The organism is Undibacterium sp. Di27W (assembly GCF_049340345.1).
Classification (GTDB): domain Bacteria; phylum Pseudomonadota; class Gammaproteobacteria; order Burkholderiales; family Burkholderiaceae_D; genus Undibacterium.
Genome location: NZ_JBMPOS010000016.1, coordinates 1 through 115343 on the forward strand (window position 1 = coordinate 1; position 115343 = coordinate 115343).

A 115343-nucleotide genomic window follows, 5' to 3' on the forward strand; every position below is an offset into this window, starting at 1 on the left:
TAGTAATGCCACGTCAATCACTCCTGCTCCCTACTCATCAAGATAAGTAGGATTGTGTGCTAAACGTGGGTCAATTTTAGATGCAATTTATCCAGCAAAGTGGGTCAATTTTCAGTGCAAATCAACAGACTGTGGAATTGGCCACCCTGGCCAACTATGGCGCTTGCAAGCGCCATGTCGCTCGTGGACTCGCTGCATCATGCAGCTCGAATTCCCCACTCTCCACTTCGCAGCTTGCAAGCTGCTCAGATTCGTGAGGCAGGTGAAAGCAAGCAGGTGCTTTCACCTGTCCACACTCATCCCCGCGTCCCGCGGATTCAATTCCGCAGATCGTCAAAATAAAAAAGCCACCCAATAAATTGGATGGCTTTCAATATTTTGGTGGAGACGGCGGGAATCGAACCCGCGTCCAGAAGCACTCTACAGACAGTTCTACATACTTAGTGCTGCCATTTGATTTAATCCTGACGACGCGGACGCACACGCTGCGGCAGGACGAGTTACCTATTATTTAATCAAGAGCCAAGTAACCCGGCTCAAGACGATTCCATATGAATGTCCTTACTGCTGTTGCCAGCCCACCCTATGGACGAAGTGGTGTAAGGTTAGCCGGTATTAAGCGGCTAATGCGTACGAGTTATCGTTTGCAGTTATATAGTTCAGATTGTATTTACGAGGTAGTCTGGCCTCGGTATGCCCTGCGCTGCTTTGCAACCCCTGTCGAAACCAGGTCGTCCCCAAAGTCGTATCAGTATACCCCATTTAGGGATGGTCTTGCATTAATCAAGGGCCAACGGCCTGTAAATGTTTGGCGCGTACCAGTTCCAGCAGTTCCAGCGGGCTGTCGATGATGGCGTCGGCTTTCCAGTGTTTGGGTTCGGTCGCGCCACAATAACCCCAGGCGGCGGCGATGCTGGTCATGCCTGCTGCTTCGGCTGCCTGTATGTCGCGCAGGTCGTCGCCTACGTACCAGCAGTTTTCTGATCTGATGCCCAGCTGCCGGGCAGCTTCCAGCAAGGGGGCAGGGTGGGGCTTGGCATGCGGGGTGGTGTCACCAGAGATGACGCAACGTGCCTCTTGCAAATCCAATAAGGGGATCAGCGGGCGGGTAAAGCGCATGGCTTTGTTGGTGACGATGCCCCAGGATACGCCCATGACATCCAGGCCGCGCAAGAGGTCTGGCACTTGCTTGAATAATTTGCTGTGCTCGGCGATGGCGGATTCATACTGGTTCAGGAATTCAACGCGCATGGCTTCATAATCGGGGTGTTCAGGGGTGATGCCAAAACCTGCGCCGAGCAAGCCGCGTGCACCGGCGGATGCATGGGGGCGCAAGCTTTGATAGTGAACAGGTGCCAGTTGGCGCTTGGTGCGCATGACATTGACGGCTGCCGCCAGGTCGGGGGCTGTGTCTGCCAGGGTGCCGTCCAGGTCAAACAGTATTGCTTGTGGAGTTTGCATAATAATGGATCAAAGAGATCAAAAGCTGGCCGTCATGGTTGATGAAGGCCCGGTGTTGTTCAAGCTAAATCGTTATTCATATTGGGCGGGTACAGGCAACCATATAGTTGACGCTGGTATCGGTATTCAGTGAATAGATTTGGGTGAGGGGGTTATAACTCAAGCCCTTCATCGCATGTAATTCCAGCCCTGCATTGCGTATGTCTTGCGAGAGTTCTGCCGGGGTAATGAACTTGGCATAGTCATGCGTACCCTTGGGTAGCATTTGCAGCAGGTATTCTGCGCCGATGACGGCAAACAGATAAGCCTTGGCATTACGGTTCAGGGTGGAAAAGAAAACATGGCCACCGGGTTTGACCATCTTGGCGCAGGCCTTGATGATGGATGCCGGGTCAGGCACATGTTCCAGCATTTCCATGCAGGTGACGACATCAAACTGGCCAGCTTCGGCTTCTGCCATGTCTTCGGCAGCGATTTTTTTATAACGTACGCTCACGCCAGATTCCAGGCCATGCAAGTCGGCTACCTTGAGTGCTTTGTCGGACAAATCTATGCCCGTGACGGTCGCACCTTTTTTTGCCATGGATTCAGCCAGTATGCCGCCACCGCAACCTACGTCAATGACTTGCTTGCCCGTCAGCGGTACACGCTGGTTGATCCATTCCAGGCGTAAAGGATTGATTTCATGCAGGGGCTTGAATTCGGAAGTCGGGTCCCACCAGCGGTGGGCAAGTTCACTAAATTTCTGGATTTCTGCGGGGTCAGCGTTCAAGGTCGACATGATGTGGTTTGAAGTGCCGTATCAGGGCATGAGCTGCGAAACCGCTATTGTAGGCGATTAAGGCTGAGATCGCATTGGTGAAAAATAAACATGTCAGGTAAATACTCTCATGAACAAATTAGGGCTTACGCAAAATTGTCCCAGCAAGGCCATGCTGAGGAAAGCTCCCTTGCAAGGGAGCTTCGTTTCGTCGGCAGGCAATGCATTGCCTGAAACCCCGACTACACCGTAGCGACGAAGACAGTACTTTAGTACCGTGTCTTGTTAAATGCGGGAGCTGCAACGCAGCTGGGGCAGTTTTGCGTAAGTCATAATAAAAAAACCCGCCGAAGCGGGTTTTTTAGAAGCCAAGCTTCAATTACTGAATTACTTAACGTTGCGTGTACCAACAACTTCGATCTCAACGCGACGGTTTTTGGCGCGACCATCAGCTGTTTTGTTGTCAGCTACTGGTTGTTTTTTGCCTTTGCCTTCGGTGTAAACACGGTTGGCTTCGATACCTTTGCTTACCAAGTAAGCTTTGACTGCTTCAGCGCGACGGATAGACAATTTTTGGTTGTATTCGTCAGAGCCTACAGAGTCAGTGTGACCAACAGCAATCACAACTTCCAGATTGATGGATTTCAATTTGGATGCCATGTCGTCAAGTTTGACTTTAGCTTCTGGTTTCAGAACTGCTTTGTCAAAATCAAAGAATGCATCAGCTGCGAACGTTACTTTTTCAGAAGTAGGTGCAGGAGCCACAACTACTTTAGGTGGTTCAGGTTTAACTTCTGGCTTAGCTGGCTCTACGACAACTGCTGGTGTTGGTTGTACCAGTGGTGCATCGCAACCTGGAACTGCGTCAGCAGGTGTCCAGTAGCCAGTACGCCAGCACAGACCAAATGGGTCACGTGCAATTACACCGCGACCATCTTGTACATAGGCGCTGTGTGGCTTGTTAGCCATGATATCGGTGATTTGTGCGGAAGCAGAAAAGGATGCTACTGCGGACGCTGCGATAACGAGCTTGACTAAATTTTTCATATTTCTCCTCTCGGGTGAGATTATTACCGCAGATGAACTGCGCGAAATTACTGCATAAAACCAGATATTAACACGGCGATGATGACATTACTATTTCGTCAAACATCATCAGGCCATTTATCAACATTCGCTCTATTTTGCCATATTTAGCCAGTTTAAGACGAAAATTGTTAAATCGGCAAAGTTACACTTAGTTAAATATGTCTCATTTTGACAACGAAATGGCTATGTGGCAAGCTAATACCAGTTCCATAAAAGAAATGTTTTACTTTTATCCCTTCGCTACCAGTCCGTATGCCGCTCTTGCACCTGCCTTACTTGGCCAGGCCGCGGCCTTCTATGACGATGCGGCGATTGGGACTCAGGCATTCTGCCAGTTTAGCTTTTGCCAATTTGTCGTCGCAAGCCTTAATTTGTTGTGTTTTACCCATGCCCATGGTGTCCATGGGGGCATCCAGACCTTTGCTGCCCAGATAGGCCACCACCGCATCGGCATTCTTTTCAGATAATTTCTGGGCTTGCTGCTGGCTGCCGGTCAGGTCAGTGTGGCCACTGACGACGATCAGGTCGACTTTTGCACAGTTGGCCAGCTTGGCCATGACTTCGTTGTCTATACGCTCTTTGCCCTTGCTATTCAGTGTGGATGGCTGCGTCGATTTGTTGTGTTCAAAAATTTCATCACTGGGCAAAGTCAGGGCAAAGTCACAGCGCTTGGGTGGTGCAGGGGGAGTCTGGGGCGCGGCTGGTGCGGAGGCAGGGGCTTCCGCATTTTGTGCTGCCGGTGCTGAAGCGCTGGTTTGGGCAAGTGCGAATGAGGCGGGCAGGGTAAAGGCGGCGAGCACGCAAAGTACTGTCAATTTTTTCAACATTGTTGTCTCCGTGGATTTTTAAGGTGTTTCTTATTATGTTTTGATTAAATCATAAAAATTTGCCACGGCGCTGTCATTTGAATGACAGTGTTGCACTCCATCCAGCTCCTATTTACCTAGTTTGGCTGACTTAATTGCTATAAATGGAATTCAGCATTGCAGGCATGTTAGAATCAAGAGTTAAACGTCAGTCTTTATCAGTCTTGGCAAGATGTCATTAAGGATGTTGCTTAAAGACTTTATTGAGACTGCATAAAGACTTTATTGAGACTTTACTAAGACTTTATTAAGACGTTATTAATTAACCAAGCTCTAATTCGCCGGCCGCCAATGGATCAATTCGCAAAAGAAACACTCCCGATTTCCCTTGAAGAAGAAATGCGCAAAAGCTATCTCGATTACGCGATGAGCGTTATCGTAGGTCGCGCTTTGCCGGATGTGCGTGATGGCTTAAAGCCTGTGCATCGTCGCGTATTGTTCGCGATGCACGAAATGAACAATGTTTATAACCGCCCCTTCGTCAAATGTGCGCGTGTGGTGGGTGAAGTCATGGGTAAGTACCATCCCCATGGCGATGCCTCCATTTACGACACGCTGGTGCGTATGGCGCAGGACTTTTCCCTGCGATATACCCTGGTCGATGGTCAGGGTAACTTTGGTTCCATCGACGGCGACAATGCTGCGGCGATGCGTTACACCGAGTGCCGTCTGGACAAGATCGCCAATGAAATCCTGGCTGATATCGAAAAAGAAACGGTCGATTTCGTCCCCAACTATGACGGCAAGGAAAGAGAACCTTCGGTTCTGCCTGCCCGCATTCCTAATCTGCTGATCAACGGCTCATCGGGTATTGCGGTGGGTATGGCGACGAATATTCCGCCACATAATATTACCGAGACCATTAATGGCGCTCTGCATGTCTTGCGCAATCCCGAATGTACGATAGATGAACTGATAGAGATCATCCCTGCGCCAGATTTTCCTACTGGCGGCATTATCTATGGTGTGTCTGGTGTGCGTGATGGTTACCGCACTGGCCGTGGCCGCGTCGTCATGCGCGCCAAGACCCACTTTGAAGAGTTTGGCAAAGAAAATCGTACGGCACTGATTGTTGATGAATTGCCTTTCCAGGTGAATAAGAAGTCCTTGCTGGAACGTATTGCCGAGCTGGTGCGTGACAAAAAGCTCGACGGTATTTCTGATATCCGCGATGAATCCGATAAGTCGGGCATGCGCGTGGTTATCGAACTCAAGCGTGGTGAAGTGCCTGACGTAGTACTGAATAATCTGTACAAGCAAACGCAGTTGCAAGACACCTTCGGCATGAATATGGTGGCCCTGATGAATGGCCAGCCTAAATTGTTGAACCTGAAGGAAATGCTGTCCTGCTTCTTGTCGCATCGTCGTGAAGTGGTGACACGTCGTACCCTGTTTGAACTGCGCAAAGCACGTGAGCGTGGTCATGTGCTGGAAGGTCTGGCAGTTGCGCTGGCGAATATTGATGACTTTATCGCCATCATCCGCGCTGCGCCTACGCCACCGATCGCGAAACAGGAATTGATGACACGTGCCTGGGATAGCTCCATGGTGCGCGAGATGCTGACGCGTACTGCGGCTGACAATTCTGGCGGCATCGATGCTTTCCGCCCAGAGAATTTGCCTAAGCACTACGGCATACAGCCTGATGGCCTGTATAAATTGTCTGACGACCAGGCGCAGGAAATCCTGCAAATGCGTTTGCAACGCTTGACTGGTCTGGAACAAGACAAGATCGTCAATGAATACAAAGACGTCATGGCCGAGATCGCCGATTTGCTGGACATCTTGTCCAAGCCAGAACGCGTCACCGTCATCATCACTGATGAACTGACCCTGGCCCGCAATGAATACGGTGAAGGCAATAAAGACGTACGCCGTTCAGAAATCACTCATAACGCGACAGATCTGGGTACAGAAGACCTGATCACACCGCAAGACATGGTCGTGACCCTGTCGCATACTGGCTACATGAAGTCGCAACCGCTGTCCGAATACCGCGCGCAAAAACGCGGTGGCCGTGGCAAGCAGGCGACAGCGACCAAGGATGATGACTGGATCGAGCAACTCTTCGTGGCCAATACCCATGATTACATCCTGTGCTTCAGTAACCGTGGCCGCATGTACTGGCTGAAGGTATGGGAAGTACCACAAGGCTCGCGCACTTCACGCGGCAAGCCTATCGTGAATATGTTCCCATTGCAGGAAGGTGAAAAAATCACCGTCATCCTGCCTTTGTCTGGCGTTAACCGTACTTTCCCTGAAGATCATTATGTCTTCATGTCCACCAGCCTGGGCACGGTCAAGAAAACACCTTTGACTGATTTCAGCAATCCACGTAAGGCTGGCATTATTGCGGTGGACCTGGATGAAGGCGATTTCCTCATCGGCGCGGCACTGACCGATGGCAAGCATGATGTCATGTTGTTCTCTGACTCCGGCAAAGCAGTGCGCTTTGATGAAAACGATGTGCGTCCTATGGGTCGTACAGCCCGTGGCGTACGCGGAATGAACCTGGATGAAGGTCAGCAGGTTATTGCCTTGCTGGTGGCTGAAAACGAGCAGCAATCTGTGTTGACAGCGACTGAAAACGGCTACGGCAAACGTACTCCTATCACTGAATACACCCGTCATGGCCGTGGTACCAAGGGCATGATTGCGATTCAGACATCCGAGCGTAACGGCAAGGTGGTGGCAGCTACTCTGGTTGAGACAACGGATGAAATCATGTTGATCACTACCGGCGGCATCCTGATCCGTACCCGCGTTTCCGAGATCCGTGAAATGGGCCGTGCAACCCAGGGTGTGACCCTGATTGCGGTAGAAGATGGCACCAAGCTGTCTGGCCTGCAACGTATCGTGGAAACAGATGCTGACGTAGATGCAGCTTTGGAAGCTGGCGGTACTGATGCTGATACTGGCGCAAATGAAGCAGAAGGCAGCGCACCAGAAGCCGACGCAGCGGAGTAAACCATCATGACGACGATCTACAATTTCTCTGCAGGCCCGGCAGTATTGCCGAAAGAGGTATTGCAGCAAGCCGCTGCCGAAATGCTGGACTGGCATGGCAGTGGCATGTCCGTCATGGAAATGAGCCACCGTGGGCCAGAGTTCATGTCCATCATCGCTGCCGCGCAAAGCGATTTGCGCGAGCTGCTGGCGGTGCCGGACAATTATAAAATCCTGTTCCTGCAAGGCGGTGGCCTGGGTGAAAACGCCATCGTCCCCATGAACCTCATGGGGCGCAAGCCGCAGCCAGCAACCGCAGATTTTGTGCATACCGGTTCCTGGACGGGCAAGTCCATCAAGGAAGCAAAAAAATACGGCAACGTCAATATCGCAGCAAGTGGCGAGACTGGTGCTTATACCAGCGTGCCTGCACGCGATAGCTGGAAGCTGACACCAGATGCAGCCTATGTGCATCTGTGTACTAACGAAACCATCGATGGCGTCGAATACCAGTTTGCCCCTGATGTGGCGGCAGAAACCGGTGGCGCACCCATCGTTGCGGACATGTCTTCGCACATCCTGTCGCGCGTGATCGACGTATCCAAATACGGCGTCATCTTTGGCGGTGCGCAAAAGAATATCGGACCGGCAGGTTTGACCATCGTCATCGTGCGTGAAGATTTGCTCGGCCATGCCTTGCCGATCTGCCCCTCTGCCTTTGACTGGAAAATCGTTGCCGACAATGATTCCATGTACAACACTCCACCTACCTATGCGATTTATATCGCTGGCCTGGTGTTTCAGTGGCTCAAGCAGCAGGGCGGCGTGGCGGCGATGGAGCAAAAGAATATTGCCAAGTCCAGTCTGTTGTATGACTACCTCGATTCCACAGATTTTTATGAAAACCGGGTAGAGAAAGGCAGCCGTTCACGTATGAATGTGCCTTTTTACCTGAAAGATGAAAGCCTGAATGCGGCATTCTTGGCAGAAGCCAAGGCAAATGGCCTGTTGCAATTGAAAGGCCATAAATCAGTAGGTGGCATGCGCGCCTCGATTTATAACGCCATGCCTATAGAAGGCGTGCAGGCTTTGGTCAGCTTCATGCAAGAGTTTGCCCGCAAACATACGTAAATACTTGAGCCAGTGGCTTGAGCACATGGCGTCTGTTTTGATTACACTATAGACAGACGCCGCTAATTATTTTCATCATCAGCCCTTTCTGAGCATGGTACTCACCATCACCTGGAAACCGTGGCGCTGATGAACCAGGCCAAAAGCCCGGCGAAAAAAGCATATCCGGCATTGCAGTCATGCGCTACAGTATTGCTGCCTGCCCACACCCTATCAAACACGGTTTTTAGGTCATTATGAGCGACAATAAATTACTCCCCCTGCGCATCAAGATCGATGCCATCGATGCACAAATCCTGGATTTACTGAACCAGCGCGCCCGCGTGGCCGAAGAAGTTGGCCATGTCAAGGCAGAAACCAATGCGCCAGTGTTTCGCCCTGAGCGTGAGGCGCAAGTCTTGCGCAGCGTAGCTGAGCGCAATCCCGGCCCTTTGCTGAGCGACGATATACAACTGATCTTCCGCGAAATCATGTCGGCCTGCCGTGCGCTGGAACGCCGCGTGGTCGTGGCTTTCCTGGGCCCTGTCGGCACCTTCAGTGAGCAGGCTGTGTATAAACAGTTTGGTCATGCCATCCAGCCTTTGCCTTGCGTATCTATTGATGAGGTTTTCCGCGCGACTGAAGCAGGTACGGCAGACTTTGGTGTCGTGCCTATTGAGAATTCTTCTGAGGGCGCGATCAACCGTACCCTTGATTTGCTCCTGCAAACCAGCCTGGCCATCAGTGGCGAGCTGGCGATCCCTGTACAGCATAGCCTGATGAGCAAGTCTGGCAATATGGAAGGCATCAGCCGCATCTGCGCCCACTCGCAAGCCTTGGCGCAATGCCAGGCCTGGCTGAACCAACATTTCCCGCATGTGGAAAGACATGCAGTGGCATCGAATGCAGAGGCTGCACGCATGGCCAGCGGTGACTATACCGTAGCGGCGATCGCCAGTGAAATTGCCGGTCATCAGTACAACCTGGGCATCGTTTCTGCCCATATCCAGGATGATCCGCATAACCGCACCCGTTTTGCGGTCATAGGCCGTTTGCGTACTACGCCTAGCGGCAAGGACCAGACTTCCATCGTGCTGGCGACGCCGAACAAGGCGGGTGCAGTCTACAACCTGCTTGCCCCGCTGGAAAAACATGGTGTGTCGATGACGCGTTTTGAGTCACGTCCTGCACGTACCGGCAATTGGGAATATTATTTCTATGTAGACGTAGAAGGTCATGTCATGGATACCAAGGTGGCCGATGCCATGGCTGAGTTGAATGACAAGGCGGCCTTCTTCAAGGTGCTGGGTTCTTACCCTTGTACAGTGTGAGTGCCTGATGCAAAAAGCTTTTCAACGCATAGCGATTTTTGGCGTAGGTTTAATTGGTGGTTCATTTGCCCTGGCTTTGAAAAAGGCAGGGGCAGTCGAGCAGATAGTCGGGGTAGGGCGCAGCCAGGCTTCGCTGGAAAAAGCCCGGCAACTGGGCATCATCGATGAGATCGCCTTGAATGCCGAGCAGGCATTGCGCAACTGTGATCTGGTGTTGATTGCAGCGCCAGTGGCACAAACCGGCGCGATATTGAAAGCGATTTATCCGCATCTGCAGCCAGGGACTATAGTCACGGATGCTGGCAGCACCAAGGCCGATGTAGTAGCAGCAGCACGCGAGAGCCTGGCTGAAAAGATCGCACAATTTGTACCTGCGCATCCGATAGCCGGGCGTGAATTGAATGGGCCTGAGGCGGCACTGGTGGATTTGTATGTGGGAAAAAAAGCCGTCCTCACCCGCCTGCCAGAAAATAGCGATGCAGACGTGGCCAGGGTGGCATGGGCATGGCAGCAATGCGGTGCCATCATCCATCATCTGGATCCGGCATCGCATGACGCCGTGTTTGCCGCCGTCAGCCATTTGCCGCATTTGCTGGCCTACGCCCTGGTTGATGATATAGCCCGCAAGCCGCATGCGGATACCTTGTTCCAATATGCTGCCAGTGGTTTTCGCGACTTTACCCGCATTGCCGGTTCATCACCAGAAATGTGGCGTGATATCAGCCTGGCGAACCGGACTGCGATGTTGCAGGAACTGGATTCTTATACTGCCAGACTGTCCATCTTGCGCCAGCATCTGGTGGATGCCGACAGCGAAGGCATAGAAGGTATTTACACCAATGCCCAGCGTGCGCGCCATAACTGGATCAGCGCCATCGAGGCAGCCGAGAAACAGCAGCGTGAAGGTGGTGATTGACAGAGATTAGCTCTGCTCCACATCGACAAACTCAGAACTGAAAACGACCATGACACAAGCAAGCAAACATTATCCGCATTACCTTGATCTGCAACCTGTCATGCAGGTGCAGGGCACGGTCAAATTGCCAGGTTCAAAAAGTATTTCCAATCGTACTCTTCTGCTGGCGGCGCTGGCAGAAGGCAAGACCCAGATCATGGATTTGCTGGCATCCGACGATACCCTGGTCATGCTGAACGCCCTGACGCAGTTGGGTGTGCACTGGGAGCAGGATGGCGATAGCCAGAATTACACGGTAGAGGGTGTCAAAGGACATTTCCCCAAGCATCAGGCAGACCTGTTCATGGGTAATGCCGGTACCGCGATACGCCCGCTGGTTGGTGCCTTGGCCGTGCTGGGGGGTGACTACACCATTCACGGCGTGCACCGCATGCATGAGCGTCCGATTGGTGACCTGGTTGATGCTTTGAATGAAGCTGGTGCGCAGATAGAATATACCGGCAACCCGGGCTATCCACCTTTGCATATACGCCGTGGCCATGTCCACGCCCGGCGTTTGCAGGTCAAAGGCAATGTATCGAGCCAGTTTCTGACGGCCTTGCTGATGGCCGCACCTCTGATGGCGCGTGAGCATGATGTGACGATAGAAGTGATAGGCGAGCTGATCTCCAAGCCTTATATAGAAATCACCCTGAACCTCATGCAAAAATTTGGCGTGACGGTAGCGCGTGATGGCTGGCAGGCATTCACAGTCACCAAGGGGCAGCATTATGTGTCGCCTGGCGTTATCCACGTCGAAGGTGATGCCTCATCTGCTTCTTACTTCCTGGCAGCAGGTGCCATCGCTGGTGGGCCTATCCGGGTAGAAGGCGTGGGCAAGGCCAGCATACAGGGCGATGTGCGTTTTGCCGAAGCGCTGGAGAAAATGGGCGCAAGCATCACCCGTGGCGACAACTGGATAGAAGCCACTTCGAATGGTGTCTTGCAAGCCATAGACATGGACTTCAACCATATCCCAGATGCTGCCATGACGATTGCGGTAGCAGCCCTATATGCCAATGGCACCACGACCCTGCGTAATATTGCCAGCTGGCGCGTGAAAGAAACCGACCGCCTGTCTGCCATGGCAACAGAATTGCGCAAACTGGGGGCGATAGTAGAAGAGGGGGCAGACTATATGACGGTCACGCCACCTGAGCATATCTTGCCAGCGACCATCGATACCTATGACGATCATCGCATGGCCATGTGCTTCTCTTTGGCCAGTCTCGATGGTCGTGCCCGCAGAGGTGCTACTATGCGCATCAATGATCCAAAATGCGTGGCCAAGACTTTCCCTGATTATTTTGAAGTCTTTGCCAAGATTAATCACAAAGATTTGTTTTAAAGGTTTTTATAGTTATCTATGACTGCACCTAGTCCTGTTATCACGATAGACGGCCCTACCGCATCCGGTAAGGGCACGGTGGCACACAGGGTGGCCAAGCATCTGGGTTTTCATTACCTGGATTCTGGTGCCCTGTACCGCCTGACTGCCCTGATGGCTACCCGCCATGGCATCGCTCTGGAAGATGAAACCGCTATTGCCAGCATGGCAAGAACCTTGCCTTGCCGTTTTGTCCACGGTCATGTGTTTCTTGAAGATGCCGATGTTACCGATGCTGTAAGGGCAGAAGAGGTCGGTGTGGCAGCTTCCCGTATTGCTGTTTTACCAGCAGTACGCCAGGCCCTGGTTGATTTGCAGGTGGCTTTTCGCTATACGCCCGGCCTGGTGGCTGACGGACGCGATATGGGGACGGTCATCTTTCCCGATGCCAGCTTAAAAGTTTTCTTAACAGCAAGTGCTGAGGCGCGCGCAAGCCGTCGATATAAGCAATTGATTGAAAAGGGAATTTCTGCTAATATGGAAAACTTGGTAAAAGATTTGATGGAACGTGATGCGAGAGATAGTGCCCGCACCACAGCGCCGCTCAAGCCCGCGCCAGACGCGATCATCCTGGATACATCTGAATTAACTGCTGAAGAAGCGGTCAATAAAGTACTGGTCTGGTATGCGCAAGCACAGGCAAACAACACTCTATAAGTAAGTATTCATTATCTGGTGAAGTTTGCAAGTGTCGTTTCAAGTGCCTTTATTGACGCAAGGTTAATAAAGGGATGTTCAACCTAACCCGGTAAATAGTGTCTTTTGCACCGTTCCGGCTAACTTGTAAATACTATGTCTACTGTTTTCATGTCCCAAGATTTCGCAACCGGTGCAGATAGCTTCGCAGCTTTGTTCGAAGAATCCCTGTCACGTCAGGATATGCGTTCCGGTGAAGTGATTTCTGCTGAAGTCGTCCGTATCGACCACAACTTCGTGATCGTTAACGCTGGCTTGAAGTCTGAAGCCTTTATCCCTGTTGAAGAATTCAAAAACGACCAGGGCGACCTGGAAGTTAATATCGGCGATTTCGTTTCCGTAGCGATTGATTCGCTGGAAAACGGTTTCGGCGACACAATTTTGTCCCGTGACAAAGCTAAACGTCTGGCCTCCTGGCTCGCGCTGGAAAAAGCGCTGGAGTCTGGCGAGATCGTTACTGGTACAGTAAATGGCAAAGTCAAAGGTGGTTTGACTGTTCTGACGAACGGCATCCGCGCTTTCTTGCCAGGTTCTCTGGTTGATACACGCCCAGTTAAGGATACAACTCCTTACGAAGGCAAAACCATGGAATTCAAAGTGATCAAGCTCGACCGCAAACGTAACAACGTTGTGCTGTCCCGCCGCGCTGTTGTTGAAGCGTCCATGGGCGAAGAGCGTCAAAAACTGATGGAAACCCTGAAAGAAGGTACAGTGGTTACTGGTGTTGTTAAAAACATCACTGACTACGGCGCGTTCGTTGATCTGGGCGGCATCGATGGCTTGTTGCACATCACCGATCTGGCATGGCGTCGTGTACGTCACCCTTCCGAGGTGTTGACAGTTGGTCAGGAAATCACTGCAAAAGTATTGAAATTCGACCAAGAGAAAAACCGTGTTTCCCTGGGCGTAAAACAATTGGGCGACGACCCATGGACAGGTTTGTCCCGTCGTTACCCAGCGAACACACGTCTGTTCGGTAAAGTAACGAACCTGACCGACTACGGCGCGTTCGTTGAAGTCGAGCAAGGTATCGAAGGTCTGGTTCACGTTTCCGAAATGGACTGGACTAACAAAAACGTTGCACCAAACAAAGTTGTTCAATTGGGCGACGAAGTTGAAGTCATGGTTCTGGAAATCGACGAAGAACGTCGTCGTATCAGCCTGGGCATGAAACAGTGCAAAGCCAATCCTTGGGATGATTTCGCGATCAACCACAAGAAAGGTGACAAAGTTCGCGGCGCGATCAAGTCCATCACTGATTTCGGCGTATTTATCGGTTTGTCTGGCAACATCGACGGTCTGGTACATTTGTCTGATCTGTCCTGGAATGAAACAGGCGAAGAAGCAGTACGTCGCTTCAAGAAAGGTGACGAACTGGAAGCTATCGTTCTGGCTATCGATGTTGAGCGTGAGCGTGTTTCCCTGGGCGTTAAACAGCTGGAAGGCGACCCATTCAATAACTACTGCGCAATGAATGACAAAGGTGCAGTTGTCGTTGGTACAGTTAAATCTGTTGAAGCCAAAGGCGCAGTAATCCAGTTGGCAGACGACGTTGAAGGCTACCTGCGTGCATCCGAAATCTCCCGCGACCGCGTGGAAGATGCTGGTACACACCTGAAAGTCGGCGACAGCGTTGAAGCCCTGGTATTGAACATTGACCGCAAAGCACGTGGTATCCAATTGTCTATCAAAGCTAAAGATAGCGTTGAAACACAAGAAGCTATGCAAAAAATGTCCGTTACTGATTCCAACGCAGCATCCGGCACAACCAGCCTGGGCGCTTTGTTGAAAGCCAAGCTCGACAATAAAAACTAAGCTTAAGTCATAAGGTTTTCACTATGACTAAGTCGGAGCTGATAGCTCGTCTGGCAGAGCGATATCCGCAACTGGTAGCTAAAGATGTGGATATCGCTGTTAAAACCATACTGGATGCAATGTCGGATGCCCTGGCAACGGGGCAACGCATAGAAATCCGCGGTTTTGGCAGCTTTGCACTGAACAGTCGTCCACCACGGATAGGTCGCAACCCCAAGTCCGGTGACAAGGTGATGGTCCCTGAAAAACGGGTGCCGCACTTTAAACCAGGCAAGGAATTGCGCGAACGTGTTGATGCCATGGTGGGGCAACCGATACACGATGACTAAGTCAGGCTGACTGGTCAAAGTTCGGGCTTCGACAGCGATGTAAAAATAAAAACGGCATATCGGTTTTCCGATATGCCGTTTTTTTTCAGTACAATGCTCTTTTCGGGATAAATTGCTTAATTGACGATTTTTCCGCTTATCCATCAAGGATGCATACATGAAATATATTTCAAGATTTCTGGCCATTGTGCTGTTTATCCTGTTCTTTGGCTTTGCCTTGAAAAACGACCAGATAGTCACGCTGCAATATTTTTGGGGCTATCAACAGTCGGCACCCCTGGTCATCATGCTGCTGGCATTTTTTGCTGGTGGCGCAACGCTGGGCGCACTGGCCATGGTGCCTATGGTATTCCGCCATAGACGCGATCTGCACAAGCATAAAAAGACCCTGGCAGAAATTGAAAAAGAACGTGAAGCAGCGCAAAGGGCCAGCACACAAGCCCCTCAGCCTGATAGCATTCGCAATACTTGAAAACACAATAAGAAAAAACGCACATGGAATTTGAAATCTGGTGGTTACTCGGTATCCCCTTATTCTTCACTCTGGGCTGGGCTGCTGCGCGCATAGATATACGCCAGTTGATCTCGGAATCCCGCAGCCTGCCGCGTGGTTATTTCAAGGGCTTGAACTTCCTGCTCAATGATCAGCCGGACAAGGCCATTGATGCCTTCATCGACATCGTCAGGCTCGATCCTGAAGCGGTGGACCTGCATTTCGCCCTCGGTAACCTGTTCCGCCGCCGTGGCGAGACCGAGCGTGCTATCCGCGTCCATCAAAACCTGCTGGCCAGACCAGATTTGCCTACCGAACAAAAAACCCAGGCCATGTATGAGCTGGGCCAGGATTACCTGAAAGCCGGGCTGCTTGATCGCGCCGAAGAAACCTATAACCTGCTCGTCAATAGCCCGTTTGAAGCCCAGGCCAGACGCGCCTTGCTGGAAATTTACCAGCGTGAAAAAGAATGGGCGCGCGCTATCGAAGCCGCAAATGCCCTGCAGGAATGCGGTGCCGGTGGACGTCAAAAAGAAATCGCCCAGTTCTATTGCGAAATTGCCCAGGATGAACTGGTGCATACCAATACTGACGCGGCCCTGGCCAATCTGGAAAAAGCCCTGGCGGCAGACCGTAATAATGTACGTGCCATCATCCTTATGGGTGATGTGTATATGGCCAATGGCGAAACAGAGATAGCCTTGTCTACCTGGCGTAGGGTAGAGCAGCAAAGCGTGCCACATGTGGCCCTGGTAGCCCAGCGCCTCATGGACGCTTATCGCAAGCTCGATAAGACGCAGGAAGGTTTGAATCTCTTGAAGAACTTCCTGGCTGAAGCACCTTCGATAGATTTGCTGGAAGTCGCCTTCAAGGTCACTCTGGAGCTGGAAGGTGTGGAAGCCGTCAATAGCCTGGTCAGCGAAGAATTGCGCCGCACTCCAACCCTGCTGGGTCTGGATAAATTGCTGGATGGCCGCATCATGGTGGTGCCGCCAGAAGTCAGGCCTGAGCTGGCCATCATCAAGAACCTGGTGCATGGCTATGCGCAAAAACTGGCGCGCTATCAATGTTCCAATTGCGGTTTCAAGGCCAGGCAGTTTTACTGGCATTGCCCTGGTTGCAGCAAATGGGAAACCTATCCTCCAAGAAGGACGGAAGAACTCAATGTCATGAATTAATGATCTCTGTCCAGACAAGGGCAGGGCATGTGTTGAATACTCATTGCACTTTAAAGAATCTTGAATAAGGTCTGTGATCTGAAACTCTATGTGGATGAAGGATATTTGGATGTACAGAGTGACTTATTTTTATATGGTGATCAAAAAATGAAAATCACAATTATTGGTACAGGTTATGTCGGTCTGGTCACAGGTGCCTGCCTGGCTGAGTTGGGTAATGATGTGTTTTGCCTCGACGTTGACCAGCGCAAGATTGATATCCTCAATAATGGCGGCATCCCTATCCATGAGCCAGGCCTGGAAGAAATCGTCGCGCGCAATCGTGCAGCGGGCCGCATACAGTTTTCTACCGATGTCGAAGCCAGCGTCAAGCATGGTGATGTGCAGTTCATCGCCGTCGGCACACCGCCGGATGAAGACGGTTCTGCCGACTTGCAATATGTCGTGGCGGCAGCAAAAAACATAGGCAAGTACATGACGAACTTCAAGGTCGTCGTTGATAAGTCTACCGTACCTGTCGGCACGGCAGACCGCGTCAGCGCTGCCATCGCTGCTGAATTGGCGGCACGTTCGGTGACGGCAGATTTCTCTGTGGTTTCCAATCCAGAGTTCCTGAAAGAAGGCGCAGCGGTAGAAGATTTCATGCGTCCTGACCGCATCGTCATCGGTTGCGACCAGACGCCGCAAGGTGAAAAAGCCCGCAGCCAGATGAAGAAGCTGTATGCACCTTTCAACCGCAATCATGAGCGTACTTACTGGATGGATGTACGCTCGGCAGAGTTCACCAAGTATGCCGCGAATGCCATGCTGGCGACCCGCATCTCTTTCATGAATGAGCTGGCCAACCTGGCTGACCATGTCGGTGCCGATATTGAGGCGGTGCGTCACGGCATAGGCTCGGACCCGCGCATAGGTCATAGTTTTTTGTATGCGGGTTGCGGCTATGGTGGTTCCTGCTTCCCCAAAGATGTTCAGGCGCTGGAACGCACAGCCCAGGACTATGGCTTGAATCTCTTGATCTTGCAGGCGGTAGAAGCCGTCAATGCGCGACAAAAGCAAGTGCTCGGCAAGAAGATACAGCAACGCTTTGGAGAAAACCTTAGTGGCCGTCATTTCGCCATCTGGGGCCTGGCATTCAAACCGAATACCGATGATATGCGGGCGGCGTCATCCCGCGTTTTGCTGGGTGAATTATTGCGCGCCGGTGCGACGGTGGCGGTGTATGACCCGGTCTCCATGCAAGAAGCCAAGCGCGTGCTGGAACTGGATTTTTACGATGCGCCAGAATTGCTGGCCTCGATACGTTATGCTGCCAACCCTATGGATGCGCTGCTTGAAGCTGACGCGCTGGCGATTGTCACCGAATGGAAGGCCTTCCGCAGCCCTGACTTTGATGAAGTCAAGGCGCGCCTGAAACAGCCAGTGGTGTTTGATGGCCGTAACCTGTTTGAACCCACGGTCATGACCGAGCTGGGCATTGAATACCACGGCATAGGCCGCTCCGTATTGACGAACAAATAATGCAAAATATGGATGCAAAGAAAGATACAAGGAAAGACATAGCGGCGAAGCGGATTCTGGTTGCTGGCGATGTCATGCTCGACAGATACTGGTTCGGCGAAGTCAACCGCATATCGCCCGAAGCACCTGTGCCTATCGTGCGCGTAGAAAAAAGTGAAGAGCGACTCGGCGGTGCTGCCAATGTGGCCCGCAATGCCGTCGCCCTGGGCGTGCAGGCTGCCTTGATGGGTGTCATTGGTGACGATGATGCAGGCAATAGCATGGAGCGTTTGCTGAAGACTTCAGGCATAGAAGCTTACCTCAGTCGTGACCAGCAAATTTCCACCATTATCAAGTTGCGCGTTATCGGAAGGCAGCAGCAGTTGCTGCGCATCGATTTTGAAGAACGCCCGACGGAACATGTCTTGCGTGACAAACTGAATCGCTTCAATTCCTTGCTGACTGGTTACGATGTGGTTGTCCTGTCCGACTATGCCAAGGGTAGCCTGGTGAATGTCAGCGCCATGATCGCTGCGGCAAAGGCTGCAGGCAAGATCGTGCTGGTCGACCCCAAGGGCAGTGATTTCAAACGCTATGCTGGCGCCAGCCTGCTGACACCGAACAAGTCTGAGTTAAAGCAAATCATAGGCGACTGGCCAAATGAAGAAGAGTTGACAGCTCGAGCGCAGCAATTGCGCGCAGATTTAAACATCGATGGCTTGCTGCTGACCCGCTCAGAAGAAGGCATGACCCTGTTCACAGCTGATGGCGTGACCCATGTACCCGCCATGGCGCGTGAAGTATTTGATGTTTCTGGTGCCGGTGATACCGTCATCGCCACCATGGCCGTCATGCTGGCACAAGGCAAGTCCATGCAGGAGGCAGTGGTGATTGCCAACCGTGCTGGCGGTATAGTCGTTGGCAAGCTGGGTACGGCTACTGTGACGCGGGAAGAGCTATTTCCTGAGGCTGCGCAATAAGCGATATCAATGACCCGGGATGCCGTGTCATTGATATAAATGCTGCGTACATTCAAGCATGCAAGCAAGGAGGATTACTATGTCTGCCTCAACTGCCAAACGTACCAAACCTATCAAACGTATTAAACGTATCAGGCAATGCATACTTGCGGCGTGCGTCGCTTTAACAACGGCAGCATCTTGCCATGCGTCGTCGCCGGAAGATAAACCTGCCGAGGCGACTCTGGACGCAGCGTCTGCACAGATTGAGAACGCTTTTTCTCCCGATGCCAAAGCCGAGGAATTGGTACTCAAGGTCATTAATACCTCTAGCTCCAGCATCAGGCTGGCGGCTTACTCATTTAGTTCGCCAAGCATCGTCAAGGCATTGCTGGATGCAAAAAAGCGCGGTGTCAATGTCATGGTGCTGGTCGATTATGTTCGCAACCAGAAAAAAAATAATTGGGCAGCCTTGAACCGCCTTGTCGCCGCAGGCATTGCTACGCGTACCATTTCTGTGTATGCAATCCATCATGACAAGTACATCATTGCAGATGAGCAGAGTGTACAGAACGGCAGCTTCAATTACACCCGTGATGCAGCAGAAGCAAACAGCGAAAATGTCATCGTGTTCTGGCGCAACCCAGAATTGGCGAAGTCATTTCTTCGCCACTGGGAAAGCCGCTGGTCAGCAGGAGTGGATTACAAAACCATGCTGATAACGAAATAGTCGACAGCAATTCCTCATCTGCTTCAGGCAATCGCCCCAAAGCGAAAGCTTGATGCCACCACGCCGCCAAAGATGTTTTCTTCATGATAAACACAACTGGCAACTTCATCTTCTGCAGCACCAACTGCCACCATCAGCGGCAATAAATGCTCTTCCCGGGGGTGGGCTACCCGTGCCGCTGGTGCGTCTTCCCAATGGATCAGGCGGGCCACTCTTTCCACCGTACTGCTGGCGATCAGGCTATCCTGCAACCAGTCATCAAAACTTGATGAAGGCTCCTTGGCCAGTGGGCCAAAGCGACGCAGATTATGGTAGCTGAGGCCGCTGCCGATGATGAGTACTCCTTCGGCCCGCAAGGGCGCGAGGGCGCGTCCCAGTGCCAGATGCTCTGCCGGGTCCAAACCAGCGCGCAGTGATAATTGCACGACCGGCATATCGGCCTCAGGATACATCACGGCCAGTGGGGCAAATGCACCATGGTCAAAACCACGTTGCGCATCAGCCAGGGCTGGCAAGCCTGCATTCTGTATCAGACCAAGTACTCGCGCAGCCAGTTCCGGTGAGCCTGGTGCCGGATAGCGTACTTTATAGGTATGCTCAGGGAAGCCGCCATAGTCATACAGCATGCCAGGCGCTGGATTGCTCATGACACGGAAAACATGGTCTTCCCAGTGCGCCGATATCATTAGTATCGCCTTGGGCTTATAAGGTAATTGCCTGGGTATGTCGACCAGCGACTCTTCCAGCACATGCATGGCTTTGCGCATGTCTTCCATGTATGGCCAGGGGCCGCCGCCATGCGAGATAAAGTAGGTGGGCAAGTTCATATGTACATTTCCTTGATAGTCATTCCATGCCTGGGCTTATCCCCTGCAAACAATAGGGGGGCTTGATGTTATTCATCATAATGTTTCCCGTTACGGAAATCGATGGTGGTAAAGTAATTGTATTGTTTCCAAAAGTGGAAACATTGAATAAAAGGCAGATCATGGATGAACTTGATATCAACGGCATCAGGGTGTTTCGTGAAATCGTTGAATCTGGCAGTTTTACTGCTGCGGCAGATCGCCTGGGCATGGCAGCGCCCATGGTCAGCAAGCATATCGCCAGGCTGGAGCGCAAACTCGGGGCGCGGCTCCTGAACCGTAGTAGCCGCAGCATGAGTCTGACAGAAGCGGGCAAGGATTTTTTTGCACAGGGCAGGCAGGCGCTGGATATTCTCGATGCTGCAGTTGCCTCAGTCGCCCAAGCCAGTGGCCCACCTCGTGGAGAATTAAAAATCAGCGCCCCTGTCTGGTGTGCCAATTCCGGCTTTGCCAGATTGCTGGCAGATTTCCGGCAAGATTATCCCGCGGTCAGGCTGGACCTGCATCTTGATAATCATATGGTAGACCTGGTGGCAGATGGTTTTGACCTGGCCTTGCGAGCTACCGATGAACCTTCTGCCGCGCTGATCGCCAGGCGTCTGTGCAAGGTGGAATTTCATCTGGTGGCCACGCCCGCTTATTTGCATGAGCTAAAAACGGATCAAAAAACGGATCTAAAAGCAGACCGGGACGTGGAACAAAGTTCCATTGCCGTCATCTTGCCCAATTATGTGCAATCAGAACGCTTCCGCTTGCCCCTGCAAACAGTAGACCCACCATTGAAACTCGATGCCATCATGAAATGCAGTGATACCACGCTCAGTTATCATTGTGTGCTGGCTGGCATGGGGGCGGCATTCTTGCCAGCCTGGCTGGTGGATGATGATCTCGCCTCAGGCCGCTTGCAGCTGGTTGCTGGCAATGAGCCAGGTTTTGCTGGTAACTTATATGCAGTCTATGCCAGCAGGCGGCAGATGCCACCCAAGCTGCGCTGCTTCATTGATTTTTTGATCGACAGATTAGGCGATTAAATAAAGTTGACATATATCTACAGGGATTTTGTGGAATACTTGTCAACGGAATCATGTTTGGTTCCGTTGATAGCGATATAGAACAGTGAGAGGCAAAAAACTGAACTATACCGCTGAGAAAATGTTCACTTATTGAGGGAGTATTCGCATGTTGAAGAAATTAGTGTTTGGCTTGATGGCTTTGTTGGCTGCTACAGGATTTGCATTTGCTGATGTCGATGTCAATAAGGGCGACCAGGCTGCATTGGATGGTATCAAGGGTATAGGCCCGGCTAAATCCAAGGCCATCATAGAAGAGCGTACCAAGAATGGTGCCTTCAAGGATTGGGCAGATTTTGAAAGCCGCGTCAAAGGCGTTGGTGCCAAGAGTGCGGTCAAGCTGTCTGAGGCTGGCTTGACTGTTAATGGTGAGGCCAAGCCAGGTGCTGCTGCTAAACCAGCTGCCAGCGCGCCTGCCAAGGCAGAGAAAGCAGAAAAAGCAGCTAAAGCTGAAAAACCTGCACCGTCTGCACCAGCAGCGCCGGCAGCAGCCAAGGCTCCAGCGGCTGCACCTGCTCCAGCAGCTGCATCGGCAGCATCCAAGGCCAGCGCCAAATAAGTAGAACTGTTATTGGCGACAGGTGCAAGACCAGAACCTCAGGACCCGTCCTGAGGTTTTTTATTAGCTTATTCAAAATCTGTATAAGCCCCCGGTGAATACGATAATAGAGGGGGAAGTTCTTGATCTGTCTGGGAAATCTGGTATTTTTTTGCAAGGAACGCAGCTTTCTGCTGCGAGACAACTAGCTTATGCAGCAAGCGTCTAAGGGTAACTGCGATTAGAATGAGAGTTTGTCTTTTTCAAGCTGCTTACCATGACCTATCTGACCATCGAAGACACCATAGGCAATACCCCGCTCGTTAGATTGCAGCGTATACCTGGTGCTGAAAATCAGCGCCGTAATAATGTCATCCTGGGTAAGCTGGAAGGGAATAATCCTGCTGGCTCAGTCAAGGACAGGCCAGCCTTGTCCATGATAAAAAGAGCGGAAGAACGTGGCCAGATCAAGCCTGGCGATACTCTGATCGAAGCCACCAGCGGCAACACCGGCATAGCCCTGGCCATGGCAGCTGCCATGCGTGGCTACAAAATGGTATTGCTGATGCCGGAAAATCTCAGTATAGAGCGTCGTCAAAGCATGGCCGCCTATGGCGCGCAAATCATGCTGACCCCCAAGACTGGCGGCATGGAATATGCACGCGATCTGGCGGAGCAAATGCAGGCAGAAGGGCGTGGCGTGATACTCGACCAGTTCGCCAATCCAGACAATCCCCTGGCGCATTACGAAGGCACAGGCCCAGAAATCTGGCGTGATACCAAGGGGCAGGTGACGCACTTCGTTAGCGCCATGGGGACTACTGGTACCATCATGGGCGTGTCTGCTTATCTCAAAGAACAAAACCCACAGATACATATCATCGGTGCGCAACCTGAAGAGGGCTCGCAAATCCCCGGCATACGCAAATGGCCAGAGGCATATATGCCCAGGATTTATGACAAGGCCAGGGTAGACCAGGTCGAATCTGTGACGCAGGCAGATGCCGAGCATATGGCACGCAGGCTGGCGGTGGAGGAGGGGATATTCTGTGGTATTTCTGCCGCAGGCGCTTGCGAAATCGCTTTGCGCATCGCGCAAACGCTAGAAAACGCCACCATCGTTTTCATTGTTTGCGATCGAGGTGATCGTTATTTATCGACTGGTGTTTTCCCCGCCTGACCATCAAGCCAAAGCGAGCGCAAGCAAGGCGCTCGCTGCATTTGTATATCTACACAGTTTTGCTACATCATCCTGTCATAAATCCAGCGCACAATAAGAATATAAAAAGTGCGCAATAAGTGTGTAAAAAGCGCGACAGGAAAGCGTCGCAAAAAACAGCACAAAAAATTCAAACAAAAAAAATACCGAAATCACGCTTGTGGCGTGTTTTCGGTATTTTTCAAAGAAGCAGTCTTCCTGAAAATCTGCAGATTTACCAGGCAGCAGGCAACGATCAAATAAAAAGACTTATGCTGCGTCTTTTGGTTTGAATTGTTTATCGCTGATACGGAACTTCGCACGACGGTCGCCCATCAATTCACGCAGTTCTTTAATGCTGACATCGCTGATTTCATGCATGCGTATCAGCAGTGAAGCGCCGACAGGCAGGCGACGATGCCTGATTTTACTAATTACTGGTGGTGCCACTTCCAATGCTCTGGAGAGTGCTGCATCATTTTTCAAATGCAATTGCTTGATCAGAGTATCCAACAGATTGTTTGGATCATAGTCGATTTCATCGGATTCAAGCTGGGTCAGGTTTGCCATAATTACCTCGCTGTTTAGTTTATTGATGCTAAATTTTGTTGCTTCAATAAAAAATTAATCAAACGGTAATATTGTATCTTTAAAATATAATTTGCTTGTCAGAAAAATAGCAAACCATTGTTAAATCTCTTGACACATTGCTTAGTTCATACGCAAATGTGTCAACTAGATAACAACACTTTAGTTTAGAAAATACTGAATGGCAATGTTTATTCCAGTAATTAGTTACTAGAATAACATAAATTAACAATTTTATTTGGTTCTATAAAATCTGTTAAATCCTTTACTTCCCCTTGTAACATGCGCCAACAGTCTTTAACACTAATTATTTTTGTCTGGCGAGTGCAATTGCTCTGCCAAGGTCAAAGACCGACATTGCATAAAAATAGCTACGGTTGTACAAGGTGATGGCAAAAAAGTTTTCTGTTGCAAACCAGTACTCTGTTGCGTCATTACCATTTTGCAGATCGACAAGACCATATTGGATATTTGTTGGCGCTTCGCTACTGGCTGTTGTCGCGATGGCTTTTAAATCCTGCAACTGATAACTGGCTTGTAAACCTTTCCCCAGAACAGCAGGTAGTTGCTCACTTTTTTCAGAAACGACCAGGGTGGCTGGAAAGGCGATGGGTAAATTGCGCTTCCAGCCATGCATGGCCAGGTAGTGGGCAACACTGCCTATGGCATCGACCGGTGAATCGGTCAGATTGATCTTGCCGTCGCCATCAAAGTCCACCGCGTATTTCCTGATACTGCCAGGCATGAATTGTGGCCAGCCTATGGCACCGGCATAAGAACCCTTGAAGAGGAATGGGTCCAGTGCAGCTTCCCTGGCCATCAGCAACATGTTTTCCAGTTCGGCTCGGAAAAATTGCATGCGTACATCACGTGTGGGGGTATCTGGATAATCAAATGCCAGCGTCGTTAATACGTCCATCACGCGGAAGCCACCAGTTTGTTTGCCAAATATGGTTTCCACACCGATCAGACCAACGATGATTTCTGGCGGCACGCCATATTCCTGTTCTGCCCTGGTCAGTGCATCTGCATATTTATCCCAGAAAGCGATGCCTGCTTCTATGCGATAAGGTTCGACAAAGCGGGCGCGATAGGCTTTCCAGTTCTTGGGTTTGCCGGGAGGCGCGGGACGCATCAATTGCCTGGCAGACCCTATGTATTTGACTTGCTTGAAAATGGTTTTCAGTTCAGCTTCGCTAAAACCATGCTTGCTCACCATGCTGGAGATAAAGCTGGCTACTTCTTTGGATTGTTCAAAATGTCCTTCGGCATTCTGAGCTTTGGCAGTGCTGTCACTGGTTGCGGCTTTTTTTACGTGTTTTTTCTCGATGGCATATGCTTGCCCTGCAGTGAGCAGGGCTGTCGCGATGATGAGGGAGGAAATACAGTTCAGCAATGAGCCAGGCTGCTTTGTTGCGGTTGTCGTGAAAGAGATCAAAATACGTCAATAAAAAATTAGCGGCATGCCGCCAATAAGGTTTTTAAACGCCGGATCAGTGTGCTTTCCGGACCTGAGTCTTTGCCATAGCGGGCACTTGCATATAGCGTCAGAAAGCGCTCAGCATCTTCAAATTCTGCTGCGGGCAGGCTGGTACGCAATTTTTCCAGATAGGCTTTGGGCCCCTCATGCAAGGCGCGTGCTATGGTCTTTTTCTCCATCTTGCGACAGAAAGAAAAGTATACCTTATCGAGCGCAGTAATACGTGGACGGTTGCGTATCAGGGGCAGGGCCATCAAACCGATGACCAGGCTGGCCACGATAAAAAACAGCAAAGCGATTTGCGTCCAGTCCACCTTCATGAAGCCCAGCGAATTCAAGAAACTTCTTTGTGCGCCAGGGTTGTAATTCAATACCCATTGATTCCATGAGTTATTGACGGCACTCCATTGCATGCGTACTTGATTGAAAAAAGAAACGCTGGCCGGGCTCAGATTCATCAGTCCTGCCAGTCCCTGGCGAGGTACGGCATAGTTCAGGGAACGTTCTACCCGTTCTGGTGCGACGGCAGCGGTGGGGTCTACCCTGAGCCAGCCTTTACCTTCCAGCCAGACTTCAGTCCAGGCATGGGCATTGGATTGCCGTATTTCCAGAAAACCATCTACCGAATTCAATTCGCCACCCTGATAACCAGTGACGACGCGCGCCGGTATGCCCGCCGACCGCATCAGCAACACAAAGGCGCTGGCATAGTGCTCACAAAAACCAGCCTTGGTATCGAACAGGAATTCATCGGCACTATTCCTGCCCAGTCGCGGCGGTTCCAGTGTGTATACATAGGACTCACGCCGGAAATAATCCAGCACGGCCAGTATCAGTTGCTGATCGTCCTGGTATTGCGCACGCAAATTATTGGCAAAGGCTTGCGTGCGCGGGTTATAGCTTTCCGGCAGGGCCAGTGAGCTCGCCTGCGCTTCTTTACTGCTATCGGCGTCCAGGCTATAGCTGGTATAGGAAGTGATGCTGTATTTGATTCTCTCATTGGTGGCCTGGTCGCGTCGGGTTTCCATGAGCCTGTTCACGAAGGCTGCGCTTCCTGCCGCCCCTTCTATTTCAGGATTGCTACTCGGCATGTCCAGTGCAAATAGCCAGTTTTGGCCATTTGCTTCCAGAGTGATTTCCTGGCGTATTGGCTGACCCCGGTAGGTGATCTTGTCAACATTTTGTGTGCTGCTGTAGGCAGACCGCCTTTCTTCCTGAGACCAGTTGCGGCCATCAAATTGATTCATGACGATGCCACGCCAGTAGAGCAGGGGCTTGGCAGGTGCGGCTTGATCAAACCGGACGCGAAAGGCAATTTCTTCAGACTGGGCCAGTTCACTGATATTACCTGGCGACATGGAACCTGAGAGCCCGCTGCGACCGGATTGCGCATCCCCTGGCAAGCCCCAGAGTGGCCCCTGTATGCGTGGGAATAACAGGAAGGCGATAATGGTCAGGGGGATAGCCATACCCAGTATGCCAGCACCGAATTTCAGCCTTTGCCAAAGCGGGGGAACAGCACCGGTGTAATGAAAGGATAATTGCGCTGTCAGCAGCAGACACAGACCCGTCAGTGTGAGTATCGCAGCAAAGATGGTTTGCTGATAAAAGAAGCTGGTCAGCAATAAGAAGAAACCCAGGAAAATCACCACGAACAAATCACGCTTGGCGTGCATTTCCAGTAGCTTGCAAGTCAGCAGCAACACCAGCATGGTGACTCCGGCTTCCCGGCCCAAAAACGTCCTGTGAGTCAGGTATACGCCTGCCATCATCAGTATGGCAACGGGCAGCAATAACAGTGCCGGAGGCAAGCGGCGGCCACTCAGGGTCAGCCAGCCCCGCCATGTCAGCAGTAGGGCGCAGGAGACACTCACCCACCATTTGACGTGTTCTGCATGCGGTAAGAGCACGAAGAAGCAGGCAAAGATCAGCAGCAGGGTGTCGGCCTTGTCGCGCGAAAGTATGGTGCGAAATAGTGGCATTCTCATTTGGTGCATCGCTGGTTCACAGGTCGTAGAGGGCTAAGGCACGCAGACAGGCATTGCAATGCTCGGGCCCGCTGGCTGGATCATATTCCGTTTGCCCCAGGCGAAACCCATAGGTCAATCCCCGCTGATCGGCTTCCAGCACCCAACTGGTCATGCGTGACAATTTAAGTTCTGTGTCCATATTCCCTGACATACTGCGAAAGTCCAGCAGCACATCGCTGCCAGAGCCGCCAGCAAATTGCTTGGTGACCAGATTACCTCCCAGGGATGGATCGACTTTTGCGATCTGTTTCCAGGCCAGATGTTTCATCGCATCTCCTGGCTGGTAGGCACGCACACCAGCAAAGTCTTCATCTCCAGCATGCCCTGGAACTTCTGTTTTTTTTCCTTCGCCAGACAAGGGCAGGGGCGGTGGATTTTCTCCCGGCTGGGGATAGACCAGGGCAACGCTATCTGGCAGCCAGGTGCTCCAGGCCCGCAACAGGCCCAGAGGATAATGGGTTTGCAAGCGTATTCTGGGTATCGCCTGCCAGCCCCTGCTTGTCGTGGGGTAGCTGAGTTGCACGGCGACGCGGTTATCGGGAGCGATGTCGACAAATTTTTCTGGATGACCTTTTTCAGCAAAACCCACACTGATGGCATAACGTGCATGCACACGGCGGTTGATCAGGTAGACCGTGTATTCAGTTTCTTCGCCTGCAAAGACTGCCCTGCTTGAGCCAGGCAATAAATGCAGATAAGCCAGATTACGGAAGGCATAAAACACATTGATCAGGGCAATCCCGCCCAGTACATAAGTCAGGCCAAAACCCAGGTTCAGGCTGTAATTGGTGGAGGCTAAAAACATCAGCAGCAAGAGTACGACGAATACCAGGCCAGGCTTGCTGGGCAGGGTGAATACCCGCCTCTGATTGAGGAATACTTCACCGCTTTCTGGTTTGCTCTCCAGAAAAACGATTTTGCGCAGTCTTTTCTTTATGGATGTGAACATGCCGTTTTTACTTTATGGCCACAGCTTCAGACGCTGACGCGCTTCATCAATTGCGTCAGTAATTCACTACTGGCACTGACTTTGCCTGTCATGGATTTCAATGGGCGCATCCTGTGCGCAATGACGGGTATCAAGACCGCTTGCAGATCTTCAGGCAAGACATGGTCACGTCCCTCCATGGCGGCCCAGGCACGGGCTGCCTGCAGCAGGGCGATAGAGGCACGCGGGCTCATGCCCTCGGCAAACAAATCTCCCTGGCGCGTGGCATGGGCCAGCGCCTGTACATAGTCTATCAGTGAGGCCGAGGTATGGATTTTCTTGAGTTGCTGCTGTGCTTCCATCAATTCTTCGGCTTGCATGACAGCTGGCAATTGCGCCAGCAGGCTGCGCCTGTCTTCGCCCATTAAGAGTGCACGTTCAGCGGCAGCATCCGGGTAACCCAGTGTCAGGCACATCAAAAACCTGTCCAGTTGAGATTCAGGCAAGGCAAAGGTGCCGACCTGATGGGCCGGATTTTGGGTGGCGATGACGAAGAAAGGCTGAGGCAGGTTGCGCGTCTGTCCCTCTACTGAAACTTGTCTTTCCTCCATCGCCTCAAGCAGGGACGACTGGGTCTTGGGTGTGGCGCGGTTGATTTCATCGGCCAGCAAGACTTGGGCAAAGATGGGGCCGGGATGGAAAATAAATTGCGACTTTTCCCTGTCAAAAATCGAGATGCCAACCACGTCTGCAGGCAGTAAGTCACTGGTAAATTGCAGGCGATTGAACTTCAGCCCCAGTGAAATTGCCAGCGCATGCGCCAGCGTGGTTTTGCCCACACCAGGCAAGTCTTCTATCAATAAATGCCCACCTGCCAGCAAACAGACCAGCGCTTGCCGGATTTGCTGTTCCTTGCCTATGATGACATTATTAACCTGTTTGGCGACTTTATGTACTTTGGAAAACATGTTTTTTCCTTGCTTATCAATGTAGGTGCTTGCCTGAAATTCACGGCGCAGGGATGGTTCATCAAACTGGCCTGGCGCGGGAATTGTCAAATTTCTGTGTTCACAGTGTAAACCGAAATATCAAAAACTGTTGCCCATAGTGAAAAGTTTCAGACAGACGGATTTGCAAAATCGGGCAAATAGGGTGAAACTAATTCATTTATTAATAAGACAGATAAGCAGAACGGGTTTCATAAGTCCCGAGCAGGTGTGCACCTGACTTGCAGGATTTGTGGCAGTTCTGGCACCGAGACATGACAACTGCGTACTACACCCATGCTGACTGCAAACGCCATGAAATGGGCTCATGGCATCCTGAATCACCAGATCGCCTGCAAGCCATCGATGATCAATTGATCGCCAGCCGTATCAGCACTTTGCTCGATCATCGTGATGCGCCACAAGCCACAGAAGCGCATCTGGCCAGGGTCCACACTGCCGACGCCATCTACAGGATAAGAGAAAATTGCCCATCTGAAAAGTCGGAATATAGCCATTTTCCACTGGATGCCGACACCTCCCTGAACGCCTATACCTGGCGCGCTTCACTGCGTGCCGCCGGTGCGGCCGTGGCCGCGACCGATGCCGTGCTCGACGGTGAAGTGGAAAATGCCTTTTGTGCCATACGCCCGCCTGGTCACCATGCCACTCCCAGCGAAGCCATGGGTTTTTGCATGTTCAATAATATCGCCGTGGCGGCCAAGCATGCGCTGGAAGTGCGCGGCTTGCAACGCATTGCCATCGTTGACTTTGATGTCCATCATGGCAATGGCACCGAAGAAGCCTTTCGCGATGACGAGCGGGTGCTGATGGTCAGTTTTTTCCAGCATCCATATTATCCCTATACCGGCACCGAGCATCCGGCCAGCAATATGGTGAATATTCCTGTGCCAGCACATAGCTATGGCGATGTGGTGCGCCAACTGGTGACCGAGCAATGGTTGCCAGCCCTGCGCAAGTTTGCACCAGAAATGATCTTTATCTCCGCCGGTTTTGATGCCCACCGCGAAGATGATATGGGGCAGATGGGCCTGGTCGAAGCCGACTATGCCTGGATGACAAAAGAAATCATGAAAATAGCCCAGGAGTTTTCCCAGAAGCGCATCGTCAGTTGCCTGGAAGGCGGCTACAACCTGTCTGCCCTTGGGCGCAGCGTGGCAGCGCATCTCAAAGTGCTGGCAGATCTGGATTGAGCATGATTAATTACGCTAGCCTCAGTCCGCTAAAGACGGAACGTCTCTTGCTGCGCAAGATGGAACGCCGTGATCTGGATAGCGCGGCCCTCATCCATGGCGACCCCGCCACCAATATACATAATCCTACCGGTCCCAGGTCGCGTGAAGCGACCAGGTTATTGCTGGATGATTGGGCAGGCGCCTGGGAGCGCAAGCATTTCGGTTACTGGACCGTTTGTTCTCTCAGCGAGCCACATCAGGTGCTGGGTTTTGGCGGTGTCATGCGCAAGCAAATAGCTGATTTCAGTGGTTTGAATATCTATTTTCGCTTTGCTGCCCATACCTGGGGTAAAGGGTATGCCACGGAAATGGCCAAAGCTGCCTTGCATGCCGCTTTTACCATATTGGCCGAGGATGCTGTGTATGGCCTGGTCAGGCCTGCCAATATCCCTTCGCGCCGTACGCTGGAAAAAATCGGTATGCAGCTATTTTCAGAAGTCGAGGACGTACCAGGTGAAGCGGCCAGCCTGATTTACCGCATCACGCAAGAAGATTATCTGAAACGGCAAAGCTGATCCTTAACACAGGATGTGAAGATGAAAAAAATACTGAGCACTTTACTGGCTGCACTGGCAATGCACGCGACCCAGGTACATGCCGCTGATGATGTGGCTGTTGTCGCAAGCAGGGTCGCGCAATTCATTGATGAATGGCATGACGATGCCGCTCATGCGCGCCTGCAATATTTCGACAAGATGGCAAAAGATGGTATCTATATAGGGACAGACAAGACTGAGCGCTGGAGCAGGGAGGAATTCAAAATCTGGGCCAGGCGCTTTTTCGAGCGGCCATCGGCCTGGGCGTTCAAGTCCTTTAATCGCCACATCAATATGTCAGAAGACCGTCAATGGATATGGTTCGATGAACAATTGCAAACCCAGATGGGTATTTGCCAGGCAACAGGCGTGATACGCCAGACCGCGCAAGGCTTTGAAATCAAGCACTATCAGTTGTCCTTGACAGTCCCGAATGAATTGACGGATTACCTGTCAGCGGGCGTCAAAAAATTGGATGAAAAACAGGCTGAACAAGTACCAAAAAAATAGCCAGAGGCATGGGGTATAAGTCAGGTCAGGCTCAAGGCGACTCTAGTGGTAACTCCACATTGACATAAAACCAGTCTATCTTGCCCCAATCTTTTCTTTGAGCGATCAGGGTTTCGCCTGTCCCCATGACTATGCTGTAATTGAATTCAGTGCCGCTGTTTAGCTGGCCTTTACCGCTGTGCAGAGGGCGATGGCGGTTTTCCCAGATACAGCATACCCGCTGCAGCGCTGACATCCTGGTGTGCCTTATCAGGTAGCGTTCTATTTGTGCAGCCTCACTCCCTCTGACTTTGTAACTTGCCAGCAGGGTGTGGATTTGTGCATCCATGGCCGGTTTGCATTCTATAAAAACCAGGGCATCTGGCTTTTTACCCAGCTTTTGTAAAAAGTCAGCGCATTCTGGCGCATTGCTGCTGGCACCAGGCACAAGCTCTGTCGCCTGGATTGAGCTTGTCATTAATATAGTCAGCGCAATCAGCAAGAAGTGTTTGTACAAAATTTAGTTCCTTCGATGTGTATCAAAGCAAGCTTGCATAGTAAGCTGGATAAGCTGGAGCTTGTCATCCAATTATCTATGTTGATTAAAATCATCGCTAACTGCTACGCGCAGGATGATAATTTGGCAAAATAATCGCCTAAATGGGCTGGTTTTCAGATGTAGAAAGCAAAATCCGGCGCAAGCAGGGCAGAGTTCCGTACAATATCGCTTTGTTTTTGCTAAAAAGAAGAATAAGCATGTCCATACAATGGTTCCCCGGCCACATGAACGCCGCCCGCAAGAAGGCGGCGGAAACCATGGAAAACACCGATCTGGTGATAGAAGTGCAAGATGCCCGTATTCCACAAGCCTCTTGCAATCCCATGGTAGAGTCGCTGCGCACCTTCCGCCAACGTCCTTGCCTGAAGATCTTGAACAAGGCCGATCTGGCCGACCCAAATGCCACCAAGGCCTGGCTGGATTTTTATAATGCCCAAAAAGGCGTGTTCGCTGTCGCCCTGAGCTGCAAAAAGCCATCTGACGTTGCCAAAGTACCTGGCCTGGCCTTGAAGCTGGCACCGCATCGCGGCGTGCCGACCAAGCCTTTGCGCATGATGATCATGGGCATACCCAATGTCGGTAAATCGACTTTGATGAATGCCTTGCTCAAAAAGCGTGTCGCCAATGTGGGTGATGAGCCTGCCGTGACCAAGACCCAGCAACGTCTGTACCTGGGCAAGAACATGATCCTGACCGACACCCCAGGTATGCTGTGGCCCAAGATAGAACATCCTACCGATGGTCTGATGCTGGCAGCCAGCCATGCGGTAGGCGTGAACGCGCTGATCGAGGAAGAAATCGCGACATTTCTGGCTGAGCAATTGCTGATTCATTATCCAAAATTCATCACGGCACGCTATGGCTTTCCAGTCGAAGGCATCGATGCTGTCTCGGTTATTGAGGGTGTGGCCAAGAAGCGTGGTTACAAACTCAAAGGTGGTGACTGGGATTATGAGAAAGCCTCGCATACTCTGTTGCTGGATTACCGTAGCGGTGCCCTGGGCCGCGTGAGCCTGGAAACCCCGGCCAGTCGTGAGCATTTGCTGGCGACCTATGTGCCCCCAATTTTGCTGGGGCAGGGCAAGAGCGTGCAAACCGGCATGGAACCAGAAGAAGCGGACGACATAGAATGAGTGTAGTGGCACAAGCACCTTTTGTCTTGCGCAGCGATGTAGCGGGTGTCACTACCCTGACACTGAACCGTGGCGAGCGCTTCAACCCGCTTTCAGAAGAAATGCTGGCGGCCCTGCAGGCTGAATTCAAAACCATCGCGCTGGATGAAACTGTACGTGTCGTCGTACTGGCTGCCGCTGGCAAGGCTTTTTGTGCTGGCCATGACCTCAGGCAAATGCAGACCAGCCCCTCAGAGGCGTATTACAAAAACTTGTTCCAGCAATGCAGCAAACTCATGCTGGCTATCCAGAAATTGCCTCAGCCTGTCATCGCTCGTGTGCAAGGTCTGGCGACGGCGGCAGGTTGCCAGTTGGTGGGCATGTGTGATCTGGCAGTTGCCAGCGATAATGCCAGCTTTGCTGTTTCAGGTGTCAACGTAGGTCTGTTTTGCTCCACACCCGCGGTCGCCTTGTCGCGCAATGTCTCGCGCAAACAAGCCATGGAAATGCTGCTGACGGGGGACTTTATTGATGCCCAGACAGCCATGCAGCGCGGCCTCATCAATCGTGTCGTCAGCGCCGAACAACTCGATGCCTGCATCGCAGAACTGGCGGCCAGCATCATTGCCAAGCCTGCACTGGCGATCAGCATGGGCAAGCAATTATTCTATAAGCAACTGGAAATGGGTGTCGAAGCGGCCTATCAACTGGCAGGACAAACCATGGCGTGCAATATGCTGGATGATACCGCGCAAGAAGGTGTGCAGGCTTTTCTGGAAAAGCGCAAGCCTGACTGGCCTTGATTACTCTTCCGTTTCCTGATTGCTGACATGGTCGGCGATGACCGCACCAAGTGAGCACCAGACACCTGCCACAAAGCAGGTATACAAAATGGTATAAGAGCTGGGCAACTGCGCAGGCGTGTCGCTATAGGCAAAACTGGCATAGGCATACACCATGACTGTGGTGGCAATGCCTAACAGGTAGCCATGCATCATCGGTGACTTTTTTGCCAGATAACCCACCAGTAATCCTGGCAATACATATTGCGCAAGACCACAAATGGTCATGAAAAATCGATTACTCCAAAGCCCGCTGTCCATCATCACCAAAGTAGGCTGGGGCATGGATGCTCTCAGCGTGGCAATAAAAATCATATACAGCAAGCCATAGACCACAGTGGCCAGGGCTACTGCCTGGATATTGGGTTTGGAAATAAAAGGTTGGAATGCCATAGGGGCAAGATTATACCCTTAGCTGCTGAAGAATTGGGCACAATTGAAAGTGTTTTTATTCCATACTTTTGGGGATATTTAAGAGGATGGCTTGCGACTGCTGAGTCGCAACATGACCGGCAATCTTATTAACGTCATTCCTGCGTGCTTTTAGCAGGAATCCAGCGGCGTTTGTGGTATGCCGTGTTGTTCGTTACATGATTCACTATGATTAGCACGACTTCCCTCCGTGGATACAAGCCGGGTCTCGGCCCGGCAGCCGAAATTCTTTCTTTGCGTCGCCAAAGAAAGAATTCAAAGAAAGGCGACCCAGGCATAGCCGCCCCTGCGGGGTTCCCGTTTGTGCAGTACAAAAAATGGGAAGATCCGAAACTCGCCTGCGGCTCAGACAGCGGCTCTTCTTTTTCCATTTTCTGTACTGCACAAACGGCGGCTACACATGGGAACTGCTAACGTCAAAAACAACTGCTAAAGTCAAAAGCAACCCCAGCGTTGCTGCGACGTTGAGCGAGCATACTTCGGTTAAATGGGGTTTGCTAAACTCCAAACACCGCTACCCAATCACCTTACGCGCAAACGACTCCAGGTAATCCATCAAGCCATCAGCAGCTTTGGCAGCCTGTTCTTCATTGCCTTTGGCGATTGCCTTGGCGACCAGCATGTGGCAGCGGGCGCCTTCTTCTATGTCGCCTTCGTGCTGGAATGCGTACCAGAAGCGGCGGCATTTGATGATGAGGGGGATGACGGCGGCTACGGCAGAGGGGTTGCGGCAGGATTCGTGGACGACGTGGTCCAGGGCCTGGTCGGCAGCCATGTAGTCATTGAGGTCATTACGCTTGGCGGCGACCAGCATTTTGTCAGCGCATTCGACGATGTCCTTGCGGTGCTGGGGCGTGGCGCGGCGGGCGGCGCTGGAGGCGATCAGGCGTTCTATGACACGACGGGTTTCTATCAGGGTCATGTGCTCGGCGGCTTCAATGTCGCTGATGATCAGGCCACGCCTGGGCATTTGCTGTATCAAGCCATTTGAGGACATGCGCATCAGGGCTTCACGCAATGGGGTGCGGCCCAGGCCGGTTCTTTCCACCAGTTCAGATTCGACGACTGGTGAGCCAGGCTTTAACTGCAGCGTGACTATCATGCTTTCTATGGCGTCATAAGCAACGTCAGCAGCCCGCAGTTTTGGGGTGAAAGTGAGTATTTTTTCAGGAGTAGCAAGCATCAGATATCCATGTTCTGTATTTTGTATGGATTTTACCTATTAGTGTACGAATTTTACCTTGTAAAAGTACGTACTTATCAAATTCTACGTGTTTTTCTATTGTTATCGCTGTTTTTTGACATAAAGCAATATATTCCTTTGCACGATTTTGCCATGGACTGTCCTTATTTGCTGGTGATTTGCGCAGAAATCGGCATAGGTGTAGATTTTAAACCGGATTTTAAGTTAAGCTAGGCATTATAAATATAATTTAAATATATTTATAAATTACCTTATTTGCAATAGTTATTTGCAGTAATTATTTACAATCATTAATTGCAATACTTATTTCTGGATTGCCACTTGCTTACGGAGTTGATCAATTGACCTTACCCTCACCCCCTTTCCCGGCTCAGGAAAAACGCCAGCAAATGGCCAGCCAGATGGCCAATGTATTTTTTTCTGAGAGCTTGTTCGATGCCATGTCGGACATCGTTTTTTTCGTCAAGGATCACGAAGGGCGCTATCTGGTAGTCAATCACACCCTGGTCCGGCGCTGCGGCGCCAGGGACAAGGATGCGCTGTTAGGCAAAAAGGCAGAGGAGGTATTCCCCACTTCGCTGGCGACCAGTTATGCCGCACAGGATGCCCTGGTCTTGAGTGGCAAAAAAGAAATCCATGATCAGCTGGAATTGCATCTCTATCCCAATCGCTCCCCCGGCTGGTGCCTGACGCAAAAAATCCCTTTGCGTGATACCCGTCATCACATCATAGGCATGGCTGGTATCTCGCGTGACCTGGCCATGCCAGACCAGCGCCACCCCGTGTACGCCAAGATTGCCGCTGCCGTAAAACATCTGCATCAAAACTACACACAAACCATCGCCATGGCAGACCTGGTCAAACTGACGGGGCTCTCGGTGGCACAACTGGAACGTAACTTCCACAAGATATTTTCCCTGACACCGCGGCAGATGATGGTCAAAATCCGGCTTGATGCAGCTTCTTCGCTTCTGGCGGAGTCGCAATTAAGCATCACTGACATTGCAGTTGCCTGTGGTTATCAAGACCACAGCGCCTTTTCCCGTATCTTTAAGGCCACAGTTGGCATGACCCCGAGTGAATACCGTGACGCAGTGGTACGGAGCTGAAAAACAGGGGGGGATGTTTTTTTGGAAACAAGATAGTCATTCAAATGACAATCTTTGACAAAGATGTGTTTTATTCTTTGTTCAATGCCTTGTGGAAATAATCCCTGAGGCAGAAAACCAAAACACCACCTGGCATCTTGCACAGGAGGGAAAAAAACTGGAGACAATATGTTTGTAAAATTGAATCGCTGTAAAGCGATGGCTAGGCTTTTGCTCGTCAATTTGATGTTGTGCTGCAGTGTCAGTGCCCATGCAGAGGCGAATGACATCGTGATAGGTCAATCCACTGCACTGACCGGCATTTTGGCAGAACTGGGTTTGGCTCATTCTACTGGTGCGAAAGCGTATTTCGACTATGTTAATTCCCAGGGCGGCGTGAATGGCCGCAAGATAAAGCTGGTCATTCTTGATGATGCCTATGATGCGACCAAGTCCATCGCCAATGCCAAACAATTAATAGAAAAAGAAAAAGCGATTGCTCTGTTTGGCATGCTGGGTACACCAGCCAATACCGCGTTGACCCCTTTGCTGGATGAGGCTGGCATACTCAGCTTTGCCCCCGTGACTGGTGCCGAGGTTGTGCGCAAGCCTTTTAACCGTCGTATCTTTAATATCCGTGCCGGTTATGTCATGGAAACAGAAAAAATCATTGACCACCTGAATGTACGCGGTATAAAAAAGGTCGGTGTGGTGGTTCAGAACAATGCTTTTGGCAAGGAAGGTCTGGCAGGCATAGAACAGGCAGCCGCCAAACGTCAGTTGAAACTGGCGACTGTCGTCAGCATCAATAGCGATTCATCTGATCTGGACAAGGCAGTCAGTGCCATGGAAGCCGCCGATGTGCAATCCATCATCCTGATTACGGCAGGTAAGGCTTCCAGTGATTTTATCCAGGCCTATAACAAGAAGGTCAAGGGCATGCAGTACTTTGCCTTGTCTGTGTTAGCCTCGCAGGCCGGTATCAATGCGCTGGGCAAGGACGGTGTGGGTGTGATTATTTCCCAGGTCTTGCCTTTCCCGTTTTCTGCCACGACGACACTGGTGCGCGAATACCAGAAAGTCATGAGCAAGATGGGCATCAAGGAATATTCTTACCTGGGCATAGAAGGCTTTTTGGATGCCAAGGTGTTTGTTGAAGCCATCAAGCGTGCCGGTAAGGATGTCAATAGTGAACGCCTCATCACTGCCCTGGAAGGCATGGGGCGCACCGACTTTGATGGCTTCATTGTTACCTTTGGCAAGAATAATCACCAGGGTTCTGATTATGCCGAGCTGACCGTGGTATCGAAAGACGGTCGTTTTTTGCGTTAATGTGCATTAATTTTTGCTAAGCCGGTTGAGATGAAGGACGATCAACCGGCAGCGCTTTAGCGTATGCCCCAGATAAAGGGATCATCTTCATCCAGCAATAACTGAGCGACTGCATTGACAAAGGCACTGCCCCGCAAGCTGGGCAAGACCTTGCCATCTTCTGTATGGCGATAACTGGCCACAAAGACACTGCCCAGTATGCTTTCTTGCCGCCATGCCTGGCCTTCTGCCAGCTTGCCATCCGCTGCCAGGCAAGCCAGTTTGGCACTGGTGCCTGTGCCGCAAGGCGAGCGGTCATAGGCTTTGCCGGGGCACAGCACAAAGTTTTGGCTATGATTATCGGCTGACATCGGTGCGCCAAATAATTCCACATGGTCGATCAATGCGCCGTCTTCACCGGTGACACCCTGCTGCTCAAGTGCCTTTCTGACACGCCAGCTAAAGTCGGTCAATTGCTCGACATTTGATAAGCGTAAATCCTGTCCATGCTGGTTAATCAAAAAGAACCAGTTACCACCCCAGGCGATATCGCCAATGACTTGTCCATGTCCGGCAACATCGATTTGCACGGCCTGGCGATAACGGTAGGAGGGGACATTGTGCACGGTCACTGTGTTATCAGTATGCAGCTCTGCTTCTACAATGCCTACTGGAGTTTCTATTCGGTGTTTGCCTGCCGTAATCCTGCCCTGATAGGCGAGGGTGACGATGAAACCTATCATGCCATGGCCACACATGCCCAGGTAGCCTACATTATTGAAAAAAATCACCCCTGTCGTGCAGCCTGGGTCATGCGGCGTACAAGCCAGCGCACCGACGATGACATCCGAGCCACGTGGTTCGCAGACTGTGGCTGAGCGGTAGTGGTCGAATTTGTCACGAAACACTTGCAAGCGCGTCGCCAGGTCACCAGTGCCCAGGTTGGGGCCGCCATCAATAATAATACGCGTAGGTTCACCACCAGTATGTGAATCAATAACCGAGATTTTTTTCATGTTTTTGCCAGTGTAGGATTAGGTTGCCATATCAGGCAGACCTGTTCCCGGGGCTGCCTGATACGTCGTCAATACAATACTGGCCTTAGCTTAGGCAAAACCACTGTTTTTGTCTTGATACAAATTTTGCTGGCGTGCGACGAAATCAGCATAGCAATACTGATAATGCTATCCTGCTTTCAGAGCGTGAAACAGGTTTTAATCGACCTTGCCAGTATTTGCAAGATTTTTGTAGCGTGTGATTTGTTCCGCCAGCATGGCATTGACCATGGGTGCCATTTTTTCAAAACCGCCTGGCATATAACCACCAACCGTATAGGTCAGCACCAATTTGCTCAGGGCCTGACTATTATCAGCTGGTTTTTGTGCAATAAAATCCCAGCCCATGCTGCCAGCCAGGCCATGTGCCTGCAAAGGGCCCAGTGCACCTGTCATGCGCAAGGCCTTGCCCGGTGCCGCATGGACTACACTCATATGCTGTACACCGCCGCCATGTGGATATTTCTCGCAAAAGCATCCGCCTGGCCTGGCATCAATGCTCAGGTTCTTGGTATTCAAGGTATAAGTATGAGAAGGATTCCACCAACTGCCCACATTGACCAGCAATTCATAAGCTTCTTCAGGCGGAATATTCAGTTGCACTTCATGTCTGACCTGGAAGCCATTGCTGGTGACATTGATAACTTCTGCGATGGCTGGCGTGCTCAGATAAAGCAGGGCGGATACGAGGCCGATGGCCAGGCGGCTTAATTGACTGCTGCTGAGATTTGGGCGCATATATCGCTCCTTTTGAAGGATCCATTAAGTGTAGGCGATGAATTTCTTAGCTTGAAGCACTTTTTTGATGCATACAGATGGTAAAGTACGTTTCGCATTTTGGCCATGCGATAATATTTACAATGAGTAATTGTAATGCGTTATTGCTACACGCCATCGCAAGACCTGAGGAACCATTAAACCTGTTGCATGAATTTGTATCCAAACCAAACTGAACATGAAATGCCCAAAGAGATCAAGCAGCGCCTGATTGGCGGTTTGCTCATCTCTATCGCAGTGCATGCATTTATTCTTTGCCTGCAGTTTGGTTTGCCCGGCCTGGGTGTTCCGGGTCTGGAGGCACCATGGGCCAAGCGCCGTGCCGAATCGCCGCAGATCAGCATACAGATTGCCAATACAACATCAGCCAGCAATGCCAACAACGCTACCTCCGCCAGCGCTGCTGCGGCAAGCGACTCGTCTGCACCCATGACGCCAGTCAAAGAAGTCACACCCAAAACGGATGCTACACCTGCTTCAGTACCTGTCTCAACAGCAGCCTCAGCCAGATTGACACCAAAAACCGCCGCTACTGAGCGCAGTGAGAGCAAGGCGGCCAATGCTGGCATACGCCTGGTGGCACCGCAAAAGGCGGCACCAGTACCAGCACCGCAGCTCGCCAAATCCCTCAGCAAACCACGTGCAGCACATAAAGCCAGGCAGGATGCAAGCCCACCTGCGGCCCAGCAACGCAAGACGCAAGCCCCTGACATCGCCAGAGTGATAGCCCAGGACATGCCGCGTGACGACAGCTTTTCCATGGCGGTGCCCAATCCTGACGATATACCCAAAAAAGCCGAGACTGAGCCTGACCCCAAGAAGCAATATGACACTGTGACACAAGAAGGTGTAGAGCAAGAGACACCACAGGAACAGGCCGCCAAAGCCCAGGAAAAAGAGCAAAAGCGTAAAAAACGTGAAGAACTGATGCGCAAGCAAGCCGAAGAACTGGCGCAACAGGCCAGCACCGACGGCAAGGCCCAGCTCAAGCAAATGAGCAAGCAACTGGATGAAGAAAACCGCAAGGATGCCGATGAAGCCAATCGCAAACAAGCGGCAGCATTAGCCCTGCAAAAACAATTGGAAGCGGAAGAGCAAAACCGCCGCGCCCAGCGCGAAGCGGCGCAAGCTGAAGAAGTCAAACTGGCCGAACAAAAACGCCAGGATGACAGCAAACGCCAGGAGGAAGAAAAACAACGCACCCAGCAACTGGCCCAGGCACAACAGCAAGCAAAAGACCAGCAGGCGAAAGAACAGCAAGCAAAAGAACAGCAAATTGCACTTGAGGCAGAAAAACGCAAACAGGAAGAGCAGCGCCAGCAAGCAGCCGCAAAGCAAAAGCAGCAAGAAGAAGTAGTCGCCAAACAAAAGAATGAAGAACTGCTAGCGAAACAAAAGTCCGAAGAACTGGCGTCCAGGCAAAAAGCGGAAGAGCAGGCAGCACGCCAGCGTGCAGAACAAGTCGCGGCTGAGCAACGTGCACAAGCACAAGCACAAGCACAAGCACAAGCACAAGCACAAGCACAAGCACAAGCACAAGCACAAGCACAAGCAGCAGCCTCTGCCAAAGCTGCTGCAGCACAGGCCGCTGCCAATAACCAGACTGCCAACGCAGGCGTCAATCCTGGTCAGAGCAACGGTCAACAAAATAATGCTGCTGCCAATACTCCAGGTAATGGCAGCAGCCAGGGTAACAAGTCTGATCCCTTTGCTTTACCCAAAAATACCCTGGGCGGTGACCTGGTCAGCAAGGCCAGGGATCAGGCGCGTGGCCTGGATTTATTACGCGGCACGCCGCCAGTGGTGCGCAGCGATACGGAAGAAAAACCGCGTCGCCGCAGCCTGTTTGGCAGCCAGGACAAGGACGTACCTTTGCGTCTCTATATCGATAGCTGGAAGCAAAAAATCGAGCGCAATGGCAGCCTGAATTATTCGCAACTGGCCAAAGACCGGGCGCGTGGCGATCCTGTCGTCGTGGTTTCCATACGTAGCGATGGCAGTGTAGAAGACATCACCATCGTGCGTTCCAGCGGCCGTGCCGACATCGATGAGGCAGTACGCCGCATCGTGCGCATCAATGCCAAATACTCCGCCTTCCCGCCCAATATCGCGGCACAGTACGATGTCATAGAAATACGCCGTATCTGGAACTTTGAAGATAATCTGCGATTGGTTGAAGAGCTGCATTAATCCATCATTACCCATGCATATCGTGTAGGAGCGGCTTCAGCCGCGAAAACCGTACGCAGACGGAAATGACCGTCACGGCAAAGCGTTCGCGGCTGAAGCCGCTCCTGTGAAATGAAGTAAGCTTAGTGTAAATCCTGAAAAATATTTAGCTTCACTTCATCCGAGATGTTTTGACAATCCCCAATGAGAAAATTAAAACCATATTCCTATGTGTCCATTGTATTGATCGCATTGAGTGCCCTGGTAGCCTTGCTATCCAGCTTTGGCACATCCATGCAAGACTTGCGCCCCCTGTTCATTTCAGATCCTGATCAGGTCGGGTTTGCCAGCATATTGTCAGGCCAGATCTGGCGGGTAGTGACACCAGCCTTCATCCATTTTGGCCCCATGCATCTAATCTTCAATCTGTTGTGGGTATGGGATCTCGGCGCCGTGATTGAAAACCGCAAAGGTCCGGGGTTTTATCTGGGGTTTTTCCTGGTCGCAGCAGTGGTTTCCAATATTTTCCAGTACCTGTTGTCGGGCAACCCTTATTTTGGCGGTATGTCTGGTGTCGTCTATGGCTTGTTTGCCTATGTGTGGATACGTGGCCGCTACGACCCTGCTTTCAAAGGCATCATGCGCCAGGCAACCGTTAACATGATGTTGATCTGGTTTGTCCTGTGCTGGACAGGTTTACTCGGCCCCATCGCCAATTGGGCGCATAGCATGGGCTTGCTGGTAGGCGCTGTCTGGGCCTATCTGGAATGCAAGAATTTGCGTCCCGATCAGTTATCCGGGGCGCTACCGGCCAACAAGACGCAAAACCTGCAGTACTTTTCTACCGCAGATATCTTGAAAGCCGAAGCACAAAGGAGTTGGGTCAGGGAACAATATCTGCCAGAGGCAAGAGATCAGTTTGAAACCGTAACTGGCAAGTTGAAAATCCTTGCAGCGATTTTGCAGCAAAAAGGTTTGGAGGGTCGGCCCTTGCATGAGGTAGAAGCGCTGGAATTGGTATTTGCTGATGCCTTAATGCTGGAGACAGGTTTGAAATGGGCGGTGATAGATGACAATGAGCAACGGATTTTTGTCATGATGACGCAGGATGCTCCGTTCAGGATTTTCAGTCCTGTTCCAGCCATCAAGATCATGCAGGCAGTCGACGATGCAAGCTTGACTGAATTTTTTAACACCAGCGTGCAAGTAATACGCGAAAATCTGCAAGGGCAAGTTTGATTATCTGCACTTCGAAAGTCATATCCAGATAAAAGTCAGGCACGGTTACAGGCGGACTTTTTAGGAGAGAGGTGAGGCAGAGCAGTGTACTTGTGCTGCAAATCAGGTATCTTTCAAAATGTGCGTTATGATGTTAATAGATAAAGTAATGCAGATGGAAACGACTGGCCATGACATTTAAGAAATTTATTAGAATATTCTTTATTTTCCTCTGTTTCATACCTATGGTAGGTTTTGGGGCATGCGGTGCGGTTGGAATATTCACTGCCGTCATTATTATGAGTCCAGAGGTACTGGCTCTAGGTGTTGGCGGATTGCTTATTTGTGCGTTGCTGTATAAGTTAATCGGCAAGATCGCCGCCAAGCAATAAGACGAGACCCTTTCGGGCTCTTGTAAGAAGGTCTGTTCTGACCGCTCATGATATTCATCGAATGAAACTTTACGTATTGTCAGCAAATAACGCCCAGTTTTTACATTTCATTTTTGAATGGCTGGCCATCGCCATCGGTGTGCAACTGTATCGTCGTCAGCGTGCGCAACAACAGCAAGCTGGCATATTGGCACCCGGGCATTACGGTGTCATCATAGCTTGCGTACTGGGAGCGGCAATCGGCAATAAAGCCGCCTTTTGGATGGAGTACCCACATTTGTGGACTGCTGCAACGGACAATCTGCAGATATTGATGTCAGGCCAATCCATCGTCGGTGGTTTGCTGGGTGGTTTGATAGGCGTGGAGTTGGCCAAGGTCCTGCTTAAGCAGCCACAATCAACCGGCGATAATTTTGTTTTTCCCTTGATGGTGGCTACGGTCATAGGTCGCATAGGCTGCTTCCTGGCTGGACTCAATGATGGCACCTATGGCAATGCTACGAACTTGCCATGGGGCGTCGACTTTGGAGATGATATCGCGCGCCATCCCACCCAGATTTACGACATGATTTTTGTTCTGGCATGGGGGATTTATTTATTGCGACACAGGCAGGTATGGCAAAGTCAGTCTGGCCTGATGTTCAAAATGTATCTCGCTGGCTACCTGTTCTGGCGCTTGCTCGTTGATGGTATCAAACCCATACCTTATTACTATTTCTCTTATCTGAGTGGCATACAAGTATTGTGCATTGTTGCTCTGGTCTTCTACCTGCCTTTGCTAGTGCGTCAGATGCTTAATTTGAAGGTGGGAACAGAGGATTTACATTGAACTCAAATCGAATGTCGTTTGAAAGTTCGCCTGACCATGCAAGCGGTTTGTGCTCCTATCTTTTATACGAGTAAAAAATAATATGCCCCGAAAAGTCCGCCCTTATCTGTTTTACGACACGACCAGTTCGGTTTGTTCCAGCTGTCTGCACCCAGTGGAAGCGAAGATCATCTTCAAGGAAGATAAAGTCTATATGGACAAGTGGTGCAGTGCGCATGGTACTGAGCGCGTGCTGGTCAGTGATGATGTTGAATACTACAGGCTGTGCCGTGAAGTATTCGTCAAGCATCCGGAAATGCCACAAATCTTTAATACCAAAATGGAATATGGTTGTCCTTATGACTGTGGTTTGTGTCCCGACCATATGCAGCATTCCTGTCTGTCTATCGTGGAGATTACCGACAACTGCAATTTGAACTGTCCGGTTTGCTATGCCGAGAGCGGCACCCATCGCGAGCAGCACAAATCATTGGCTGAGATTATCAAGATGCTTGATACGGTAGTTGCCAATGAAGGCGAGGCCGATGTCATGCAATTGTCGGGTGGAGAGCCAACCCTGCATCCGCAATTCTGGGAAATTTTGGACGCTGTCAAGGCTCGCCCTATCAAGCATGTCATGGTCAATACCAATGGCATCGTGCTCGCGCAGGACAAAGCCTTTGTTGAGCGCCTGGCGAGCTATGCACCGGGTGTTGAAGTCTACCTGCAATTTGATTCTTTCCGGGCAGAAGTACACAAGGCCCTGCGCGGCGCAGACTTGCGTCGCATACGCCAGCAGGCACTGGAGAACCTGAATGCCGTCAACCTGTCTACCACTCTGGTTGTAACCTTGAAAAAAGGTTTAAATGATGATGAGATAGGCGACATCATCAATTTTGCATTGACTCAAAAATGTGTGCGTGGCGTGACCTTGCAACCGATACAGGATGCTGGCCGTGTCGAGAATTATGACCCGCGTCTGCACAGATTGACGGTATCAGAAATACGCAGAAAAATTACTGAGCAATGCAGCCTGTTCAGCCTCAAGGATATCGTACCCGTACCATGCAATCCAGATACGCTGGCGATGGCGTACGCCTTGAAGACAGAAGAAAAAACCGTGCCACTGACTCGCTATCTTGATCCACAGTCTTTGGTGGAGGGTAGTGGCAATACCATCGTCTTTGAGCGTGATGAGAATTTAAAACAGGGCATGAAAGACCAGATTTTCAAACTCTTCTCGACCAATCATTCACCCGAGTCGCAGGCCAATTGTCTGTCTGAATTGATGTGTTGTCTACCCTTGATCTCGGCACCGCAAAACCTCAGATATGACAATGTTTTTCGTGTATTGATCGTACAGTTCATGGACGCTTATTCCCTCGACGTGCGTGCCTTGAAAAAGTCTTGCATCCACTTCGCCCTGCCAGACGGCAAGATGATACCGTTTGAGAGTTATAACCTGTTGTACAGGGAAGCCAGCAGGCTCAAAGAAATACGCAGTAGTATTGCGAGGCAAACCATGGATAGAATGCCGGAAGGGAAGAAGCAGAAACACATTCCACTGGTAGAAATCAACTGAAAAATGCCAGCCTGTGTAAGCAAGGCTGGCATATCTTATTTCAAGGCAAGGCCACCGGCTTGGCCAGATAACTGGATGAATATGTTTTGAACTGCCCACCATCGGTATTGATCGAAGTCTGGTTGACTTCGCCTGTGCTGAACACTGCACCCAGGCCGCCAACGGCCACCATTTCCGAGGCATGCGTCAGGAAATAGCGGACCTTGTTATCGCGGTATTTACCGGTTGAGCCTATCTGTGTTGACGGTACGCCCAGCGGGGTTTGCCACCACAAGACAGGTAATTGCAGGCCCTGGTAATAAGTCTTGGCCAGCGCAAAATGGTCTTTGAAATTAGGTGAAGTCAGATTCGATTCATCCCAGTACCAGCCTGTACCTGCACGTGTGCAGTAAGACACTTGCGGTACGGTTTCAAAACAGCCAGCATCCCTGTCCAGGGTTTGCATGACGATAAAATCTGCTTTGTCTGCGCCCAGCTTCAACATGTAAGACATGGCAGTTGAGTGCAGGTCTTCAAACAGGGCAGGGGGGAAACCTACATAGGCATTTGGCGCCAAGGCTCTCGCCATTTGCATCAGACACTGGCTGATACCAGCAACACTGTTTGGCTGGTTGCTGCAATCAGGGTTGTTATTGACTTGTGCAGGTACGGTGGCAGGGTCGGCGTTATTCGAGATCCTTTGCGTATAACCCCAAAAGTCTGGCTCAAAATTGACCAGCACGGGTTTGCCGTAAGCTTTGATTTGCTGGAACATCAGACGTACATTATCCCAATAGCCTTTCATGAAAGTCGTATTGGTCAAACCACTCAAATTGCCATCGCCATTACTGGCCATCTGGTACAGGGTGAACATGGGTACTGCACCCAGTTTGTCAGCATTTTGTGCAACGATTTGCACATAGGCACCAGAAGGGCTATTCCAGGTTGGCCACGAGCCTGCACCTACACCAACCAGGTATTGATCATATATATCAGGGGTAATGCCCTGTTTTTGGACATCGGCCAGATCGGCACTGCCCAGACCAACTAAAAAGCGACTGGATTTGCCCAGTTTGGCTGCCAGTGCAGCAGCTTTTTTCTCCAGCGTGACAACGGTACTTCCGGTTCCTGTCGTGGTGCCTGTGCCAGTACCGGTAGTTGTTCCGGTTCCAGTTCCTGTAGTTGTTCCAGTAGTCGTACCGGTGCCAGTACCAGTAGTCGTACCCGTCCCTGTGCCGGTAGTAGTGCCTGTTCCCGTCGTGGTCCCAGTGCTGGTTCCTGTGCCGGTAGTTGTGCCGGTACCAGTCCCTGTGCCTGTTGTTGTACCCGTAGTTGTGCCAGTAGTTGTACCAGTGCTAGTGCCCGTTGTTGTGCCAGTGGTAGTGCTACCCGTAGTAGTTGCTGCAGTGGAGCCACCGCCACCACCGCAGGCACTGGTTGCCAGTAGCAGGCTAGTCGCAAGGAGAGTTGGAAGTTTCATAAGACAAATTGAGGCGTGAAAGTATCTGTTCATCATAGACGATGCCGCCCCTGCCTGCTCATCAGCAGGCAAAGCTTGCCGCTTAAATAACAATCCTTCACAATGTTGGCATGTCCGATTCCAAAAACAAAAGAACATCCTGCCCACTATGCCTGCGCCCATCCACGGCGTGTATTTGTCGCTGGGTAAATAATATCGCCAATGTACCTGAGGTAGTCGTCTTGCAGCACCCTCTGGAAGTGAATAATGCCAAGGGCAGCGCACGCCTGCTGGACCTGTGCCTGCAAACTTCATGCCTCGTTGAAGGTGAACAGTTTGACCCGCAATGCTTGCTCAGCCTGCTGCAAGCTGATGGCAAGCAAGCCATATTGCTCTATCCGGCCACCACGCAAAATGAGGCCGCTGACCTGCAATACCAGCCACCCGAATTTGTGGTGCAAGACCACGCCCTGGCGAATATACGTCTGGTGATTATTGACGCTACCTGGCGTAAAAGCCGCAAGATGCTGTACCTGAACCCCGCCTTGCAACAACTGCTACGCCTGAGCCTGCAAAACATGCCAGCCTCCCACTACCGCATCCGCAAAGCCCATGCGCCGGATCAGTTGTCTACGCTGGAGGCCACGTGTTATGCGCTGATGCAATTGGAGCAGGATGAGGAGAAGTATCGTCCCCTGCTAGAGGCGTTTGATGGGTTTGTTGGACAGCAGATGGGATTCAGGCAAAAGTGAAACGCTTGAACAGGTGTGGGGAAATCAGCCCGCATTCTTCGATTCTTAACATTGAGGATGTAGGCTAATGATCACTGCATATCACTCCACGCAGGAGTAGAAATTTACAAATCTGTTCGAGTCTTGCTTCATTGTCGCCATTTGCAACAAAATAATTTTCTGATTCCAATGCTCGAAGCCCCGATTCGAACGCAAATACTGGAGTGTCATAGTTTCTTATGGAACCCTCAAGATAATAAGAAAATTGGTTGTTCGGACTTTTGTTTGAAAAAACGCACTCTTGCTTAGTTAGCCATTTTGAAAAAGCTGAGCTTATCTTGTGTAATGCAGGGTATTGCTGGCGCAGTGGTGTTGCCAGAAAATGTACTTCCCCGACCGTCCATAAAACACCACGTCGAACGCGTGGAAGAAATACCGTAACAACGGGTGAAGCTTGCGAGTTGATCGTCCCATTTGAGTTATGTGTCAATGGACCAAATTCTTTGAAATATAAAATAAGACTACGCTCTGCCTGCACCTCTATTGGAGGCGTGGGTTGCACACGAAACCAATCAACAACTTCCGACTGCTGTGACGGATCTGCAATGAAACGGTAAGTGCTACCCATATGATGTTTATGATTTAAGAAGTCATATTAAAAGTCAGCTAGTAATTTATTCGTAGTCCCAGGGACCTTGAATAAACACTTTATTGCCTTCCTTGAATTCCGCCACCCAAGTAAAACGGAATTCCTCACCCAGACCTCTGGCTTCAAACCATGCCGACGGAAATAATGTGGCGACACTTTCGATCAATGAAATCAAGTAGACGCTATGCACATTGAAAACCGCCTCGTTGTTTGAAAAAGCGGCAATCAGATCTTGCAAAACATCTTTGTGAATGCCATCCGCAGAGAGGATTTTGGTGATTTCGTCAGATTTGTCTGATATGTCAGGAATATCATTGTCGCCAATGAACTGTATGTGCAGGGTTGTATGTTCACTCATGAAGTTTTTTGTGAGAGTAGTTGAGCTTTAATCTGGTTTTTATGAATAAGGTAAACCAGAGTAAGCATTTTATATTATGGTAATGATAACATTATTTGACGAGCCCGAGCATTTCTTCTTTGGACATGCGTCGCAAACCAAGGCGTTCGTCAGGCGTGTCACCTATCACTGAGCATTTTGCCAAGTCTGGATGCAGGGACCGGGCTACCCGTTTTGGATCGGCTTCCAGTTGACCATCGATATAGTCGTAGCAAGTCGCTGCGATTGCGGCGAGGGTTGCTGCGTCTATGCTTGAGCTTGTGTTTGTGCAAGAAATCGTACCCGCAGCGGGACTGGCAAGCAGGGCAGCAGTGGCAAGAAAAGTTGCGATGGGCATGGTCTGTCGTTCCTGATGATTAAAGCTGTTGATGTGAGTTGCTGTTAGCTTGATGCGTGAAATCGTCTTGCCTTGCTCATGTAAATAATGTGTATCACTTTAGCTTGAACAGCAACACAGGTGTTTGTCCCTGGCATTTGATAATTTTTCTTTTCAAGACAAGGTTTTGGAGCGTCCAAGAAAAAGCCCCGCAAAAGCGGGGCAAGTTGTTTCTAAGTCTGAGGTTTCAGCTCAGTATCAAATCAACACATTAATAATCGCATTACCTATCCCTATCAAAGCCGCACCAGAAATCAAACCGGCGCAGATAGGCTCGCAGCCTTCCACCCAAAAGTCATGGCCTTTGCTGCCAGGCTGGCTGTGGCGATTGCCCATCCACCAGAATATCGCTGCACCTATCCACATCGCCAGGCAAGACTCTGGTGGCAGGATCACGCCCAGGCCTATGGAAACGGCGGATAAGGGGAAGCGGCCCTTGGTGAAGATGCGTGCGCATTCAATCAGAGTGGCGGCAACTGCAGCCACGATGATGGCGGTGATGGCGGAGGATGGCAGGCTGCCAAAGCCCTTGGCGATCAGCTCGGCTACACCCTTCCATTGCATGGCGCCGGGGAAGGCGAATTTGTCAGAGACGATGGTGGCGGTAGAGCGCACGCCATTGGCATCCGGCGGCAAGAACAGCAGGAAGTACAACGGTACGCAAGCCAGTGCGCCAGAGAAAATGCCGATGATATGGCCTATCGCCTGCTGTCTTGGTTTTGCACCCAGCATATAGCCCGGTTTGATGTCGGACAGCAGATTGGATGCATTCGATGCTACTTCAGCCGTCATGCCAGCTGGTATCAAATTATTGGCTGGATTTGCACTGTCTATCGCACCCATGCTGAACTGGGTGATTTTTGACAGGGTACTGGTCGGTGTCCATGAAGTCAGTGCCATCGCATTGGCACAGATGATGGTCAGTATGAAGACCAACGGCAGGGTGATGATGGACATCAGCCATGGCACACCAAAGAATTCATGGGTAGTCCAGGCCGCCAGGATGCTGAAGATAGGAATGCCAACGTAGGAAATGATCAACGGTACTTCAATATGGTCAAGTATGGTGCTGGTCTTGTCGGCGGCTTTATTTTTATCCGCTTTCTTGAAGATGCTGGTGAACAGTTCTGGTTTTGCTGCCAGGCTGATGAAAGATGCCACCACCATCATGGATACCGCCCACCACAGGCCCCACTGGTTGACGATCTCTGTGCGTGAGATAGGCACGATCTTGCCGCTGGGAGCGATCCGTTCGACAATATCGCCACGCTGTATCATCCACGGTGCCAGGAAGACGAAGTTGATGATGGCACCCAGCAAGACGCTGCTGGCAACCCGTATGCCCATCAAACCGCCTACGCCCAGCATGGCGGCATCGAGGGTAAAGCGCAGGCCCAGTGCACGGAAATCAGTGCCCAGGATTTTGGGGATCAGCAAATCATATTTGACGGCGGCAGTGTAATAATAATGATCGACGCGCTCCTGGAAATGCCATGCTTCTGTCATGCCTGCCCATTTATCCATGCGCAGGATCTTGAACTGTATGAGCTTCATCCAGCCATCGCTGGTGATCATCTGGTAAATCGCTGTCCACATGGCGGTAAAGGCCATCAGGCGTGCCTTATACATGCCGCTGGCAGCTTCGCCGGTATAAACTGCATCCAGCACCACACCGCAGGCGCGGCCTTCGGGGAAGGGCAACTGGTCTTCATTGATGAAGCGACGCTTCATGGGGAAGGCCACCAGCACCCCGAGGATGGAGCAAATACTCATCCACACCACCAGATGCCACCAGGTTACGACCGCACCGCTGATCAGCATATAGGCCGACAACACGGTATTGAGCGGCATGGTCATGTAACCAGCCGCAGTAGCGATGGATTGGGTACAGTTGTTTTCGAGTATGGTGAAGTCTTTGGCAATACCCAGGTTGGCGAGTATCTTGAAAATCGCAAATGCCAGGATGACCGAGGTCAGGCCGACACCAATAGTGATACCGGTCTTGGCACCTATATACAAAGCAGTGGCCGATAAAATGCCACCCAGCAAAAAGCCGGTAAATGCCGAGCGTATGGTCAACTGTGCCATGTCGCCACGGTAGATATTGGCAAACCACCACTCGTCCTTTTGGGCACGGGTCCAGGTTCGTATTTGCTCGTCGCTTAATTGTTGCAGCGCCATATTTTCTCCAACGCGGGTTGTCTTGCTTGATGGTGATGACCAGCGGGTTTTAAATTGGCAAGATCATTGCAAAAATGAAACATGTCGCTGGAAATATGAAAATTTTCTTTCAAGTGCGGCAGTATCCAAGCGAGGGATGTTTTCTGTCAAGCGGGCTGATGGAAAAAAGCCACCAGCTGACACTCTACTTGCCTTACATCGTCCTGATGGGCATGAGCTGGACGATGTTCCTGGCATCCAAGCTGGCTTATGAGCGCAAGTTCAAATCGAGTGCTGCCTTGCGAACTGCCGCAGCAATGTCCTTGCTGATGGCGGGATCATTGACTGCCCTGGCAAGAGTGACGCCGCCAACCATGAGCGCCAGCAGGGCAATTGCTTCTTCGCGTTTGGCATCAGCTTGTCCATCCAGGCCAGCGGCCACTGTTTCTATGATGGCTTGCAATTCGGTTTCATAGGCTATACGCGTATCTTCTGTAGCCCGTGCCACTTCAGCCGAAAGACTTTGTAAAGCGCAGCTATCTTCCAAATCGCAGGTGCGGCGCTCTCCGAGGTAAAAATCAATAAATGCCGTGCGCCAGCCGCTCCCTAATTGCTCGCGAGCCTGGCTGACTCCCAGTTTCAGGTCTTCCAGGCCAGCCACTACCGCCTCGCGGAAAGCATCTGCCTTTGATTTGAAATGGGCATAGAAAGCACCCGAAGTCACTTCTGCATCTTTTGCCAGTCCGTCAACGCCAGAACCACCAAATCCCCGGCTGCGAAATCCACGGCCTGCGCTTTTGAGTATCTTTGCCTTGCTCTCTTCTTTTTGTCCTGCCCGGTGTGCCATGTAAAAAATCTCCAGAATAAAAATGCTATTTAAAACTTTACAAAATAACGATCGTTATGTAATGATGCATCACATCACGACCGTTATATAACGGTCGTGGTACAGGAGTCAAGAACTAGTCTTTGACTCGACCATCCATTTTGATCAAGGAGTTATTGCCATGCCTATTTCAGTCCAAGTCACCACCGGTCTTCTCACTCTCGACGGGGAGCGTGAAGTGCTGCCTCTCGTTGCAGACGCTTTGTTACGCGTGCACGGCTTGACCGGCAACAAGTTCATGACGCCTAATGTCGTCGGCCACCTGGTCGTCAGCCCGGAGTCGCACAGCTATGCTGGTGGCCAGCATCAATCTCTGGCGGTTGTCGAAGTGAAGGTTCCCTCAGTCACTTTCCCGAATGCCGAAGTCAAGCAGGCTTTTGTCAGTGAGGTCACGGACATCATAGACAGACTCAAGCAGGGTACGCATCCGCGGGAAAGGACGTATGTCAACGTGACATATGCAGTGGATGGCACCTGGGGTATTGCGGGCAAGGCTTATTCCAATGCAGAGATGGGCGAGGCGGTGCAACAAGGGTTCAACTGAGGTAAGCCACTTATGTAAACCGATTCAGGGGTCAGCACCATGCAGCAATCAAATTACCTGTTTTTTACGACGCAATGCGAGCAGGCGCTGGATTTTTATACGCAATGTGGTTTGGGACGTGTGACCGACATCCTGCGTCATGGCGAGGCTGGGATGCCGCTGAAGAACGAGGCCATGCGTGGCAAGGTCATGCATGCCAGATTTGAAGGAGCGGGTGTGCTTTTTTATGCCTCAGACAATGACGATGCAGAGCCTATGCGGGGTTCTGCCCACATCATGATGATGGATAGCCGTGCGCAAACTGATCAGCTGTTTACGCTCATGAGCCAGGGGGCAAATGTGACTACGCCGCTGGCAGTGCAAATCTGGGGGGATTATTTTGGCAAGCTGACTGACCAGTTCGGCGTGCAATGGATGTTTAACTGCGCTGCCTGAATGAAATGCTGCCGAGGTGGGTAAATGGTGAGGCACAACAAAAAACCCCGCAACTTGCGTTGCGGGGTTTTTTTGAGCAATGCTACTTTCAGCGAGTTCAATGAGCTCAGTGATAGTCGCTTAGCAGCTATTACATCATGCCGCCCATGCCACCCATACCGCCCATACCACCCATATCACCACCACCCATGCCGCCTGCTTTGTCTTCAGACAATTCAGCAACCAGAGCATCAGTAGTCAGGATCAGGCCAGCAACAGACGCTGCATTTTGCAATGCAGAGCGAGTTACTTTAGCTGGATCCAGGATACCCATTTCTATCATGTCGCCGTATGTGTCATTGGCAGCATTGAAACCGTAGTTGCCTTTGCCATTGATGATGGCGTTAACAACAACGCTAGGTTCGCCACCGGCGTTAGCAACGATTTCACGCAGAGGCGCTTCGATCGCTTTCAGAACCAGTTTGATACCTGCTTCTTGATCTGGATTGTCGCCTTTGATTTCGCCAGCAGCTTGACGTGCGCGCAGCAGGGCAACGCCACCGCCAGGAACAACGCCCTCTTCTACGGCAGCGCGAGTTGCATGCAGAGCATCTTCAACGCGTGCTTTTTTCTCTTTCATTTCAACTTCAGTTGCAGCACCAACCTTGATCACAGCAACGCCGCCTGCCAGTTTGGCAACGCGTTCTTGCAGTTTTTCACGGTCGTAGTCAGAAGTTGCTTCTTCGATTTGCGCGCGGATTTGTTTAACGCGTGCTTCGATACCTACAGCCTGGCCAGCACCATCGATAACGGTGGTGTTTTCTTTACCGATTTCGATACGTTTAGCTTGACCCAGATCAGCCAGAGTTGCTTTTTCCAGTGTCAGGCCAACTTCTTCAGCAATCACTTGACCACCGGTCAGGATAGCGATGTCTTCCAGCATGGCTTTGCGACGGTCACCGAAGCCTGGAGCTTTAACAGCTGCAGTTTTCAGGATGCCACGGATGTTGTTCACAACCAGAGTTGCCAGCGCTTCGCCGTCTACATCTTCAGCGATGATCAGCAGTGGGCGACCGGATTTTGCAACTTGTTCCAATACTGGCAGCAGGTCACGGATGTTCGAGATTTTTTTGTCGAACAACAGGATGAACGGGTTTTCCAGGATAACGGATTGTTTTTCTGGATTGTTGATGAAGTAGGGTGACAGGTAGCCACGGTCAAACTGCATACCTTCAACGATGTCGAGTTCGTTGTCCAGGGATTTGCCGTCTTCAACAGTGATCACGCCTTCTTTGCCGACTTTGTCCATTGCTTTGGCAATGATGTCGCCGATGTTTGCATCGGAGTTAGCAGAGATGGAACCAACTTGAGCGATTTCTTTGTTGGTTGTTGTAGGCTTGGACAGAGTTTTGATTTCAGCAACGATAGCTGTAACCGCTTTGTCGATACCGCGTTTCAAGTCAGTTGGGTTGAAGCCAGCTGCTACATATTTGAAACCTTCGCGAACGATGGCTTGTGCCAGAACTGTCGCTGTCGTTGTACCGTCACCAGCGTTGTCAGAAGTGCGGGAAGCCACTTCTTTCACGAGCTGCGCGCCCATGTTTTCCAGCTTGTCTTTCAGTTCGATTTCTTTAGCTACAGAAACACCGTCTTTAGTGACTGTAGGCGCGCCGAAAGAGCGTTCCAGAACAACGTTACGGCCTTTAGGGCCCAGTGTTACTTTAACTGCGTTCGCCAGGATGTTGACGCCATTAACGATCTTCGCACGTGCGTCATCGCCAAAAATTACTTGTTTAGCTGCCATATTAATTCTCCGAATTCTTTAATTGATATCGTGGATGCCGATTACTTCTGTACGACCGCGAAGATATCTTCTTCACGCATCACCAGAACTTCGTTGCCGTCAACTTTGACAGCCTGACCAGAATATTTACCGAACAAAACGCGGTCGCCAACTTTTACGTCCAGGGCGCGAACTGTACCGTTGTCCAGCAATTTGCCAGGACCAACTGCCAGTACTTCACCTTGATCTGGCTTTTCAGCAGCAGCGTCAGGCAGAACGATACCGGATGCAGTTTTTGTTTCTTGATCCAGGCGTTTCACGATCAGGCGATCGTGCAGGGGACGAAGGTTCATACAAGCTCCTTTAAATTTGCGAGTAATTACTATTGGAATTCAATTAAGCTGGAGAGGGACTTGTTAGCACTCTCTCTCAACGAGTGCTAAGTATATGGGCGAGGCATATGCTTTTCAAGAGCTAAAAAAGGAGTAAACTAATATTTCTTTAATAATCAGTGACTTAGTTGTAGTTTTGTACTGACGTTTGAGCGATTTTTTTAGCTGGTATTGCTTTTGTAAGCGCGCGAATGTATTTTTTTGCATGAGGCTGAAACTGAGTAAATGTCAATTTACTCAGTTTTTCGCTGCTACTCACTGCTACTGACTACTACTCATTACTAAACAGATTTGAATGTTACACAATCGTTAAGGCCACCGGCCCCGCCAGAACTGAGTAGCTATCATTGTACAAATACCAGAGCGCATAATTGCCTGCTGCCAGGCTGGCGGTATTGAGCGTGACGCTACCCTGAGGATTGCCAGCATATTGCCACGTCAGCGAATTCACCGTGCCTGGTACGGCACCTGCAGCATAGACACCTATCCAGTTTTTGGCATTGACTTGTGCCGGTAAGGCTGAATAAGAGGCCACGACATTACTGCCGCGCGATATGCTGGGTGTGGCGCTGCTCAGACGGGCATCGCTACGTTTGCCGCCTATCAAGGGGTCGGTGCGATTGTTGTTGCTATTGCTGGCCGTTGCTTCCACATGTCCCGCTATCCTGCGCAAAAATTGGGTATCGACATTGCTGGTGATGCTGAAGTCATACCAGCCAAAACTGCTGATCAAGGGATATTCCAGGCGCAAACTCTGGCCACCTGCCAGCGCATAAGTGTTTGCCAGGCTGCCATAGGCATTGTCGCTGACAGTGAAATTGCAGGGCTGGACATTGTCGACATTGGACAGGGTCAGCACCAGCTTGCCACTGCTGCTGTCGTGCACGGCTTGCACTTCAGGCTTGACGGTGGCAGTGGTACTGCCGCGCCACTCACGCAAATAACCATTCGGGCCATAGGCGCTGAGCTGGTAAGTATCGCCACTCCAGTTCCAGATTTCTTTCTGGATTTGCTTGCCAGCTTCGACGGTGTAATACCAGGGGCCGTCCGTGCGTACGTTGGAATACACAATAAAAGCAGCACCAGCCGTGCCAGCATTGCTGAAGCTGACTTCCAGTTGCTTGCCATTATTGAGCCTGGCCTGCGCCGCCAGCAGGTAAGGCAGGCGACAGGCAGGGCGCGGGCCCTGTGCCTGCAAATAGGCTTCCTGGCGGGGCAGGCTCTGGTTGAGCGGTGGTACAGGATAGGGTTTGCCACTGACAGGGATGTAAGAAGCAGTTTTTGGCACTGTGCCTGGCCAGTTTTGATCTGGAGATTTGAAATCAAATGCCGAAGTCAAATCGCCACAGACCGTGCGTCGCCATGGCGATATCTGCTTGCAACTGACGGCGGCCCTGTCCTTGCCAAGGCCATTGACCAGCCATTCTTCAAGAAAACGCAATTTCGAAGTGTGGTCAAAAACCTGGGAGCATACCTTGCCGCCTTTGCTCCATGGCGAGATCACCAGCATGGGGACGCGTGGTCCCAGTCCCACAGGTTCACTGCCGTATTTTTCATAAACACCATTGTCGGCCAGGGTGGAGCGGCCCATGGCGGTGGTGATAGGTGGAATATTGGGTGGCACATGATCAAAGAAGCCATCGTTCTCGTCATACATCAGCAAGAACACGGTCTTGGCCCAGACTTCAGGTTCTGCGACCAGGGCTGCCAGCAATCTTGCTGTCAGGTTTTCACCTGCATTGGGAGAGTTGGGGGCATGCTCGGTGTAATCGTTTGGCGCGCATATCCAGGATACTTGCGGCAGGCGTTTGTTGCGCACATCATTGGCAAAGGCACTGACCAGGCCATCACCTCTGCTACCACCCACGCTGGCACCGGGTGCCAGGCTGCGCGCTTTCTGGTAGAGCGGCGAGCTGCTGCTTAATTTGCTGCCGTCTGCATTGACGCGGAAGTTCTTGAAATAGGCGAGGTAGTTATCGCCATAATTATCCCATTCCTGATAAACCTTCCAGCTGACCTGATTGGCTTCCAGTACTTCTGCATAAGTTTGCCAGTTGGGCGCGCTGGCCGTGACCGCGGCAGTGACATTGTCATTGGCCGGGTCAGCATTGTAATAACCCTTGGCATCAATGTTATACAAGCTGCCCATGGCACCTAACCAGCCCTGGCTGGTGCCGGTTAACGAATACATGCGGTTAGGGTCGGTCGCGCCAAAGACTGAGCAATGATAGGCATCACAAATAGTGAAGGCATCTGCCAGCGCGTAGTAAAACGGCAGATCGCCACGGTCAAAGTAACCCATGCTTTGCACGGTTTTTTGACTAACCCAGACATTCCAGCCTTGCCAGGTTTGTTGCGAACCTTTCCAGGAATGGTTGGTGCCTACGGACAGTGCACTGGTATTCCTGGCATCAAAGTGGAAGGGTAAAACACTGCCACCTGCCGGATTGGGTTGCTGCCAGACGGGCGCACCATTTGGCAAGCTAATCGCACGCGGATCATCAAAGCCACGTACGCCGGCCAGGGTACCAAAGTAATGATCGAAAGAGCGATTCTCCTGCATGAAGATGACCACATGGCCAACGTCTGCCAGGGTACCCGTGACATTGTTCGCCGGTACGGCGAGCGCCTGCTGTATCACGCCAGGCAAGAGGCTGGCACCAGCACTCGCGGCTGAAAATTGCAAAAACTTTCTCCGGCTATCAGAGATCATGGCTTATCCTTTTTTGTGTGAAATAGAGGGCGGTCGGCAATACATTCACATTCATAATATATTTTAAATATGTCAATGACATGACGGTGACGTGCCAATCCGGCGCCGGATAAGTTGCTGCAGTATTCCCCAAGACTAGCCTGGTTTGCGTCCCATTTTGCTTGTTTTTAATTTATTTGGTCAATCAACCAAAATAATCTTGAGCTTTGCGATTGAATTTGCTAAGCTTTGTATATTGGTTGAATAACCAAATATGATTATCTGATATTGAAAGCTTAAAATGTTCCCTATTACCGCCTCACTAGCAAGCACCAGGCATGCTCGCGTGGTGTTATTGACTGGCGGTATAGGTAGTGGTAAGTCACTGGCCGCCGCCGGGTTTTCTCGTCTGGGCGTGCCGGTGATAGGTGTTGACATGGTGGCGCGTGCCATACATCAGGACAATCAGCATCCGGCAATGACAGAAATTGCCCAGGTACTGCCACAATTGATGACGGCAGATGGTTGCCTGCGGCGCGGCATTTTGCATACGGTCCTGGCTGCGGATATACAAAGCAATCGCCGCTTGCGGCATTTGCTCAAACCCTATGTGCTGCAAGCCATGTGGCAATGGACAAGGGAACAGACTGCCAGCTATGTCATATGGGAGTCAGCATTGTTGCCGGATGAAGAGACTAGCTTCATGTACGATAGCGTTTTATGGATGCATGCAGATGAGACGACGCGTTTACAGCGGCTGTGCCAGCGTAATCCTGGCTGGACAGAGGCTGAAATCAGGCAGATTTTTCAAATGCAGGTATCAGAAAATGTTTTCCGGGAACAAGATTACGCATTAATTGTCAATCAGGGCAGCATCATGTCGCTGGAACAGCAAGTCTTGCAGCAACATCTTATTTACATGTCACACTGGGGTAATGAATGAAAAAAATCGCTTTCTCTGGCACGCTTGATCCTATTACCAATGGCCATTTGTGGGTCATACAAGAGGCACGCGCCCTGGCGGATGAAGTCGTGGTTTTCATTTCTGAAAACCCGGTCAAGAAGCCGCAGTTTGGTGCACTGGAGCGCAAGGACATCATTGAGCGCAGCGTGGCAGAATGTGGCTGGGATAATGTCAGCGTCGTCATCGTCAAGGGCGACTATACGGCACGTGCTGCCAAACGCCATGGCATAGAATATCTGGTACGCGGCATACGCAATACCTCGGACTTTGATTATGAAAACCTGATACAGCAAACCAATGTCGATGTGCTGGGTGGTGCCAAGACTATCTTTGTGATGCCACCGCGTGACCTGGGTTCTGTCAGTTCCAGTTTTGTGCGCGCCTTGCAGGGGCCTGTGGGCTGGCACTGGACAGTCAAAAAATTCATGCCCATGCCTGCCTATATCGCCTGGATCAAAAGCTGGTTGCGCAGTGACTGGCAAAAACTGTGGGAAACTGAAGCAGGTATAGATAGCGCCAAACTTGATCACTGGTTTGATTACCTGACTGGTGAAGAGGCTTATGGCGCGGCACGTCGCCCTTATCATAATCTTGATCACCTGGTGCACGGTCTCAGTGAAATCTCGGCCTGGGCCAGCAATACTGGGGCCAGCAATACGGACGTGGCGATACTGAAAAAAGCTTTCTGGTTCCATGATGCAGTGTACGGCGGCAAGGCGGCAGATATCTCGAATGAAGAACAGAGTGCGCGCATGTGGCTGGCTGCCGGTTTGGGCTTGCAACATTTGCAGGAAGTGGCAGATCTGATACGGGTGACGGACCACTTCCAGAGCGCCAGCCTGGTGCATCCCTTGAAAGATGCCATGTTGAGCGTGGACCTGGCCATTCTTGGACAGGCGGCAGATACCTATGATGCCTATGCTGCAGCGGTGCGCATGGAATACCGTGATGTCGATGATGCAGCTTATCGCGCAGGCCGGGGCCGGGTACTGGATTATTTTCAGGGTCTGGCAGATACCGGGAAGCTCTACGCTGATGCCTGGTTTGCCGATCTCTATACCAGCCAGGCCATCATCAATCTCAGGCGTGAAAAAAGCAAAGAGGAAACTTCTGTCTAAGTGTGGATGGCTGCGCTGCCCTGATTTTGTAGGAGCGGCTTTAACCGCAAAAATTTTACCGTGTAGCCTGTTTCAGCTTGGGCTGAGCATTCGCGGCTGAAGCCGCTCCTACGAGACCTGGGTAGCCCGCTCTTTCATTTGCATTTCAGGCTCATGCTCATAAATGTGAGTTTTTGTGAATGAGCAACTTTTTTCCCTGAAAACAGCCAAAATAGAGTCTGAATAAAAACCTGCATTGCCCGCAAATTTTCTTGATTTGCAGGCATGCCAGGACTTGTGCGATCTGCGTTGTTCACTGCGGCATGATCGAATGCCCGGAGGCGGATATGTGGATTTATCGTTTCACCCTAAGCTTGCTGCTGAGCTGGTGTTTGCTTGCGCCAGCCACGCTGATGGCCATGACGGTCACCTTCCTCAATCCGGGTAAATCGGATGAAGTTTATTGGGTCACAGCCAGCAATTGCATGATGACCGCTGCCCGCAATCTGGGTGTGCAACTGGAAGTCATCTATGCTGAACGCGACCATTTAAAAACCCTGGAACTAGCCAGGCAAATTGCCGCCCGCCCCCTGAATGCCAGACCTGATTATGTGATCCTGTCTAATGATTACGCCGTCGGTGCCGAGGCCCTGCGCATACTCGATGGTGCGCACATCAAAACCTTTTTTTCCTATAGCAGTTTTAGTGATGCTGGTGAACGTGAAAAAGTCGGTGCACCCAGGCAGTTATACAAGGGCTGGCTGGGCGGCCTGGAGCCGCGTGCCGAGGATGCCGGTTATCTGACTGCAAGCGCTTTGATACAGCGCGGCAGGGCAGAAAAGTTAACGGGTGCTGATGGCAAATTGCATATGCTGGCAATTGCCGGTGACAGATCCACTACTACTTCCTACAAACGCAATGAAGGTATGCGCAAGGCAGTGGCAGAAGATAAAAATGTCATACTCGATCAGGTCATCTATGGCGACTGGAATCGCGCCAAGGCACAAGAGCAAAGTGCCTGGTTGTATCAACGCTATCCACATACCAGGCTGATCTGGACAGGCAATGATCTGATGGCCTTTGGTGCCATGGAGAGCTGGCGTGCCCGTGGGGGCAAACCGGGGCGCGATGCTTTTTTCAGTGCCATCAATACCTCGGCAGAAGCCTTCACCGCGCTGGAGTCTGGCAGTCTGAGCGCCCTGGCGGGTGGTCACTTTATTGCTGGAGCATTCAGCCTGGTGATGCTGTATGACTATCATCACGGCAAAGACTTTATTGATGAGGGACTGGAGTTGGACAGGTCCATGTTTATCTTGTTTACGCCGGAAGAAAGCAGGCGTTTCCAGAGTTTGTTTGGCGCGCAGAATTTTGACAAGCTAGACTTTCGGAAATTCAGCAAAGTCCTCCATCCCGCCATCAAGAAATATGATTTTAGTTTCCGTCAATTATTGAACCAGGCAGAAGTACGAAAATGAATAAGCAGGCTTTACAATCCATCGCCAGTTTGCTGATACGCCGTGTCTTCAAATGGGTCATTTTGTGCGTGGTCTGCATCAGTAGCTTGCAAGCCTGGTTGAACTACCGCGCCATAGAAGAAAACTTTGAGTTGACAGTGAATGATGTGGCCCATGCACATTTACCTTTGCTCTCGGTCGCGATATGGGACATAGAAGCACAAACCATACAAAAGCAAATCAGCCTGATGTTGAAAAACCCCAGTATTGCCTATGTCTCCATCAAGGCCAGCACCGGGCAGCAATTTACCGGCGGGAACATCAATCATCTGTCTGGTGGCCAGCACATGGTCTTTGATATACCTGCACCGGCAGATGCCCGGATGTCCATAGGTAAAGTTGAATTCGTGGTCGATAAAACCGTCTTGCGCAAGGAGCTGTTGCGCAGCTTTGTCATTGTCATTATCGAAGTCGTGGTCTTGTCAGTGTTTATCTTTGTGGCCGTGGTGGCGATCTTGCGGCGTGATCTGGAAAGACCCATGCGTGAACTTGCAGATTTTGTCAAAAACCTGCAAGCCAACCAGTTATCCAGCAAGCTGGAATTAAGGCGCAAACCAGGTAATGGTTATAATGAAATTGATCTGGTTGTCGATGGCTTTCACACCATGCAAGACAGCCTGCAAAAGCATATCGCCAACCAGGATGCCCTGGTCGCAGAAAGAACCAGCCAGCTGGAAGCGGCCATGAAAAGCCTGAAGCAACTGTCCATCACTGATAGTCTGACTGCCTGCTATAACCGCTTATTGTTCAACGAGCGCATGCCAGCTGAAATACAAAGGGCAGTGCGCTATCAGCGCCATTTGTCTCTGGTGTTTTGCGATATCGATTTTTTCAAAAAAGTGAATGATGAATATGGCCATGCCATAGGTGATCATGTGCTGCTTGCCTTTGCCCAAAGCCTGGCAGAAGAATTACGCATTGATGTCGATTGGGTGGTCCGTTATGGTGGTGAGGAATTCATCCTGGTCTTGCCCGAGACGAATCTGCAAGCTGCCTGGGAGGTGGCGGAAAGAATACGTCAGCAAGTGGCACAACATCTCTTCATTCGCATGCAGGATGGCAGCATGTTACGCGTCACCGCCAGTTTTGGTGTGGCCGAACTGCAGGCAGCAGATACCATGGAAAGCCTGGTGCAACGTGCCGATGAATGGCTGTATTTCGCCAAGTCACATGGCCGCAATCAGGTGCAGCCGATTATTGACTCGACTAGCCAGCTTTAGCTTTGATTTGTCGTAAGCTGGCGCGTGCTTGTTTCACCAGGGTATTCGTCAAGCGCGCCAGTCTGGGTGTCTGCACTTTCCAGTGATGCCAGTATAGGGGCACATCGACAGGGTGGTCTGGCATGATCATCAGCAGCTTGTCTTTTTCCAGATGATCCAGCATCAGATCAGGAATCACCCCCCAGCCCAGGCCCAGCAAAATCGCGCGGTTATAAGGTGTGGTGGCCGGGACATGGTGCGTGGGATAGGCATGTTCAGGCAAGCCAAAGTGCTCCAGCAAGATTTGCGCTTGCAATTTGTCTTTGCGATTGAAGGTCAGTACTGGTGCCAGCCTGGCTGCCTCACGCGTCATACCTTGCGGGAACCAGCGCTGGCAGTAGGCCAGACTGGCAACCGGGTGGTAGCGCATGAAGCCGAGCGGCACAGCCTGGCAGCCACGCATGGCATTTTTTTCTGCAGAGAGACAGCCCAGCACCATGCCGCTTTCCAGCAAATCATGGGTGTGATCCTGGTCGTCGATGGCAACGTCAAGCAGGATATTTTCAGCGATCAGAAATTCTGCCAGGGCAGGCAGGAGCCAGCTGTCCAGGCTATCGGCATTGACGCCGATGGCGATACTGATGGCCTCACTTTGCTGACCGGCAAACTCACTCTGTAAATCCTGTTCAAGTTCTGCCACGCGGCGCAAGTGCTGCACCAGTTTTTGCCCCGCGGTTGTGGCACGGCAGGGGCGGCTGCGTATCAGCAGGGTATTGCCTAATTCCATTTCCAGCGCCTTGATGCGCTGGGAAATGGCCGAGCTGGTCAGGTTGAGGGCTTGCGCTGCCTGCTCCAGGCTGCCATGGTCGATGACACTGAGGAAGGCTTCGCATTGGCGGCTGTCTAGTCTGGTTTGCATGCTTTATTCAAAAGTAATAGTGATTTTGGCTAAAGACCTCTCAACACAGAGGCACAGAGACACAGAGGTTTAAAAGCAAAAGAGAAAATTGTTGATAAAGCATTATTTTGGAAGCTAAAAGAGTTTATTAAGAAATTTTAATGAATCTGTAAATATTTTAATTTAACTTCATATTAAACCCTTTTTTGCCCAAAATCCCTCTATCGACAAACGGGAGACAGATGATGTTGGCTTTTATACTCAAGGGCATGGGCATGAGTGCGGGTTTGATTGTGGCGATTGGTTCACAGAATGCGCATGTCTTGCGCATGGGTTTGCGCAAGCAGCATGTGGCATTGACGGTGATGATCTGTATTGTCTGTGAAATGCTGCTGATACTGGCTGGTGTCGCAGGCGTGGGCGGTGCGATCAATAGCCAGCCTGCCTTGCTGGCTATTGCTCGCTGGGGCGGGGCGGCGTTTTTGATCTGGTATGGCTTGCGCTCTTTACGTGCGGCTTTAGGCCAGCAGAGTTTGCAGGCCACAGCAGGAGACTTGGGTTTGACTGCGGGTAAAGCGGCTCTGGCAGTGTTGGGGGCGACTTTGCTCAACCCCCATACTTATCTGGATACCGTGGTGTTGCTGGGTGCCATAGGCGGGCAGCAGCCTGGTGATGGCAAATACTGGTTTGCCCTGGGGGCAGTCTTGAATGCCGCCATCTGGTTCGCCACCCTGGGCTTTGGTGCGCGCCTGCTGGCCCCCTGGTTTGCCAAGCCCATGGCCTGGCGCATACTGGATAGCCTGGTGGGCCTGGTGATGCTCATGCTGGCGCTGAACTTGCTGCTGAGTTAATCTTGTTTGATCTGCCGGTTTGTTGAAAAGCCTGAATTGTGATAAGTTCATCGCATGAAAAAATCCTGGCGTTTCCTGATTGCTTGCTGTTTGCTGGTACTGCTGCCCTTGCAGGGCTTTGCAGTCGCCGGTAAACTGGCTTGCGCCATGGAGATGCCTGCTCAGGCTGATGTTTCTGCTGCCAGTAGCAATGAACACTGCCAGCCAGCGGCTGAAGCTGATGGTACCAGCGCCGATGCTGTTAAGGCTAAAGTGGGCGGTCACTGCAAGTCTTCTTCCCCTTGCTGCATGGGCATCGCCCTGATGCCCGCTGCCTCAGTTTCTGCATTTATTCCCATACATGATGATGCCCAGGTGCTGCCGGTCTTGCTGCCAGCATCCGTGCCTGCGCGCATGCTGGAACGTCCTCCCAGGGGTGTGTTCGCCTGAATAACTTACGTTTCGGTTAGGCCGGGTCCGTAGGTTGGGCTAACTCGTAGGTTGGGCTACGCTTTACCAGCCCAACACTGGGCGGTTAAATGACGTTTACATTTGTTGAGGCCGAGTGTTGGGCTGGTAAGGCGTAGCCCAACCTACGGATCGAACCAAGCTACGAAGACACTTAACCTACGAAGACACCCAAGCTACGACAATTGCATGCCCCCAATTTGGTGGAATCACACTTCTTACTGCGAGGACTTCATGTCGCACATTCATTACCGATATCTGTTGCCAGCATTGCTGGCATTGACTGGCTGTGCCAGTTTTGATATCGATCAAAGTACGCAAAAAATCAATCAGGAATATCCTGCTTATACCCAGGGTAAACTGGCGCTGGCCAATACACTGGCACAACACAAAGACATGCGGGCCAATGCTGCTGTCCTATTAAAAGAGCCCTTGTCGCAAGACACCGCCGTACAAATTGCCTTGCTCAATAGTCCGGCCTTGCAAGCCATGCTGGCGCAACACCAGGCAGATGGGGCGAATACTGCGCAAGAAGCGCGTATCCAGAATCCGCTCTTCAATTTTGAGCGTAGCCGTCAATCCGGTGAGCTGGAAATCGCTCGCATGCTGAGTTTTGGTCTGCTCGATTTGCTCAGTCTTCCACAACGTCAGACCCTGGCGCAATATGGTTTGGCACGAGGGCAAACGCAATTAAGCCTGGATGTTATAGACAGTGTCAGCCAGGTGAGGGTGGCCTGGGTCAAGGCAGTCGCCGCACAACAAAGCCTGGAATATGCTGGGCAAGTCAGTGAAGCTGCCGACGCCAGTGCCATATTGGCAGAGCGAATGCAGAAGGCGGGCAATTTCAATAAATTGCAGGCAGCACGCCAGCAGGCTTTCAAAGCTGATGCGGTGGCACAACTGAGCTTTGCCCGGCACACCAGTCTCGCCACGCGGGAAGAGCTGGTGCGCTTGCTGGGCTTGGATGAGGAGCAGGAAAAAATCCTCAGCTTGCCAGCACGCCTGCCGGATTTGCCAGCGATGCCCATGGCGGCAGAAAGCATAGGCCCACAAGCCACACAAAACCGTCTTGATATACAACTGGCCAGGCAAGAGCTTGACGCTGCCGCTGCGCGCCAGGGTCTGGGCCTGGTCAGCAGTTTCGCGGACATTGAACTCGGCATCCGGCGCGACACCAATTTTGATGCGGTAGGGCATAGTGAGATCAAGCGCGGCTTTGAAGTCAGCCTGAGATTGCCCTTATTTGACTGGGGCGATGCGCAGAGAACGGCCATGAATGCCAATACCCTGGCCGCCAGTTATCGCCTGCAAGCGACGGTGAATAATGCAGGCTCACATTTGCGTGTCAGTTATTCTGCCTATCGCAGCATGTACGATATTGCCAGGCAATACCGGGACGAGATACTGCCGCTGCGCAAACGCATTTCTGCTGAAAACCAGTTGCGTTACAACGGCATGTTCATCAGCGTATTTGAATTACTGGCTGATAGTCGCGAGCAAATCAATAGTGTGCTGGCAGCTATCAATGCGGAGCAACAATTCTGGCTGGCAGATGCAGCCTTGCAGGCTGAACTAATTGGTCGCCCATCAGCCAGTAATTTGAACCCCATCAAAGCAACTGCCACAGCAGATGCAGCGCATTGATCACAAGATCTGCGAAGGAAATAGAATGAACACAAGAAGAGATTTTTTTAAACTGGCAGGCATCGCTGGTGGTGCACTGGCAGCCAGCGCAGTCAGCAAAGTCGCATTGGCTGCCTTGCCAGAAGCAGTCACGCAAGCCAGCCCGGATACCATGCCACCGCTGCTGCCACAAAATGGCCGTCCGTATAATCCCGTGGTCACACTGAATGGCTGGACCCTGCCATGGCGCATGAATAATGGTGTCAAGGAATTTCACCTCGTGGCCGAGCCGGTGGTACGTGAAATGGCCCCCGGCATGAAAGCCCATCTATGGGGTTATAACGGCCAAAGCCCGGGGCCAACGATAGAAGTGGTGGAGGGCGACCGCGTACGAATCTTCGTCACCAATCGCTTGCCTGAGCACACCAGCATGCACTGGCATGGCCAGCGTTTGCCAAATGGTATGGATGGTGTATCTGGCCTGACCCAGCCAGCGATACAGCCAGGCAAGACCTTTGTCTATGAATTCGTGGCGCGTCGCCCGGGCACTTTCATGTATCACCCGCATGCCGATGAAATGACGCAAATGGCCATGGGCATGATGGGTTCATGGGTTACCCATCCCAGAAACAAACATCCACAGATAGATCAAGTCGACAGGGACTTTATCTTTTTGCTCAATGCCTATGACATAGAACCTGGTGCCTATAAACCGAATATCATGACCATGACAGACTTTAATTTATGGTCATGGAATAGCCGCATCTTCCCTGGTATTGATACCCTAAATGTACGCAAGAATGACAGGGTCAGGATACGCGTGGGTAATCTGACGATGACCAATCATCCCATCCATATTCATGGTCATGAATTCACAGTGACAGGTACTGATGGTGGCCCCGTGCCGAGAACTGCGCGCTGGCCTGAGGTGACCGTGGATATTGCCGTCGGCCAGATGCGCCAGCTGGAATTCGTCGCCGATGAAGAAGGTGACTGGTCCTTCCATTGCCACAAGAGCCATCACACCATGAATGCCATGGGCCACAATGTGCCGTCCATGATAGGGGTTGATCACAAGGATGTGGCCGACAAAATCAATAAGCTCATTCCTTCCTATATGGCCATGGGTGACAAGGGCATGGCCGACATGGGGGCCATGGAAATGCCACTGCCGGATAACACCCTACCGATGATGATGGGGGAAGGTCCCTATGGCGGGCTGGAAATGGGCGGCATGTTCAGCGTCGTCAAAGTACGCAAAGACCAAAAGCCTGGTGATTATCAAGATCCGGGTTGGTATAAGCAGCCCAAAGGCACGCAGGCTTATGAATATACCGGGCCAGTTGCCGATGCCCCTCCGCGCCAGACTCAAGATGCGCATGCAGGCATGCAGCACCATGGACATGCCATGCCGGAAGTTGAAGTACAAGTTAGGAAGCCGCAGGGGCATGGCGGACATTAAAATTTTGTAGTAAAAAAAGGGCGGGATCATTTGACTGATCTCGCCCTTTTTTCCATTTCAGTTATTGCGCCTCAGTTATTTCGCATTAATGGTGATCGGCACATTTGCAGTGGCAGTCCTGCCTGCATTGTCGGTGACGGTGATTTTCAGCGCATAGCTGCCTGTCACTGGGCTGGCCCAGCTGGTGCTGATATTCAAGCCACTCATGGCAAAGCCCATGCCCAATGGTGCACCGGCAATGGTAACCGATACCGACGTTGCACCAGGATCACTGATACTGATAGACCCGCTCAAAGCCTTGCCAGCGACTCCTGTCATTGCCGGTGCATTGATGCTGATGCCCGAGGCTGTGATAGTGATGCCTATCGTCGCTTGCCCAGTCAAGCCTGTCTTGCTGTCTTTTGCGACGACACTGACAGAATAATTGCCGGCAACAGGGCTGGCCCAGCTGATCGTTCCTGCAGTATTGATGCTCATGCCTGCTGGTGCGCCGGTCAAGGTATAAGTGACAGGGTTGGCTGCCTTGACAGTGACAGTGTAAGACAATGCTGTACCCACCAGGCCATTGATGCTGGCGGCAGTCAGGGCAGGGGCAGGTTGCTGGGCGATGACGACGGTATAAGTAGCCTTGCCAGTCAAATTGGTTTTACTGTCAGTGGCATTGACGCTCACCAGGTAAGTACCAATCACGGGTGAGGCCCAGGTGACCACACCGCTGCTATTGATGCTCATGCCAGATGGTGCACCTGCCAGGTTAAAGCTCATGGTATTGGCCGATGTTGCCGTTACATTGAAAGACAGGGCAGTGCCAACTATGCCATTGATGGTGCTGGCTGTGACGACAGGTGGCACGGGAGCAGCAATGATCACGGTATATACACCCTTGCCACTCAAGCCGGTTTTGGCATCAAGTGCAGTGGCGGTGACACTATAAGTGCCAGCCAATGGCGTGGCCCATGTCACGATGCCTGCGCTACTGATACTCATGCCTGCAGGATTGCCACTGAGGGTAAAAGTCAAAGGATTATTCGCTGTGGCTGACACCGTAAAACTCAGGGCGGTGCCAACCTGGCCATTAATGGTGGCGGGGCTGACGACAGGCTCGGTCGCGATGATGGTGCCACTCAGGGTGCTGAGCAAGTTGCTGACATTGGGTGTGCCCAGGCCAGTGAGTTGATCATGTCCGGTCTTTGCTGTGCAAGTGCTGCAACTGCCATTACTGCCTTTGGCGATGTCTGCAAAGCTGCTGGCATAGGTGCCGGGTACACTGGCGATTTTGTTATACAGCGTTGCATGTGGCGCACCCAGCACAGGTTTGCCGGCTTGTACCAGGGTCGCATTGGCAATGGCAATAATGCCAGCCCATTGTGGTGTGGACAGGCTGGTGCCACCGGCGCTGACCCAGTTCACTGTACTGCTGCCAGGTGTCATGACGGCGACATACTGGCCAGTATTGGGATCGGCATTCATCGACACATCCGCCACCACTCTGCGTGCAGGTGTGCCCACGCCAGGTACGCTATTGTTTTGATAGCTGGGTGTTGCGGTATAGGCGCTGATGCCACCACCGGTACTTGCCCAGGCAGTCTCTGTCCTGCTGCTGCCAGAGTAGCTCAGACTGGTGCCGCCTACTGCCAGCACATTGGGTGAAACGGCAGGCCATTCCACTTCCGGACCAGAATCACCAGAAGCCGCAAGATAGGTCATTTTGGCAGTCGTGAAAGTGCTTTCCACGCCTGCAGTCCAGCTACCTTCGGTAGAGCCAAAACTCATGGACACCACACCTGGCCCCATGGCATTTGCCAGCTTGATGCCACCTACCATATTGCTCATGGAGGAATCAAAAGCTTCAATCAAAATAAGGCGTGCCAATGGTGCGGTTGCATGCGCCCATTGCACATCGAGTGCAATTTCTGTTGCCCAGCCTGAATCAAATGCCGGGACAGTGCTGCTCATACCACCATTGCTGGTGCTATACACTACCGAGAATTCGCAGGCGCTGGCAGTTGCCGCAGCCAAGGGTAAGGTGCTTGTGGCTGGAATACTTTTTACGGTACATGCAGGCAGGCCAAATTTTGTATTGAAGGCATTTAACTCTGCGACGATATTGGGATCGTGCTTGGCATTGACGATATAGATAGTCTGACCTGCACCCAGTTGCGCTGCCTGGCTGGCCGTGAGGCTGCTCATATTTGTCGGCAGCGCAGGCAAGCCATAGGCTGCCCGTATTTGTGCGGGGGTATAGGTAGACACGGCACTCGTGCCTGCCAGGGGTTGTGCATTTTCTCCTGCTGGTGGTGGTGCGAGATGCTCATGTGGCAGCGAGCGAATTGCTGTAACTGTCAAACCACGACCGCGTACACCTTGCAAATCACGTGGCAAGGCTTGCATGGCAGCGGGCATGTGGGCAGACCTGTTGCCACCAAGGGCATCTATATCAGCTGGCGCATCCAGTAAAACCGGGGCCAGATGAAAGGTGGGGCGGGTAGTTTGCGCAGCTACATCTGGTGCTAAAACAGGTAGCGTTGCCTCCAGTGTAGTGATGCCGCTGGCTACTTCTGCTGGTGGCAAGGCGATGCTGGGTTTGACAGCCTGAGTACTGTCGCCACCACAGGCACTGAGCACACAGGTGCTGATGATAAGGCTCAACCAGGCAGATGGCTTGAGGGCGGAAGAAGAAATATTTTTTGTCATCACTATGCACTCCGATGTGGGCAGAGGGCGGTGATCTGACAGTTAATGATATCTGCAAGCGCTACTATGCTTTTGCAATAACGTCACCGGCAACCCCGCTGCCCTGGCGCGTTAGCGCTGTAGGCCGGTGGCTTTGCGTCGCCGTCTTTCGACGGGTTTGCCCTCAAGTTTTGGAAATTAAAAATTACGATTTCAGAGTACGAATATTTCTCCTCAAAATAAAGCAGAAAAATGTCAAGGATTGTTGAAAGCATGCAGCTAAAACAAGCTTCGATTTCGCTTTGATAACAGAAGCAGATGAAAGTTGTTTTGATGGCTTTTGAATAAAACAAAAGTGTTAATTTGTAAAATCATTTCCCCTATTATTTTCGTCATGGCAGCATGCCTGCCATTATTTAAATTGAAGATGGAAAATTGTTTATGAAAAGTTTTTCAAAGATAACAAGCCTGGGTTTCATGTTTTTTCTGGCACTGACCAGTGCAAGTTCTCAGGCTGCCAAAATCAGCCTCGATGATTGTGATTTGATTACAGCCAAACCTTTGCGCGCAGATTTCCAGACATGGCTGAACAAGAACCGCAAGCTGGCTGGTGAGGGCAATGTTGAAGCATTGACCATGCTTGCTGCCGAAGCCAATAATCGCCTGGCCTGTCTGGAAGAGAAGCTGACTGAAAAATCAGGCTGGACCATGACCATGAGCAGCGCAGACGGCACGAGTGAAACTACCTCGAATCCTGGTATTCCCAATATCAAAAAAAATCCCGACGCCTATGCTGCCTTGAAAGATGCCGTCAAATACACCCATCTGGCCGGTGTGACTGATCCGGCGTATCGCGGCATGTCGGCAGAATTGGTTTTGCGTTATCAAACAACTTTGCCAGACGCCCTGGAAACTGCCTACGAAGATGTGGCGGGTGCCAACCAGCTTGAATGTGTACTCAAACGTAAATTCGGTAAACGCGATGCTCAGTATGCCTGCTCATCGCACAGAACTACGCTGGCGCAATTGACAACTAAAATTCCGGCAGAGCGCCGCGCAGCACTGGATCAAAAAGCGCAGCAATGGGCTGCGGATTTCCCTGTCAAGTAAGTTGCTTGGCGTCCTATTGTCATAGGCAATGCATAGACAATGCATGGGTGTGTGTGGGCTAACGTACAGAGCCTTTGCAGATACCAGGCCAGAATATTTACGATGGAAGTCAACAGATGTGCGGCACAAGCGTTATAGGTAATAAGCACAGCATCTACTTCTGTGAGTAAGTATTGAAAGGGAGTATGCAATGAAAACCATGACATGTAGGAAAGTATTGCTGGCAGGTGCTGCTTGCGCAGCGCTATTCATGACAGCACAATCGCAGGCGCAGAATGTCGGTGTTTCCGTACAATTTGGACAACCAGGATTTTATGGGCAAGTGGACGTAGGCAATTTCCCGCAGCCGCAGGTGATTTACCGTGAACCACGTATCGTGCAAAGGGTGACGGTAGTTGAGCCTCCCATGTATCTGGTCGTGCCCACAGTCCACAGGAATAACTGGAACCGTTATTGCTATAGCTACAATGCCTGTGGTCGTCCAGTCTATTTCGTGCAGGAAAACTGGTATAACACGCAAGTAGTGCCACGTTATAGTGATGGCTATTATCGCGACCATAATTACAGGCATGATGCTTATCGCCATGAAGAATACAGGCGTGATGATTATAGACGTGATGACCATCGTAACGACTACAGGCGCGACGACAGGCGCTTTGATGAACATGACCGCCATGGATATGAACGCGGCAGGGAGCGTTAATTCCTTACCAATCCTCGCTAATGGCTAAGTTTGGCTGATTTCAACAAGGGCTGCATTGCAGCCCTTGCTTGATCGTTACTCCACGCTGTTTTATCGTTACTCTACAGCTGCCATTTTTTCTTTCCAGGCTTGAATTGCCAGTGGCCAGAAAGTGGAAATGTCTGCAATTTGTGAGGGCAGGCTCAGCCCCAGGAATTGCGCTGCCGGTATCAGTGCTTCATGCAGTACATCATTGTCGCCGCGATCAAAAGCCAGGGCCCCGGTTTGCTTGGACAATTTTTCGCCATTGGAATTGATCACCACTGGTACATGCAAATAAGCAGGCGTGCTCAAGCCCAGCAGCTCTTGCAGATAGATTTGTCTTGCGGTGGAATCTATCAGATCAGCGCCACGCACCACATGTGTGATGCCTTGCGCCGCATCATCAACCACCACCGCCAACTGGTAGGCCCAAAAGCCATCAGCACGCTTCAAGACAAAGTCCCCCACCTCGGTCGCCAGGTTTTGCTGCTGCGTGCCAGCCAGCCTGTCTTCAAAAATATAGATTTGATCTGGCACACGCAAACGCCAGGCGCGGGCAATTTTTCCTGCAGCCAGACCATGACGACAAGTACCCGGGTAAATCTGGCTGGCTGTGTCACCCAGGCGCAGGCGTGAGTCTGCGATTTCCTTGCGCGAACAGGCGCAGGGGTAGAGATGGTCGCCCAGCTTTTGCAAGGCAGCTTCATACAGATGCTGGCGCTGGCTTTGCCAGCTGATGTCGCCATCCCAGAGCATGCCGCAACGTTGCAGCGAATTGATGATGTGCTGGTCTGCGCCTTTGACATTGCGGTCAAAGTCCAGGTCTTCCATGCGCAATAGCCATAGCCCATCATGGGCTTTGGCATCGAGATAACTGGCCATGGCAGCGACCAGTGAACCCATATGCAGGGGGCCAGTCGGCGAGGGGGCGAAACGTCCTATATATTTTTGCATCATCTGTTTTGTTGGCGTGGATGTTCTTCAATTACCTAATTACCTATCAACATGCGTTGCACGACAGGGTCTTGCAACTTTTGTAAAAACCACAGCAAAGCCTTGCCCTTGTTGGCATTGCGCCAGACCAGGCGATTATCTTCTGGTGGGCGGTGGACACTGGTTTTCTTTTCTATCAGTGCACCGCTGCGCAAATGCGGCAACGCCAGGCGACGTGGCAAATGGCCGCAACCCAGGCCTGCCAGTTGCGCCGCCAGCTTGGCCTGCATGGTGGGCACGGTCAGGGTGTCCTGGCCGCTCAGCAAGCCTGCTGTCATCGATGGCAGGGTCAGGCCAGTATCACCGATGGCGATCGCCCTGTGGGCCTGCAAAATCGCCGGTGTCAGGGGTTCTTCAGCCTGCGCCAGCGGGTGCTGCGGTGCCACGGCAAATACCCATTCCACACTGCCCAGCAAACGGGTCTGGAATTCACCCTGCATGCGTATGGCATCCGGCCCATAATAGGCCGCACCTATGGCCAGGTCGGCACGGCCAGATACCATGGTTTCCCAGACACCAGACAAAATCTCCTGGCTGATACGTATGCGCGTGCCACAAGCCTGTTGTTCAAATTCCTTGATCAAGGGGATGATATCCTCGAATTGTATGATGCCATCAATGACGATGCGCAGCTCAGCCTCCCAGCCGCTGGCGGCGCGTTTCACGCGGTTTTCCAGCTCTTGTGCGGCATTCAGCAAATGCCTGCCCTGGAGCAATAATTCCTCTCCCGCAATGGTCAGCTTGGCCCTGTGGCCGCGCCTGTCATAGAGCAGCACATCGAGGTCTTCTTCCAGTTTGCGTATGCTGTATGTGATGGCTGAGGGCACTTTATCCAGGGCCGCCGCAGCCGCTGCAAAGCTGCCCTTGCGGTCTATGGCATCGAGGATTTGCAGGGCTTCGAGAGTCAGGTTCATGCTTGTTCAAATAATTTGAATGAGTTGTATGAAATTCTACCCTTATGTCAAAGAATTTGCATGTATATAGTGTGTACATCGCCTGAACACATTCTTCAGGAAATTTGAAAGGGACTTATATGATTACGCTCAGACCATCACAAGAACGCGGCCACGCCGAGCACGGCTGGCTGAAATCACATCACAGTTTTTCTTTTGCAGAATATTACGATCCGCAGCACATGGGTTTTGGCCCATTGCGTGTGATTAATGACGACTGGATCGCGCCTGCCATGGGTTTTGGTACACATCCGCACCAGAACATGGAGATTATTACTTATGTACTCGAAGGTGCGATTGCGCACAAAGACAGCATGGGTAATGGCAGTACGATACGTCCAGGCAATGTGCAGTATATGAGTGCAGGTACTGGTGTGCGCCATTCGGAATTCAATCCGGCCAATACCGAGCACACACGTTTGCTGCAAATCTGGATACAGCCTGACCAGTTGGGTGGCGAACCTCTTTACGGCGAAAAAGAATTTAGCCGCGAAGAAAAACAGGGCCGCTTGCGTCTGGTCGTTTCTGGTGACGGTGCCGATGGCTCCATCAAAATCCGCCAGAATGCACGTCTGCAAATTGGTTTGTTTGATGCAGAAGAAAGACAGGAATTAGCTCTGGCAACAGATCGCCTGACCTATGTCCACGTAGCACGTGGTGAATTGCAAGTAAATGGTATGTCCCTCAAAGAGGGCGATGCCGTGATGATGACAGCCGAAGAAAAACTCGTGCTGGAGCAGGGCAAGCAGGCAGAAGTACTGGTATTTGATCTGCCACATTAAGTTGTGAATACTGGCAAATCACTGATGCAAAACACCTCAGTGATTTGTCTTTTTGCGTAAAAACTCAACATCCACACTGGAGTAAAACATGTCTAAAGTTGCGATTATTTATCACTCAGGTTATGGCCACACCACCAAGGCCGCAGAAGCAGTACACGCCGGTGCAGCCGCTGCCGGTGCTGACGCTGAGCTCATCAAGATTGATGCCGAAGGCAATATCACCGACGCCCAGTGGGAAACCCTGGCCGCCGCTGACGCCATCGTCTTTGGTTCACCGACCTATATGGGCACCGTCTCCTGGCAATTCAAAAAGTTCGCCGATGCTTCTTCCAAGCCCTGGTATAGCCAGGTTTGGAAAGACAAGATCGCCGCAGGCTTCACCAATTCTGCCACGATGAATGGCGACAAACTGTCAACCCTGCATTACTTGTTTACCCTGTCCCAGCAACACTCCATGATCTGGGTAGGCACAGGCCTGATGCCATCCAACAGCAAGGCTGCGACACGCAACGACATCAACTACGTCGGCAGCTTCAGCGGCCTGATGACACAATCCCCCTCCGACTCTTCCCCAGAAGAAGGCCCACTGCCAGGTGATCTGGAAACGGCAAAATTGTTTGGTAAGCGGATTGCGGAAGTGGCTAAGAAGTTTAAGTGAGATGAGTTAGTGTTGAAGTAAAAAGACCCGCTGGATTGATCGGCGGGTTTTTGTTATTCAGATTTGGGCAAGGACAATAGGAAGTTGCTCTATCCAGCTATCAATACGTTTACGCTCTTCTGAGGATAAAAATTCATATAGTTTACTTTTCTTATATTGAATTAAATTTTCCAATAAATCTCGAGCATCCCCGCCAATCACATCAATGAAAACGATATTTCGATATCCATCAATTTCGCATTTGGTAAGAATGATTCTATAAAAACTCAATCGCTCTTCTAAAGTCATTTTGAGGACCGCTTCTGATTGCGAGAAAAGCTCGTTATCCCAATCAGGATAGAGATATTCTGCGTTGAGCACGGCAACTGCTGCAAAACGAGCGCGCATTGTCAAATCGGGCAAATTTTTATAGAAAACGCCATAGAAAAATAAAAACCAAGTAATTGCGACTAGAATGAATGTAAAAAAAGAAGCTCTCACTAACTTTTTTTTAAGGCGAATATTTAAATTCATTTAATAATATTTTAGAAAAAATTCTTGGCTATTGTTTTCAATTTTCAACTGGAAATGCCTGCAATTTGAGCTACGCGGACTATAGGCTTTAAGATTTATGCTTCCATGGAAAACGTTCATAACTATGGAAAAACAATAGCTTTTGTAAATTGGAGAAAATAAGGAATGTATTATTTAACAATTGAAAAGAATGGTGTGAAAATTTGCGATCACCAACCATTTGACGATTATGCAGCAGCTATCTTAGCTTGCTCTGAACACTATAAATCAAGAGTTAATCGAGGTGTACTGTCATTTACAACTGAAACAATAAATGGTGTGTTCGCACGCTCATATGCAGAACTTAACCGACCAGAGCATATTTCAGTCGATGATGACATTAGTAAATATCGATATTCTACTGCCGCAAAATATACTAATTCTTTTGATTATCAAGACTCGGTATTTTTCTTAATTGAAAGTGCAACTGGCATTGATGATGCTAACAGTTGATTTCTACAGGGAAAAATGGGTGATTTCTGATTTTCTGATTTTCTGATTTTCTGATTTTCTGATTTTCTGATTTTCGGGTTTTCGGGTTTTCGGGTTTTTGGATTGTCGTTGCGTTTAGACTTTTCCACTTTTTGGTCTGCAGCAAAGCTCACCCCCTCAGGGGCGGTAAAGCCTGGGGCGTCTTCTTTTGCTTCCTTTTTCTTGGCGATGGGATGGCAAGAAAAAGGAGTAGCTGCCGGGCTACCCCGGCCTGCAATCGTAAATGACGTGTAAAAGCATTTCAAAACAAATACGTAAAACAGTACGAATCTGAGATTAATATACCTAACAGTATGCAACGAACGCCGCTGGATTCCAGCTAAAAGCACGCTGGAATGACGACTTTGAATGTGAGGTAATTCAATCCATATCCTGTTGCGTAAGCAATCCAAAATTTCTTACAGCTTCTCCTTCAAAAACTGCAATAACCGCGGTGCCAGATATCCAGAATCTGTCCCCGGCATCTTGATAGGCTCAGAAGCCCAATAATGCCCCGCATTTTTTAACACGACAGAACTCACAGAAAACCCTGCCTGCTTCAAGGCATGCATGAAGGCTATCGACTGTGCTTCAGGATCAACAAATTTGTCCTTGGCTCCCCAGCTCAACAAGAACTGCGTTTGATTATTCGCCCTTGTCACATATGACAGTGGTGAAGCTTCAAAATAAATTTTACGGTTGTCGATCAGGCTCTCACCCAGAAAACCCTGGGCAATATTATTGTCGGGGTAGTAGCGATTAGAATGTTCCCATTTTGCCGTCAAATCATAACTGCCATAAATACCTACGCAAACCTTGACCCTGGTAGTGGGCTGCATGCCATCTGAAAATGGCGGTTGGTCACCCGCCAGTGCGACGATAGTAGCAAGCTGCGCGCCGGCGGAGTCACCTATCAAGCCTATGCGTTCAGGGTCAAGCTGGTAAGTCGCGGCCTGTTGTCGCAAGAATTGCACGGCGGCGCGCACGTCATGTACAGCTGCAGGATAGAGATTGGCTTTGTCTTTGACCAGTCGGTAGTTGACCGCAAATACGGCATAGCCATTTTTTGCCAGATAGGGCCCCCAGTGCTTATACAGGCTGGCATCGGCAAAGCGCCAGTCGCCGCCATGGACAGCGATGAGTACGGGATATTTACCATCTCCCTTGGGACGGTATAAGTCAGCAGTCAAGGCGGCTTCACCTGTGCCTTGATAGACGATGCCCTGCTGGACTTCATACCTGGTATCTGGCATGGTCGCATGTGCAGCGCCCGTTATGAACAAACTCATGCTTAAAAAGAACAGAGCAGTTTTGGTGAGGTAATGCATTAAACGATGTAAAAGAGATGGGGTGTTATTGAGCGCGGATAGGCGACTTGGCTGGCTGATAATTTCCATTTCTGATTCCATGCAATTTGAAGAGTTTTATCTGGGATATGGTGGCGTATTGTGTCAGTATGTCGCGTCAGCGAGAGTAGATGGCGATAGTGTGATCAAGCTTGAGTCTGCCGTGACGAATTGCATGAAACCGAAAGTGGGGGGGGCATAAAAAAACCGCCTCTTAAGTAACTTAAGTAGGCGGTTTGGTAATTTCAACTCAGCTTGTACAGATTTATTTGCACTCGCCTTCAGCTACCATGTGCACCAATTCCCAGCCATGACCATCGATATCATGGAAGCCATGGCCGTACATGAAACCATGGTCTACGGGTTCTTTGGGGACTGTGGCACCAGCTGCCCTTGCCTTGGCGACGAGGCTGTCGACTTGCTCGCGGCTGTCGCAAGACAGGCAGTTCAATACTTCGGTGCGTTCACGCGCATCGCTGATGGGCTTGTTGGTGAAGCCAGCGAAAAATTCTTCGACCAGCAACATGACGAACAGGTTGTCACCCATGATCATGCAGGCACCCTGGTCATTGGTGAACTTGGCTTCAAAGCGATACCCCAGGCTGCTCCAGAATTCCTTGGAGCGGGGCAAGTCTTTGACAGACAGGTTTACAAAAATTTGCTTATGCATTTTGTCTTCCTTTAATTTTCTGCAGTGTTATTGGAGCAGTGTTGCTGCGCTGTTTATTTGCATTCACCTTCAACTGCCCATGCACAGCAATTCCAGCCATGACCGTCAAGATCATAGAAACCTTGCGCATACATGAAGCCATGGTCTTCCGCTTCGTCAGGAATGGTGGCACCGGCTGCCCTGGCTTTGGCAATGAGGGTATCAACATGCTCGCGGTTGTCGCAAGAGAGTGCATGCAAGACTTCTACCCGTTCATGCGCATCACAAACGGGTTTGTGGGCAAAGCTGGCAAAGAGTTCTTCTACCAGCAACATGACCAGGATACTTTCACCGAAGATGACGCAAACGGATTTTTCGCCGCTGAATTTTGAGTCAAAGCTGTAACCCAGGCTGCTCCAGAACTCTCTGGCGCGGGCCAGGTCTTTGACAGGCAGGTTGACAAAGATTTGCTTGTGCATTTTGTTCTCCTTTAATTTGTTACTGTAGCTGGCAAGTCCAGGGCGCGCACCGGCCGCACTTCTATGCTGCCATGCTGGGCTGGCGGGATTTTTGAAGCCAGGTGTATCGCTTCATTGAGATCCCTGGCATCGATGAGATAAAAGCCAGCCAGCATTTCCTTGGTCTCGGCAAATGGGCCGTCGGTGACGGACAATTGCCCGTTCCTTACCCTGACTGTGGTAGCAGTGTGTACCGGATGCAAAGGCTCGGCTGCCAGCATGTGGCCACTGTCCAGCAAGCCCTGGGCATACATGGCGCACTTTTCATCCGGGCAGGCATTCCAGTGCTCATTGTCGAGATAAACCAGGCACAGGTATTTCATGGGGCCTCCAGCAAAGTCGAAATAAGATTGATCTGATTACAGTGGCAGCGGTTCGCCGTTGACTATCCATGAAGTGCCATATTTATCAACCAGCATGCCCCAGGACTTGGCCCAGAATGCAGGTTGCACCGGCATGGTGACCTGGCCACCTTCTGCCAGCGCATTAAAGATCTTGCCGGCTTCTTCGGTGGTATCGTAATTCAGGGCAAACGAAACACCCTTGATGCCCTCATACGGCATTTGTTGCGGGCAATCACCGGCAAACAGTAAACCGCCATCCGGCAATTCCAGGCGTGCATGCAGGATGCGGTGGGCTGATTCAGCCGGTATCATGGCTGCCATGGGTGACTCGGCGCCACTCATCATGACGGTGATTTTGCCGCCCAGGACTTGCTCATAATAGTGCATGGCTTCTTTGCAGTTACCATTGAAGGACAGGTAAGCGATAGGATGTGGCATGGTCATTTCCTTTTATTAATTTTCATTTGGTTGGATTATCGTGTGAAAGCGTCTCCACATCTGATAGTCGAATGGCTGGACAGTAAATCGACACTACTTCAAAAAAATAGTTAATTTTTTTTAGATATCTGAAAAATTGCCATTCAGCATTAATTGCTCAAGGCTCGCACGCGCTCATTAAGCAGCTTTAATTGTGCCTCAATAAATGGCAAATTGGGATCATGCCCGGCGCGTGGTACGAGGATATATTCTTTTTGCGGTGCAGTAATGCTATCCACATACTGGCGGGTAATCTCTGGCATGGTCAGCAAATCTTCTGCGCCCTGGACAAAAAAGACTGGAATAGCGAATTTGCTTGCCGTCTCAGGAAAATCCACGGTGCTGAACATGCCATCGCCCTTGTAGCCGACAAATTTGAGGAAAGAGTAATCTTCGCCAGCTTCGTAGTCAGCCAGCGCAGCGGGTGTTGCATAGGCAGGTTCTGCTGACCACCATGTTTTTGGGGCAGGGTCGGTACTCAGTGCTTCATATTTGCGGATAGCCTTGCGCAAAACGCCGAAATTGCGTGGATTGCTCCATGGTGGTGGGCCTAGTGCGCTTACTTTGCTCACCGTCTCCTGGTCACCGGCGGCTTGTGCCAGGTTCAGCACCTTGTTGTAACTGCTGGTCTGATTCGCCCGGTAGCTGACCACTTGCGAAGTGCCCACATAGGCATAAAATAATTCAGGCCTGGATATGCTCATCTGCGCACCCAGTATTGAACCCCATGAGCTGCCCGTCAAAATGATTTTCTTCTTGCCCAGATGCTGGGTCAGGTAAGTCGCCACAGCGACGCCATCGTCTGCCATTTGCGCAATGCTCAATGGTGTGTCTTCACCAGGTTTATTCCTGCCGAATGTCTTGCCCGCACCACGCTGGTCCCATTGCACGATAGTGTAATCTTTTTCCCATGCGCCATAAATCGCACTGGCATAGGGGCTCATGGTATTACCCGGCCCGCCGTGTACGATCAGGACGACGGGGTTGCTGCAATGCTTGCCCTTGATGGTGAGCCATTGGGGTATGCCACCTACCTCAACAAAGCCTTCTTCGTTGATGGCCTGGCTTGCAGACTTGCAGGCAAGGCCAGGTGACATTGCTGTTGCTTCGGCCAGGCATAATGCAGGTAGCAGACTCATTAATAAAGCGGGAAGAACCTGGTGCAGTTTTGCCATATATCTCCTTAGTGTAGGGCAGACTTCTTATTTTTTGCAGGGGGAACGACGTCAGGGGGATTTAATTTCTTAATGCCTGCAAGCGGCGCTCAATAAAGCGTTTTTCCGGCTCTTGTTTGCAGAGTTTTAGCGCCTGTTCATAGGATGCTTTGGCCTGCACCAGATCAGCATTGCGGCGACACAAGTCAGCCCTGGCTGCGTGGGCCAGATGGTAGCTTTGCATTTCCTGTTTTTTCAGCAAGGCTTCCACCAGTTGCAAGCCACTTTTTAATCCACCGGGGCACATGGCAATGGCGATGGCGCGGTTTAGTTCTATGATGGGGCTTGCTTCTACTCTTAGCAGGGCGTCATACAGACCAAGGATCTGCGGCCAGTCAGTCTCTGCATAAGTAATGGCTTCTGCATGCACCGCGGATATTGCGGCTTGCAGGGTATAAGCAGCAAAGCGGCCAGCGCGCAAAGCCTGTTCCACCAGGGTGCAGCCTTCAGCTATCAATTCTTGATTCCATAGTTGCCTGTCTTGCTGTTCAAGCGCGATCAATTCGCCCTGCTTGTCCGTTCGGGCGGGGCGGCGTGACTCATGCAGGAGCATCAGCGCCAGCAAGCCACTGACTTCAGGTTCTGGCAATAACTCTTGCAGCAGGCGTGTCAGCCGTATGGCTTCTGCCGCCAGGTCCAGGCGCAAGGCAGTGTCACCGGCAGAGCTGGAATAGCCTTCATTGAAAACCAGATAAATCACTCTGAGCACGCTATGCAGACGCGCTGGCAGTTCTTCTTTTTCTGGTACCTGATATGGGATTTTTGCATCGCGTATTTTGGCTTTGGCACGTACTATGCGTTGTGCCAGTGTAGGTGCAGGTGTCAGGAAGGCATGGGCGATTTCTTCTGTCGTCAGGCCGCAGACTTCACGCAGTGTCAGGGCCACCTGGGCATCGGCTGCCAGTGCCGGGTGGCAGCAGGTAAAGATCAGGCGCAGCCTGTCATCTTCCATGATGCCAGCTTCAAGCGTAGCATCACCGGGCTGGCCGCTTTCATCCACCAGCGCCTCCACGGTTTCCAGATGCTGGTCCAGGGGATCAAAGCGTTTTTGTCTGCGTATGCTGTCGATTGCCTTATAACGGCCAGCCGACACCAGCCAGGTATGCGGATGCTCAGGCATGCCTTTGTCTGGCCATTGCTCCAGCGCTGCCTTGAAGGCTTCATGCAAGGCTTCTTCTGCCAGGTCAAAGTCACCCAGTAAATGCACCAGGGTCGCAAATACACGACGCGAATCGCGCTGGTAGATTTCCTTGATGCTGTGCTGCAGAGCGATACTGGTCTGTGTCATTGCGATGGCATGGAGGGCATGTTTGCTTAAATTTTAACATCCTTCCCTTATATGCAAATTCTGTTTTTATATGCAGGCGCACATAAAAAGACGTCTAAAAAAAACGCCCGACAGAGCAGGCGTGAACTGGTGCAGCAGAGGTGGAACAAATCTTCAGGCTACCTTTTTTTCATCCCGCAATTCGCGGCGCAATATCTTGCCCACGTTGGACTTTGGCAGTTCTGTTCTGAATTCTATGTATTTGGGTTTCTTGTAGGAGGTCAGTTGCTCCTTGCAAAAACTCATCAACTGGGCGTCAGTCAGTTGTGCATCCTTGCGCACCACATACAGTTTGACAGCTTCGCCAGAATTGCTATCGGGTACACCGACGCAGGCGCATTCCAGTACGCCTGGGTGGCTGGCGACCACGCCTTCAATTTCATTTGGGTACACATTGAAACCAGACACCAGGATCATGTCTTTCTTGCGATCGACCACGCGGATAAAACCACTGGCTTCCATGATGCCTATATCACCGGATTTGAAGTAGCCATCTGCCGTCATGACTTTGGCAGTTTCATCCGGACGGTTCCAGTAACCCTGCATGGTTTGTGGCCCGCGTATGGCGATCTCTCCTGATTCACCGAGTGGCAGTGGCTGGCCATGGTCGTCAAGGATGGCAATTTCTGTCGATGGCAGGGGCAAGCCTATGCTGCCGTTGAAATCACTGGAATCAGTAGGATTGCAACTGACTACTGGGGAGGTTTCTGACATGCCATAGCCCTCTATGATGGGGCAGCCTGTCACTGCCTTCCAGCGCTCGGCAACCTTGGCTTGCACCGCTGTCCCACCACCGTTGCAAGCCTTTAATAAAGAGAAATCCAGTTTGGCAAAGTCAGCGTTATTGAGCAGGCCGTTATACAGGGTATTGACCGCTGGCAGCATGCTGATCTTATGCCTGGAAAGCGTCTTGACCAGGCCTGGGATATCACGCGGATTGGGGACGAGGATATTCATGCCGCCCAGGCGCATACCCATCAGGTAGCAACTGGTCAGGGCAAAGATATGGTACAGGGGCAGGGCGCAGACTATGCTCATGGACTCGACCTTGGGAGCCTTGTTCAATGCCGGTTGCGCCCAGGCTTCATTTTGCAAGACATTGGCGGTGACATTGCGATGTGTCAGCACGGCTCCTTTGGAGACGCCAGTCGTGCCCCCTGTATATTGCAGGAAGGCGATGTCATCGTGGCTGATTGACACAGGCTGCAATGGCAGATCAGCACCCTGGTCCAGCGCCTGCTTGAAGCTGATGGCGCTGGGCAGAGAAAATTCCGGCACCATTTTTTTGATATGACGCACGGCAAAATTGAGTGCCATGCCTTTGATGCCACCCATCAGGTCGCCCATGCTGCTGACGACGATGTGCTTGACCCTGGTTTTGCCCAATACCTGTTGCAGGGTAGTGGCAAAATTTTCCAGGATGATGATGGCCTCTGCACCAGAGTCATTCAGTTGATGTTCCAGCTCACGCGGGGTATACAGCGGGTTGATATTCACTGCCGTGTAACCAGCGCGCAGGATGGCAGCGATCGCTACCGGGTATTGCAAGAGATTGGGCATCATGACGGCGACGCGGGCACCTTTTTCCATCCCCTTGTTTTGCAGCCAGGCCGCCAGTTTTTTGGATAAGGCATCGACCTCGGCATAAGTCAGGTATTTGTCCATGCAGACATAGGCCTGACGCTGGGCATATTTGTGAAAGGATTCTTCCAGCAGATGTACTACCGAGCTGTATTGTGTACAGTCAATTTCTGCGGGAACGCCGTGGGGATAGGATCGCAGCCAAAACTTGTCCATGCTTTACCTTTGTCTCTGGTTTTATGAAAATCTGGCGACGCAAGGAATAATCCTTGCACGCTGACATTGCCAAACTTATTATTATTTTGTGGACATGCTAAGGGGAGGGATGTGTAACAAGCAAGACTTATTCATGACATTTGAATAAGTCTTCTAATCGACACAGTGGCAGTAATTTCAGGCTTTGCTGGGTCTACCTGAGAATGACTGCCAGCAAGTGAGGGTAGGGTGGGGGCAGGGGATTACTGTTTAATGACCAGTTTCTCAGCCTTGGCATCGCGCGACATCATGAACCTTACGATAGATTCAACGGTGACGGTATCGATTTGCCCAGCCATGCGGCGATCAAAAGGGTGGTCATCAAAAGCGACATTGGCGCGGAACATGCGTGCGCCCAGGCGCGTCAGTGAGGGGATTTGCAGGGTATCCGGTTTGTAAGAAGCTGATTTTAACCAGGCTTGTGCCTGTGTGCGGTTTTCTATCTTCACATCATTGGCCTGGGCTGCAGCGATCACTTCCAGTGCCCATTGATTGGAGTTTTGATAGGTCGTGGAATAGGCATAAGACAGCATGTTATAGCGGGCAGCATGCAGGTTTTTGGCACGGCCATCGGCCATGACTTGTTGTAATTTTTGTTGCAATTCCGGGTTGGGGATGAGGATCAGGGTTTCAAAGGCGAACATGTCATCCATGAAAAAATTGCCCAGCCCTTCCCTGAATAATTCTGAATTGGCAGTGCCACACTGGTTCAGCTCATGCATGACTGACCAGGTGCCATCCGGCAAGTGTTCTATCAAGCCCAGATGTGAATAGCGCAAATTGTATTTGGATAAGTCCTGGCCTACGCGGGCAATGATGGCAACATTGGCCTGGCTTTCATCCAGCCTGATCTGGGTCTTGTGCGCAAACTCCAGCGCTTGCATGACTTTCTTGGGGTCATAAATATTTTCCTCGCAGGAGCGTCCGGCAAATGCCGGGGCAGTGCAAGCCAGGGTGAGAATAATCAGTGCACGCTGTAACAGCACCAGCGTGGCAGGGGAAGTCAGTGAGTTTTTGCGCATAGGAGATGATCAGACCTTGTTGTGATGCATCAGGGCAGTACCTATTTCATTAGGGATAAACGCGATTACCTTGCCTGCACTGACCAGCAGATAACCTGTCGTCGTGGCGCTGACTTCCACCACAGCACCACTGACCAGACCGGCTTTTTCTATACCCTTGCCAGATAATCTGACCGTGGTGCTGACGGCCTGGGTAGAACCTTTGAGCACCACAGTCACGCCATCGGCACCAGCCTTGACGGTATCAACGATCATCTCGCCTGATCCGGCCACCATGGAAAAACCACCCAGCATGATAATGCCCACGCCCATAGACAAGGCTTCAGAGCCTCCAGAAGGGCCGCAAGAGATGCAACCACGGCCAGCATGTGCGGAAAGTGGCAACAGGCTGCTGGTACACAGGGCAGCAATAAGGGCGAATTTACGGAAAGCTAATGACATTTGGTCTCCTGATTAGTAGATGAAAGTACATCCACAATAATATAAGACCATAAAATCACAAGCTATTTGTCATCAGTAGCAAATAGTTACAGAAGAAGTCGTGGAATCTGCTACCTGTCTGCCTGGATGAAGACAGGTAGCATGAGGATGGTGCTGATAGCGCTGCTTACCAGATGCTGACGCGTTTTTCTGGGGGCAGGTACATCTTGTCGCCAGGTTTGACATCAAAGGAGGTGTAAAAATCGGGATGGTTGACCAGGCTGCCATTGACGCGGAATTCGCCAGGGGAATGCGGATCAGTCTTGACCAGGGTGATAGAGCGCTGTTCACGTGATTTACCGCGTCTGGCTTGTGCCAGGCCCATGAACAGGCGTTGCTCCGCGGTCCAGCCATCAATCACAGGTGCAGGTTTGCCTTGCAGTGAGAGCTTGTAAGCACGCATTGCCATGACGATGCCTGCATTGTCGGCAATGTTTTCACCCAGGGTCAGTTTCCCATTCAGGAAATAACCTGGAACTGGACTATACGTCGCATATTGATCGACCAGACTGGCGGTTTTTTTCTTGAATTTTTCCTGGTCTTCGGCTGTCCACCAGTTGCGCAGGTTACCATCGCCATCATACTGTGCGCCCTGGTCATCAAAGGCATGACTGATTTCGTGGCCGATGGAAATGCCCAGTGCACCGTAGTTGAAAGCGTCTTCCGCAGTGACGTCAAACAAAGGTGATTGCAGGCGGGCTGCGGGGAAGACGATTTCATTCATGGTCTCGCTGTAATAAGCATTCACCGTTTGTGGCGTCATATGCCATTCTTCGCGGTCTATGGGTTTGCCCAGTTTGGCAACTTCCCTGTCATAGCGAGCCTTGCGTGCGCGCAACAGGTTACCGATCAGGTCATCGCTCTTGATCGTCAAGCCAGTCTCATCCTGCCATTGTCTTGGGTAGCCTATCTTGACGCTGATTTTAGACAGTTTGATTTGCGCCTGCTTTTTGGTCTCAGGACTCATCCAGTCCAGCGTTTCTATGCTTTGTTTAAAAGCTTCAAGGAAATAGCCGACCATTTTTTCCGTACGCTGTTTGACTTCAGGCGAGAAGTATTTTTCCACATAAATCTTGCCTACGGTTTCACCCAGGATCTGATCTGCCAGTGCCACGCCACGTTTATCACGCGTGCGGTTTTCCTTGATGCCGGCGATCGTGGCACCCTTGAAAGCGAAGTCTTCATTAACAAAATCCGACGACAGGAAAGGGCTGTAAGTGCTGATCAGATGCCAGCTGAAATAAGATTTCCATGCATCCAGTGAAAAGCTATTCAGGCTATCGTCAAAGCCCTTGATGAAGCTGGGTTGCAGTATGACGAGTTCATTGATTTTGCCTTGCATATGGGCTGACTGCAGATAAGTCGTCCAGTTGAAGGCAGGGGTCATCTTGTTCAATTCGCCAACCGACAATTTGTTGTAAGTCTTGACCGGGTCGCGGTTTTCCACGGCTGACCATTGTGCTGTGGCCAGGGCAGTTTCCAGTGCGATGATATTGTCAGCTTGTGCCGTGGCATTTTTTTCGCCAGCCAGTGTCAGCATTTTTTCTATGTGTGCCTTGTATTTGGCGCGCACGTCCGCCATTTTTGCATCATCCTGCTTCAGGTAAAAATCGCGATTTGGCAAACCCAGCCCGCCCTGGGATACATCAACCACGTATTGGCTGGAATTCTTGCTGTCCTGGCCTATACCTGCACGGATGGGTGTGTTGACACCGATTTCATGGAAACGTGCAATCAGTTTAGCAATGGCAGCTTTATCTTTCATGGCTGAAATGTGCGTCAGCTCGCCTTTCAAGGCAGCAATGCCCAGGGCATTGAGTTTTTTCTCATCCATGAAGCTCTTGTAAAGGTCCCCGATTTTCTGCAAATCTGAACCTGCCCGCCTGTTGTTATCCCTGGCAGCGCTTTCAACAATAGTGCGCAATTGTTGCTGTACATCTTCACGTGCTTTCATGAAAGTACCCCAGTCAGACTTGTCTGCCGGGATTTCATTGGCGCTTAACCAGGCACCTTGTGCGTAGCGATAAAAATCATCCTGGGCACGCACTGCCTTATCCATGTTTTCGGGGTGGATACCAGAACCAAGCGCAGTTGCCTGAGCAACAATTGTCATTGGGCTAGGGTCTGCTGCCTGGGCAACGTTGGCCAGCAGGCTGAGTGCGAGAGTGCTGAGTAGTAAGCGTTTCATAGGGGGTCTCTGGATAAGATGTTTTTATTGTCTGAGCATGCGCTCTCGACGCTCTAGGATTATAAGAACTAGTGGAAGGATAGACTGAATGTGTCTGGCGAAGTTCATTGCGGAAAACAAAAAAAGCATTACTGCTGTTAACAGTAATGCTTTTATCTGAAAGAGTTATGTGAGCTGGGTTGACTATCGGATTATTGTGAACTATTGGGCAATAGTTGCTTCAGCTTCGGTAGCGCCAGTAGACTCTTTCTTGCAATGCGGGCAAGACTTGCCAGAGATATACCAGGGCGATAATTGTTCACGCGGCGTGACGACCGCGCGGCAGGCAAAGCATTGTTTGGTATCGGTCGCTTCCAGTTGCGGGTTCAGTGCTGTGCGATAGTCAAACACGAAGCAGTCGCCGTGGTAGTGATCGCCGCCGACTTCTTCAAAATACTTGAGGATGCCGCCTTCGAGCTGGTAGACGCTGTCGAAGCCAACATTTTGCATATGAATAGCAGCTTTTTCGCAGCGTATGCCACCGGTGCAGAAAGTCACCACGGTCTTGTCGTTCAAGACATCACGATTGGCTTCGATAACTGCCGGGAATTCTGTGAACTTGGCAATGCGGTAATCAATGGTATTGTCAAAGCTACCAACATCGACTTCAAAATCATTGCGGGTATCGACCATGACTACGGCTTTGCCATTGTCGTCATGACCCTGGTCCAGCCAGCGCTTGAGCGTGTGGGCATCCACCGCAGGGGCGCGGCCTTCTTCAGGCTTGATCAGCGGCATGCGCATGGTAATGATTTCTGCCTTCAGCTTGACCAGTATCTTGGTGAAGGGCTGGTGGTCAGAAAAACTCTCTTTGGCGACCACGTCTGCAAAACGCGGGTCCTGGTGCAGCCAGTCCATATAGGCATCTATCTCATGGCGCAAACCGGCCAGGAACATATTGATGCCTTCGGGCGTTAGCAGTATCGTGCCTTTCAGATTGAGTTCCTTGCATTTATCCAGAAACACCTGGCGTTTTTCAGCAGTGTCATCGAAAGTGATGAACTTGTAGGCAGAAATATTGACGTAGGGTGTATCGGGTGTTTGTATTACAGCGGGCATGATGAAATTCAGTAAGTCATTGATTTGGCAGCATTATAAGCGATTTAATCAGGCTTTTGCGAGCAGCAGCATCTCGACATGGGGAATATCGTCTTCCAGATAGATGTCAGAAACCGTCTCAAAACCAAAGCTGCCATAGAATTTTTCAAGATAAGCTTGGGCACCGATGCGGATGGGGGCAGCAGGGTGCAGCGCATGCAAGGCCTGGATGCCACGCGTAATTAAAGCTTTACCAACACCCGTGCCGCGCCAGTCACTGGTGCTGATGACGCGGCCCAGCGAGGCTTCGGCAAAACTGATACCAGCCGGGACGATGCGCAGGTAAGCCGCCACTTCACCGTCTGGTGTCCAGGCAGTCAGGTGATGCGACAAAGGGTCTTTGCCATCGACATCCTGGTACACGCAGTTTTGCTCAATGACAAATACAGCCGCACGCGCCTGGTAAATCGCGTGTAATTGCAAATTGCTTAATTCACTGAAACTGGCGCATTGCCATTGCAAATCGCTTAAGTTTTTTTTGTTTGTCATAGTCGTTTTTCTGTATTTCGAAAACATCTTATCAGGACTTACGCAAAATTGTCCCAGCAAGGCTATTGCTTAAGGAACCCGCCCTTGCAAGGGCGGTTCGTTGCGTCGGCAGACAATGTATTGTCTGAAACCCCGACTACACCACAGCGACGAAGACAGTACTTTAGTACAAGGAAAGATTAAAACGGGAGCTGCAACGCAGCTGGGGCGGTTTTGCGTAAGTCATGATTACATCTGTCTGAACAGGTGTGCATAGACTCTACTGACCTGTAGCTTGTCTTCACTCCCTTTGAGCTTCAGTGTGATCTTGCCAGTGTCATCCTTGTTGGCAATTTGTATATGCAGGGTATTGACGACGGTGCTGCGGTGGATTTGCCAGAAGATACTGCTGTCTAGTTGTGGCAAGAGTTCACGCAGGCTGCTGCGTATCAGCGATGAATGTTCTCTGGTGACGACATTGATATATTTGTCGGTGGCTTCAAAATACAGCACATCATCGACATTGATCATGCGTATCTGGTTGCCAACGGCGGCGCGTATGATGCGCAGGCGTTCTGGTGTCGCCTGGTTATTGCTATTGCCTCCTGGTAGCGCCTGGCCAGGTACGAGGTGGCGTAATTGTTCGAGCACGCGATCAAGTTCATTTGGTCTTTGCACGCCGTCTGCCAGCCTTGCCTGTAGTCTTTGCACGGTCTTGGCCAGGCGTTCTTCACTGACAGGTTTCAAGACATAATCAGAAGCCGAATGTTCAAAAGCTTCTATCGCATATTCATCATAGGCAGTGACGTAGACGATAAGGGGGAAGGCTTTGTTATCTGGCCATTCTTCTGCCAGCTCCTGCGCCACATCCAGCCCGGTCTTGCCTGGCATTTTGATGTCGAGGAAGAGGATGTCGGGTTGTTTATCCAGGGCTTCCTGCACTGCATGCACACCGTTTTCAACGATGGCGCAGAGTTGCAGTTCTGGCCAGAGTTTTTCCAGCATCTTTTGCAGGGTCAGCGCGAGTATCGGTTCGTCTTCCGCAATCAGGGCACGTTTGGCTGTCATGGTAATTATTCTTTGTTGGGGATATGGAGATGGGCAATTGCCCCCTCGGGTTGATTGGCTTGCAGTGTCAGGCTGGCTTGTGGGCCATACAGGGCCAACAGGCGCTCACGGATATTGGCGTTGCCGATATTATGACCTTCGCTGCTGATGTTCTTGCTGTCATCAAAATTAAAGGGCAGGCCCAGGCCGGTATCGATGACTTTCAGATGCAGAATGGCGTCCTGTTTTTCGGCGATGACATGGATGCTGCCACCTTCCATTTTCGGCTCCAGCCCGTGCTTGATGGCATTCTCGACCAGGGGTTGCAAGAGCATGGGGGCAATCGCTGTCTGCTGCAAATCGTCGGGTAAATCCAGAGTGTATTGCAGGCGCTTTCCCATGCGTATCGCCAGCAATTCCAGATAGGCTTGCATGAGGGTGAATTCCTGCTTCAGCGTGGTTTTTTCTGCGCGGGATGAGCTCAGGGTATTGCGCAGATAGACGATCAACTGTGCCAGCATGTGCTGGGCGCGCGGCGGGTCTATCGCTATCAGGCCTTGCAGATTGGCCAGGGTATTGAACAGCATGTGTGGTTCTATCTGCGCCTGCAGCATTTGCAATTGCGCTTGCATGGCTTGTTTTTCTATTGCGGCATTTTTAGCTTTTTCTGCTTCGGCAGAGGCCTGCAATTCTGAAATTCTGGCGCGGCTCCAGAATGACCATGCCGCGATCAGGCTGACGATGCAAGTCATGGCAATCGAGCTGAGCAGATAGGGCGACTTAATCGTATTGACGTCTGGAACAGGGTAGTTGAATACCACGGCGGCGATAGCCATTCCTACCATCAAAGCCAGGGGGGCCACCACGATACACATGAGGTAAAAACCTACGGTGTTTGGTGTCCCAGCGCCCCAGAACAGGCGCTTGAATATCTTGATCAGCAAATAGGCTGAAAAACCGATGAACATGGAAAACACGATGTGTTCAAACAGAGTGCCGCGCGCATGCAGGATATAGTGGACGCCAAAGCCGCAGGCCAGGTTGATGGCCAACAGGCGCGGCATGTCGCCGATAACGCCTAGCAGGCTCTGGTAATGGTCAGGCTTTAATTTTGACTGTAAATAGGTCTGGAATGGCCGTAAAAAATTCTTATTCATTTCATCGTTGGCAGAGTATCTGGGTGCCTGCAGCTTAACCTGTCTTTGACCCAGGCCATAGACCAACAGGATAAAGGCCGCGGTTTTTGTCGTAAAGGCGGGCAAATCCGGCGTGAATAAATCATGCCAGATTTTATCGGTTTGTTTTTATATAATTTTTTTTGCCGTTAAAGCCTGCAACTGTTGCTCGTCATAGCCCAGTACCGTAGCGAGCACGGCCTGGGTATGTTGCCCCAGTAAAGGCGGTGCAGAAGGATAGGTAACGGGTGTGGCCGACAATTTCATCGGGCTGGCCACCAGTTTGACTTGCCCGGCAGTAGGATGGGGCAGATTGATTTGCATTTCGCGCGCCAGTACTTGCGGGTCTTCAAATACTTCTTTGAGGGTATTGATGGGGCCGCAAGGCACGCCAGCCTCTTCCAGCAGGCTGATCCATTCCTGCTTGGTTTTGCGTTTGACCATCTCAGCCAGCACAGGGACCAGCACATCCCGGTGTTCTACGCGTTGAGGATTGGTGCTAAAGCGTGGGTCATCTGCCAGTTCTGGCAAACCACCTATTTGTACAAATTTTTTATATTGACCGTCATTGCCAGCGGCGACGATGATGTGGCCATCTGCCGTCGCAAAGGTTTGATAGGGCACGATATTGGGATGTGCATTGCCCCAGCGTTTAGGCGCATTGCCACTGGCCAGGTAATTCATATTCATATTGGCCAGCATGGACACCTGTACATCCAGCAAGGCCATGTCTATATACTGGCCCTCACCTGTCCTGTCCCTGTGTGTCAGTGCCGCCATGACGGCGATGGTGGAATACATACCTGTCATCAGGTCGGCAATCGCCACTCCGGCTTTTTGCGGGCCGCCACCAGGTAAATCATCGCGCTCACCCGTCAGCGACATGAAACCACCCATGCCTTGCACGATAAAGTCATAACCGGCCCGGTTGGCATACGGGCCATCCTGGCCAAAGCCGGTGATGGAGCAATATACCAGGTCAGGCTTGACCAGTTTCAGGGATTCATAATCAAGACCGTATTTTTTTAACTGGCCAACCTTGTAGTTTTCCAGCACGACGTCGGACTTGGCTGCCAGTTCACGGATGATTTGCTGGCCTTCAGGTGTGGCGATATCCACCGTGATGGCTTGCTTGCCGCGGTTCGCCGCCAGGTAATAAGCTGCTTCGGTGGTGTTATTGCCTTCTGCATCGCGCAAATACGGTGGCCCCCAGGTACGGGTATCATCGCCACTGCCTGGCCGCTCAACCTTGATGACTTCTGCCCCCAGGTCGGCCAGGTTTTGTGCACACCAGGGGCCTGCCAGTACCCGCGTCAGGTCCAACACACGGATATGGCCCAGAGCAGTTTTTTGTAACGACGTCGGCATCTTCGATTATCCTATTAATATTATATTTATCTTCTTGTACGGAGCGCATCATGTGGCCCTATCCTAAAGTCATCGCCCACCGTGGTGGTGGAACTTTGGCACCAGAAAATACCCTGGCAGCGATGCGTTGCGGATGGGAGCACGGTTTTGCCGCCGTGGAATTTGATGTCATGTTATCAAAGGATGGCGTCCCTGTGCTCATGCATGACCCTGAATTTGGCAGAACCGTGACTGGCAGTGGTCGGGTGGCAGATACTTTGGCCACTGATTTGCAGAAAATGGATGCCGGCAAGTGGTTTGCTGACAGCTTTGCCGGTGTAACCGTGCCCCTGTATGCCGAGGTGGTCAGTTTTTGTCGCCAGCATGGTATCTGGATGAATATAGAGATCAAGCCCAGCCCCGGTGCAGAAGCCGAGACTGGCCGTGTCGTTGCCGAGCTGACGCAAAGCCTGTTTGCCGATGTTGCCGTCGTCGATACCCTGCATTTGCCGCTGTTTTCTTCTTTCTCCATGACGGCACTGATGGCCGCCAAGCATGCTGCGCCTACCATTCCGCGTGGATTCCTGATGGATAAACTGGACCCGGACTGGAAAACAAATTTGCAGGAACTGGCCGCCAGGGCATTGCATACCAACCATAAACACCTGACAGCCGAGCTGGCGAAAGAAGTCAAGGATGCCGGTTATGGTTTATTTTGCTATACCGTCAACACGCCGGAACGGGCAACAGAAATATTGCACTGGGGAGTAGATGCATTCTGTACCGATAGACTTGATTTGATACCAGCCGACTTTTGACTACTTGCAGTGCTAAAAATACAATATATTTCTTAAATATAAATTTACATCAATATACGCTTGACTCTCACGTAAGGTTAGACTTTATGATGGGCCTTTCTAAAAGGGCAAGCAATGTTACTTAAAGTTGGCGAACTTGCAAAGCGCATAGGTCTGACTATTCGTGCCTTGCATCACTATGAAGAAATAGGCCTGGTACAGCCTTCTGCGCGTACTGCAGCTGGTTATCGTTTATATAATAAGGATGACATCGCGCGCCTGCATCGTATCCAGGCTTTGCGTGGTCTTGGCTTGTCGCTGGCAGAGACCCGTGATATGTTGAATGGCGAAGGGGCGGATTTACGTCAATTGATACGCCAGCAGATGTGCGCTATCGACAGGCAAATTGCGGATGCCACCGATTTGCGCGCACGTCTGGCCAGCCTCGAAGAAAAACTGGCAAAAGAAAAAGAGCCAGACTGGGATGAGTGGTTATCGACTTTGCGCCTGATGGCAACCCAGCGTCAATACTTCAATGCGGAAGAAATCGCCACGCTGCAAAAGAGCGTTACGCAAAGCAACTTCAAGCAGCAATGGCCGAATCTGGTTGCCGAAGTGCGCAGCCTGATGGAAAACCAGGGCCTGCCATCTGATCAACAGGCAAAGAAACTGGCGCGCGACTGGATAGATCTGTGCCAGAAGACCATGGGCGACGACCCGCGCTTTTTTGCCAAACTCAGCACCATGCACAGGACAGATTTTTCTGCCCAGGCTATCACCGGTGTGGATGGTGACTTGCTTGATTTTATTATGGAAGCCTTGCATGAAATACGCTGTGATATTTTTGCCGCCTATCTCGATAAGAATGAATTGCAGCACTTCCGCAAGCATGGCCAAAAAAATATGCAAGACTGGCTTTCCACCATTGCCAGCACACGTCAATTGATAGAAAGCGGCACAGCACCTGAGCACCCTGACAGCCTTGAACTGATGCGTCATTGGCAGTGGCTCATTGTTGACACCTGGGGCATGAATCTCGCTACGCAAGAGAAAGTCCGGGCCGTCCATGAAAAACATCCCGAAATACTGGATGGCAGTGGCTATACCGCTGACATGAAGCATTTTGTCGAACAAGGCATGCTGGCATTGATTGCCAGTACAGCCATGACTGGCACACCCATGGCCATCAATGGCTCACCAGACCCCGCATCCTGAACGGTTTGACCAGGCATTTCCTATTTGTTTCACTCATCCCAAGATCAGCATTTTTATCAGGAGTACCTATGTATCCCGTAGTACTGAAGCAAGTCATGAAGACCTATCACCTCGATGCGGTCGATGTGCCGGCCCTGGTTGATATCAACCTGCAATTACGCGCCAATTGTTTTACGGTGATTTCAGGCGCATCCGGCAGTGGCAAAACTACCTTGCTGAACCTGATAGGTTGCATAGACCGCGCAGATAGCGGTGAAGTCACCGTCGCCGGGCAAGCGGTGCATACTTTGTCGGACGATGCCTTGTCGGACTTCCGGGCCCGGCATCTTGGTTTTATTTTTCAAAACTTCAACCTGCTGCCTGTGCTCAACACCTACGAAAATGTGGAATATCCCCTGATACTGTCCAAAGTCCCAGCGGCCGAACGCAAAAAACGTGTGCTTGATTTGCTTGATGCAGTAGGTTTGTCCGACCGCGCAAAAAATTTGCCGGGACAATTATCAGGTGGTCAGCGCCAGAGGGTAGCGATTGCCCGCGCTCTGGCAACCGAACCCAAGCTGGTGCTGGCCGATGAACCTACCGCCAATCTGGATAGCCAGACCGGCGCCGCCATCATCAGCCTGATGCGTAAGATGCAGCGTGAGCGCCAGGTCTCTTTCGTGTTTTCTTCGCATGACCCGCAGGTGCAGGCTGAAGCCGATGACACCATCTTCATCCGTGATGGCCGTATCACAGGCGTAGAACGTAACACTGAAAACCTGGAGCTCAGCGCATGAAGACCTTTTCTCTCGCCTTGCGTAATCTGCTTAGAAATCGCCGCCGCTCATTGACCACTCTGCTGGCCATGGTAGTAGGCCTGACTGCCATCCTTTTATTTGGTGGATACCGCTCGAATATCACCTATGGCATGGAAACCGGTTTCGTCGAAGCCAGCGGCCATTTGCAAATCCAGCACCAGGGGTATTTTCTGGAAGGTGGTGACAATCCCACTGCTTATGGCATTGCCGATTACCAGCACATCATAGACCTGATCAAACAAGACAAAGAACTGGCGCCCATGCTGAACGTGGTGTCCCCGACCTTGCAACTTGGTGGTCTGGCGGGTAATTTTTCCGCCGGTGTTTCGCGTTCGGTATTGGCGACGGGGGTCGTCGTGCCTGAACGTAACCAGATGTTGAACTGGAATGATTATGGCATGCAAAGCTATGCCAAACCCCTGCCTTTGAATGGCAGCAACCCCGATGCAGTTGTCATCGGCGAAGGTGTGGCACGCAAGATCAAATTGTGCAAGGCCTTGCAGATACCCGGCTGCAAACAGGACGACACATCTGCTGCACCCGCAGATAACAGTGCTCAGGCCCCCGGTGATATTGCGGCTCTGTCCGCACTGGAGCAAGGCAACACGGTCAAGGAAGAGGGCACACGCATAGAAATGCTGGCAGCCACTTCGCACGGCGCGCCCAATGTCGCCAGCCTCAGTGTCATCACCGCCAGGAATATGGGTATCAAGGCACTCGATGATGTGTACATGGCCATGCATTTGAGTCAGGCACAAAAGCTGATCTATGGCAGTAGCAAAGCGCAAGTGACAGCGATACAGATACAGCTCAAGCATACCTGGCAGATACCGGCAGCACGCGCCCGCCTGCAACAATTGCTGGATCAGAATGTCAAAGGGCAGGCGCTGGAACTGCTGGATTTTAAAGTGCTCAATCCCCTGTATGGCCAGACTGTGCAATTCATGGATTCGATGTTCGGCTTCATCGCCATACTGATAGGCGTGATCGTGCTATTCACTATCGGCAATACCATGAGCACTGCTGTGGTCGAGCGCACGGTAGAGATCGGCACCTTGCGCGCCATGGGTTTGCGCCGTTCCGGCTTGCGCAGGCTGTTCCTGTGTGAAGGTGTGTTGCTGGGCGTGATAGGCGCGGTATGCGGCCTGCTTGGTTCACTGGTCATCGCCTACATGATTAATCACAGTGGTGCAGCGTGGACGCCGCCCGGCTACTCCTATGCCTATCTGATACAGGTGCGCGTATGGCAAGATATGCCTTTGCTGATAGGCAGTGTTATCGGCCTGTTGCTGGTGACGGTGATCTCAGCCTGGTTGCCTGCGAACCGGGCATCGAGGCTCATGATTGTTGACGCATTAAGACATGTATAAGGAAATATCATGAACTATTTGAAGTTGTCTGTAGTTTGCTTCGCCATGGCTGGATTGTTCATGGGAACTGCGCAGGCCGCCCAGAGCCCGCAAGAGATACTGGCCGCCAGTGATGTGGTGCGTAATCCTGATTATCCATTTGGCCTGATCAATACCCTCATCGAATACCGTGCCGGTAAACAGACTGATACCAGCACCCTGTCCATCTACTCCAAGGCTGACCCCAACAGCGGTCAGTTCCGCAGTCTGATACGCTATGTCGCACCGGCCAGGGATGCCAACAAGCTGATACTCTTCAGTGGCAAGGATTTATGGTTTTACGATCCCAGCAGCAAGGCCAGCATACGCATGTCGCCGCAGCAGCGCCTGCTGGGCCAGGCATCGAATGGTGATGTGGTGACCGTCAACCTGGCCAAGGATTACCAGGCCGTGAGTGCGGTAGAAGAAGATACCCAGGATGGTGACCGCCAGAGCAAGCATTGCAATAAACTGAGCATGAATGCCAGCACGCCAGACGCCACTTACCATCACATCGACATGTGGATAGAAGCTGGCAATAATCACCCGGTCAAGGCCAAGTTTTATACCGAAAGTGGCAAGCTGCTCAAGACGGCCTATTACCGCCGCTATGAAAAACAGTTAGGGATAGACAGGCCGACAGAAACTGTCATCATTGATGGTCTGGATCCTAGCTGGGTAACAGTGATGCGCTACTCCAACCTGGTCAAGCGTGAAGTGCCTGATCAATGGCTGCAACGCGACTATTTGCCACGCTTCAAACCGGAATGACAATGAATGGCCATCCATATTCTTTCAAGCCTGGGGTTTGTGCTTTCATGGTGTCGCTGGCATTGAATTGCCAGGCCCAGCAAGACCCTGATCTTGATGCGCTGAAAGTCGCTGATCAGATGCCTGCCACAGTGGAGCAGGCGAGCAACTGGCGTCTGTTTGCAGAAGCTGGGGCAGGGGTGAACCGCGCACGTCTTGGTGGTGCCAGCCAACAATTCCAGCGCTTGTCGCTGGACCTGCAATATGACAATTCCTTCGCGCCAGGCTGGCGTGCAGTCTTGTCTGATCGCCTTGATGTGAACTGGCCTCCACAGACAGCGGGGCTGCAGCATGCTATCAATACCCTGAAAGAAGCTTACCTGAGCTGGCAAGTGCAGACTGATCAGATACTGGACCTGGGCCGCATCAACGCGCGCAATGGTGTCGCCCTTGGTTATAACCCTACAGATTATTTTCGCACTTCTGCGTTGAGGTCTGTGGTATCGGTAGATCCTGCCAGCCTGAAAGAAAACCGCCAGGGCAGCATCATGTTGCGTGGGCAAAAACTGTGGAGCGGCGGTTCTTTGACTGCCTTGTACTCCCCCAAATTGGCGGATGAGCGCAACTATTCCAGCTTCAATCCTGATGTCGCCGCCACCAATGATCAGAACCGTTGGCTGCTGGCTTTGAGTCAGCAAGTGATGGATGGCATTACGCCTCAAGTCTTGCTGTATAAAGCAGAAAAGCAGCCTGTGCAGATAGGCCTGAACCTGACCGCTTTGTTGAATGACTCTACCGTGGTATTTGCCGAATGGTCGGGTGGGCGTAGCCAGTCCAACATGACACAAGCTATGCGGCAAATCGGAATAACTTATCCTGATGACAGTGCGTTTCGCAATCACAGCGCAACCGGCCTGACCTATACCACCAGCAACAAGATATCGCTGACAGCCGAACTCGAATACAACGGCGGTGGCCTGGACCAGGAAAAATGGAACAGTCTGGGGCAGACTTCCTTGCAGAGCTATGGCATCTACCGTCGCTTCCTGCAAGGTGTGCAAGAGACACCAGGCAAGCGCAGTGTCTTTGCCTATGCAAGCTGGCAAGATGCGCTGATCAATCACCTGGACCTGGCTGCGATGAGCCGCTATGACCTTGCCGATGCCAGCCGCATTTCCTGGCTGGAGGCGCGCTACCATCTCAAACACACAGAGTTTGCCTTGCAATGGCAGCGCAATAGCGGAACCAGCTTGAGCAATTATGGCGCAGCGCCACAAATGCAAAGCTGGCAATTGCTGGCACGCTATTATTTCTAATCAAATAAAAGCGGGAAGGCAGTTACGAGTTTTTACATCGATTACATTTCTGCTGTCATCGGGAAAAGTAGCAGTCTCGTTATTGATGCATGGGCAATGTGCTCATATCAACTCAAGACTGGCTACTTTTATAGAAGGAATATCCATGAAATCCATCAAATTTGCCGCCGCCCTGGCTTCCACTCTTGCTCTGACCTTGATCGCCAGTTCTGCATTTGCCCAGGACCCTGCAACACCGAATGTAGAAAAGCGTCAGGAAAGACAGCAAAAGCGCATAGCCAAGGGCGTGGAAAGTGGTGCTCTGACAGCTAAAGAAGCCAGCAATCTGGAAAAACGGGAGGCCAAAATAGAAAATGATAAACAGGCCGCCAAGGCAGATGGCGTAGTGACCCCGGCAGAACGTGCCAAACTCGAACACGAAGAAAACCGCGCCAGCAAGAAAATTCGTAATAAAAAACACAATGTCAGCGCAGCAACAAATTAAGCTTTTGTGGTATGCGTCGCTGTAAATGCAAAGCCAAAAGTACAACTGCTAGCTCATGTTGGTAGTTGTGCTTTGTAGAAAAATTAATTAAGACTTATGCAGGATTGTCTCCGTTGCGTTACACATTTAGCGTACAAGATACGATCAATGTCACGTAATTTTACGCATGCCCTGCCTGAAAAATATCAATAATCGCCTCAAAATTATGTGTGCAAATACGCGAATCTATTCGCACCTACGCAACTTACAGCGTGCCCGCAACAAATTAAATCCTCTACCCAAGTTGTGTGCCAGCGTCCTTCACTGGCACCTCGGACAAAGTTTAAGTTGGTTGGTCTGGTTCATTCGCTTTGTCGTTTGCACATAGCTTGCCAAGAGTTATGTGCATTATTGCGCCTTCAGTTGATCCAGGGTTTGCCTTCCTATGCATAGCACTGTTCAGTTGAATAAGGTATTGACTTTCATATGAAGCATTCACCAACGACTTCTGAATTGCGGCTTCGGAAATGCCCACAAACCGAAGGTAAAGTACACGAAGAAATAACCTAATTCGAACAGCAGCCCGGTGCATATCCATTCCGTCAAGGATTGAATTGCGAGAAGCATCGTCCCAATGCGTATAGTAGTTTCTTGTAACAACCCAGCTTCGAGGGATGCTTCCGCCATTTCCCAAAATTACTACTCTCAGTGAATCTGGCAATCTCGATGCGAGACTATCCAAACGCTTTCGCAGGGAAATTTCATTGCCGTATCGTATGCGCGATTTCAGTGCATCTCTATGGTCGCTGCCTATGCCATCTGGAATAGCCATGCACAAACTGTCATGAATCGCTTTGTATTCCTCTTCTGATGTGTACAAGCCAGTGGATACAGCTCGATGAAATCCTTCAAGGGCTTGCATAAGCGATAGAAATTCGATGTGTGACCAAAGATCATTTGTGTTGAGCACGCTCAGCGCTAACTGGCTTGGCGTGGCAATCGAGTCGTATTGCTCAAACCAGTTCTGGATGACTGGCTCGAGAGCCTCGCCCATGTCATTGCGTAACATGAAGAAATCGTGGCGACTTTTATACTTGCAGGTCTGTGTCATTCTTAGATTAACGAGAACCGCCACGCTTTCATTCGTACCGGAGAGTTTTGCCGATATTTGGTCTTCAGCCATTGATACTCCTGCCAGAAATGAAAGAAGCGTTGACGCTTTTCCGAACTGATCTAAAAACCAGTTAATGCACTGTGGTTCGTCAGGGCGAATCGTCATGTGACAAGAAATTCTTGCATGAATCTCAGATATTCGGTCGCCAGAGTATCTATGCTCGAAGCCAAACGAAAGGGTGCCGAAAATCGCAGGAATCTGAATGATCTCCTCACGAAGATGCTCAATATGGTAGACCACACTTGAAGGGCAGTCCGTTGTCTGTGGAATGATGGTCTGAGTAACGCCTGATCGTCCGATCCACAACTCCAATCCTGGCACGCGAATGCTAACTTCGCTGTACAGGGATTGCTCAGTTACATGGGCTCCCACGACAAGAAAATTAGAGGAAATTCGTTCAGATTCGGCAAACCCACCAGCACCAATACTGACGTTTTTACCGACTTGCATTGCTGACAGCAAGGATACCCGTTCGCTTCCAGTTGTTACACCATGGACAGCGGTATAGTCATGAACTTCGTCGCCGAAAATTGCGCCTCTCTGTGGAGTAAACGTTCCATTGAGTGACAGTTCGGCGCAGCGGTCGCCCCACGTAAGTGTTCCTGCAAGATGAGGCGAATTATCAAGCTGTGGAAGAAACCACTTCCCCGTGAAGGAGGTGTCTTCGTTAAGCGGGTAGGTTTTCATTGAGTTCCTAGTTGATGGATGTTTTCTGAACCCGATAAAGAGGATACTTTGTGCGAGATGATCAAAGAGTCATGTTTAAATATTATAGACCTGCGTGATCTTTATAGCTCAGATACAACCTGCTCTAAGGTAAGGCCGCACTTCGAACGTGAATTCGCCTAACATAAATTCCTCCGTCGATGATTTTGCAAAAAAGATAATCATATTTGGAGCATTGTAGCACTTGTCAGCCATACTGATGACGATAAAACAACGTCAGGCTTTTCAAAAATACATGGCGGTTTCTTCCTGCTTTTCTCTGTGTCTCCGAGCCTTTGTGTTGAGAGGTCTTCCCTTTTTAAGCAGATTTTTCAATAAACTTGCCTGTCTGCTACCGGTCGCCATAGAGAATGTGCTGAATTTATACCGTATAATCGGATTTACACCCATTTTTCAGCTTAGAACCATCATTTATGAACTCGTCAGAAATCCGCGATAAATTCCTCAGCTTTTTCGAATCCAAGGGCCATACACGTGTGCGCTCTTCCAGCTTGATACCCGGCAATGATCCTACCCTGCTGTTCACCAACTCCGGTATGGTGCAGTTCAAGGATGTGTTTCTCGGCCAGGACAAACGTGCCTACACCCGTGCCACGACAGCGCAACGCAGTGTGCGTGCTGGTGGTAAGCATAATGATCTGGAAAATGTCGGTTACACCGCGCGTCACCATACCTTCTTTGAAATGCTGGGTAATTTCTCTTTTGGCGATTATTTCAAGAAAGATGCGATTCACTACGCCTGGGAATTGCTGACGACAGTCTATGGCTTGCCAAAAGACAAGCTGACTGTCACCGTCTATCAGGAAGATGATGAAGCCTACGATATCTGGAAAAACGAAATCGGCGTGCCGGTAGAGCGCATTATTCGCATAGGCGACAACAAGGGTGCGCGTTATGCATCCGACAATTTCTGGCAAATGGCCGACACGGGACCTTGCGGCCCTTGTACCGAGATTTTCTATGACCACGGCCCGGAAATCTGGGGTGGCCCTCCAGGCTCGCCAGATGAAGATGGCGACCGTTTCATCGAAATCTGGAACCTGGTGTTCATGCAGTTCAACAAGGATGAAGCAGGTGTCCTGAACCCTTTGCCTAAACCATGCGTGGATACCGGCATGGGCCTGGAACGTCTGTCTGCAGTTTTGCAGCATGTGCATTCCAACTATGAAATCGATACTTTCCAAAACCTGATCAAGGCAGCTGCGCGTGAAACTGGCTGTACTGATCTGGAACACAATTCCCTGCGCGTGATTGCCGATCATATCCGCTGCGCTGGATTTTTGATCGTTGATGGCATCATCCCTGGCAATGAAGGCCGTGGTTATGTGCTGCGCCGTATCACCCGCCGCGCTTTACGTCATGGCCACAAGCTGGGCCAAAGCCAGCCTTTCTTCTACAAGCTGGTGCCTGATCTGGTCAAGGAGATGGGTGTTGCTTATCCTGAACTGGCTGAGGCGGCTGAACGTGTTGCGCAGGTATTGAAGCAGGAAGAGTTGCGCTTTGGCGAAACTCTGGGCAATGGCATGAAGATATTGGAAGCAGCACTTGCCAAAGACAGTAAAAACCTGGATGGCAAAACAGCCTTTACCTTGCATGATACCTATGGTTTTCCGCTTGATCTGACGGCAGATATTTGCCGCGAGCGCAATGTCGTACTGGATGAAGCGGGTTTCCATGAAGCGATGCGCAAGCAAAAAGAAAGCGGCAAGGAAAATAGCGAATTCACGATGGCTGCCGCCATTGAATACAGTGGTGAAAAAACAAAATTCGTCGGTTACGATCAATTGCAGCACGAAGCCAAAGTGATAGCCCTGTATGTTGATGGCACTGCTGTCAATGAAATCAAGGCTGGCCAAAAAGCGATTGTCGTTCTTGATACCACACCTTTCTATGCAGAATCAGGTGGTCAAGCTGGCGACTCTGGCGTGTTGGTTGGTGTAGATGGAAGCGTCTTTGATGTAACTGATACCAGAAAAATCCAGGCAGATGTATTCGGCCATCACGGCGTATTGAAATCTGGCAGCCTGGCTATTGCACAGAACCTTAAAGCAGAAGTGAACCAGGAAATCCGTGCACAAACCATGCGCAATCACTCTGCCACGCATTTGATGCACAAGGCCTTGCGTGAAGTATTGGGTAGCCATGTTGCACAAAAAGGTTCTCTGGTGGATGTGGAAAAAACCCGCTTCGACTTTAGCCACAATGGTCCTATGACTGCCGATGAAATCCGTCAGGTAGAAACTATTGTCAACCGTGAAATTCTGGCGAACGCCGCAACCCAGGCGCAAGTCATGGGCTATGACGACGCGGTCAAGCATGGCGCCATGGCGCTGTTTGGCGAAAAATATGGTGATGAAGTACGTGTACTCGACATCGGTACTTCGCGTGAGTTGTGCGGTGGTACTCATGTGTCCCGTACTGGTGATATAGGCCTGTTCAAGATCGTTGCTGAAGGCGGTGTCGCTGCCGGTATCCGTCGTGTAGAAGCCGTGACTGGTGAAGTGGCACTGACCCTGGTACAAAACCTCAACAGCCGCATCAATGAAGCTGCTGCCGCCCTGAAAACCCAGCCAGAAGAACTCACGCTGCGTATCGGGCAGGTGCAGGATCATGTCAAGGCTTTGGAAAAAGAACTGGCTACGCTGAAATCCAAAATGGCGTCCAGCCAGGGTGACGATCTGGTGAACCAGGCAGTGGATGTCAAAGGCATCAAGGTGCTGGCTGCAACGCTGGAAGGCGCTGATGTGACAGCCCTGCGTGAAACCATGGACAAGCTCAAAGACAAGCTGAAAACAGCCGCTATCGTGCTGGCAGCAGTCAATGATGGCAAGGTCAGCCTGATTGCCGGTGTGACTGCGGATAGCACATCCAAAGTCAAGGCGGGTGACCTGGTGAATTTTGTGGCGCAACAAGTCGGTGGCAAAGGTGGTGGCCGTCCTGACATGGCGCAAGCGGGTGGTACTGATGCCAGTGGCCTGGCAAAAGCCTTGGAGGGTGTGACTGAATGGGTAACTTCACGTCTATGATACATGTACGTCGCGCTGAAATTTCAGATGCGGCCCAGCTGCAAAGGGTGTTCGCCAGTGGTGGCACCTATGCGGGCACTTTGCAACTGCCGCATCCCTCGCTGGAGATGTGGCAGGAGCGCCTGGAAAAGACCGATCCCAAGGACACCCGTCTGGTCGCCATCTATGATGGCGTGGTGGTCGGCTCAGCCAGCCTGCACCTGGAAAAGCCGCAAAGGCGACAGCATGTCGCTCACCTGGGTATGGGGGTAGCAGATTCCTTTACCGGCCGTGGGATAGGCACGGCGCTGTTGACGGAGTTGCTGAATTTATCAGATAACTGGCTCAATCTCCTGCGCCTGGAATTAACCGTGTTTTGCGATAACACTGCCGCCATCCATCTGTATAAAAAATTTGGCTTCGAAAAAGAAGGGACCATGCGGGCTTACGCATTTCGCAATGGTCAGTATGTTGATAGTTATGCCATGGCGCGCCTGCATCCCAAACAGGCGATGATACCGCTGAGGGAATTCTGAGGTCAGCATGGAAATAAAGTTTTGCCCGGTTTGTGCAACATCTTTGATAGAACGTCCCGATGAACAGGAAGCCAGCAAGCTCAGGCTGGCTTGCCCCGAAGGCCACTGGACCCACTGGGACAATCCCCTGCCGGTATTGGCTGCCCTGGTAGATTTTGATGACAAGATACTGCTGGCCCGCAATGCAGCATGGCCAGAAAACACCTTTGCTCTCATCACCGGCTTCATGGAACGTGGTGAAACTCCTGAGCAAGGCGTGGCCCGTGAGCTCAAAGAAGAAACCAATCTCGATGCTGATGAAATCACTCTGATTGGTGTCTATGAATTCATCCGCAAAAATGAGCTCATCATTGCCTACCACGTCAAGGCATCTGGCACGGTCAGTCTGTCGCCAGAATTGCTGGAATATCGCCTCATAGAACCCGAAAAACTCAGACCCTGGAATGCTGGCACCGGCCATGCCATGGCAGACTGGATGCGTACACGCGGTCTGGAGCCCGTCTATAGAGAGTGGGAAGGTAAATAGTCCGGTTTTTTTTTGCATCGCAAAACGGCGCCCATATGTAAGGCTGGTCTGCAAATGTGATTTGATATTTTGTTGGCAATAAAAAGGCAGTTTTACAATTGTTTTGATGAAATATCTGGATTTAGTAAGTCAGCAGTAAGTTTAGTGACTAAGATGAGAACATAGACTTTAGTCGAAGAATCTTCGGTTTTGCACCGTTTTCGTGCGGAAACTTTTTAAAATGTTTGGTCTTTTGTTGTTAGTCTGTTGCAATGCACCATATGAATGAAAATTCCGGTAGAATTGGTGCATCAATTGTAGTGCGTATGTGCTTACTCAATTTGTGTTACTGGGAAAATCATGCAATTCAATAAAGAACTGGATGCACGCGGACTGAACTGTCCCCTTCCAATTTTAAAAACCAAGAAGGCGCTGGCCGAAATGCTCACTGGTGAAGTGTTGCATGTGCTGGCGACTGATCCTGGTTCGGTCAGGGACTTCAAGGCCTTTTCCAAGCAAACTGGCAATGAACTGCTGTCGCATCAGGAAAACAGCAAAGAGTTTGAGTATTTCATCAAACGTAAATAAGCGTCATCAAAGTAGTATCAGTCTGCGATTACCCATCGGCAAAGCAGCAAATAAAAAACCCGCGATCATATTGCGGGTTTTTTTATTTTAGCCAGGCATTTTATTGAGGCTGATTCGTTATTGATGAATATTGGAACTATATTGGCGAGGGAGGATACGACATTGTCATGATGCAACAGGGATTTCAAGACCATTCACTTGCAAGAAAATCTTCTAGCTTTGGCTGACTATGCTTCAAATCCCGGTTGCAGCTTCAAGGGCAAATAGAGCGCTAATAGTGCACTAACGAGCTTTGTTCTACGCTAACGCTCTACATTCACTGTAGCGATCTTGCGAAAGTCCTATTGGATTAGGCATTCTGCTCTAGTGGTAAAGTAGATTAAAAAGAACGCTCGTGCTAAATTGTGCAAAATCTTGATGTTTTCGTTTTATAATCAATAGAATTTACGTATACGTCAATTTGCAGATGTGAAAGCGCAGTAATATGAGGGATTCATTAAAGAGTCCGGCGTTTCCTTGGTCTTGCAAGCAAAGTGGCGAAGCGTCGGGCAGCAAATTTTCAGTATCAAGCTTTAAAATTCGTAGCAAGTTTCGTATAAATCGGTATTAAATTCGGTATTCCCCAATTAGCTCATAAAGGCAGAACTATGAAAGTCCTGGTACCAGTCAAACGCGTCGTCGATTACAACGTCAAAGTACGTGTCAAATCTGATGGCTCTGGCGTTGATATCGCCAACGTCAAAATGTCCATGAACCCATTTGATGAAATCGCTGTTGAAGAAGCGACCCGCCTGAAAGAAGCGGGCGTCGTGACAGAAGTCATCGCTGTTTCTTGTGGCGTAGCGCAATGCCAGGAAACACTGCGTACAGCAATGGCGATTGGTGCTGACCGTGGCATCCTGGTTGAAAGCGATGCAGAACTGCAACCGCTGGCTGTGGCCAAATTGCTCAAGGCACTGGCTGACAAAGAACAACCTCAATTGATTATCCTCGGCAAACAGGCGATTGATGATGACAGCAACCAGACTGGCCAGATGCTGGCAGCCTTGCTGGGTTGGCCACAAGCGACTTTCGCATCCAAAGTCACGGTTGCTGATGGTAAAGCCACAGTCACCCGTGAAGTAGACGGTGGCCTGGAAACATTGTCCCTGACACTGCCAGCCATCATCACGACAGACTTGCGTTTGAATGAGCCACGTTATGTGACTTTGCCTAACATCATGAAGGCCAAGAAAAAACAACTGGACAATGTCAAACCAGCAGACCTGGGTGTGGACGTTGCTTCCCGCGTCAAGACCTTGAAAGTGGTAGAGCCACCAAAACGCAGCGCCGGTATCAAAGTGCCTGACGTGGCGACCCTGGTTGCCAAGCTGCGCAATGAAGCCAAGGTTATTGGTTAATTTCCGATTCTGGAAATAGAAACAGAATTTAAGAATAATTTTTGTTGCCGGGATATTGATCCTGACAATACATCAAGTGGAAGACATCATGACTACACTCGTCATCGCTGAACACGACAACGCTGGCCTCAAGGGCAGCACATTGAATACCGTTACTGCTGCTGCTCAATGCGGCGCAGATGTACATGTACTGGTTGCTGGCCACAATGCGGGCGCAGTTGCGCAAGCTGCCGCACAAATCGCAGGCGTCAGTAAAGTATTGCATGCAGATGCAGCGCACTTTGCCGATGGCCTGGCAGAAAACATTGCTGAGCAAGTATTGGCAATCGCTTCTGGTTACAGCCACATCCTGGCACCGGCAACTGCTTACGGCAAAAACATTTTGCCACGCGTAGCTGCCAAGCTCGACGTGTCACAAATTTCTGAAATCACCAAGGTAGACAGCCCTGACACTTTCGAGCGTCCTATCTACGCTGGTAATGCCATCGCTACTGTGCAATCGACAGATGCTATCAAAGTTATTACTGTACGTACTACAGGTTTTGATGCTGCTGCTAATGGTGGTTCTGCTGCTGTGGAAACTGTTGCTGCCGTTGCTGATTCTGGCAAATCTGCTTTCGTGTCTCGCGAAGTGGCCAAGTCTGATCGTCCTGAGCTGACAGCTGCCAAAGTCATCGTTTCCGGTGGCCGTGGCATGGGTTCTGGCGACAACTTCAAAATTCTCGAACCATTGGCAGACAAGCTGGGTGCCGCGATGGGTGCATCCCGCGCTGCGGTGGATGCAGGCTTTGTACCGAATGACTGGCAAGTTGGCCAGACCGGCAAGATCGTTGCTCCACAACTGTACATCGCCGTCGGTATCTCTGGCGCGATCCAGCATCTGGCCGGTATGAAAGATTCCAAAACTATCGTCGCTATCAACAAAGATCCAGAAGCACCGATCTTCTCAGTAGCTGACTATGGCATCGTTGGCGATCTGTTTGATATCGTTCCTCAACTGGTTGCTGAGCTGGGTTAATCTGAATTTGTTTTATTCGTCATCACGCTGACCGTGATGGCTCAGGCAGGATGAGTGGTTTGTCGCGCTACTGACAGCAGATTTTGTTGTGGTGACATATTGCTGATCTTGCCTTTTTTATTGGGATATCAAAAATGAGCTATGTTGCCCCTGTTAAAGACATGCTGTTCATCATCAATGAACTGGCTGGTCTGAATGAAGTCAATGCCTTGCCTGGTTGTGAAGATGCAACGGCAGAAACAGTAGAAGCCGTGCTGGAAGAAAACGCCAAGTTTGCCGGTGAAGTGGTTGCCCCTTTGAATTTCCCGGGTGACCTGGCACCAAGCTACTGGAAAGACGGCGAAGTCTTCACCAGCAAGGGCTTTAAAGAAGCCTTCAAGATGTTTGGTGAGGCGGGCTGGCAGGGTGTGCAGCACCCGCAAGAATTTGGCGGCCAGGGCTTGCCCAAACTGGTGGCAACACCATGCATAGAAATGCTCAATGCAGCGAGTATCTCGTTTGCCTTGTGCCCATTGCTGACCGATGGTGCGATTGAAGCCCTGCTGACTGCAGGCACAGACGAACAAAAAGCCATTTACCTGGAAAACCTGATTTCCGGCAAGTGGACAGGCACCATGAACTTGACCGAACCACAAGCTGGTTCTGACCTTGCAATGGTGCGCAGCCGTGCCGTGCCACAAGGCGATGGTACTTTTAAAGTTTACGGCACCAAGATTTTTATCACCTATGGTGAACACGATATGGCAGAAAATATTGTCCACCTGGTGCTGGCTCGTACACCTGATGCACCAGAAGGTGTCAAAGGTATTTCCCTGTTCATCGTGCCAAAATTCCTGGTCAATGCTGATGGCACACTGGGTGCACGCAATGATGCACACTGCGTATCGATAGAACACAAGCTGGGTATCAAAGCCAGCCCGACTGCGGTATTGCAATTCGGTGACAACGGTGGCGCGATAGGCACGCTGGTTGGTGAAGAAAACCGCGGCCTCGAATACATGTTCATCATGATGAATGCCGCCCGCTTTGGCGTTGGCATGCAGGGCATAGGCGTGGCAGAACGTGCTTATCAAAAGGCAGTGCAATATGCCAAAGACCGTGTGCAATCGCGTGACCTGGCAGGTTCCGCTGGCCCGGTTGCCATCATCAAGCATCCTGACGTACGCCGCATGCTGATGTCCATGCGCGCCCAGACTGAGGGGGCACGTGCGCTGGCCTACGTCGCCGCCGGTATCAGTGACTTTGCCCATCACCATGCAGATGCAGCGGTGCGCAAGGCCAACCAGGCCAAGTATGAATACCTGGTGCCTATCGTCAAAGGCTGGTCCACAGAAATGTCGCTGGATGTTACATCAACTGGCGTGCAGGTGCACGGTGGCATGGGCTTCATCGAAGAAACCGGTGCCGCACAACACTACCGCGATGCCAAGATACTGACCATCTATGAAGGCACCACGGCCATACAGGCAAATGACCTGGTAGGCCGTAAGACTTCACGCGATGGCGGCGCTACGGCTAAAGCATTCATCGCCGACATGCGCGCGACAGAAGCACAATTGACAGCTATAGCTTCTGTCGACATGCTGGCAATACAGCGTCAACTGGCAGCAGGTACTGCAGCGCTGGAAGACGTGGTTGATTATGTCGTCACTAACTTCAAGCAAGACATCAAGGGTGTGTTTGCTGGCAGCGTCTTGTACCTGAAGCTGGCAGGCATCGTATTCGGCGGCTGGCAAATGGCGCGTGCCGCCATCATCGCCCAGCAAAAACTGGATGCAGGCGAGGGCGATGCAGCTTTCCTGAAAGCCAAGATTGCGACAGCCCGTTATTTTGCTGACCATATCCTGTCTGCGGCGCAAGGCTTGCGTTCAGCGATTGTGGATGGCAGCGCCGGTGTCCTGGCTTTGGCGGAAGATCAGTTCTGATTGTTTTGCCTGAGTTCGGCATCATCTTAAAACCTCCCGTATGTTGCGGGAGGTTTTTTATTTTGACGATAGCCTGCTTAAGTCACGTGTTGGCTGAATACGCACTAAACGCAACGCTCTATCTTGTTGTTGTAGGAGCGGCTTCAGCCGCGAATATCCCGCTCAACAAAAATAACTGATACGGCTAAGTGTTCGCGGCTAAAGCCGCTCCTACGAAACCAGCAACGTGCTCATTGAATTCTGTTTTTTCAGACATTGACATCAACATTTGGAGTATTGACAGTCGCTGCATTTTTCTTGTTTCGCGCCACATCTTCTGCCCGCTGGTAATTCAGTTCATCCTGCGCTTCATGGTGCTGAGGGTCAGTGTTCTCATGTAAATCCAGTTCTACCGCTTCTACCGCAGTGACGGCTTCTGGTGCTGTCACTGCATCGGCTTGTGCTTGTCGTGGTTTCTCTGCAGTTGCTGGCGGCAAGCCATCACGCACGCGATAGGCAGCTACCGCGGCAGAAATCAGGGGATTGATATTCGCCTGCGCTGTCGTCGTCGGGGTAGTCGCATTGTTGACGATGGTTTCGTTTCCCACTGCTACAGGTGGCTGCGTCGCCGGATTGTTTGTCGTCGCCCTTGTCGTTGCTTCTGGCAAGTCTGCAGTCGCGAGTGGATTATTGACGAGTATGCCATTGGTGTTGCTGGTAACCGCATCGGATGCAGGCTGACTTGCTGTATTCGCTGCTTCCGTGGGCTTATTGCTGGTATTGAGTGCGGCCTGGGCTTTGTTTGAAGTCGCTTCTGATACCGTGCTGCGATTGGTGTTGGTGTTGGTGGTGCTGCTTTGATTCAGCGTAGCTGCTGTATTGAGCTGTGTATTTAGCTGTGTATTCAACTGACTGGCTGAATTTGTTACTTGCGCTAGCGTAGTTGTACCTGACTCAGCGGCAGGCAAAGAATTATCCGCTAGAACATTGGCATTGGCATTGGCATTCGCATTCAAAGGCAGGCTGGCCTGGTTTTGTGTAAATACATTTTCTTGCACACTGCTTGCGGTATTGGGCTCTCCGGTACTGGCTGCCTGGGTATTGAGCAAGGATGCTGGCGTGCTGATATTGTTGAGTAAATTATCCGCCAGCGTCGTATCCACATTGGGAGGGTTTGTGCTTGCCGATGCATTTTCCTGCGTGTTGATCGCTGTGCCTGTATTTGCATTCGTATCGGTAGTTGCTGACGCCTCACTTGCTATGGCGTTATTGCCAGCACTGACCTGGGTATTGATGGATGTTTCTGTTAGTGTCGCGGGGTTCGCATTATCTGCCTGAACAGTATTGGTGGTGTTGGCGGTACTGGTAGATGTGCTGGTGGCAGTACTGGTGATGGCTGATTGCAAAGCCTCATTTGTCAGCACTTGCTGTAGCAGGACATCCGTATCGGCAGGTACCTGCTCATTCGCCTCTGCTGACTGTACAGAATCATTGTTAACACTTGCAGTGTTTGCAGCAGCTATAGTGTTGTCAGCACTCGCACTATTGGTGCTACTGGAAGCAAGGGCCTCAGTGCTGATAGTATCAGTTGCCTGACCCGCACTGATACTGGCAGCAATATTGCCTGAAGCCAGGTCTTGATTTTGTGCGAGTACATCGTTTTCAGCATTGCCCAAAGCCTGTAATGCCTGCGTCAGCAAAGTCAGGGTGTTGCCTGGATTTTGTGCCAGCGCGCTTTGGAAGTCGATGACATCCAGCGTCAATACACTATCACTTCCTGGTGTGGGAGGATTCTGTAAATTAATCCCGATTTTTGATAATTGCTCGAACAGGCCAGCTTCCCCGGCGTCTGGTCTGCTGGCATTGAGCGCCTGCAACAGGCTGTCATTGCTGGTCGGGATGAGCGGATTCTCAGTCAGATTGGAATTGCTCGCCTGTAGCTGGTTGAAGGTATCGACAAATAACCTGGCAATGGTAGTGATTTGTTCAATGTCGGCGCTGGTCTGGCCGACATCTGCCTGGGCTGTGGCGCTTGCAGTATTGGTTGTTGGCGCAGCAGAAGTAGTTTGAGTGGCTTGCCTGCTTTGCAGCCGTGCAGTGCTATCCAGTAACTGACCCAGGGTGGAAACATCAACAAGCACGCTGGTGCCACGAATCGCTTCCAGTTCACTTTGTTCCTTACTGGCGATGGGGGAAATGGCATCCGTGCTGACGGGAGCAAGGGTGAAACTGCTTTGCACCAAGGGTGTTGCAATAGGTGTTGTAACAGTGCTGATAGGAGCGATAATCATGTCAAACCTGCTTTCCATAAGCCTGAGTGTTTAGCCAGCATGCGCCAGTATTTGTCTGCGCTCTGTGCGCTGGATCACGGAGGGAGTTCAGGGGGCTATGATAAAAAAATCCCCATAGTGCTTGGCTATGGGGATTTTTTAGAAGCTGGCTCATTTACTTCAAAGGTGGAATTGCCTGCGGCACCATGGGTTTGACAGGCTGCTCCTTGAGTTTTTTCTCCAGCAATTGTATGGCGGTTTCCAGTTGCTGGTCTTTGCCATTAAAAGTAGCATGCGGCAGATTGTCGACTTCGACGTCTGGGGTGACGCCCACGCCTTCTACCAGCCAGCGGCCATCCATGCCAAATTGTGCATTTTCGGCTGCCCTGATCATGCCATTATCTGACAGGGAATTATTATCTGACAACCAGACACCGGCACCGGCCGTACGCTTACCCACCAGTGGCCCCAGCTTCAATGCCTTGATACCGGCGGCGAAGGTTTCACCATCCGAGTAAGTTAATTCATCAACCAGGACGACCAGGTGACCACGGAAGGTTTGCTGCATATTGGTGGAGGGGGCAGCGACAGATGAAGACCAGAATGCCCAGGCTTTGCGCAAGAGTTTTTCTATGATCCAGCTATCAATATTGCCACCGCGATTACGGCGTACGTCTATGATCAAGCCATCGCGTTCTATATTGCTATAAAAGTCGCGCGCAAAACCATTGATATCCTGAGAAATCATGGAACGCAAATGCAGATAACCTATACGGCCTTGTGTTTGTTTGTTGACTTGCTCGCTGCGGCTTTGCTCCCAGTCGCTATAGCGCAAATTGGCATGTTTCATCATATTGACAGGCGTGACGATGACGGCGCGGGCAGCATGCTCACCACGCTTGACATGCATCAATACCTGCTTGTCAGCCTGGTTGCTCAGCAAGTCAGAAATATCACGTGCTTCCAGTACAGCCTGGCCGTTGATGGCGGTGATGATGTCGCCTTCCCTGATATCCAGGTCAGGCTGCGACAGTGGTGCGCGCTCGGTTGGCAATTCAGCTTCGGTATGATAGATGTGATCAATGCGATAGCCCGCTGCAGTACGGCTCAATACTGCGCCCAGAGAGGCTGCCTGGCCTTCCGGTGGGGCGCGGCGTATATCGCCCGGGCGGGTTTGTGAATGCAGGGTGCTGACTTCACTGGCCATCAAGCCCAGGACATCATTTAATTCCGCCCTGTCAGTGATGCGGTCGACCAGAGGGGCATATTTGCTGCGCACCTTGTTCCAGTCCACGCCGCGCATTTTTTCATCGAACAAATAATCCCTGTGCATGCGCCAGGCATCAGCATACATTTGCTGCCAT

General features: G+C 51.0%; 106 protein-coding genes, 1 other RNA gene and 1 riboswitch (1 of these 108 running past the window's edge). Of the genes, 58 read left to right on the forward strand and 49 right to left on the reverse strand.

The genetic code is table 11. The annotated features are described in order from the left end of the window. Positions 1 to 379: 379 nt before the first annotated feature. The 5 genes from ssrA to ACO0LF_RS25840 form a co-directional block, all read right to left on the reverse strand. Positions 380 to 739: a transfer-messenger RNA gene (ssrA, locus tag ACO0LF_RS25820) on the reverse strand. A gap of 44 nt (positions 740 to 783) precedes the next feature. Next, positions 784 to 1461 carry an HAD family hydrolase gene (locus ACO0LF_RS25825; RefSeq protein WP_423019290.1) on the reverse strand — a complete coding sequence of 226 codons (678 nt, stop codon included), beginning with the start codon at positions 1459 to 1461 and terminating at the stop codon, positions 784 to 786. Between the two features lie 76 nt (positions 1462 to 1537). Then, positions 1538 to 2242: a bifunctional 2-polyprenyl-6-hydroxyphenol methylase/3-demethylubiquinol 3-O-methyltransferase UbiG gene (ubiG, locus tag ACO0LF_RS25830; protein ID WP_423019292.1), complete on the reverse strand. Its 705-nt coding sequence runs from the start codon at positions 2240 to 2242 to the stop codon at positions 1538 to 1540. Between the two features lie 366 nt (positions 2243 to 2608). After that, entirely contained in the window at positions 2609 to 3268 is a 660-nt protein-coding gene (gene ompA / locus ACO0LF_RS25835; RefSeq protein ID WP_423019294.1) for an outer membrane protein OmpA, read from the reverse strand. A gap of 314 nt (positions 3269 to 3582) precedes the next feature. Next, positions 3583 to 4137: an OmpA family protein gene (locus ACO0LF_RS25840; protein ID WP_423019296.1), complete on the reverse strand. Its 555-nt coding sequence runs from the start codon at positions 4135 to 4137 to the stop codon at positions 3583 to 3585. Between the two features lie 330 nt (positions 4138 to 4467). Here ACO0LF_RS25840 and gyrA point away from each other — a divergent pair, with 330 nt between their 5' ends. The 13 genes from gyrA (at position 4468) to ACO0LF_RS25905 (ending at position 19605) form a co-directional block, all read left to right on the forward strand. Then, the gene (gyrA, locus tag ACO0LF_RS25845; protein ID WP_423019298.1) at positions 4468 to 7143 is read left to right on the forward strand and encodes a DNA gyrase subunit A; all 2676 of its coding nucleotides are present in this window, start codon (positions 4468 to 4470) and stop codon (positions 7141 to 7143) included. 6 nt (positions 7144 to 7149) lie between these two features. Beyond that, entirely contained in the window at positions 7150 to 8253 is a 1104-nt protein-coding gene (gene serC, locus ACO0LF_RS25850) for a 3-phosphoserine/phosphohydroxythreonine transaminase (protein WP_423019300.1), read from the forward strand. Between the two features lie 236 nt (positions 8254 to 8489). Continuing rightward, entirely contained in the window at positions 8490 to 9563 is a 1074-nt protein-coding gene (pheA, locus tag ACO0LF_RS25855; RefSeq protein WP_423019302.1) for a prephenate dehydratase, read from the forward strand. A 7-nt stretch (positions 9564 to 9570) separates the two neighbouring features. After that, positions 9571 to 10479 carry a prephenate dehydrogenase gene (locus tag ACO0LF_RS25860; RefSeq protein WP_423019304.1) on the forward strand — a complete coding sequence of 303 codons (909 nt, stop codon included), beginning with the start codon at positions 9571 to 9573 and terminating at the stop codon, positions 10477 to 10479. A 49-nt stretch (positions 10480 to 10528) separates the two neighbouring features. Next, on the forward strand, positions 10529 to 11866 hold the full coding sequence (aroA, locus tag ACO0LF_RS25865; RefSeq protein WP_423019306.1) for a 3-phosphoshikimate 1-carboxyvinyltransferase: 1338 nt from the start codon (positions 10529 to 10531) through the stop codon (positions 11864 to 11866). A gap of 18 nt (positions 11867 to 11884) precedes the next feature. Further along, the gene (gene cmk, locus ACO0LF_RS25870) at positions 11885 to 12562 is read left to right on the forward strand and encodes a (d)CMP kinase (RefSeq protein WP_423019308.1); all 678 of its coding nucleotides are present in this window, start codon (positions 11885 to 11887) and stop codon (positions 12560 to 12562) included. Between the two features lie 150 nt (positions 12563 to 12712). Beyond that, positions 12713 to 14416, forward strand: a complete 1704-nt coding sequence (gene rpsA / locus ACO0LF_RS25875) for a 30S ribosomal protein S1 (RefSeq protein WP_423019310.1) — start codon at positions 12713 to 12715, stop codon at positions 14414 to 14416. Between the two features lie 23 nt (positions 14417 to 14439). Next, positions 14440 to 14745: an integration host factor subunit beta gene (locus tag ACO0LF_RS25880; protein WP_110256992.1), complete on the forward strand. Its 306-nt coding sequence runs from the start codon at positions 14440 to 14442 to the stop codon at positions 14743 to 14745. Positions 14746 to 14902: 157 nt separating this feature from the next. Next, on the forward strand, positions 14903 to 15217 hold the full coding sequence (locus ACO0LF_RS25885; protein WP_423019312.1) for a LapA family protein: 315 nt from the start codon (positions 14903 to 14905) through the stop codon (positions 15215 to 15217). Positions 15218 to 15240: 23 nt separating this feature from the next. After that, the gene (gene lapB, locus ACO0LF_RS25890; protein ID WP_423019314.1) at positions 15241 to 16416 is read left to right on the forward strand and encodes a lipopolysaccharide assembly protein LapB; all 1176 of its coding nucleotides are present in this window, start codon (positions 15241 to 15243) and stop codon (positions 16414 to 16416) included. Between the two features lie 147 nt (positions 16417 to 16563). Further along, complete coding sequence (locus tag ACO0LF_RS25895; protein ID WP_423019316.1) at positions 16564 to 17937, forward strand: UDP-glucose dehydrogenase family protein; 1374 nt, start codon at positions 16564 to 16566, stop codon at positions 17935 to 17937. Then, positions 17937 to 18896, forward strand: coding sequence for a D-glycero-beta-D-manno-heptose-7-phosphate kinase (gene rfaE1, locus ACO0LF_RS25900; protein ID WP_423019318.1), 960 nt, complete (start codon positions 17937 to 17939; stop codon positions 18894 to 18896). The genes ACO0LF_RS25895 and rfaE1 overlap by 1 nt, the downstream gene beginning before the upstream one ends. Positions 18897 to 18975: 79 nt before the next feature. Then, positions 18976 to 19605 (forward strand): phospholipase D family protein, encoded by a 630-nt coding sequence (locus ACO0LF_RS25905; RefSeq protein ID WP_423019320.1) that lies wholly within the window; start codon positions 18976 to 18978, stop codon positions 19603 to 19605. 23 nt (positions 19606 to 19628) lie between these two features. Here ACO0LF_RS25905 and ACO0LF_RS25910 read toward each other — a convergent pair whose 3' ends face one another. Then, positions 19629 to 20432, reverse strand: coding sequence for a DODA-type extradiol aromatic ring-opening family dioxygenase (locus ACO0LF_RS25910; RefSeq protein WP_423019322.1), 804 nt, complete (start codon positions 20430 to 20432; stop codon positions 19629 to 19631). Positions 20433 to 20497: 65 nt separating this feature from the next. On the opposite strand from ACO0LF_RS25910, the gene ACO0LF_RS25915 reads away from it, so the two are divergent. From ACO0LF_RS25915 to cysM, 3 genes are all read left to right on the forward strand, one after another. After that, positions 20498 to 21502: a LysR family transcriptional regulator gene (locus tag ACO0LF_RS25915; RefSeq protein ID WP_423019324.1), complete on the forward strand. Its 1005-nt coding sequence runs from the start codon at positions 20498 to 20500 to the stop codon at positions 21500 to 21502. 148 nt (positions 21503 to 21650) lie between these two features. Continuing rightward, complete coding sequence (locus tag ACO0LF_RS25920; protein ID WP_423019326.1) at positions 21651 to 22100, forward strand: ComEA family DNA-binding protein; 450 nt, start codon at positions 21651 to 21653, stop codon at positions 22098 to 22100. A gap of 256 nt (positions 22101 to 22356) precedes the next feature. Further along, on the forward strand, positions 22357 to 23259 hold the full coding sequence (cysM, locus tag ACO0LF_RS25925) for a cysteine synthase CysM (protein WP_423019328.1): 903 nt from the start codon (positions 22357 to 22359) through the stop codon (positions 23257 to 23259). Positions 23260 to 23547: 288 nt separating this feature from the next. Here the strand turns inward: cysM and ACO0LF_RS25930 are convergent, their stop codons facing one another. The 5 genes from ACO0LF_RS25930 to ACO0LF_RS25950 all read right to left on the reverse strand — a co-directional run bounded on the left by ACO0LF_RS25930 (position 23548) and on the right by ACO0LF_RS25950 (position 29271). Continuing rightward, positions 23548 to 23847: a hypothetical protein gene (locus ACO0LF_RS25930; protein WP_110257001.1), complete on the reverse strand. Its 300-nt coding sequence runs from the start codon at positions 23845 to 23847 to the stop codon at positions 23548 to 23550. Between the two features lie 325 nt (positions 23848 to 24172). Then, positions 24173 to 25261, reverse strand: coding sequence for a lytic murein transglycosylase B (mltB, locus tag ACO0LF_RS25935; protein WP_423019330.1), 1089 nt, complete (start codon positions 25259 to 25261; stop codon positions 24173 to 24175). A 59-nt stretch (positions 25262 to 25320) separates the two neighbouring features. Next, positions 25321 to 27327: a transglutaminaseTgpA domain-containing protein gene (locus tag ACO0LF_RS25940; protein WP_423019332.1), complete on the reverse strand. Its 2007-nt coding sequence runs from the start codon at positions 27325 to 27327 to the stop codon at positions 25321 to 25323. Positions 27328 to 27349: 22 nt separating this feature from the next. Continuing rightward, the gene (locus ACO0LF_RS25945) at positions 27350 to 28324 is read right to left on the reverse strand and encodes a DUF58 domain-containing protein (RefSeq protein WP_423019334.1); all 975 of its coding nucleotides are present in this window, start codon (positions 28322 to 28324) and stop codon (positions 27350 to 27352) included. A gap of 26 nt (positions 28325 to 28350) precedes the next feature. Then, positions 28351 to 29271 (reverse strand): AAA family ATPase, encoded by a 921-nt coding sequence (locus tag ACO0LF_RS25950; RefSeq protein WP_423019336.1) that lies wholly within the window; start codon positions 29269 to 29271, stop codon positions 28351 to 28353. A gap of 293 nt (positions 29272 to 29564) precedes the next feature. Between ACO0LF_RS25950 and ACO0LF_RS25955 the strand changes: the two genes are divergently transcribed. From ACO0LF_RS25955 to ACO0LF_RS25965, 3 genes are read left to right on the forward strand one after another with little or no spacing between them, the layout of a single operon-like run. Continuing rightward, a complete protein-coding gene (locus ACO0LF_RS25955) occupies positions 29565 to 30503 on the forward strand; it encodes a histone deacetylase family protein (protein ID WP_423019338.1) in 939 nt (312 codons plus the stop codon). A gap of 2 nt (positions 30504 to 30505) precedes the next feature. Further along, positions 30506 to 31060, forward strand: a complete 555-nt coding sequence (locus ACO0LF_RS25960) for a GNAT family N-acetyltransferase (protein ID WP_423019340.1) — start codon at positions 30506 to 30508, stop codon at positions 31058 to 31060. Positions 31061 to 31081: 21 nt separating this feature from the next. Then, complete coding sequence (locus ACO0LF_RS25965) at positions 31082 to 31591, forward strand: nuclear transport factor 2 family protein (protein WP_423019342.1); 510 nt, start codon at positions 31082 to 31084, stop codon at positions 31589 to 31591. A gap of 31 nt (positions 31592 to 31622) precedes the next feature. On the opposite strand, the gene ACO0LF_RS25970 is transcribed toward ACO0LF_RS25965, so the two are convergent. Beyond that, positions 31623 to 32048 (reverse strand): DUF4952 domain-containing protein, encoded by a 426-nt coding sequence (locus tag ACO0LF_RS25970; RefSeq protein WP_423019344.1) that lies wholly within the window; start codon positions 32046 to 32048, stop codon positions 31623 to 31625. A gap of 278 nt (positions 32049 to 32326) precedes the next feature. Here ACO0LF_RS25970 and ylqF point away from each other — a divergent pair, with 278 nt between their 5' ends. Both ylqF and ACO0LF_RS25980 read left to right on the forward strand, forming a co-directional pair. After that, a complete protein-coding gene (ylqF, locus tag ACO0LF_RS25975; RefSeq protein WP_423007046.1) occupies positions 32327 to 33262 on the forward strand; it encodes a ribosome biogenesis GTPase YlqF in 936 nt (311 codons plus the stop codon). 5 nt (positions 33263 to 33267) lie between these two features. Next, on the forward strand, positions 33268 to 34044 hold the full coding sequence (locus ACO0LF_RS25980) for an enoyl-CoA hydratase (RefSeq protein WP_423019346.1): 777 nt from the start codon (positions 33268 to 33270) through the stop codon (positions 34042 to 34044). Here ACO0LF_RS25980 and ACO0LF_RS25985 read toward each other — a convergent pair whose 3' ends face one another. Then, positions 34045 to 34476, reverse strand: a complete 432-nt coding sequence (locus ACO0LF_RS25985) for a hypothetical protein (RefSeq protein ID WP_423007050.1) — start codon at positions 34474 to 34476, stop codon at positions 34045 to 34047. Positions 34477 to 35029: 553 nt separating this feature from the next. Next, entirely contained in the window at positions 35030 to 35698 is a 669-nt protein-coding gene (locus ACO0LF_RS25990; RefSeq protein ID WP_423007054.1) for a GntR family transcriptional regulator, read from the reverse strand. Between the two features lie 362 nt (positions 35699 to 36060). Between ACO0LF_RS25990 and ACO0LF_RS25995 the strand changes: the two genes are divergently transcribed. Together ACO0LF_RS25995 and ACO0LF_RS26000 are read left to right on the forward strand one after the other, a co-directional pair. Continuing rightward, positions 36061 to 36828, forward strand: a complete 768-nt coding sequence (locus ACO0LF_RS25995; RefSeq protein WP_423019348.1) for a helix-turn-helix domain-containing protein — start codon at positions 36061 to 36063, stop codon at positions 36826 to 36828. Between the two features lie 168 nt (positions 36829 to 36996). Further along, on the forward strand, positions 36997 to 38139 hold the full coding sequence (locus ACO0LF_RS26000; RefSeq protein ID WP_423019350.1) for an ABC transporter substrate-binding protein: 1143 nt from the start codon (positions 36997 to 36999) through the stop codon (positions 38137 to 38139). A gap of 56 nt (positions 38140 to 38195) precedes the next feature. On the opposite strand, the gene ACO0LF_RS26005 is transcribed toward ACO0LF_RS26000, so the two are convergent. Together ACO0LF_RS26005 and ACO0LF_RS26010 are read right to left on the reverse strand one after the other, a co-directional pair. After that, positions 38196 to 39134 (reverse strand): 4-hydroxyproline epimerase, encoded by a 939-nt coding sequence (locus ACO0LF_RS26005; protein ID WP_423019352.1) that lies wholly within the window; start codon positions 39132 to 39134, stop codon positions 38196 to 38198. Between the two features lie 198 nt (positions 39135 to 39332). Next, positions 39333 to 39911: a hypothetical protein gene (locus tag ACO0LF_RS26010; protein ID WP_423019354.1), complete on the reverse strand. Its 579-nt coding sequence runs from the start codon at positions 39909 to 39911 to the stop codon at positions 39333 to 39335. 222 nt (positions 39912 to 40133) lie between these two features. Here ACO0LF_RS26010 and ACO0LF_RS26015 point away from each other — a divergent pair, with 222 nt between their 5' ends. From ACO0LF_RS26015 to ACO0LF_RS26035, 5 genes are all read left to right on the forward strand, one after another. Next, positions 40134 to 42140, forward strand: coding sequence for a TonB family protein (locus ACO0LF_RS26015; RefSeq protein WP_423019356.1), 2007 nt, complete (start codon positions 40134 to 40136; stop codon positions 42138 to 42140). Between the two features lie 183 nt (positions 42141 to 42323). Further along, positions 42324 to 43358 carry a rhomboid family intramembrane serine protease gene (locus ACO0LF_RS26020; protein WP_423019358.1) on the forward strand — a complete coding sequence of 345 codons (1035 nt, stop codon included), beginning with the start codon at positions 42324 to 42326 and terminating at the stop codon, positions 43356 to 43358. Between the two features lie 170 nt (positions 43359 to 43528). Then, complete coding sequence (locus tag ACO0LF_RS26025) at positions 43529 to 43729, forward strand: hypothetical protein (protein WP_423019360.1); 201 nt, start codon at positions 43529 to 43531, stop codon at positions 43727 to 43729. 61 nt (positions 43730 to 43790) lie between these two features. Continuing rightward, positions 43791 to 44558, forward strand: a complete 768-nt coding sequence (locus ACO0LF_RS26030) for a prolipoprotein diacylglyceryl transferase family protein (RefSeq protein ID WP_423019362.1) — start codon at positions 43791 to 43793, stop codon at positions 44556 to 44558. Between the two features lie 82 nt (positions 44559 to 44640). Beyond that, a complete protein-coding gene (locus ACO0LF_RS26035; protein WP_423019364.1) occupies positions 44641 to 46119 on the forward strand; it encodes a radical SAM protein in 1479 nt (492 codons plus the stop codon). A 40-nt stretch (positions 46120 to 46159) separates the two neighbouring features. On the opposite strand, the gene ACO0LF_RS26040 is transcribed toward ACO0LF_RS26035, so the two are convergent. Next, on the reverse strand, positions 46160 to 47578 hold the full coding sequence (locus ACO0LF_RS26040) for a hypothetical protein (RefSeq protein WP_423019366.1): 1419 nt from the start codon (positions 47576 to 47578) through the stop codon (positions 46160 to 46162). A gap of 110 nt (positions 47579 to 47688) precedes the next feature. Here ACO0LF_RS26040 and ACO0LF_RS26045 point away from each other — a divergent pair, with 110 nt between their 5' ends. After that, on the forward strand, positions 47689 to 48309 hold the full coding sequence (locus ACO0LF_RS26045) for a tRNA-uridine aminocarboxypropyltransferase (RefSeq protein WP_423019368.1): 621 nt from the start codon (positions 47689 to 47691) through the stop codon (positions 48307 to 48309). A 64-nt stretch (positions 48310 to 48373) separates the two neighbouring features. Here ACO0LF_RS26045 and ACO0LF_RS26050 read toward each other — a convergent pair whose 3' ends face one another. The 5 genes from ACO0LF_RS26050 to ACO0LF_RS26070 form a co-directional block, all read right to left on the reverse strand. Continuing rightward, on the reverse strand, positions 48374 to 48916 hold the full coding sequence (locus tag ACO0LF_RS26050; RefSeq protein WP_423019370.1) for a hypothetical protein: 543 nt from the start codon (positions 48914 to 48916) through the stop codon (positions 48374 to 48376). A 46-nt stretch (positions 48917 to 48962) separates the two neighbouring features. Continuing rightward, on the reverse strand, positions 48963 to 49295 hold the full coding sequence (locus ACO0LF_RS26055) for a hypothetical protein (protein WP_423019372.1): 333 nt from the start codon (positions 49293 to 49295) through the stop codon (positions 48963 to 48965). Between the two features lie 91 nt (positions 49296 to 49386). Then, positions 49387 to 49671: a hypothetical protein gene (locus tag ACO0LF_RS26060; protein WP_423019374.1), complete on the reverse strand. Its 285-nt coding sequence runs from the start codon at positions 49669 to 49671 to the stop codon at positions 49387 to 49389. A 237-nt stretch (positions 49672 to 49908) separates the two neighbouring features. Then, the gene (locus ACO0LF_RS26065) at positions 49909 to 51891 is read right to left on the reverse strand and encodes an OPT family oligopeptide transporter (RefSeq protein WP_423019376.1); all 1983 of its coding nucleotides are present in this window, start codon (positions 51889 to 51891) and stop codon (positions 49909 to 49911) included. Positions 51892 to 52138: 247 nt separating this feature from the next. Beyond that, complete coding sequence (locus tag ACO0LF_RS26070; protein ID WP_423019378.1) at positions 52139 to 52717, reverse strand: TetR/AcrR family transcriptional regulator; 579 nt, start codon at positions 52715 to 52717, stop codon at positions 52139 to 52141. Positions 52718 to 52877: 160 nt separating this feature from the next. On the opposite strand from ACO0LF_RS26070, the gene ACO0LF_RS26075 reads away from it, so the two are divergent. Continuing rightward, positions 52878 to 53300 carry a tautomerase family protein gene (locus ACO0LF_RS26075; protein WP_423019380.1) on the forward strand — a complete coding sequence of 141 codons (423 nt, stop codon included), beginning with the start codon at positions 52878 to 52880 and terminating at the stop codon, positions 53298 to 53300. A gap of 39 nt (positions 53301 to 53339) precedes the next feature. Then, complete coding sequence (locus tag ACO0LF_RS26080; RefSeq protein WP_423019382.1) at positions 53340 to 53735, forward strand: VOC family protein; 396 nt, start codon at positions 53340 to 53342, stop codon at positions 53733 to 53735. A gap of 130 nt (positions 53736 to 53865) precedes the next feature. Here ACO0LF_RS26080 and groL read toward each other — a convergent pair whose 3' ends face one another. From groL to ACO0LF_RS26095, 3 genes are all read right to left on the reverse strand, one after another. Further along, the gene (gene groL / locus ACO0LF_RS26085; protein ID WP_423019384.1) at positions 53866 to 55518 is read right to left on the reverse strand and encodes a chaperonin GroEL; all 1653 of its coding nucleotides are present in this window, start codon (positions 55516 to 55518) and stop codon (positions 53866 to 53868) included. A 41-nt stretch (positions 55519 to 55559) separates the two neighbouring features. After that, complete coding sequence (gene groES / locus ACO0LF_RS26090; protein WP_110257032.1) at positions 55560 to 55850, reverse strand: co-chaperone GroES; 291 nt, start codon at positions 55848 to 55850, stop codon at positions 55560 to 55562. A 337-nt stretch (positions 55851 to 56187) separates the two neighbouring features. Beyond that, entirely contained in the window at positions 56188 to 58602 is a 2415-nt protein-coding gene (locus ACO0LF_RS26095; RefSeq protein ID WP_423019386.1) for a phosphocholine-specific phospholipase C, read from the reverse strand. Between the two features lie 280 nt (positions 58603 to 58882). Between ACO0LF_RS26095 and coaE the strand changes: the two genes are divergently transcribed. The 4 genes from coaE (at position 58883) to ACO0LF_RS26115 (ending at position 63376) form a co-directional block, all read left to right on the forward strand. Next, entirely contained in the window at positions 58883 to 59524 is a 642-nt protein-coding gene (gene coaE, locus ACO0LF_RS26100; RefSeq protein ID WP_423019388.1) for a dephospho-CoA kinase, read from the forward strand. Further along, a complete protein-coding gene (gene coaD, locus ACO0LF_RS26105; protein WP_423019390.1) occupies positions 59521 to 60663 on the forward strand; it encodes a pantetheine-phosphate adenylyltransferase in 1143 nt (380 codons plus the stop codon). Before coaE ends, coaD begins: the two co-directional genes overlap by 4 nt. A gap of 326 nt (positions 60664 to 60989) precedes the next feature. Then, positions 60990 to 62117 carry an ABC transporter substrate-binding protein gene (locus ACO0LF_RS26110; RefSeq protein WP_423019392.1) on the forward strand — a complete coding sequence of 376 codons (1128 nt, stop codon included), beginning with the start codon at positions 60990 to 60992 and terminating at the stop codon, positions 62115 to 62117. Next, positions 62114 to 63376, forward strand: coding sequence for a diguanylate cyclase (locus ACO0LF_RS26115; RefSeq protein ID WP_423019394.1), 1263 nt, complete (start codon positions 62114 to 62116; stop codon positions 63374 to 63376). Before ACO0LF_RS26110 ends, ACO0LF_RS26115 begins: the two co-directional genes overlap by 4 nt. On the opposite strand, the gene ACO0LF_RS26120 is transcribed toward ACO0LF_RS26115, so the two are convergent. Next, entirely contained in the window at positions 63363 to 64274 is a 912-nt protein-coding gene (locus tag ACO0LF_RS26120) for a LysR family transcriptional regulator ArgP (RefSeq protein ID WP_423019396.1), read from the reverse strand. The two genes, ACO0LF_RS26115 and ACO0LF_RS26120, sit on opposite strands and share 14 nt — an antisense overlap. Before the next feature lie 221 nt (positions 64275 to 64495). On the opposite strand from ACO0LF_RS26120, the gene ACO0LF_RS26125 reads away from it, so the two are divergent. The 4 genes from ACO0LF_RS26125 (at position 64496) to ACO0LF_RS26140 (ending at position 68636) form a co-directional block, all read left to right on the forward strand. After that, positions 64496 to 65104 carry a LysE/ArgO family amino acid transporter gene (locus tag ACO0LF_RS26125; RefSeq protein WP_423019398.1) on the forward strand — a complete coding sequence of 203 codons (609 nt, stop codon included), beginning with the start codon at positions 64496 to 64498 and terminating at the stop codon, positions 65102 to 65104. A gap of 54 nt (positions 65105 to 65158) precedes the next feature. Next, a complete protein-coding gene (locus ACO0LF_RS26130) occupies positions 65159 to 65533 on the forward strand; it encodes a hypothetical protein (RefSeq protein WP_423019400.1) in 375 nt (124 codons plus the stop codon). A gap of 252 nt (positions 65534 to 65785) precedes the next feature. Then, positions 65786 to 67195: a TolC family protein gene (locus ACO0LF_RS26135; RefSeq protein WP_423019402.1), complete on the forward strand. Its 1410-nt coding sequence runs from the start codon at positions 65786 to 65788 to the stop codon at positions 67193 to 67195. 25 nt (positions 67196 to 67220) lie between these two features. Continuing rightward, complete coding sequence (locus ACO0LF_RS26140) at positions 67221 to 68636, forward strand: multicopper oxidase family protein (protein ID WP_423019404.1); 1416 nt, start codon at positions 67221 to 67223, stop codon at positions 68634 to 68636. A 75-nt stretch (positions 68637 to 68711) separates the two neighbouring features. Here ACO0LF_RS26140 and ACO0LF_RS26145 read toward each other — a convergent pair whose 3' ends face one another. Next, positions 68712 to 71330 carry a peptidase S53 gene (locus ACO0LF_RS26145; RefSeq protein ID WP_423019406.1) on the reverse strand — a complete coding sequence of 873 codons (2619 nt, stop codon included), beginning with the start codon at positions 71328 to 71330 and terminating at the stop codon, positions 68712 to 68714. Positions 71331 to 71415: 85 nt separating this feature from the next. Continuing rightward, a riboswitch (cyclic di-GMP riboswitch) is annotated at positions 71416 to 71502 on the reverse strand. Positions 71503 to 71750: 248 nt separating this feature from the next. Between ACO0LF_RS26145 and ACO0LF_RS26150 the strand changes: the two genes are divergently transcribed. Then, on the forward strand, positions 71751 to 72419 hold the full coding sequence (locus ACO0LF_RS26150) for a hypothetical protein (protein WP_423019408.1): 669 nt from the start codon (positions 71751 to 71753) through the stop codon (positions 72417 to 72419). A gap of 190 nt (positions 72420 to 72609) precedes the next feature. Next, the gene (locus tag ACO0LF_RS26155; RefSeq protein ID WP_423019410.1) at positions 72610 to 73122 is read left to right on the forward strand and encodes a hypothetical protein; all 513 of its coding nucleotides are present in this window, start codon (positions 72610 to 72612) and stop codon (positions 73120 to 73122) included. Positions 73123 to 73218: 96 nt separating this feature from the next. Here the strand turns inward: ACO0LF_RS26155 and gluQRS are convergent, their stop codons facing one another. Both gluQRS and ACO0LF_RS26165 read right to left on the reverse strand, forming a co-directional pair. Next, the gene (gene gluQRS, locus ACO0LF_RS26160; RefSeq protein ID WP_423019412.1) at positions 73219 to 74100 is read right to left on the reverse strand and encodes a tRNA glutamyl-Q(34) synthetase GluQRS; all 882 of its coding nucleotides are present in this window, start codon (positions 74098 to 74100) and stop codon (positions 73219 to 73221) included. A 32-nt stretch (positions 74101 to 74132) separates the two neighbouring features. Continuing rightward, complete coding sequence (locus tag ACO0LF_RS26165; protein WP_423019414.1) at positions 74133 to 75050, reverse strand: LysR family transcriptional regulator; 918 nt, start codon at positions 75048 to 75050, stop codon at positions 74133 to 74135. 119 nt (positions 75051 to 75169) lie between these two features. Here ACO0LF_RS26165 and ACO0LF_RS26170 point away from each other — a divergent pair, with 119 nt between their 5' ends. After that, positions 75170 to 75871 (forward strand): pirin family protein, encoded by a 702-nt coding sequence (locus tag ACO0LF_RS26170; protein WP_423019416.1) that lies wholly within the window; start codon positions 75170 to 75172, stop codon positions 75869 to 75871. 88 nt (positions 75872 to 75959) lie between these two features. Beyond that, positions 75960 to 76529, forward strand: a complete 570-nt coding sequence (locus ACO0LF_RS26175; protein WP_423019418.1) for an NAD(P)H-dependent oxidoreductase — start codon at positions 75960 to 75962, stop codon at positions 76527 to 76529. 57 nt (positions 76530 to 76586) lie between these two features. Here the strand turns inward: ACO0LF_RS26175 and ACO0LF_RS26180 are convergent, their stop codons facing one another. Continuing rightward, positions 76587 to 77042 carry a hypothetical protein gene (locus ACO0LF_RS26180; protein ID WP_423019419.1) on the reverse strand — a complete coding sequence of 152 codons (456 nt, stop codon included), beginning with the start codon at positions 77040 to 77042 and terminating at the stop codon, positions 76587 to 76589. Positions 77043 to 77207: 165 nt separating this feature from the next. Between ACO0LF_RS26180 and ACO0LF_RS26185 the strand changes: the two genes are divergently transcribed. Continuing rightward, the gene (locus ACO0LF_RS26185; protein ID WP_423019420.1) at positions 77208 to 77534 is read left to right on the forward strand and encodes a hypothetical protein; all 327 of its coding nucleotides are present in this window, start codon (positions 77208 to 77210) and stop codon (positions 77532 to 77534) included. 437 nt (positions 77535 to 77971) lie between these two features. Here ACO0LF_RS26185 and ACO0LF_RS26190 read toward each other — a convergent pair whose 3' ends face one another. The 16 genes from ACO0LF_RS26190 to ACO0LF_RS26265 all read right to left on the reverse strand — a co-directional run bounded on the left by ACO0LF_RS26190 (position 77972) and on the right by ACO0LF_RS26265 (position 94148). Then, positions 77972 to 78841, reverse strand: a complete 870-nt coding sequence (locus ACO0LF_RS26190; protein ID WP_423019422.1) for an alpha/beta hydrolase fold domain-containing protein — start codon at positions 78839 to 78841, stop codon at positions 77972 to 77974. A 322-nt stretch (positions 78842 to 79163) separates the two neighbouring features. After that, complete coding sequence (locus ACO0LF_RS26195; RefSeq protein ID WP_423019424.1) at positions 79164 to 79568, reverse strand: VOC family protein; 405 nt, start codon at positions 79566 to 79568, stop codon at positions 79164 to 79166. Positions 79569 to 79621: 53 nt separating this feature from the next. Next, positions 79622 to 80026 carry a VOC family protein gene (locus tag ACO0LF_RS26200; protein WP_423019426.1) on the reverse strand — a complete coding sequence of 135 codons (405 nt, stop codon included), beginning with the start codon at positions 80024 to 80026 and terminating at the stop codon, positions 79622 to 79624. 11 nt (positions 80027 to 80037) lie between these two features. Beyond that, positions 80038 to 80388, reverse strand: a complete 351-nt coding sequence (locus ACO0LF_RS26205) for a YciI family protein (RefSeq protein ID WP_423019428.1) — start codon at positions 80386 to 80388, stop codon at positions 80038 to 80040. A gap of 36 nt (positions 80389 to 80424) precedes the next feature. Beyond that, positions 80425 to 80847, reverse strand: coding sequence for a VOC family protein (locus ACO0LF_RS26210; RefSeq protein ID WP_423019430.1), 423 nt, complete (start codon positions 80845 to 80847; stop codon positions 80425 to 80427). Between the two features lie 149 nt (positions 80848 to 80996). Continuing rightward, a complete protein-coding gene (locus ACO0LF_RS26215; RefSeq protein ID WP_423019432.1) occupies positions 80997 to 82061 on the reverse strand; it encodes an alpha/beta fold hydrolase in 1065 nt (354 codons plus the stop codon). Positions 82062 to 82122: 61 nt separating this feature from the next. After that, the gene (locus ACO0LF_RS26220; protein WP_423019434.1) at positions 82123 to 83388 is read right to left on the reverse strand and encodes an RNA polymerase sigma factor; all 1266 of its coding nucleotides are present in this window, start codon (positions 83386 to 83388) and stop codon (positions 82123 to 82125) included. Between the two features lie 153 nt (positions 83389 to 83541). Continuing rightward, positions 83542 to 85224: a long-chain-fatty-acid--CoA ligase gene (locus ACO0LF_RS26225; protein WP_423019436.1), complete on the reverse strand. Its 1683-nt coding sequence runs from the start codon at positions 85222 to 85224 to the stop codon at positions 83542 to 83544. A 242-nt stretch (positions 85225 to 85466) separates the two neighbouring features. After that, positions 85467 to 86285, reverse strand: a complete 819-nt coding sequence (locus tag ACO0LF_RS26230) for a DUF2145 domain-containing protein (protein WP_423019438.1) — start codon at positions 86283 to 86285, stop codon at positions 85467 to 85469. Between the two features lie 9 nt (positions 86286 to 86294). After that, entirely contained in the window at positions 86295 to 86726 is a 432-nt protein-coding gene (locus tag ACO0LF_RS26235; protein ID WP_423019440.1) for a hypothetical protein, read from the reverse strand. Positions 86727 to 86892: 166 nt separating this feature from the next. Further along, complete coding sequence (locus ACO0LF_RS26240; RefSeq protein WP_423019442.1) at positions 86893 to 88953, reverse strand: M13 family metallopeptidase; 2061 nt, start codon at positions 88951 to 88953, stop codon at positions 86893 to 86895. Between the two features lie 201 nt (positions 88954 to 89154). Next, a complete protein-coding gene (locus ACO0LF_RS26245) occupies positions 89155 to 90051 on the reverse strand; it encodes a sulfurtransferase (protein WP_423019444.1) in 897 nt (298 codons plus the stop codon). Positions 90052 to 90099: 48 nt separating this feature from the next. After that, entirely contained in the window at positions 90100 to 90579 is a 480-nt protein-coding gene (locus ACO0LF_RS26250) for a GNAT family N-acetyltransferase (protein ID WP_423019446.1), read from the reverse strand. A 228-nt stretch (positions 90580 to 90807) separates the two neighbouring features. Beyond that, positions 90808 to 91626, reverse strand: a complete 819-nt coding sequence (locus ACO0LF_RS26255) for a LytR/AlgR family response regulator transcription factor (RefSeq protein WP_423019448.1) — start codon at positions 91624 to 91626, stop codon at positions 90808 to 90810. Positions 91627 to 91631: 5 nt separating this feature from the next. Further along, the gene (locus ACO0LF_RS26260; protein WP_423019450.1) at positions 91632 to 92762 is read right to left on the reverse strand and encodes a sensor histidine kinase; all 1131 of its coding nucleotides are present in this window, start codon (positions 92760 to 92762) and stop codon (positions 91632 to 91634) included. Between the two features lie 147 nt (positions 92763 to 92909). Continuing rightward, a complete protein-coding gene (locus ACO0LF_RS26265) occupies positions 92910 to 94148 on the reverse strand; it encodes a CaiB/BaiF CoA transferase family protein (RefSeq protein WP_423019452.1) in 1239 nt (412 codons plus the stop codon). A 50-nt stretch (positions 94149 to 94198) separates the two neighbouring features. Here ACO0LF_RS26265 and ugpQ point away from each other — a divergent pair, with 50 nt between their 5' ends. From ugpQ to ACO0LF_RS26300, 7 genes are all read left to right on the forward strand, one after another. Further along, complete coding sequence (ugpQ, locus tag ACO0LF_RS26270) at positions 94199 to 94945, forward strand: glycerophosphodiester phosphodiesterase (protein WP_423019454.1); 747 nt, start codon at positions 94199 to 94201, stop codon at positions 94943 to 94945. A gap of 114 nt (positions 94946 to 95059) precedes the next feature. After that, positions 95060 to 96139 (forward strand): MerR family transcriptional regulator, encoded by a 1080-nt coding sequence (locus tag ACO0LF_RS26275; protein WP_423019456.1) that lies wholly within the window; start codon positions 95060 to 95062, stop codon positions 96137 to 96139. 68 nt (positions 96140 to 96207) lie between these two features. Next, the gene (locus ACO0LF_RS26280) at positions 96208 to 96915 is read left to right on the forward strand and encodes an ABC transporter ATP-binding protein (RefSeq protein WP_423019458.1); all 708 of its coding nucleotides are present in this window, start codon (positions 96208 to 96210) and stop codon (positions 96913 to 96915) included. Continuing rightward, positions 96912 to 98306, forward strand: coding sequence for an ABC transporter permease (locus ACO0LF_RS26285; protein ID WP_423019460.1), 1395 nt, complete (start codon positions 96912 to 96914; stop codon positions 98304 to 98306). Before ACO0LF_RS26280 ends, ACO0LF_RS26285 begins: the two co-directional genes overlap by 4 nt. A 9-nt stretch (positions 98307 to 98315) precedes the next feature. Next, positions 98316 to 99095, forward strand: a complete 780-nt coding sequence (locus tag ACO0LF_RS26290; protein WP_423019462.1) for an outer membrane lipoprotein-sorting protein — start codon at positions 98316 to 98318, stop codon at positions 99093 to 99095. A gap of 2 nt (positions 99096 to 99097) precedes the next feature. Further along, on the forward strand, positions 99098 to 100390 hold the full coding sequence (locus tag ACO0LF_RS26295; RefSeq protein ID WP_423019464.1) for a hypothetical protein: 1293 nt from the start codon (positions 99098 to 99100) through the stop codon (positions 100388 to 100390). Between the two features lie 145 nt (positions 100391 to 100535). Beyond that, positions 100536 to 100874 (forward strand): hypothetical protein, encoded by a 339-nt coding sequence (locus tag ACO0LF_RS26300; RefSeq protein WP_423019466.1) that lies wholly within the window; start codon positions 100536 to 100538, stop codon positions 100872 to 100874. A gap of 322 nt (positions 100875 to 101196) precedes the next feature. Here the strand turns inward: ACO0LF_RS26300 and ACO0LF_RS26305 are convergent, their stop codons facing one another. Further along, on the reverse strand, positions 101197 to 102714 hold the full coding sequence (locus tag ACO0LF_RS26305; protein WP_423019468.1) for a HEPN domain-containing protein: 1518 nt from the start codon (positions 102712 to 102714) through the stop codon (positions 101197 to 101199). A gap of 452 nt (positions 102715 to 103166) precedes the next feature. Between ACO0LF_RS26305 and alaS the strand changes: the two genes are divergently transcribed. The 7 genes from alaS to ACO0LF_RS26340 all read left to right on the forward strand — a co-directional run bounded on the left by alaS (position 103167) and on the right by ACO0LF_RS26340 (position 111730). After that, a complete protein-coding gene (gene alaS, locus ACO0LF_RS26310; RefSeq protein ID WP_423019470.1) occupies positions 103167 to 105779 on the forward strand; it encodes an alanine--tRNA ligase in 2613 nt (870 codons plus the stop codon). Beyond that, positions 105776 to 106294 (forward strand): GNAT family N-acetyltransferase, encoded by a 519-nt coding sequence (locus ACO0LF_RS26315; protein ID WP_423019472.1) that lies wholly within the window; start codon positions 105776 to 105778, stop codon positions 106292 to 106294. Before alaS ends, ACO0LF_RS26315 begins: the two co-directional genes overlap by 4 nt. A gap of 7 nt (positions 106295 to 106301) precedes the next feature. Further along, positions 106302 to 106820 (forward strand): NUDIX domain-containing protein, encoded by a 519-nt coding sequence (locus tag ACO0LF_RS26320; RefSeq protein ID WP_423019474.1) that lies wholly within the window; start codon positions 106302 to 106304, stop codon positions 106818 to 106820. 339 nt (positions 106821 to 107159) lie between these two features. Continuing rightward, complete coding sequence (locus ACO0LF_RS26325; protein WP_110257077.1) at positions 107160 to 107387, forward strand: sulfurtransferase TusA family protein; 228 nt, start codon at positions 107160 to 107162, stop codon at positions 107385 to 107387. 647 nt (positions 107388 to 108034) lie between these two features. Then, the gene (locus ACO0LF_RS26330) at positions 108035 to 108787 is read left to right on the forward strand and encodes an electron transfer flavoprotein subunit beta/FixA family protein (protein WP_423003499.1); all 753 of its coding nucleotides are present in this window, start codon (positions 108035 to 108037) and stop codon (positions 108785 to 108787) included. A gap of 88 nt (positions 108788 to 108875) precedes the next feature. Beyond that, a complete protein-coding gene (locus ACO0LF_RS26335; RefSeq protein ID WP_423019476.1) occupies positions 108876 to 109805 on the forward strand; it encodes an electron transfer flavoprotein subunit alpha/FixB family protein in 930 nt (309 codons plus the stop codon). Between the two features lie 134 nt (positions 109806 to 109939). Beyond that, positions 109940 to 111730, forward strand: coding sequence for an acyl-CoA dehydrogenase (locus tag ACO0LF_RS26340; protein WP_423019478.1), 1791 nt, complete (start codon positions 109940 to 109942; stop codon positions 111728 to 111730). A 248-nt stretch (positions 111731 to 111978) separates the two neighbouring features. Here ACO0LF_RS26340 and ACO0LF_RS26345 read toward each other — a convergent pair whose 3' ends face one another. Together ACO0LF_RS26345 and ACO0LF_RS26350 are read right to left on the reverse strand one after the other, a co-directional pair. Continuing rightward, the gene (locus ACO0LF_RS26345) at positions 111979 to 114000 is read right to left on the reverse strand and encodes a hypothetical protein (protein WP_423019480.1); all 2022 of its coding nucleotides are present in this window, start codon (positions 113998 to 114000) and stop codon (positions 111979 to 111981) included. A gap of 154 nt (positions 114001 to 114154) precedes the next feature. Then, on the reverse strand, positions 114155 to 115343 hold the end of the coding sequence (locus ACO0LF_RS26350; protein WP_423019482.1) for a S41 family peptidase. Its footprint extends 2162 nt past the window's final position; the window shows 1189 of its 3351 coding nt (coding positions 2163-3351); its start codon lies beyond the right edge, outside the window; its stop codon occupies positions 114155 to 114157.

Coding starts and splice junctions, on each gene's coding strand:
- ACO0LF_RS25825 (WP_423019290.1), bottom strand. CDS start 1,461: ATGCAAACTCCACAAGCAATACTGTTTGACCTGGACGGCACCCTGGCA.
- ubiG (WP_423019292.1), bottom strand. CDS start 2,242: ATGTCGACCTTGAACGCTGACCCCGCAGAAATCCAGAAATTTAGTGAA.
- ompA (WP_423019294.1), bottom strand. CDS start 3,268: ATGAAAAATTTAGTCAAGCTCGTTATCGCAGCGTCCGCAGTAGCATCC.
- ACO0LF_RS25840 (WP_423019296.1), bottom strand. CDS start 4,137: ATGTTGAAAAAATTGACAGTACTTTGCGTGCTCGCCGCCTTTACCCTG.
- gyrA (WP_423019298.1), top strand. CDS start 4,468: ATGGATCAATTCGCAAAAGAAACACTCCCGATTTCCCTTGAAGAAGAA.
- serC (WP_423019300.1), top strand. CDS start 7,150: ATGACGACGATCTACAATTTCTCTGCAGGCCCGGCAGTATTGCCGAAA.
- pheA (WP_423019302.1), top strand. CDS start 8,490: ATGAGCGACAATAAATTACTCCCCCTGCGCATCAAGATCGATGCCATC.
- ACO0LF_RS25860 (WP_423019304.1), top strand. CDS start 9,571: ATGCAAAAAGCTTTTCAACGCATAGCGATTTTTGGCGTAGGTTTAATT.
- aroA (WP_423019306.1), top strand. CDS start 10,529: ATGACACAAGCAAGCAAACATTATCCGCATTACCTTGATCTGCAACCT.
- cmk (WP_423019308.1), top strand. CDS start 11,885: ATGACTGCACCTAGTCCTGTTATCACGATAGACGGCCCTACCGCATCC.
- rpsA (WP_423019310.1), top strand. CDS start 12,713: ATGTCCCAAGATTTCGCAACCGGTGCAGATAGCTTCGCAGCTTTGTTC.
- ACO0LF_RS25880 (WP_110256992.1), top strand. CDS start 14,440: ATGACTAAGTCGGAGCTGATAGCTCGTCTGGCAGAGCGATATCCGCAA.
- ACO0LF_RS25885 (WP_423019312.1), top strand. CDS start 14,903: ATGAAATATATTTCAAGATTTCTGGCCATTGTGCTGTTTATCCTGTTC.
- lapB (WP_423019314.1), top strand. CDS start 15,241: ATGGAATTTGAAATCTGGTGGTTACTCGGTATCCCCTTATTCTTCACT.
- ACO0LF_RS25895 (WP_423019316.1), top strand. CDS start 16,564: ATGAAAATCACAATTATTGGTACAGGTTATGTCGGTCTGGTCACAGGT.
- rfaE1 (WP_423019318.1), top strand. CDS start 17,937: ATGCAAAATATGGATGCAAAGAAAGATACAAGGAAAGACATAGCGGCG.
- ACO0LF_RS25905 (WP_423019320.1), top strand. CDS start 18,976: ATGTCTGCCTCAACTGCCAAACGTACCAAACCTATCAAACGTATTAAA.
- ACO0LF_RS25910 (WP_423019322.1), bottom strand. CDS start 20,432: ATGAACTTGCCCACCTACTTTATCTCGCATGGCGGCGGCCCCTGGCCA.
- ACO0LF_RS25915 (WP_423019324.1), top strand. CDS start 20,498: ATGTTATTCATCATAATGTTTCCCGTTACGGAAATCGATGGTGGTAAA.
- ACO0LF_RS25920 (WP_423019326.1), top strand. CDS start 21,651: ATGTTGAAGAAATTAGTGTTTGGCTTGATGGCTTTGTTGGCTGCTACA.
- cysM (WP_423019328.1), top strand. CDS start 22,357: ATGACCTATCTGACCATCGAAGACACCATAGGCAATACCCCGCTCGTT.
- ACO0LF_RS25930 (WP_110257001.1), bottom strand. CDS start 23,847: ATGGCAAACCTGACCCAGCTTGAATCCGATGAAATCGACTATGATCCA.
- ACO0LF_RS25940 (WP_423019332.1), bottom strand. CDS start 27,327: ATGCCACTATTTCGCACCATACTTTCGCGCGACAAGGCCGACACCCTG.
- ACO0LF_RS25945 (WP_423019334.1), bottom strand. CDS start 28,324: ATGTTCACATCCATAAAGAAAAGACTGCGCAAAATCGTTTTTCTGGAG.
- ACO0LF_RS25950 (WP_423019336.1), bottom strand. CDS start 29,271: ATGTTTTCCAAAGTACATAAAGTCGCCAAACAGGTTAATAATGTCATC.
- ACO0LF_RS25955 (WP_423019338.1), top strand. CDS start 29,565: ATGACAACTGCGTACTACACCCATGCTGACTGCAAACGCCATGAAATG.
- ACO0LF_RS25960 (WP_423019340.1), top strand. CDS start 30,506: ATGATTAATTACGCTAGCCTCAGTCCGCTAAAGACGGAACGTCTCTTG.
- ACO0LF_RS25965 (WP_423019342.1), top strand. CDS start 31,082: ATGAAAAAAATACTGAGCACTTTACTGGCTGCACTGGCAATGCACGCG.
- ACO0LF_RS25970 (WP_423019344.1), bottom strand. CDS start 32,048: ATGACAAGCTCAATCCAGGCGACAGAGCTTGTGCCTGGTGCCAGCAGC.
- ylqF (WP_423007046.1), top strand. CDS start 32,327: ATGTCCATACAATGGTTCCCCGGCCACATGAACGCCGCCCGCAAGAAG.
- ACO0LF_RS25985 (WP_423007050.1), bottom strand. CDS start 34,476: ATGGCATTCCAACCTTTTATTTCCAAACCCAATATCCAGGCAGTAGCC.
- ACO0LF_RS25990 (WP_423007054.1), bottom strand. CDS start 35,698: ATGCTTGCTACTCCTGAAAAAATACTCACTTTCACCCCAAAACTGCGG.
- ACO0LF_RS26000 (WP_423019350.1), top strand. CDS start 36,997: ATGTTTGTAAAATTGAATCGCTGTAAAGCGATGGCTAGGCTTTTGCTC.
- ACO0LF_RS26005 (WP_423019352.1), bottom strand. CDS start 39,134: ATGAAAAAAATCTCGGTTATTGATTCACATACTGGTGGTGAACCTACG.
- ACO0LF_RS26010 (WP_423019354.1), bottom strand. CDS start 39,911: ATGCGCCCAAATCTCAGCAGCAGTCAATTAAGCCGCCTGGCCATCGGC.
- ACO0LF_RS26015 (WP_423019356.1), top strand. CDS start 40,134: ATGCCCAAAGAGATCAAGCAGCGCCTGATTGGCGGTTTGCTCATCTCT.
- ACO0LF_RS26020 (WP_423019358.1), top strand. CDS start 42,324: ATGAGAAAATTAAAACCATATTCCTATGTGTCCATTGTATTGATCGCA.
- ACO0LF_RS26025 (WP_423019360.1), top strand. CDS start 43,529: ATGACATTTAAGAAATTTATTAGAATATTCTTTATTTTCCTCTGTTTC.
- ACO0LF_RS26030 (WP_423019362.1), top strand. CDS start 43,791: ATGAAACTTTACGTATTGTCAGCAAATAACGCCCAGTTTTTACATTTC.
- ACO0LF_RS26035 (WP_423019364.1), top strand. CDS start 44,641: ATGCCCCGAAAAGTCCGCCCTTATCTGTTTTACGACACGACCAGTTCG.
- ACO0LF_RS26040 (WP_423019366.1), bottom strand. CDS start 47,578: ATGAAACTTCCAACTCTCCTTGCGACTAGCCTGCTACTGGCAACCAGT.
- ACO0LF_RS26045 (WP_423019368.1), top strand. CDS start 47,689: ATGTCCGATTCCAAAAACAAAAGAACATCCTGCCCACTATGCCTGCGC.
- ACO0LF_RS26050 (WP_423019370.1), bottom strand. CDS start 48,916: ATGGGTAGCACTTACCGTTTCATTGCAGATCCGTCACAGCAGTCGGAA.
- ACO0LF_RS26055 (WP_423019372.1), bottom strand. CDS start 49,295: ATGAGTGAACATACAACCCTGCACATACAGTTCATTGGCGACAATGAT.
- ACO0LF_RS26060 (WP_423019374.1), bottom strand. CDS start 49,671: ATGCCCATCGCAACTTTTCTTGCCACTGCTGCCCTGCTTGCCAGTCCC.
- ACO0LF_RS26065 (WP_423019376.1), bottom strand. CDS start 51,891: ATGGCGCTGCAACAATTAAGCGACGAGCAAATACGAACCTGGACCCGT.
- ACO0LF_RS26070 (WP_423019378.1), bottom strand. CDS start 52,717: ATGGCACACCGGGCAGGACAAAAAGAAGAGAGCAAGGCAAAGATACTC.
- ACO0LF_RS26075 (WP_423019380.1), top strand. CDS start 52,878: ATGCCTATTTCAGTCCAAGTCACCACCGGTCTTCTCACTCTCGACGGG.
- ACO0LF_RS26080 (WP_423019382.1), top strand. CDS start 53,340: ATGCAGCAATCAAATTACCTGTTTTTTACGACGCAATGCGAGCAGGCG.
- groL (WP_423019384.1), bottom strand. CDS start 55,518: ATGGCAGCTAAACAAGTAATTTTTGGCGATGACGCACGTGCGAAGATC.
- groES (WP_110257032.1), bottom strand. CDS start 55,850: ATGAACCTTCGTCCCCTGCACGATCGCCTGATCGTGAAACGCCTGGAT.
- ACO0LF_RS26095 (WP_423019386.1), bottom strand. CDS start 58,602: ATGATCTCTGATAGCCGGAGAAAGTTTTTGCAATTTTCAGCCGCGAGT.
- coaE (WP_423019388.1), top strand. CDS start 58,883: ATGTTCCCTATTACCGCCTCACTAGCAAGCACCAGGCATGCTCGCGTG.
- coaD (WP_423019390.1), top strand. CDS start 59,521: ATGAAAAAAATCGCTTTCTCTGGCACGCTTGATCCTATTACCAATGGC.
- ACO0LF_RS26110 (WP_423019392.1), top strand. CDS start 60,990: ATGTGGATTTATCGTTTCACCCTAAGCTTGCTGCTGAGCTGGTGTTTG.
- ACO0LF_RS26115 (WP_423019394.1), top strand. CDS start 62,114: ATGAATAAGCAGGCTTTACAATCCATCGCCAGTTTGCTGATACGCCGT.
- ACO0LF_RS26120 (WP_423019396.1), bottom strand. CDS start 64,274: ATGCAAACCAGACTAGACAGCCGCCAATGCGAAGCCTTCCTCAGTGTC.
- ACO0LF_RS26125 (WP_423019398.1), top strand. CDS start 64,496: ATGATGTTGGCTTTTATACTCAAGGGCATGGGCATGAGTGCGGGTTTG.
- ACO0LF_RS26130 (WP_423019400.1), top strand. CDS start 65,159: ATGAAAAAATCCTGGCGTTTCCTGATTGCTTGCTGTTTGCTGGTACTG.
- ACO0LF_RS26135 (WP_423019402.1), top strand. CDS start 65,786: ATGTCGCACATTCATTACCGATATCTGTTGCCAGCATTGCTGGCATTG.
- ACO0LF_RS26140 (WP_423019404.1), top strand. CDS start 67,221: ATGAACACAAGAAGAGATTTTTTTAAACTGGCAGGCATCGCTGGTGGT.
- ACO0LF_RS26145 (WP_423019406.1), bottom strand. CDS start 71,330: ATGACAAAAAATATTTCTTCTTCCGCCCTCAAGCCATCTGCCTGGTTG.
- ACO0LF_RS26150 (WP_423019408.1), top strand. CDS start 71,751: ATGAAAAGTTTTTCAAAGATAACAAGCCTGGGTTTCATGTTTTTTCTG.
- ACO0LF_RS26155 (WP_423019410.1), top strand. CDS start 72,610: ATGAAAACCATGACATGTAGGAAAGTATTGCTGGCAGGTGCTGCTTGC.
- gluQRS (WP_423019412.1), bottom strand. CDS start 74,100: ATGATGCAAAAATATATAGGACGTTTCGCCCCCTCGCCGACTGGCCCC.
- ACO0LF_RS26165 (WP_423019414.1), bottom strand. CDS start 75,050: ATGAACCTGACTCTCGAAGCCCTGCAAATCCTCGATGCCATAGACCGC.
- ACO0LF_RS26170 (WP_423019416.1), top strand. CDS start 75,170: ATGATTACGCTCAGACCATCACAAGAACGCGGCCACGCCGAGCACGGC.
- ACO0LF_RS26175 (WP_423019418.1), top strand. CDS start 75,960: ATGTCTAAAGTTGCGATTATTTATCACTCAGGTTATGGCCACACCACC.
- ACO0LF_RS26180 (WP_423019419.1), bottom strand. CDS start 77,042: ATGAATTTAAATATTCGCCTTAAAAAAAAGTTAGTGAGAGCTTCTTTT.
- ACO0LF_RS26185 (WP_423019420.1), top strand. CDS start 77,208: ATGTATTATTTAACAATTGAAAAGAATGGTGTGAAAATTTGCGATCAC.
- ACO0LF_RS26190 (WP_423019422.1), bottom strand. CDS start 78,841: ATGAGTTTGTTCATAACGGGCGCTGCACATGCGACCATGCCAGATACC.
- ACO0LF_RS26195 (WP_423019424.1), bottom strand. CDS start 79,568: ATGCATAAGCAAATTTTTGTAAACCTGTCTGTCAAAGACTTGCCCCGC.
- ACO0LF_RS26200 (WP_423019426.1), bottom strand. CDS start 80,026: ATGCACAAGCAAATCTTTGTCAACCTGCCTGTCAAAGACCTGGCCCGC.
- ACO0LF_RS26205 (WP_423019428.1), bottom strand. CDS start 80,388: ATGAAATACCTGTGCCTGGTTTATCTCGACAATGAGCACTGGAATGCC.
- ACO0LF_RS26210 (WP_423019430.1), bottom strand. CDS start 80,847: ATGCCACATCCTATCGCTTACCTGTCCTTCAATGGTAACTGCAAAGAA.
- ACO0LF_RS26215 (WP_423019432.1), bottom strand. CDS start 82,061: ATGGCAAAACTGCACCAGGTTCTTCCCGCTTTATTAATGAGTCTGCTA.
- ACO0LF_RS26220 (WP_423019434.1), bottom strand. CDS start 83,388: ATGACACAGACCAGTATCGCTCTGCAGCACAGCATCAAGGAAATCTAC.
- ACO0LF_RS26225 (WP_423019436.1), bottom strand. CDS start 85,224: ATGGACAAGTTTTGGCTGCGATCCTATCCCCACGGCGTTCCCGCAGAA.
- ACO0LF_RS26230 (WP_423019438.1), bottom strand. CDS start 86,285: ATGCGCAAAAACTCACTGACTTCCCCTGCCACGCTGGTGCTGTTACAG.
- ACO0LF_RS26235 (WP_423019440.1), bottom strand. CDS start 86,726: ATGTCATTAGCTTTCCGTAAATTCGCCCTTATTGCTGCCCTGTGTACC.
- ACO0LF_RS26240 (WP_423019442.1), bottom strand. CDS start 88,953: ATGAAACGCTTACTACTCAGCACTCTCGCACTCAGCCTGCTGGCCAAC.
- ACO0LF_RS26245 (WP_423019444.1), bottom strand. CDS start 90,051: ATGCCCGCTGTAATACAAACACCCGATACACCCTACGTCAATATTTCT.
- ACO0LF_RS26250 (WP_423019446.1), bottom strand. CDS start 90,579: ATGACAAACAAAAAAAACTTAAGCGATTTGCAATGGCAATGCGCCAGT.
- ACO0LF_RS26255 (WP_423019448.1), bottom strand. CDS start 91,626: ATGACAGCCAAACGTGCCCTGATTGCGGAAGACGAACCGATACTCGCG.
- ACO0LF_RS26260 (WP_423019450.1), bottom strand. CDS start 92,762: ATGAATAAGAATTTTTTACGGCCATTCCAGACCTATTTACAGTCAAAA.
- ACO0LF_RS26265 (WP_423019452.1), bottom strand. CDS start 94,148: ATGCCGACGTCGTTACAAAAAACTGCTCTGGGCCATATCCGTGTGTTG.
- ugpQ (WP_423019454.1), top strand. CDS start 94,199: ATGTGGCCCTATCCTAAAGTCATCGCCCACCGTGGTGGTGGAACTTTG.
- ACO0LF_RS26275 (WP_423019456.1), top strand. CDS start 95,060: ATGTTACTTAAAGTTGGCGAACTTGCAAAGCGCATAGGTCTGACTATT.
- ACO0LF_RS26280 (WP_423019458.1), top strand. CDS start 96,208: ATGTATCCCGTAGTACTGAAGCAAGTCATGAAGACCTATCACCTCGAT.
- ACO0LF_RS26285 (WP_423019460.1), top strand. CDS start 96,912: ATGAAGACCTTTTCTCTCGCCTTGCGTAATCTGCTTAGAAATCGCCGC.
- ACO0LF_RS26290 (WP_423019462.1), top strand. CDS start 98,316: ATGAACTATTTGAAGTTGTCTGTAGTTTGCTTCGCCATGGCTGGATTG.
- ACO0LF_RS26295 (WP_423019464.1), top strand. CDS start 99,098: ATGAATGGCCATCCATATTCTTTCAAGCCTGGGGTTTGTGCTTTCATG.
- ACO0LF_RS26300 (WP_423019466.1), top strand. CDS start 100,536: ATGAAATCCATCAAATTTGCCGCCGCCCTGGCTTCCACTCTTGCTCTG.
- ACO0LF_RS26305 (WP_423019468.1), bottom strand. CDS start 102,714: ATGAAAACCTACCCGCTTAACGAAGACACCTCCTTCACGGGGAAGTGG.
- alaS (WP_423019470.1), top strand. CDS start 103,167: ATGAACTCGTCAGAAATCCGCGATAAATTCCTCAGCTTTTTCGAATCC.
- ACO0LF_RS26315 (WP_423019472.1), top strand. CDS start 105,776: ATGATACATGTACGTCGCGCTGAAATTTCAGATGCGGCCCAGCTGCAA.
- ACO0LF_RS26320 (WP_423019474.1), top strand. CDS start 106,302: ATGGAAATAAAGTTTTGCCCGGTTTGTGCAACATCTTTGATAGAACGT.
- ACO0LF_RS26325 (WP_110257077.1), top strand. CDS start 107,160: ATGCAATTCAATAAAGAACTGGATGCACGCGGACTGAACTGTCCCCTT.
- ACO0LF_RS26330 (WP_423003499.1), top strand. CDS start 108,035: ATGAAAGTCCTGGTACCAGTCAAACGCGTCGTCGATTACAACGTCAAA.
- ACO0LF_RS26335 (WP_423019476.1), top strand. CDS start 108,876: ATGACTACACTCGTCATCGCTGAACACGACAACGCTGGCCTCAAGGGC.
- ACO0LF_RS26340 (WP_423019478.1), top strand. CDS start 109,940: ATGAGCTATGTTGCCCCTGTTAAAGACATGCTGTTCATCATCAATGAA.
- ACO0LF_RS26345 (WP_423019480.1), bottom strand. CDS start 114,000: ATGATTATCGCTCCTATCAGCACTGTTACAACACCTATTGCAACACCC.